This window comes from Pseudoalteromonas haloplanktis ATCC 14393 (assembly GCF_000238355.1).
Taxonomy (GTDB): Bacteria; Pseudomonadota; Gammaproteobacteria; order Enterobacterales; family Alteromonadaceae; genus Pseudoalteromonas; species Pseudoalteromonas haloplanktis.
In genome coordinates, this window is sequence record NZ_AHCA01000003.1 from 286,838 (window position 1) to 392,629 (window position 105,792).

A 105,792-nucleotide genomic window follows, 5' to 3' on the forward strand; every position below is an offset into this window, starting at 1 on the left:
CCTATTTGGTTAGTTATTGTTAGCGTGATTGGTTATTTATTGTGGCTGATCACGTTAATTTTATGGTTACGAAGCCGTTCTGTACGCACAGCTGTTAGCAGTCAGCCTAAAGTACTAAAAAAAGATTCATCGACATCCCTGAATGAACTTAAGAAGGCTAGTAAAAACAATGATATAAATGCGTTTTATCAGGCATTGAACCGTTATGCGGTGCAGCAGACAAAACAATCGCATAGTGCGATAGACAAGTTAATGCTCGACGTTGATAATATTCAACTTAGTCAACATATTGCGAAACTGCAGTCAGCCCTCTATAGTCCTAATAGTACCGAGGTAGACTTGGCAGCCATTGTAAATCTGTTAGAAGAACAGCGTAATAGACAGAGTAAATCTCAACAAGCTGTATTAAAAGGACTTTATAAATAGAGTTTAAGTGCGTAGCAATTCTCCTCGCACTTGGACAGCGGATTACTTAAAATAAATAAAAAAGTGCTTATGCTTGGAAATAAAAACGCGAATAGTCAGGTCTTAGTTGATATGGCAGAGAAAAAAACACGCTATGAAAAACTAGTTCATGTTTATCATAGTGAATTATATCGTTTTGCCTATTGGCTATGCCGTGACCCTAATATTGCTGAAGATCTGGTCCAGGAAACGTTTTTACGTGCTTGGCGAGCGCTTGATTCATTATTAGATCAAAAAGCCGCAAAACCATGGCTACTGACGATTTTACGCCGGGAAAATGCCCGCCGTTTTGAACGCAAACAATTTGATTATAGCGATGTTGAAAACGATACCTTAGTTGATGATACAAGCGTCAGCTTAGATGACGAAATGGAGCAAACAGTGATCCAACGTCAAATCGCTAAGCTTACTGATGAATATCGAGAGCCATTACTATTACAGGTAGTGATGGGTTGCTCCGGTGAAGAGATAGCAGAAATATTAGATTTAAATAAAAATACCGTAATGACGCGTTTATACCGCGCCAGAAACCAGTTAAAAGAGGCTTTAAGCCGTGATGATGAACAACTTAAAGGGGCATCAAAATAATGGATGATCTCGAGTTTCGTCGCCGAGTTAGCGCACAGCCAAACAGCACAGAGAAGGAGCTTTTAGACTTTGCAGAGCAGCACCCTGAGCGACAAGCATTTATAGATGACATGCAAGCATTTGATACACAGCTTGCCGAGGCACTTGATATTCCTGTGCCAAAAGGTCTTGCTGAGCGTATTTTAGCAAATACCGCAGCCCATGCAGAAAACGAAGTACCCAATAGTGAATCGCAGTTTACAGCGCAAACTGATGCAAGTATGCAACAGCCAACTGATAATGTCATTGAGGCAAGCTCACGCTTTAAACTAGGTCGTTTGCCGCTTGCCATGGCAGCCTCTTTATTGGTGGCCGTAGGTGCATTTTTCTTTAGCAGTGAGCAAAATGTTGCATATGCCGCAGGGGAACATGCGCTTGCGCATGTTTACTATGAAATTAATTCGTTACAAAAAACTGAAGCAATCAGTTTAGAAACAGTCAACGAAAAGTTTGCTGTTCTTGGTGGCCACTTAGATGAGCTTCCCGGTAAAGTAACCTATTTGATGTTTTGTGACTTTAAAGGTCAAAAAGGCCTGCATCTGGTGTTTGAATCGGAGCACGGCCCCATGACGGTATTTATCGTGCCATCAAAGGATCAATCTTTTGGCATTGGCGCAGATGATTTTCAAGACGATCGCTTTGAAGGTCATATAAATCGAGGCCCAGAGGCTGATACTATTTTAGTTGCCAGTTTAGGGGTGCCGTTAGAACACTACAACGATCGCATTAACCATGCCATTCGCTGGTTAAATTAAGGATTAAATTGCATTGTCGTTGTAACGACGGCAATGCAATTTACACTTCCTCTCTCCCTTTATTAATTGCTTTAAAATTAGTCAACTATCAACGTTGATAAGCTATTTTAAGCTTAATTAACTTTGTCCCTATTTATCTATTTCTTGAACTGATTTAGAATCGCGCTTCTAATTTGTTTTAAGGAATTTCATGAAAAATCTGATAGTTATATTTTCATTACTTGCTTTGCTGTGCACTGCAAGCTTTGATGTTGAAGCACGTAAAAAATTCGGCAGTAAAAAGCGTGGTCAAACGCCAGAAACACAGCAAACTGCACAAAAACAACAAACAGATACCAACACACTCGCACCTGCTGCAAAGCCAAAATCAAGTAAAAAAGGCATGATGGCAGGTATTTTTGGTGGCTTATTAGCGGGAGGCTTAATTGCCTCGATGATGGGGGATGATTTTGAGGGAATGCAAATCTTCGAAATGATTTTAATGGCCGGTATTGCCTTTATCATCTTTAAACTGGTAATGGGTATTGTGCGCCGCAAAAGTGCCCCAGCGATGGCGCATTCGCAAGGCGGGTTCAATACTGGGCAGATGAAGCAAACTATCCCAGAGCACGCTACAGCAACGGGTTTTAATCACACCAATAGCGTACCATTTAACTTACCGCCTAATTTTGATATGAATGGCTTTTTACAAGGCGCTCGTAGCCATTACCACACTTTACAAACTGCGTGGAATAATGCTGATTATGTAACGATGGCTGAGTATTTAAGCCCCGAGTTGGTCGCTGAATTTAAAACTGAGCGTGAGGGCATTGAGAGCGTAGCTACTGAAGTAATGTTTATTGATGCTGAACTTGTTCGAGCGGATACACATCCTCAAAAATGGCAAGTCAGCGTGCGCTTCAAAGGTAAATACCGCGATCTTGGTGATAATAAAGAGGAGCCAATCTTAGAGATATGGCACTTAGAGCGTCTGACGACAGCTGATGCGCCTTGGTTAATTGTTGGCGTTGAAGACTTAATTGACAGTTAGAGCTAGATGCTAGGCAAAATAAAACCGCACAACAACAAGTGAGTGCGGTTTTTTTAGTCAATAAAACAATTAAATTGGATTATTTACAAACATCTGCAACGGCATTTGCAAAATAATCGATATTTGCTTGGCTGATACCAGCTACGTTTACACGGCTAGAACCAACGATATAAATACCATACTCTTTTTGTAAGCGTGTAATTTGCTCTTTATTAATACCTAGGAAAGAGAACATGCCATTTTGACGATCAATAAATGAGAAGTCTTGAGCGATACCTTTTGCTGCTAAGCTATCTTTGATCAAAGTACGTAGGCCGTTAATGCGGTTACGCATTTCATCAAGCTCACTGTGCCACTGCTGTGTAAGCTCAGTGCTGCTTAAAATTGTATTTACAATATCAGCACCATGTGCAGGTGGCATTGAGTAAATACTACGAACCACACTTAACATTACTGAGTTTGAAATATCCGCTGTTGCGCTATCTTTTGCGATGATTGAACATGCACCAACACGCTCACGGTATAAACCAAAGTTTTTCGAGCAAGACGAACAAATAATTAGCTCTTCAACCGCATTCGCTAAAATGCGTAAGCCATTTGCATCTTCCTCAAGGCTTGAACCAAAACCTTGATATGCAATATCAACAAGTGGCGTAAAACCAACTTCTTTAGCCAGCTCTGCAACCGTGTTCCACTGTGTTTCGTTTAAGTCCATACCACTTGGGTTATGGCAACATGCATGCACTAAAACAACATCACCTTTAGGCACTTGCTTAAGCGTGGCGATCATTTCATCAAATAGTAGATCTTTATTTTCGTAGTCGTAGTACGGGTATTCTTTAACTGTCAGCCCAGCCGCTTCAAATAAGCTAATGTGGTTTGCCCACGTAGGGTTGGTTACCCAAATAGTCGCGTTTGGGTTACAACGAGCAATAAATTCAGCAGCAACACGAAGTGCGCCTGTACCACCTGGGGCTTGCGCCGTACGTACACGATTAGCAAGTAATGCTTGGTGCTCACCTAATAATAGGTTTTCCATTTTTTGACAAAAATCTAAGTTACCCGCTAAACCAATGTATGATTTGCTGGTTTCATTTTCTAAGCGAAATGCTTCTGCTTTTTTAACAGCACTTAGCACTGGCGTGTTGCCAAATTCATCTTTATAAACACCAACCCCTAAGTCAATCTTATTTGGGTTAGTATCTTGCTTATAGGCCGCCATAAGGCCAAGAATAGGATCAGTTGGTAATGGTTTTAATACTGAGAACATTGACTATCTCTTTCGTTATTTAGGGGTTAGCTGTTGCACTTAGCTTAACATAAAAGCTCACTAGATTGACTAGTGTTATTTACACTAAAAAGTGAGGAATTTTAATACAGCACGCAATTAATAGCGCTAATATTTGTTGATTGAAAAAATCGTTATTAAAGGCTTCGCCATCGACGATTCCAACGCAGCGATTTTCGCTATCAAAAAGCGGTAAACAGGCCTCGGATTTTACTTTCGGGTCGCAAGTATAGTACTCCCCACCCTTCGCTAAATATTGCTCAACGTTATTGATCACCCGACCTTTACTGCTCAGCGCCACTTGCACATTGTTACTGCCTGCGGCAAATGCTTCAGTTAGGGGAAATAACGGCCTACTTGGTGCGCCAAAATAGGCAAGTTTAAGCAGTTGCTCACCCTCTGGTGTTGCAGTGCTTTGGTAGATGCCGTACCAATCTACATTGGTTTGTGCGACAACGTAATCAACAATCAACTGTAATTGAGCAAGTTTATGGCTGGTTTGCTGGTCTTGCTGTAAAAAATCAGTCAGTCTAAACGGCTCATCCTGTAAATAACCAAATAAGCTACACGCCCCACCCTCACCAAGCTCAGGGATTTGATACTGCCAACGAACAGCAGGAAGCGGGTGACTTGATAAATAATTTTCGAGCTTAGCAAGCTCATCAGCGACTAACTGAGCAGGCACATCTAACTGTGCAAGAGATAAATAAGAAGAAACCATTTAGCCATCCAAACATCTAAAAGAAGCAAATCATAGCATGGCAAAGCAACCACGACTAGCTTTGTTATTACTGTAATTTATAACACATTTCAATTTGGTTACCCGATGCGTTATAAGTCACCTGCTCTGCGATTTCTTCTAAAATAGAGAGGCCACGACCATGCTCTCGATTATTACTGGTAGCACTACTATCTGTGTTTGAAAAACCATTACCCGAATCACAAATAGTAAAATATAGGCTCAATGTTTCAGGGCAATAGCGTATATCGACAATGATCAGGGCATCCACTAACTTTGCCAGAGTGGCTTCTCTGAGTTGGTAATACTCAATAAAACCATCCTCTTTATTTTTAATCGCAGAATCAAGGCCTAACACGCCATGATCAAGCGCATTATTATAAGCCTCCGACAGCAACAAAAAAATATCTGAGCGATGCGCTTTAAGCCCGCCAACTTGCGACAAAACCTCGACAATTTCCAGCACCGGATCGGTTTGTTTTATTTGCTGAGAATTGAGTGTTAACGAAAAATTAAACGGTAATCGTGAGTACGGCTCTTGCTCTTCAGCCAAAGGAGGAACCGCAACACAATTAAACAACACTAAACTAAGATCATCTTGTTGTGCACTGCCATGAGCAAACTGTGTCACTTTAGCGATCACATCATGACTATTCACTTTCGCCTTACTGGCCAATGCCTCAATAAAACGCTGCTCGCCAAAAAATTCATCTTGTGCATTGGTGGTTTCAATTATGCCATCGGTAGCTAATACCAAGCGCATGCTCTCGTCTACTTCAAAATGAACTAATTCTCGCTCAAATTCATCGCTGTCTAAAACCCCCAATGCCATATGTTGTGACTCTAAGGTTTTTAGCACATTGCCATTTTGATCAATTAAATAAGCATCTGGTAGACCGCCAAGCCAGGCTGAAATACTTTTCCCTGAACTGCTTAACTCAATAATCGTCGCCGCACAAAACATATTACCTGGCAGTAATTGCGCTAGTATCGCATTAACTTCAGTGGCAATATCACTGACCGCCATGCCTTTATTAACCATAGTGTAAAAAACTTTAGACGCCGGTAACGCCCCCACAGCTGCTGCTAAGCCGTGGCCGGTAAAATCCCCCAGCATGCAATACAAACTGCCAATCGGACTTTGTCCGACTAAACACATATCACCATTAAACATCGAGGCGGGTGACAGATGAAAATCAATATTGTCAGTAAATTTATCTTGGTTCTCTAGCGCATTATTAAAAATATGCTCAACGATTTCGTGTTCGCGCTCAGTTTGGTTGTAATGATATTCCAAAAGCTTATTTTGCTCGTGAGTTTTTAAGCTTAATTTGCGGGTACGGCTGTGGGCTTTTATTTTTGCGGTTAAAATAACTTTATCGAACGGTTTATGAATAAAGTCATCGCCCCCCACTTCTAAACAGCGCTCAAAACTACTTTGGTCTTCTAACGAGGTAATAAAAATAACCGGTAGGTGTACTTCATTATAACGCTGTTTAATTTTTGCAGCGGTTTCGTAGCCATCCATAATAGGCATAATGACATCGAGTAACACAATATCAATGCTTTGCTGCTCTAATATAGCTAGCGCCTCAACGCCATTCTCGGCAGTGGATACCTGATAATCTTGTTGCTCCAACATCACTTTTAACAGCGTACAATTAAGAGGTTGATCATCAACAACAAGAATGTGCATCAATCAATATCAAACTTTTTATCAAATCGAGATATTTGTAGGATCTTCTTTAATTGTGGCTGACAATTACTTATTTGAATTGCATCAACAGAAGTGCCCAAGGTTTTTTTCATGTTTAATAGCATGCCAAGCGCCGAACTATCCATGTAATCGGTCTCACGCAGATCAATCACAATTTTAGCGGTTTTTTCGCTTATATCGGCATAGGCCTGTCGAAACGACTGCACTAAATTAAAGTCAAATTTCCCTTTAATTTGAATAGTGAGTGTCGCACCATCAGCTGAGGCACTCTTGCTTAAACTCATTAGTTAACTCCTGATCAGATTATCCATTCTTAATGAGTATTAAATATAACTGCTTAATGATAAATCAGCAAAAATAAAACCCGCCACACACAAATTTGTTATTAGATTTGTTATTATCTACTTCATTGTTTATTTAACTTTTTCAATGCAGGTTAAGCATGAGTGATAGTAATCTCGTTTATTCAACCGAAACAGGCCGGATCAGCCAACCCAAGCCAAGTAAAGAAGTGGCAAGTAAAGTATTTAAAGACGGCGCCCTGCGCATCGAACGCCAAACTAAAGGCCGTAAAGGCAAAGGTGTTATGTTAGTAACCGGCATCGACAGCGAACAACACGATCTAAAAAAACTCGCCAAAACAATCAAAAGTAAAATGGGCCAAGGCGGCGCAGTAAAAGACGGCATCATCGAAGTCCAAGGCGACGACCGCGAAAAACTCAAAGCCATTCTAGAAGCACTTAAATTCAAAGTAAAAATTGCCGGGGGCTAAGCCCCTCGGTTTTATAGTGTTTACGGGTATTTAATGAGTGATTCATGACTATCTGAGCGACGAGTTTGAGCGATAAGCAACTTCTACTGCTCCACTTTCGGCTACTGACTTGTACTTTTTCGTATGGTCAGGAATAGGAATGATTGGGTCGTATTTGCCCCAAGATAAAATCACCATTAGATTGTAATGCACTGTATAGCAATTAATTGGGATAAATGGTAAAAGTATACAATGTTGAAACGAGGCGACTTCAGGCAGAAAAATAATTCAATCGCTTGTGAACTAAGATTGTTATGAAGCCTGAACTAGAGCAACCTCTAACCAAGCGTTTTAAGGTTAAAATCAAACTGGCATCATCGTCTAACGGTAAGACATCGGTTACTAAAAGCGCTTATTCAAAACCGGAAATGCAGGTTCGAATCCTGACAATGCCACCACTATAGGCTCTATATGTCTGAAACGAAATATTTGAAAGTGTTCTTGGATGATATTGGACATAGCGTTCACTGTATGAACACGATCGCAGTTTCTCTTTCGAAATTAACTCAAGAAACAGCCCCTCCAAAAGAATTGAATATTTCTTGGAAGCCCGGAAATGTTAATAGCTCAAGCATTAATGCTAGGCGATTTGCAATAAAATCTTCGATTGTTTACTCGGTCGAAAGCCTGTTCGAATACTTATCAAAGATAAGCAAGGATTATTTTTGGCCAGGGACTAAAAAAAACTTTAATGAGTCACCAAAACAAAATACTTCGAAAGCGGATAGAGTTACGGATTTCTTAACAGGAATTCCATTTATTGAAAAAGAATGGATAATTTTGACTGAGCTACTCTGTCACTGGAGGAATAAAGTAGTTCATGCAAACTCATCAAATGCTTGCATCTCGAAGTCATCTAAGGAGTATTTGGAGGAAAGATCACAGCAAATATTCGATGATTTTCATCATTTCGATGTGAATATTGCTTTAGATAATTTCGGAAACAATAAATTTACACTAAAAGATGTTACAACCTTAATTACCATGCTCATAAAGTGTGCTAGGGCTGTCGACGCGTACTTTATATCAACAGCTAAATCTCTAAGCGTCTCTTCTATTCATGAGGCATTACTAGATAACTATTCCTTCCAATCCATTGTAAAACAGCAGGAAGGTGGTAAACGATATCGCCAATCCATAAAGTGGGTCGAATTGAATTATGGTTTTTTAGGCAGGGAGACAATTGAAAGTGTTGTTAAAGCTACAAACCAATCAACTTTGCGCCTTTGACGCTTGACGCAGCAAAACAGCGTCGGTTATTTAGGTGTTATTTCTTCTATATAAATTCGTTTAAATCTTATCATCAGCGCTGGGGGAATATTATGTCAAGCAAGAAGGAAACTCTCGGGAGGTTATATTTATGGCAAGTAGCTCTCGGAAGGATTAACGATCTTTTGGAACTAAGGCTACGAATTGTTCGTTTCAGTAGCACAGGAAGACCGCAGAATATTACTGAGTTATACGACACAGAGCGAGAAAGGTTAAAAACAGGTCTGCGACTTGAGGGAGAAGCATTAGACAACTTTGAAAATAAACATGGTTCGTTGTTCCCAGATATTCATGATGTTCACCTGATTGATGAGCTAATTACCGAAGAAATAATCATTAAATTTTGCACTATTTTTAACGTAGGTTATGGGAAACCTGGTGTAATTTCTAGAAATTATGAAGCGTTCTGGCAACCCATCCTTGATGAGCTGATTGCAGATGCATTTTCTGGTGAAATTAAGAAACGTTTTGATGAGTTTGTAGAAAATGCCAAAGCATATAGGGATCAGCAGGGCGCTCATTTTGATCAAGTGAGCTTTAATATGACGCATGGCGATAAACTTCCTAATGAAGATGGGCTTGTTTATATCGTAGGCTGGAATAGTGCTTTGCTTAGCTTTAATTGGGATTTTGTAGCTGAAAATATTCCAAAATTTAATAAGTCCTTAAATGACTATGTTAAAAAACTTCAACAAGAATCTAAAGGTGTAAATTAGAAGGTGGCTCCACCACATAAAAACCGCAGACAAGACGATGACTTTTCTAATGTGGCTGCGTCTTCACTACAAAACCACGCTTATTACAGGCGTGAAGATCCGCTATTAGCACTTTGAAGACAATCGATAATTCTAATTCCTAGTTTACGTCAGGCACTGTTATTAGCTGTCAGCAATTAGCGTATATTTTATAATGCCCAAAGCGCGAGATAAACTCGCGCCTACAACATACTCTCCTAGCTCCTAGTTACCTTGTATCTACGGCCTTTAATTTAACACCGCGCAAACTGACAGCTTACGGCTAACCACTTACAGCTTATAGCTACTTACCGCTGCGCTCAAAACACTACCGCTTTGCCGCGCCCTGAGGCTTCTGAGCCGGCATCAAGCTTACCATCGCGTTCGATAATCACGTGCATATCACCAAAACGGCGTTCATCAAGTGTATAACCCATTTTTTCAAGCGCTTTGACAACGCCGGCATCTAAACCTGGGTGATGACGAATAACGTTTTTAGGCCAAAGTTGATGATGAAAGCGTGGGCTGTTTACGACGTCATCAGCAGTCATATTAAATTCCACCGCGTTTAATATAGATTCATACACTGAGCTAATAATGGTGGTGCCACCTGGTGAGCCGGTGACCATTTTTACTTTATTATCTTTGAGTAAAATAGTTGGCGTCATTGAGCTAAGCATGCGCTTATGCGGCTGTATTTCGTTGGCTTTGCCGCCGAGCGCGCCAAAAACGTTCATCACCCCAGGTTTTGCGCTAAAGTCATCCATTTCATCATTAAGCAAAAAACCTGCGCCTGCGACCACTACGCCACTGCCGTAACCTAAGTTAATGGTAGTGGTATTCGATACTGCATTGCCCCATTTATCAACAATTGAAAAATGCGTGGTTTGTTCGCTTTCATATAGACCAGGTTTAATATCTTCGGTGGTCGATATTTTATCAAGGGTAATGGTACTACTGCGCTTTTTAAGGTAATCACTGGCGATTAACTCTGCTTTTGGTACATCGAAAAAGTCAGGATCACCTAAGTACTCTGCTCTATCGGCAAATACCCGTTTACCAATTTCAGCTAATAAATGAATATAGCCAGTCGAGTTATGTTCAAGGCCGGCGGCAGGTTTAGTCAACTCATACATTTTTAACCATTGTACAATTGCAATGCCGCCTGAACTTGGTGGTGGTGATGTCAGTACTTCATAACCATTCCAAGTTGCTTTCATTGGTGTACGTGACTTTGCTTGATACGCTTTTAAATCAGCAGCAGTGATAATCCCACCATGCTCACTCATAAAGTCTGCAATGATCTTGGCTGTTTCGCCTTCATAAAAGCCTGCTTTACCTTGGTCGCGAATTCGTTTTAAAGTAGCTGCAAGCTCTGGCTGCTTAAAGTTTTCATTGGCTTTGGCACTGGCGAAATAATCAGCAAAGTTAATCGTTCCGTCTTTTTTGGCCATACGCGCAATATAGCGCTCAATGCTGTTGGCCAGTTTTGGATGGACGATAAAGCCCTGTTCGGCGAGCTTAACAGCGGGCTGTACAAGGGTTTTCCAGTCAAGCGTGCCGTGTTTTTGGTGGGCAAGCCACATACCAGCTACGCTGCCAGGTACGCCACTGGCGTGAATACCGTAAACCGATTTATTGGCAATCACATTGCCTTTATCATCCAAGTACATATCACGGTGCGCCGCACTGGGGGCAGTTTCACGATAATCAATAAAGTCGCCTTGCCCGTCTTTTTGGATCAGCATAAAACCACCGCCTCCAATATTACCCGCCTCAGGTAAAGTAACCGCTAACACAAACTGGGCTGCAATTGCCGCATCAACAGCGTTGCCACCCTGCTCTAAAATAGCTCTGGCGGTATCACTACTATAACTATCGGGCATAGCAACAGCGGCTTGCGCGGTTTTGCCCGCTGCCAGTACCGTTATTTGTACTTGCATAATAACAAGACTGAAAATCAGCAAATGCTTAGCGCCTGAAAACATATTAAATTCCTTGTTTTTTCTATTTTTTAAATTATTTTATTACACTCATTAATACACACTCTGCAAACCTAGGTCAAACAACTCTATGCTGATTTAAACAAACTTACGATATAACACGGCGGGTAACTCACCAAACTCATCGCGATGTGAGTAATGTTCAACAAACTGCATACCCAGTTTTTCCATGACTTTAATCGAGGCGCGATTAGCTTCTAATGCCGTGGCACTAAGTGTATGTATAGCGTTGTGCTTTATAACTGCATCAGCAACGGCAGCTGCTGCTTCACTGGCATAGCCTTTTCCCCAACTTGCCCGCTTGAAGCGCCAACCAATTTCGATATCACTATGATCCGGCTGATCTGTAAAAAATCCCATAGGTCGAATCAGCACCCAACCTATAAAGGAATTACTTTCTGTTAGGTTTACTTGCCATAGCCCCCAGCCTAGTGATGGATTACGATAAGCTTGCATCCGTGGCATAAATATCTCTTTGATGGTGTCTATGGTACTTACCTTGCCACGCGTTAAGTGTGCCATCACTTGTGGATCACTATCTAGTTCAAGTAATAAGGCACTGTCATTTTCATCCATTAATTTAAAGTGCAAGCGTGCTGTTCTAGGTACATTCATTTTATAGCCTGTATATTGCTTGTTTTGAGATTGTCATTAATACTGTACCTAAGGAAATACTCCTTAGTAAATCAATCCTTTTATTAGAGAACCAATATGAACAAATTAGTAAGCTTAGTTTTATTAGGATGTGTGGCGTTAACTGGCTGTGAAGATGCCGACGAAGTAAAAAAAGATGCAGCAGAAGCCAAAGCACAAGCTCAGCAAGCGCTCAATGATGCTTGGGATGAAGTGAAAGAAACCACCAATGAATTTAAAGGTGAAACACTTGAGGAATTACTACAGGAGAGTAAAAAACTTGGCCTTGATATGTACGACGATGGCAAAGATGTGGCCCTTGATGCCTGGATTGAAAGTAAAGAAGCCGCTGGCGAATTAACAGAGAAAACCAAGCAAAAAGCGCAAGAACTCGCTGACGAGTTAAAAGCCGCACGCGAAGAGCGCGAACAAGAAAATAACAATTAATACTTATACTGTTAGGCTGTCATTGTGACAGCCTAACTAATTCATTATCATTAAAATATCATCCTACTTTCTTTTACCATCTATATCGTCCCGCGTACTTTGTTAAACCTATAATAAAAAACACTAAATCAATGTAAATTTGTCGATAATTTACGTGTTTACTCCTATACTCCAGCTGAAATCAACATACAAAACTAGTAGGATACACAATGAAAAAACTGCCTATCGCAATTGCAATTTGCGCAGCCTGTTTATCTGCCCCCTCATATGCAGAAATACGTATAAATGGTTTTGCTTCCATCGTTGGCGGTAAAACACTGGATGATGATTCGTCACTGTATGGGTACGACAACGACATTTCATTTAAAAATGAGAGCGTGTTTGCTTTACAGTTATCAGCAGATCTGCAAGACAAACTCAGTGCGACAGCACAAATTGTTGCTCGCGGTGAAAATGATTTTGATGCCGAATTTGAATGGGCTTACTTAACATACGAGTTTACCGATGAGCTGCAACTCAGTGCGGGTAAAATGCGTGTGCCTTTTTATCGTTATTCTGACTTTTTGGATGTGGGTTATGCCTACCGCTGGGTAAGACCTCCTCAATCAGTTTATAACATTCCATTTTCTACCTATGAAGGTTTGAGCTTACTTCATACCTCACAACTCGGTGACTGGGACTCAACAGTGCAAGTTATTTACGGAGGCTATGACGGTACTATTGCGGTTGTATCTGTAAATGGTGACACAGAACTTAATGATATTGCCGGTATTAACTGGACCTTGAGCTACGACTGGTTTAGTGCTCGCGCAGCCTATTTTGTAGCTGACACCTCTATTGCTATCGAAAATGATACGCCAACAGGGGTCGCCCTTAATGAATTAGAAGAAGCCCTTCGTAACGCGGGGTTTGTTGATCAAGCAAATAACATTGCTGTGGACGAAGACGACGGCTCTTTTCTTGCTTTAGGGGTTTCAATTGATTACAACAACTTGTTATTTGATGCCGAATACACGGAGTTTGAAGTTGATAACAGCGCTTTGGCGAAACAAACTCAGTATTATACCTCTGTGGGGTATCGAATGGATGAGTGGATCGTTCATTTAACTTACGAAAACAACGACGATAAACATGAAAGTAACCGCTATAACGCACTACCCGCTGTGCCACCACTTAATCAAGGCATTAATTTAGTGTTAGAAGGCTCAAAAGCTAAAAGTAACGTATACACTATTGGCACACGTTATGACTTCCATCCATCTGCAGCGCTAAAGGTTGATTTTAGTCGTTTTAAAGATGATATTTCTGATACTGAAACGGATGTGATTGCCGTTGCTGTTGATTTAGTTTTTTAAGGGGAATAGTCATGAAAAAACTAATTTTAGCAGGACTACTTTCTGTATGTTCGTTTAGCGTACTGGCCGATATTGCAGTGATCGTCAATGCAAATAATGGTAATGCTATAGACCAAACTGAGATCAAAAAAATCTACCTTGGTAAAAGCAAGTCTTTCGCAGATGGTACGAAAGTAAATCCAGTCAATCAAAACGGCAATAACGTGGCTGATGAATTTAATGACAAAGTAGTTGGTAAATCAAGTAGCCAACTTAATGCCTATTGGTCAAAACTGGTGTTTACTGGTAAAGGCACGCCACCAGAAAAGTTAGATAATGATCAAGCTGTAATCGATTTTGTTAGCAGTAATGCTGATTCAATTGGCTATATTGATAGCAGCAAAGTAACTGATAGCGTAAAAGTTATCGCGACGTTTTAATCGTTTTAACGCTTTTTAACTCGAAAACAACGCCTTGTGGTTATAAATCATAAGGCGTTGTTTATTTTTTTGCGTAGTGAAAATAAAGTTTACTTACTCCACTTTGAATTTAGCGGTGGCATCTAATAAATTATCAGAGAGATAATGAAGGTTTTTAGCAACATCACGCACAGCGGTAAGCGATGCCATGGTATCTTCAAACGACATATGCATATTAGAGACGTTTTCAACGACCATTGCCGCAACCGATGTTTGCTCCTCCGTGGCTGCTGCAATTTGCGAATTCATACCATTAATTTCGAGCATTTGCTCCGCAATTTTTTCAATTGATATACCCGTGTTTTCTGCTGCTTTTGCATTGTTACCGGCCATATCGCGTGCAGTTGTCATGGCGCTGACCGATTCATTTGCAGCACTGGTTAGGGTATTTAATAACTCACGGATTTCGTTGGTTGATTTTGCAGTACGTGAAGCAAGCTCTCTTACTTCGTCTGCAACGACTGCGAAACCACGCCCTTGCTCACCCGCTCTTGCCGCCTCAATTGCTGCGTTAAGCGCTAATAGGTTTGTTTGTTCGGCAATTGCAGTGATCACATTGAGTATTTGCGTCACATTTTTTGTGTCATCCGCTAACTTATTAATTGTTGTAGCAGCACGATTAATTTCAGCACTTAAGGTTTGCGACTGTGATACCGATGTTTGAATTTGCGAACGGCTTTGCTCAACTTCTTGTTCAGCCATTTGTGCTGCACGTGACGCACTTGCCGCTGAATGTGAGATATCCCCTACACTTTGTTTCATTTCTTCCATTGACTGCTTAACTATCTCTGCATCCGCGGTTTGCTTGCTCGTCGCCTTTTCCGCTTGCTCCATCCCCTGTACTAAACGGGTTGAATTTTCCATTAGTGGTTCACACACTGCCATCACTTCTAATACTGATTCTTTAAGCAAAGCAATAAAGGTATTAAAATTAATCGAGACTTGGCCGATTTCATCTTCACTTCGCACCGTAAGCTGCGTGCTCAAAGAGCCTTTACCCTCGCCTAACAAGTGTAAATTTGCCGCGGCATCACTGGCTGCAGCGGCAATACCACGTGCAATCCAAATTGCCATAAATAATAGTAATAACAAGGAGACGGATGAAACAACTAACATTAAGGTTAATGCCTGATCTGAACGTGATTTGGTATTTTTTACTAATTCAAAAAAGCGATCATCGGCACGTTGCTGAGCGACTTTAAGGCTTTGCAACACGGAATTATACATATTCGTTTTAGCTTGAGCTTGTTGTTGGATTTTACTAAAGTCGGCTGTACCGCTGATCATATCATTAGCAATTTTTGATGAAATAGCAGCGTAGTCAGTTAATTGTTTGCGTGTTTGGCTGTCAATGTAGTTGCTATTAATATTGTTTATCGCATCAAGGTTTGCTGTTAGTAAAGTCAAGGTCTCTTTAGCTTTATCAACAAGATCCTGCTCACCAAATGTAACGGCTTGAGTATAAAGCTCGTCTAACTTCTCAAGTAACCCTACATTGGCAGAAGTTAGTTTTACTACTTGATAAGAGGTCTTTTCAAGTTCGTCCAATGAACCTCGATTGTCTTTCATGGCAATATAATTAATCAACACAATTACTATAAAAGCAATAACTGCAATGCATGTTATAGCGTGAATTTTTTTACTGATGCTTAGGTTTTGAAAAGACAAACTTGAAGCCATGCTATTTACCCTATTATTTTAACTGTGTGTATTATCGGCCTATTACCTGTAAGTGTTAACTATATTTTTAATTTATCTAGCTTTATTGCCCAAAAAGCATAAAAACAATAAAAAAGTAAAATGACACCTTGCCGAGCTAAAAACTTAATTATGAAATCAATCGCTTACTTTGTGATTTATAGACTATTATTTAAGCGTTGAATTATTTGCCACGTTTGGCAATATAATTACAGACCACCTCGATATATAACACCATATTGAGCTTGTTTAGCATACGTACCGGAAATACAAATGAAAGGAGTATCAACCTTGGCTATTAAACACTTTTTAAAACCTTTGCTATTAAGCGGCGCTTTAGCAGCTGTTTTAACCGGTTGTCAGCTTACACAACCGAGCTTACCCGCCATTAGCGATAGCGGCACTAAACAACTCGGGCACGTTGTTTGGCACGACTTAGTAACACCCGACCTAAAGCAATCACAAACTTTCTATCAAGCTGTATTCGATTGGCAGTTCCGAGCTGTTAATGATGATTACGTTTTAGTCAGTACAAATGGGCAAGTCATTGCTGGTATGGCTAAGTTAGATAACAAACAAAATAATAGCCACTGGCTTGCACTCGTGTCAGTTGCTGATGTTGATAGCGTGATCAATGCCACTCGCTCAGCAGGTGGTAAAACCTTAATTGGTAAAACAACGATTACAGGACGAGGAGATATTGCGGTACTTGAAGATCCACAAGGTGCTTTATTCTCTGTCATTAACACGATCAATGGCGATCCAAGCCTAACCATAAATAACAATAGTTGGATCTGGCAAGAAGTATGGAGTGATGATCCCGCTGCCAGCAGCGCATTTTATCAGCAGCTTGCAGGGTATAGCACGGCACAGAAAACACTGTTTGGAGCCAACTATTCGTTCTTAAAAATAAACAACAGCCCTGCTTTTGGATTTGTAAAAAAACCAGACACTGAAATAGGTAATACGTGGGTTAACTATATTAAGGTAGCTGATGTTGATGCAACGATATTAAAAGTAACGGCCGCAGGCGGACAAGTGCTAATGGCCCCTAATGATGCAGTCCGTAATGGTACTGTTGCAATAATTCGTGATCCAGCAGGCGCTGGTTTAGTGATCCAGGAGACTACAAAATGAAAAAGCGATTAATAAAAATAGCCAGCATAAGCGCCATGACTCTTTTATTAGCTTCATGCAGCCCCTACGCAAGTTTAAATGTAAGCGCCCCTTTTAAAGTAGGCCCTGTGTACGTAAACCCAAGCATTGGGGTTGGTGGTTCATTGTAAGAGTCAAGCTGGACTTGCGCTGAAGATATCAGCCAGAACACGGCTGATGTTTATGGTAATTCATAAAAAGCAAAAAGCCAGTAACATGACTGTTACTGGCTTTTCTAATATGGTGCGGTTGGGGGGACTTGAACCCCCACGCCCGAAAGCACTACCCCCTCAAGGTAGCGTGTCTACCAATTCCACCACAACCGCATTTTTTAAGCTTTCGCTAAATTGTTAAACTCACTGATTTATCTGAGGAGTATAAATCGTTTAACGATACCTTTTTCAAGTATTAATTTGGTACGTCAGATTGCTCTTTAGTTGATGTTACTGGAACATCATCAGCTGCAGGAGTGACTGTTTCAACTACTGGCGCTGCTTCTAGGTTTTCCCACTCATCAGTCTTTTTGATCTGACCTGCAGTTAAGTTACCTAATACAATGCTTAGCACAAAGAAAACACTGGCTAAGATAGTCGTTGTTTTAGTCATAAAGTTACCAGCACCAGATGAACCGAATACAGTTCCTGAGGCTCCAGCACCAAATGATGACCCCATATCTGCGCCTTTACCTTGTTGAATTAAAACCATACCAACAAGTGCTAAAGCGACAACTAAATAAACTACTAATAAAATTTCGTACATCTTATACGGTCCTTTTTGCACTATTGCAGATTGCAGTGAATGAATCTGCTTTTAGACTAGCACCGCCAATCAGGCCGCCGTCTATATCTGGTTGTGCAAATAATAATTCGCTATTTTTTTCATTCACGCTGCCACCGTAAAGAATGGTCAGCCCTTGTGCTAAATCACTATCTAAAGAAGCAATTTTATCACGGATAAATTTGTGCACATGCTGTGCTTGTTCAGGCGATGCAGTCTTACCTGTGCCAATGGCCCAAACGGGCTCGTATGCTACCACAGAATCTTTCAGTGCTGCTAGACCTAATTTATTAATTACTGCATCAATTTGTGCAGCAACGACTAATTCAGTTTGACCTTGTTCACGCTCTTGCTCACTTTCGCCTACACATAAAACAGGTGTTAAACCTACTTGCTGTGCACGTGCAAACTTAGCTGCCACAATGTCATTACTTTCGCCATATATACTACGGCGTTCAGAATGGCCAACTAATGTATATTCGCCACCTAAATCTTTAATTAATTGCGCATCAACTTCACCAGTAAATGCACCCGGTTCATTTTCAGAAACCGTTTGCGCTCCTGTTGCTACCCCGGTTGCCGTTAGCATTGGTAACAATGGATATGGTGGAAACACCACAACGTTGATCTCATCTGATTTTACGTTGTTGATTGCCTCAGATAATTGCTGTACTAACTCTTTTGAGCCGTTCATTTTCCAATTGCCTGCGACCATCGGCTTGCGTATTGCCATTTTCCCACTCCATATTAGAAAGCGGGCGAGATAGTAACTCGACTCGCCCAAAGTTACAAGAGGTTATTGTTATTAATCAGTTTGTTTGCTCATAGATTCGACAACTGCAGCAATTTTTTGTGCATTATCAAGTACTACTTTCTCTTCTTCGGCTTCAACCATGACACGAACAACCGGTTCAGTACCCGATTTACGTAATAATACACGGCCTTTTCCTGCAAGTTGCTCTTCTACTTGAGCAACTGCAGCAATAACTGCTGGGGCTTGTGTTGGATCAGTGCCTGCCTTATAACGCACATTAATCATCTTCATCGGGTATTTTACAAAGCCTGCACCTAAATCTTTAAGTGTGCGATTTTGTGCAACCATTGCAGCGAGTACTTGCAGACTTGAAATAATGCCGTCACCAGTACTTATCAGATCAAGGTTTAATACGTGACCAGAACTTTCGCCGCCAATCTTCCAACCTTTTTCTTGTAATAGTTCCATTACATAACGATCACCCACTTTACTACGAGCAAACTCAATGCCTTTTGCTTTGAGTGCATTTTCAAGGCCCATATTTGACATTACAGTTCCAACAACGCCACCACCTAGCATGTCATCGTTCGCTGCTTGGCAGGCAATAATGTAAACAATATCGTCGCCGTCAAATACACGCCCATTGTGATCAACCATCATTACGCGGTCCCCATCACCGTCGTAGGCAATACCGACGTCCGCGTTATGCTCTAATACTTTACGTTTTAGTGCATCAACATGAGTAGCACCACACTCTAGGTTGATATTTACGCCATTAGGCTCGCATGCATGACAAATTATCTCAGCGCCCAGCTCGCGCATCACTGAAGGTGCTATATGGTAGGTTGCACCATTAGCGCAATCTAAAACTATTTTTAAGCCTTCTAACGATAAGCCTTGTGGGAACTGGCTTTTACAAAATTCAATATAGCGACCATCAGCACTTTCTAAACGACGAGCCTTACCCAATTTGTCAGACGCTACACACGTCATTGGCTCATCAAGCATCGCTTCAATTTGTTGTTCAACTTCATCAGCTAATTTTAAGCCTCGACCACAAAAGAACTTAATGCCATTATCATGATAAGGGTTATGAGAAGCACTGATCACAATACCCGCTTCAGCACGGAAGGTCTGCGTTAAATATGCAACAGCCGGTGTTGGCATAGGACCAAGTAATACCACATCAATACCTGCAGCAATTAATCCTGCCTCAAGTGAGGTTTCTAACATATAGCCTGAAATACGGGTATCTTTGCCTATGATGACTTTTTTAGTGCCATTTTGTGACAAGACTCGACCTGCCGCCCAGCCTAACTTAAGTGCAAATTCAGGGGTAATTGGGTATTCACCCACCATGCCACGTACACCATCGGTGCCAAAATATTTTCTTTCACTCATTGTTTAATTCCTTGTTCGCACGCTTGCCATACGCCAAGCACATCTGCGGTTTCTTTTACATCATGTACACGAATAATTTTTGCGCCGTTTTGCGCTGCTATTAATGCCCCTGCCAAACTTCCAGCAAGGCGTTCGTTTGTTTGTCTATTTAATAAGTTGCCAATCATTGACTTGCGCGAGAGCCCTGCCAGAACGGGTAAACCAAAGTGGTTAAATTCATCAAATCGTGCCAGTAATTGGTAGTTATGGCTGAGAGTTTTACCAAAGCCAAATCCGGGGTCTAGAATAAGTTGCCGCCGCTGAATCCCCGCTGTTTCGCATGCTTTGATCCGCTGCGTAAAAAAATCATTTATTTCACGGAATAAATCATCATACTGTGGAGCTGTCTGCATACTACGTGGCTGCCCTTGCATATGCATTAAGCACACAGCAACATCAGGGTGCTGTGCAACGGTTGCCAGCGCATTTGGCTCTTGAAGTGCACGTACATCGTTAACTATATCTGCACCCGCGAAAATGGCTTGACGCATTACTTCACTTTTACTGGTATCAATCGAAATGATGCAATTATTAACGGTACTGTCACTGTGGCTACGAATTGCCTCAATTGCAGGGATAACTCTGGCTAATTCATCATCCAGACTTACATCTGGCGCGCCTGGACGCGTTGATTCACCGCCAATATCGAGTATGGTAGCGCCGTCGGCTAATAAGGTTTGAGCTTTTATGACAGCGCTGTCTGTTTGATAGTAGCGACCGCCGTCTGAGAAAGAATCAGGAGTGACATTTAAAATCCCCATTATGACTGGGGTAGTGAGGTGTAAACTGCGACCTCTTGGTAAATCAACTGTGGTCATCTATCACCTTCAATACATCCATTGCATTGATATTTATACTTTATTTATTCTGTAACAAAAAAGCCCCGACAATCGGGGCTTTTCGTTCTGCTATTTTAACTGTTATTCAGCTTTATCATCAAGATTTGTTTCATCTTTTTGAGCTGATTTGTCGTCTTTTTCAACAACCGGCTGCACTTTTGTCTCTTCAACGACAGGTTTTTTATCTGACGTATCACGACGGTCATGAGCATCGCGTGGCTCACGCACTGGTTGACGAGCCATTAGATCATCAATTTGCTTCGCATCAATTGTTTCATATTTCATTAATGCATCTTTCATAGCATGTAAGATATCAATATGATCTTTTAAGATTTGCTCGGCACGCTGATAGTTTCGATCTGATAGCAAACGCACTTCCGCATCAATTTCTTTAGCCGTTTCATCTGACATGCTCATAGCACGGCTACTACCGCCGCCCATGTACATCTCATTTTGGTCTTCAGTGTACATTAACGGACCTAACTTCTCACTAAGGCCCCACTGAGTAACCATTTTACGGGCAATATCTGTTGCTCGTTCAATATCGTTACTTGCACCTGTAGTGACTTTATCTTCACCGTAAATAAGCGCTTCCGCGATTCGACCACCGTATAAACTTGAAATCATAGACTCCAATAGTTCTTTAGAGTGACTAACACGGTCTTGCTCAGGTAAGTACATAGTCACACCAAGAGCACGGCCACGTGGAATAATTGATACTTTATAAACAGGATCATGTTCCGGCACGATGCGACCAACGATTGCGTGACCTGCTTCATGGTACGCAGTCATTTCTTTTTCTTTCTCGCTCATCACCATGGTTTTGCGTTCGGCACCCATCATGATTTTATCTTTAGCGGCATCAAATTCAGCCATGCTAACAACACGCTTATTACCACGTGCAGCATAAAGCGCAGCTTCATTAACTAAGTTTGCTAAATCAGCGCCAGAGAAACCGGGTGTACCACGCGCAATAACTGAGGCTTCAACGTTGTCACCTAATGGTACTTTACGCATATGTACTTTAAGGATTTGTTCACGACCACGAATATCAGGTAAACCCACCACAACTTGACGGTCAAAACGACCAGGGCGAAGTAGCGCTGGATCAAGTACATCAGGACGGTTAGTCGCGGCAATCACGATAATCCCTTCGTTACCTTCAAAGCCATCCATCTCAACTAGCATTTGGTTAAGTGTTTGCTCACGCTCGTCGTGACCACCACCCATACCAGCGCCACGCTTGCGGCCAACAGCATCAATTTCATCGATAAAGATAATACACGGCGCTGCTTTTTTCGCTTGTTCGAACATATCACGAACACGCGATGCACCAACACCTACAAACATTTCTACGAAATCAGAACCTGATATAGTAAAGAATGGGACTTTCGCTTCACCAGCAACGGCTTTAGCAAGCAAAGTTTTACCAGTACCTGGAGGACCTACCATCAGTACGCCTTTAGGAATACTGCCACCGAGTTTTTGAAACTTCGATGGGTCACGTAAGAAATCAACCAGCTCTGTGACGTCTTCTTTTGCTTCATCGCAACCTGCTACATCGGCAAAGGTGGTTTTAATTTGGTCTTCGCTCATTAGTCGCGCTTTACTCTTACCAAACGACATGGCTCCTTTGCCACCACCGCCTTGCATTTGGCGCATGAAGAAAATCCATACCCCAATCAGTAATAACATCGGGAACCATGAAATTAAGATGCTAGCTAAGAACGATTGCTCTTCAGGTTTAACACCTTTTACATCCGCACCATTTTTTATTAAATCGTTGAGAATGTATTCATCATAAATAGGCATGATGGTTTGAAAACGCTCACCATTTGATTTTACGCCTGTGATCGTACCTGTGGTTCTATCCATTGATACGTCTTGTATAGAGCCACTACGAGCCTCTTTTACAAATTGACTGTAACTAGTTTGACGATCTGCTTGATCGCCGCCATTAAAGCTCTGAAACACTGACATTAGCACAACTGCAATGACCAGCCAGAGTATTAGATTTTTCGCCATATCGCTCAAGGGGTTAACCTCTTGTATCCAATTAATTTAAATTCAACTAAACGCCTGACAACTGTACTACAGTTTGTAGCCTGTCGCTACTATATATACTTCACGCGATCGTGCACGCGAGGCGTCGGGTTTACGGATTTTTACAGTTTTAAAGCTATCACGCACTGTTTTTAAGAACTCATCAAAGCCTTCACCTTGGAATACTTTAACCACAAATGCACCATTTTTCTTTAAAACTTGACTACACATATCTAATGCTAATTCCACTAAATACATACTGCCAGCTTGGTCAACTGAGCTATTACCACTCATATTCGGTGCCATATCAGAGAGCACCACATCAACATTCTTACCATCAATGCGATTTAATAACGCATCTAAAACAGCTTCTTCTCGGAAATCTCCTTGTAAAAAATCAACGCCGGCCAGTGAGTCCATAGGCAAAATATCACAAGCAATAACTTGCCCTTTATCGCCTACTTTCTCAGCTAAATACTGTGACCAGCTTCCAGGGGCAGCTCCCAAATCAACCACCGTCATGGCTGGGCGTAGTAATTTATCTTTATTTTGGATCTCGTCGAGTTTAAAAATCGCACGAGAACGCCAACCTTTCTTTTGTGCCTCGTGAACATAAGGATCATCAAAATGTTCCTTCAACCATCGCTGTGAACTGGCCGAAAGTTTTTTATTCGTCATAAATTAACACGCAACTAATTAGTAATATTCTTTAGATGGCGTTAGAATACCCTTAATTCAAGCCATATTCAGCAAAATTTGTAACAACATGAAATTATCGAACAAACAAAAGCAGTTTTTAAAAGGTCAAGCACACTCTCTAAAACCTGTTGTACTACTAGGTTCTAACGGTTTAACAGAGGGTGTATTAGTTGAAATTCAAAGCGCCTTAGAAATTCACGAACTTATCAAGGTAAAAGTACCAACAGATGATCGTGAAACTAAAGCCCTGATTTTTGAAGCTATTATTCGTGAGACGGGTGCTGAGAAATTACAGTCAATCGGTCACACACTTGTACTTTATCGCCAAAGTGAAGAAAAGAAAATTCAATTACCACGTAATTAATTATTTCTCCATTTGCAAAAAAAACCAGCTTTCGCTGGTTTTTTTATGTCTGCGCTTAGCTACCAATAAATTGTAAAGAAATATATTGAGGTGCTTAAAAATTCATCTTCAAACTTCTTAACTGATAGCCTTGTTCCGCTTTTTGTAAGATAAAATAGCGATCAAATTCAGTTTCTGGCATTTTTTCAACAGGCACTTGCGCTATTAACTGCGCTAATTCTGGGGTGGTATTACTGTGCCCCACAATAACCACGATGCCGCTTTGGGCAAGTACCGTTTTTGTAAATTGAGCTAAATCACCTGGCTTATACGTGTTAACACTCAGGCCAAAATATTCTGCCAAAGGAGCGGCGGTCTCAATGGTACGATTATAATCTGTGCTATAGATGGTGCTTGGTTTTACCTCACCAAACAAATTGAACAAGCGTTCGGCTCTTTGCCTACCAGCCTCTGAAAGAGGTGGGTTTTTACCTGCTAACTTTTCACTATGGCGAAATAAAAAAATAGCGTCGGGTGCTGCGCTTATGTTAGCTGCAAATAAAAAGAGTAAACTTGCTAAAACATAATTCATTTATTTTCCTCTTGATACGCCGTAACTTGCTGCGCACGTTTGTAAGCTAATGCGCGATCAATAAACTCTGTGGTTAATTCATTAATAAGGCCAGTTTCAGCATTGAGGATCAAACTAAAGCCTATATTTAAGTGCGGAATTACAACAAGGTCGCTACGATACCCCTGTACCCAACCACTATGATAATAAAGCGTTTCGTTGTCATAATCATACACTCGCCACCCTAAACCATAATAGGCTTCAGTAAGATGTTTTTTCCATACTCTACGGCGTAACTCTTTTTTAGTATGTGTGTAAGGTCTTGTTTGCGTAGCTAACTCGTCGCTTGATAAGACGGTTGGAAAATAGCCTAATTGGGCTTTTAACCATATAGCCATATCACTCGCACTGGCATTAACCCCTGCGGCTGGCAGTACTTTATAATAATTTTTTTTCAATTTAGCGGTATGCCAACGTTTTCGTCCTCTTACATGGGGATAGGCATAGTTATCATCAATTACCATGGCTGCGTAGCCTAGGCTGGCATCTTTCATACGCAGCGGCGAGAAGATAAACTCATTTAGCCACCGCGAATAATCCATCTGTGTACTGGCTTGGATCACTTCATCAATTAGGCTAAACATCACATTTTGATAACCATAACATTGCCCTGGCTGACAAATTGGCTTAACACTTAGCAACTTTTCAACAATATCAGGGTAACTCATTCTTGACTCAATTAGATTGTCATACGCATTTGGCACCAATCCACTAGAGTGACTCAATAAATGAAAGATTTTTAAATCATTTTTATATCCAGTATTGATAAAGGCAGGGATGTACTTACTTACCGGATCATCTAAAGAAAATTTGCCTTCAACAGCTAGCTTTGCACTAAGTGAGCCTGCAAATGTTTTAGAAACCGATGCTAAACGAAATCGAGTATGCGCATTAACTGGTAACCCTTTATTCAGCTTTGTAACACCAAAACCCTGCACATAGCTCTGATCTGGGCCATTAACAATCGATAAAGCAGCCCCTGGGATCCCCTTACTTTTTAACTTATGTTCAAGATGTTGATTATAATCTTTGATGAGTTCACGCCACTGTTGATCATCGGCATAAACCAGTGTCGGGAATAACACTAAACAGACAAGTAAAGAAAAAGCATATATAAACGGTACTAGGGTCTTCATTATTTTATTATTTTAATCTAAATTAAGACGTTTGTGGCTTCATAATACCATGAAGTTTTACTAAGACTAACGTACAATATCGTGATTATTGAGTTTTTAAAGGGTTTTACAGTGTTTATTCGTTATTTATCAATTGTATTTTTCACTTTCATTACAACAGCTTGTGTGACTGCCCCCCCCCCTGCTGCGCCTTTAGAAATGCCAGTCAAACCGCAATTAAAAAGCCAAAGCTATCAAGTTTCTTATGAAACGGAGCACGCTTCACCAAAAGTAAAATCTGTACAATTACCTGCCCATAAAATAACGCGTAATCAAACAGTGAAAGTCGTTGCTGATAAAGCGAGTGTGACAGATACTTTGTTCCAACAAATTACCGATGCATTAACAACGATGAATCTGCGCGTAATTGACCAAGGTGATAGTGATTACACACTTGCTATACACCAGTTAGAACTTAACTTTATCGAAGATACTAAATATAAAATTCAGCCACCGGTAAAACCCTATGCTTTATTTGATAACGTTGCCCAGCTATACCCTATTCAACAGTGCGCAACAATCAATGGTGAAGTTAGCATGCGACTTATTCATCGAGCCTCTGGTGATGTTGTGTGGTTTGGTAAGTCATCAATTGATAGCGCCAGTTTTCACCGTGAGCCACTCATCTATAGCTTTAGTGAAGAGCAAGTAATTAGTAATGAGTTAGAGGTAGCCACATTTGTCCATCAACAAAACACTGACCAAGCACGTTTAGCACGAGCAACTCAAGAAGTTGATATCCCTAAATATAAAACAATATCAAAAATGACCAGTTTAACGAAACTACAAGGACCGTGTAATCGTACTGAAGTGAGTGCCCTAACGCCGATGATGCACTATTATTTGAGCAGTATTTTGATCGATAAAATTAAAGTACATTGAGCCAATGTTTAGATAATCACTACTGGCTACAATTTTTTACAGTTCAAGGGTACTCTTTGACAATATAATACAAGTTAATAACTGCTTAATTAATTTTGGATCATTGATGCAACGTAACCTACTCCCCCTACAGAAACTACTGTTATTATTGATCTGTGTGGGTGTATGGAGTACTGATAGTCATGCGAGTAACCGTTATTATGCCGATAATACCTTAGAGCCAACGTCAGGTTTCGCATGGGACTGGAGTGCTGGAACGGGCTATTACATTGAAGATTCTTATTTAGTTGGCATGGACTCGTACAGTGATGGTCTAGAACTTGATATTAACCTTGCCGTTTCCTACGAACGTTTTTACTTAGATATTGACCACAGCCAACTAAGCGGCGGTATTATTATTGGTTATAGCATAATCAATAAATATGATTGGGATCTTGATATTCTGGGCACTAATGTGCAAGCCGGATTTGATGAAACCGGACTCGACTTTTATAATACCGGGGTTGTACCAGAGCTAAAAGGAATACGTAGCCGTAAATATGATTTTGATACCGGCCTGCGACTCACCCGCCGTTTTGAAAACTCGCAAATTTCTTTCGAATATTTACATGATATTTCCAATGCACATAACGGTTGGGTCATAAATAGCTTTTTTAGCCATATCTTACCTTGGCAAAATTGGGAATTTCGTACAGGTGTTGGCTTAAGTGCTTACTCGGCTGATTTTACCAACTATTATTTTGGCATCACTGCAGATGAAGCAACCGCAACACGCCCCGTTTATCAAACGGATGATGCCGCTGTCAGTTTTATTTTTGAGTTTCATGCTGAATACCCACTAAATCAACATTGGGTGTTTCTTGGCGGCTGGCTATCTACTTGGTTTTCGGATGAAATAACCAACAGCCCTATCGTTTCACAAGGCTATCAGCACAAAGCCATGGTAGGCGTGCGTTATGTATTTTAAAGCTTCCGCCATCATCTGCTTATTACTAAGCGCTAAGCCAGTATTAGCCAATGATGAGCAGACTCAAGACTCGTCATTAATTGCTTTGCCCGATACCTGTGTAGCGCTGCGTGAGGGACGCAACTGTTATGCTGATATTGAGTTAAACTGGCAACAGGACGACATAGGTAACTACTGCTTACGTGACGCCACCTCTAAGCATATAATGCAATGTTGGCTCAGGCAAAAAAGTGGTCAACTAAATTATGCTTTTGACTCAGTTGAAAGTATTTCATTTGAATTAATTAACAGTGATAACGGTAAAACCATTGCTACAACACAAGTACAGTTGCAATGGGTTTATCAAAATCGCCAAAAGAAACGCCGCTGGCGCCTTTTTTAAAACGAGAATAGTATGAATAATTACGGCACAATATTACTTGTTGAAGATGACAGCTCGTTAGCTCAATGGGTGGCAGAGTATTTAACCGATCAAGGCTACACAACACATATTTGTGAGCGTGGCGATCAAGTGGTTAGTCATGTTAAAGAACTAAAACCAGACTTAATTTTACTCGACATTATGTTACCCGGCCAAGATGGTATAAGTGTTTGCCGCGAACTGCGTCAATTTTATCAACATCCAATTATCATGCTCACCGCCAGAGACGAAGAAATGGATGAAGTTATTGGTCTTGAAGTGGGTGCCAGCGATTATATTATGAAACCCGTACGACCACGCGCCTTACTAGCTCGTATAAAAGCAGCACTGCGCACAACAAACGACAACTCAGAGCCGACAACGGATGAAACAATTGTGCAGGTGGGCTCTTTAAAAATCGATACACAGTCTCGCAATGTCTTTATTAATGACATTGAGCAAGGTGTTTCTAGCGCCGAATATTTATTGCTGCATTACTTAGCCTGTAATGCGGGACAAGTGGTCTCCCGCGATGCTGTGTTTAAAGCCACTAAAGGGCGAGAGTACGATGGACTTGATCGCAGCGTTGATGTGCTTATCTCTGCGCTGCGCAAAAAGTTTAACGATGATCCACAACACCCTGAAAAAATCAAAACAATTTGGGGCCGAGGCTATTTATTGGTCGCCAACGCATGGTAGTGACCACTAAAAAAGCTTGGTTCATCATACTATGAAAAAGTTTTATTTATCTTTACTAGGCAGTGCGTTACTTTCAATTGTGGTGTTAGGCTGGCTCATTGATGCATTTAGCCAACAAACCCATACCAGCCAAGATGAATTTGCACTGCAAAGCAAATTGCTAATGGGCTTTAGCCAACAAATTGCGGCTCAACCAGTACAACAAAGAGCTGAACATACGGCCATGCTTGCAGAGCAATTTTCATTAGGGTTGAGCTATCGGGCCACACAGTCATTAGCACTGCCACCTTCGTTATTAGAGCAAATCAATGCCGATGGCGGATTAACTCTAGAAGATCAAGAAGGCTTTTACCTGCTTTACAGTAATGATGCGCTCGCCCCTTTTCACCTAAAACTACGTCTAGAAAAGCCCCATGAACAAGACCAGCAAAATGATATGCTACTTACCCTGCTGTTTTATGCTGGCTTATGTGTGTTCATGGGATTTATTATCGCCCCTTTAGCGAAACGACTAGGAGTGGTCAACGAAGCCGCTAAAAAGTTTGCCAACGGCGATTTACATGCCCGCATTCGAGTATCACATTTTACCTATATAAAAGATGTTGAACTTACATTTAATCGCATGGCAAGTCAGATAGAAAAATTACTCGATGAAAACAAGCTTATGGCAACGAGCTTATCTCATGATATTCGCACACCTATTGCTTGCCTGCGGTTTGGTCTTGATGCAGCGCTGGATAGCCCTAACCAAGAGAAGGTAAAACATTACCTACATCGTATGGAAGCTGACTTAGACCAAATGGAGTCCATGCTTAAAAGCTATTTAGCCTTTGCTACTTTAGAACAAAAAGCCAATCAGCTAACTTATTCAGATACCGAATCAAGTAGTTACTTAAACACTATAGTACAACAGCTGGAGCCCAAATTACTGCAACGACAACTGGATTTGCAAGTGATTTGCGATAACAGCCAGATCCATGCTGATTTACATTGGCTGGCTCGTGCCATTACCAACTTATTATCTAATGCCTGTGACTTTGCAAAACACAAAATCATTTTAACCGCCTATAGCAAAGAACAAACGCTCATCATAACCGTTGAAGATGATGGCCCAGGTATCGCAGAAAAAAATTGGCATAAAGTGTTCAGCCCTTTCTTTCAAGAGCAAACTCACCGTAACCGAGCAGATAAAAGTTATGGCTTAGGTCTGGCTATTGTTGCTAAAGTGGTTGATTGGCATCACGGTGAAATCACGGTAAACCGCAGTAAAAAACTAGCAGGTGCGTGTTTTACGCTCAAAATACATAACGCACAGCAATTGTAACTTTAATGTTACAGTTTACAGTGACTAACTTTGAATATATTAATATAAAACAAATGGATAGCGTGTTTTCATGGATACCACTAAATAGCGATCACTATTTATAAATTGCTATTGCATACAGTACCTTGAAAATCTACTCAATAAGAGCTTTTTATTTTTTAACAATTACAGTAGATTGTCAGCGCCGTCACAAAATAGAGAAGAATTAATAATTATGAGCGCAGTCAGAGGGGAGTTTAGCTCCCGTTTTGGATTCATTATGGCCGCAGCAGGTTCTGCTGTAGGGCTTGGTAATATTTGGGGATTTCCAACCCAAACCGCGAGCAATGGGGGCGCCGCTTTTTTGATTGCGTACCTCATTTTAGCATTTTGTTTAGCGTATCCAGCATTGATGGCAGAACTTACAATTGGTCGTCACGGCCAAGCCAATGCGGTGAGTTCATTACGTAAAATTTCAAATTCATCAAGCCAAAAGTGGTTTGCGTTTATAGTTGGTTTTGGTGGTATTATTTGTGCCGGTTTGATTCTTAGCTTTTATGCTATTGTGGCTGGTTGGATGATCAGTGCAACCATTGAACCTATTGCCACGCTAGCAGGCAGCGAAACCGCTTCAACATGGTTAAGTGAACAATCACTATCAAGAAACCTCATATTTACAGCCGGGTTTATCATTCTCACTGTGGCAATTATTAGTCGCGGGGTTGAAAATGGCATAGAAAAGTGGTCAAAACGTTTAATGCCTGCGTTGTTATCAATTTTATTTGCATTGATTGTTTATGTCATGCTGCAAGAAGGGGCGATGACAGGCCTAAAAGCTTACTTAGTACCTGATTTTAAATCAATTTTAGACCCTGAGTTGCTAGTTAGTGCCCTTGGCCAAGCCTTTTTCTCATTATCGCTAGGCACCAGTGTAATGATTATTTACGGCTCTTATATTAGCAAAAAAGAAAACCTCGTCTCTCTTGGTGCCTATGTTACCCTTATTGATGTATTTATCGCCTTTGTTGCCGGCTTACTAATTATTCCTGCGATGTATGTTGCACAAGCGCAAGGAGTTGAAATATTCTCGGCCAACGGCAAGTTACTTTCTGAAGACACCTTAGTTTTTCAAGTATTACCTGCACTATTTGATGGCATGGGTATGATGGGCTTATTCGTTGCCTTTGCATTTTTTGCTTTAATGAGTATCGCCGCATTAACCTCGTCTATTTCAATGCTAGAAGCCCCAGTATCTTATGCAGTAGAACGTTTTGCGCTTGGTCGTGTTACTGCAACTTGGTTAATTGGTATTATCATTATGCTGATCAGCTTTAGCATCGTGCTTAACCTTGAAACATTATTTGGATTAGTTGTTTCGCTAACCACTAAATTTGGTCAGCCTATTTTAGGCTTGATGTGCTGTTTATTTGTCGGCTGGATCTGGTATCGCAATTCATTACTTAATGAAATTAAGCAAGGTTGCCCAGACGTAGCTAACAGCCTATTTTGGAAAATATGGCCATGGTATATTAAGTTTATTTGCCCAATCGCCATTGGTTTGGTGTTTATCAGCTCACTGCTAGGCTAAATTAATCACAAACCACGCTGAACTAGAAAACCGCTCTACACTGAGCGGTTTTTTAAAATCATATCTTGATGTTCAATACCATCTTCTAAATAAGGCTCTCCAGTACACTGAAAGCCCAGAGACTGATAAAAACTCAGTAAATATGTTTGCGCACCTATGTATATGTCTTTGCTTGGCCAATGAGTAAAGCAGCACTGAATAGCTTCTTTAACCAACAATGCCGCAAATCCTTGTCCTCGCTGAGATTTTTCAATTAACACACGGCCAATCGCACTGTACTGCTCATTTTTATTATAACAACGGGCATAAGCACCTAACTGCTGCGACGCTATCCAATAAAGGTGCTGTGTGGTTGCCATACAATCAACATCGTCTAATTCAGGATAAGGGCACTGCTGCTCAACCACAAACACATCTACTCGAGTACGCATAATAGCAAACAGCTCAGGTGTATTAAGCTCTGAAAATACCTTAGCAACTAACTGCATAGAAACTCCTAACATAAAAAAGCCCAGTCAAAGCTGGGCTACCGATCAAATGAAAACTAATTAGCTATGCAAGTAAACGTTCTAACTGATCACATAAATGCGACAGGTTTACATGGTCATGCTCTATAGTTAAATCTACATAACCATCGCCACGAAAACCACGGTCAAGTTCAATTAACACGTGTGTTTTGTGAGCCTCTGGCACAAATGACAACTCAATTTCTTGAATGCCAAATAAGCTGCGGCTATTTGGTTTATATTCCAGCTCTTGGTAGCACCCAGAAACAGAGTTAAATGTGCTGGCACGTAAAAAGCCTTTTTCAACATCCGCTTTAAGCAAGCTAAAGCCCAATTTTTCCATTGCTTGCATAAACGTCGTTACTGCGTCATTTGGATAAATATGTAACGGGTCTTTATCTTTAGGATCGAGCGCTAAATCAATGTCCAACCCCGTTTCTAGCCAAACGTGTGAGTGATTATACCCTGCATTGATTTCGGTGATCGGAGTTTCAGAATGTAAGCGAGCTTCAAATGGAATATGCCTTTGCTGCCCCGGCTCAATAGTGCCTATCTCTGTAATACGCCACTTATCAATAATATGATTAGTAAAATAAGCACCGTCTTCACCTTCAACTTTGACTCGCGTCATTAGCGCTAGATCTAGACCTGTAATTTCTTGGCTTACATCCCCTGCGGTGATAACGATCTGGGCATTAAAAAGCTGCCCAGGCTGCAAATGCTCAGTCTCAAGCACTGTATCCACTTTAGCTGCACCAATACCGACTGATGCAAGAATCTTTTTAAACATATTTTTCTCCTTAAGGCTAATTCGCTTAACCCTAAATCACGCTTAAATTCCTTTGTTACTGCATCTTAACCATATTTAAAAGCTGCTGTCAGTGAAAAAATAGCTATTTATTGACTTTTTATATGAATAACTGACTAACTGCACATTTTTCATACACAACTCACCGCTATGGGTCTACTTTATACACACAATATGCACGAATGATTTTCATAAATGCTGATATTTCGCTACACTGACACCCCAAATGAAGTGATACTAAGAATTATGGAACTATTATATTTTGCAGTCGCATTTGTGTGTGGCTTTGCCGTTTATCAACTGAAACTCCCCCCACTAATCGGCTTTCTAATTGCTGGCTTTGTGCTCAACCTATCAGGCTTTAAAACCACGGAGTTACTTAATACGATAGCTAATTTAGGGGTCACATTACTGCTATTTAGTATTGGTTTAAAACTAAAGGTAGGCCAGCTTATGAAACCCCAGGTTTGGGCGCCTGCCTCGTTGCATATTATTCTTAGTAGCGCTATTTTTTGCAGTTTAATGCTGCTACTTGGTGCTCTTTCATTACCATTATTTGTTGATCTTAGCTGGCAAAGTGCGTTACTTGTTGGTTTTGCTTTTAGCTTTTCCAGTACCGTATTTGCCGTTAAAGTACTTGAAGAGCGCGGCGAAATGGCCAGTCTACATGGTAAAATTGCCATTGGTATCTTGGTTATGCAAGATATCTTCGCCGTCATCTTTCTTGCTATCAGCACAGGTAAAACACCTAATGGTTGGGCCTTTGCTCTTTTAGTGGCCTTACCGTTATTAAGACCTGTCATGTTTTGGGTGTTAAATCGCTCTAAACACGGTGAGTTACTTCCACTATTTGGCTTTTTCTTTGCACTGGTAGTTGGTTACAACGCGTTTGAGTTTGCTGGCTTAAAAGGCGACTTAGGCGCGTTAATCATAGGGATGATTTTTGCTCCTCATAAAAAAGCCAGCGAACTTGCCAAATCATTACTTAACCTAAAGGAAATTCTCCTAGTCGGGTTTTTCTTAACCATAGGCTTAGGTGCAGAACTGACCATTAACTCTCTTATGATAGCGACTATCATTGTATTGGTTCTACCAATTAAAGTGGTTTTATATTATGTATTAACAAATGCCTTTAAATTACGCGCGCGGACTTCTTTATTAACCTCGTTTAGCCTTGCTAATTATAGTGAGTTTGGTCTTATCGTCTGCATGGTAGCAGCCAGTAGTGGTTTAATTACCGCAGAGTGGCTTGCAGTAATGGCGATTGCCGTATCTATCACCTTTATTGTCGCTTCTCCGCTGAATAAGCGCTCTAACGAAATTTATGTAAAAATAGAAGCGTGGTTGATGCGTTTTGAAAGTCCAACCCGTTTAGCTGAAGAACTCCCCGTAAATTTAAATGATACCAAAATAGTTATTTTTGGTATGGGTCGAATTGGCACTGGTGCGTACGAAACTATCCATATTACTCACCCAGGTGTTGTAGCTGGTGTAGACATCAAACCCGAAGTTGTTGAAAAACATGTTAGTCGCGGGCGCAAAGTACTATTAGCTGATGCCACCGATCCAGACTTCTGGCAGCGGGTAAATCATTCCCATGTAGAGATGATCATGCTGGCGATGCCAAAGCATATGCAAAATATTTTTGCCTTAGAGCAACTAAAAGCATCGGGCTATCAAGGTCAAGTTACAGCGATTGCCAACTACCCTGATCAACAAAAAGAACTGGAAGATATGGGCGTTGATTCCACCTATAACTTCTATTTAGAAGCTGGTAGTGGTTTTGCTGAACATGTAAAACAAAAATTATTTTCTTAATGTAAATATCGTTCTCAGTATCAGGCTAGGTACTGAGAACTATTTTCATCTAATTATCATAACCTTACATCTAGACGTCTAAAACAACTCTTTAATGGTTCCTAAATAAGAGTCAAGCGCATTTACAAAGCTTTACATCCAGATTAGCATTTAGCCATGAAAAAAGAGTACACTGCGTTTGTTGGTTAATCCGTAAGTATCTCTTTTTAGCACAAAAATAACTTTGCCATGCTTTAACATACGTATTCATCAACACTTTACTCTTTGCTATTAAATAAGGTTTTTAGATGAAAAATAAGTTTGCTACAAAGTTTCAAGCCGTGGCGGATGATTTAACCAATCCAAAACTGGTTGAACTTCAAAATCGCCTTGATGAAATACAAAGAAATGGGATGACAGCGTTAACAATGCGCGCTGTATTATTCCAAAAAATGCTTGATGCGTACCAAGTACCAGAAGATCATTTTTTGCGTGACAGTGAAACTCCAAATCGCATTGATGATCCATCAATTATAAACAGACTCGAACAACTCGGATTTTCTAAAAAACAACAACATCAAATCCACTAGTAAATAATGAGGGCCTACTTCCCTCATTAAATAGGCTGTTTCATGCCCGTCACAGCCTATTTTCTTCCCCTCATTTGTAATACACTACTTACCTGAACTAGCAATCAAAGTCCTGTTATGGATCCCGAACTTTTAAAAATAGCGATCAATACTAAAATGCCATTTGGGAAATATGCTGGTCGTCCATTATTGTTATTACCTGAGCCATATTTAGTCTGGTTTAAGCAACAAGGTTTTCCTCATGGAACCTTAGGTGCACAATTAGCGATGATGTATGAAGTAAAGCTCAATGGTTTAGAAGAAATGCTGATGCCGTTATTAGAAAATAAAAAAAGAAATTAAAAAATTATGGAACTTAGCAACATTTAGCCGGTCTATTATATTGCTACTTGTTGATTTTGGTTTTAACCGTTGGAAAGCGCCTTGATGGCGCTTTTTTTTTCGCTATATCTTACTTAGGTAAGCTAATCGTAAATTTAGCCCCACCGAGCTGCGAATATGATAATTCGCAACTCCCTTGATGCCAAGAAACTATTTTTGCCACAATTGCTAAACCGAGCCCGAAGCCACCGGTTTTTTTATCGCGACTTTTATCAAGTCGGGCAAAGGGTTTAAATACCATATCCCACTGCTCTTGCTCTATGCCGGGACCATCATCTTCGACACTTATAATTACTTGCTGGGCATTTTCTATAAGGCTGACCCTTACTTCATGGCGGGCATATTTAAGTGCATTGCCTACTAAATTTTGTACACAACGAGCAATAAAATGACTATCACAAACGTATGTGCACTGTTGCGGTAGCTGTGTATTAAGTTGGATCTGGGTTGCAAAATCAAGCTTAGCAATAACACTTTCTAACAATTGCACTAGATTACATGTCTGTACTTTCAGATTTGGTTGTTGGCTATCAAGGCGAGCATAATCGAGCATTTCTTTAACTAGCGACTCTAACTCAATAATATCTTGTTGCATATTATCAATATAATCAAATGCTTTTTCATCAGTCACTCTATCTTCTAGCATAGCTAAAGCAAATTTTAAGCGGGCCAGTGGTGTTCTAAATTCATGTGAAACTGATGATGTCAGTTCTTGCTGCGCGGTTAATAAATGCTGTATGCGCTGCTGCATCGCATTTAACGTATCTGTGATTGGTAAGAAGAACGATTTAGAGGTCTCGCTCAATTCAAAATCTTGCGAACCATCAACAGCTTCACACGCCAAACGTAATTTGGCAAAGTCGCGCCATAACAAAAAACTCCACAAACCGACCGGAATGCCTACTACACAAAGCAGTAACAAATATGGCCAAACCGATGGAAATACAGGCGAAGCGACAACAATTGGCCCCACCTGCAATAATTTCTCATCACCCAGTGTAATATACCAAATAGCGCGTTGCTGCTGATCAAATACATAAATATAGTGGTTCTGGGTGAGTTCTTGCTGTTGCTCTGTAGGCAGCATGAGGTCTTGCTTTTGAACTATTTCGCTGTCAAATCGCAAAGCGATGTTGTCAAGGCCTTCAGGACTTTGTGTTAATAGCCAAAGAGATTGGCCAAACTCATCGTCGAGTGAAAGCTGCTGTTGGGTATCTTCGTAAGGCCAAAGTTGTTCAATCACCCCACTGACTAAAAACAGGGAAACTATAATATACAAATATAAACTTGCGAATAGTTTCCCCATTAACAGTTACATACCCCAAGCGTCGGAAACAAATAGATAGCCTTGCCCCCAAACCGTTTTTATGCGGTAAGGTTTATCGCTGTTATCACCGAGCTTCTTACGAATCCGCGATACACGAACGTCAACGGTACGATCTAAGCCATCATACTGGCGGCCTATCATGTGTTGATGTACATGTTCGCGACTCAATACTTCACCTGCATTTGAAGCTAATAACCAAAGTAGTTCAAATTCATGGGAAGTAAGTGTAATTTCGTTATTTTTTAATCGCACAATACGACTGGTTTTATCAATCGCTAAATCACCAAATTGTAGTTCTTCTGGCGCTTTTACTGAGGCTTGCCCGCGACGTAGAAGTGCGCTAATACGGGCTAGTAATACTCTTGGTTCCGCGGGCTTGATAACATAATCGTCTGCACCTAACTCTAAACCGATCACCTGGTCAAAGTCTTCACCTTTAGCAGTTAACATCAATATAGGGAGACTAAATTTGTCGCGCACTTGTCGGCAAACACTAAAGCCATCTTTACCAGGTAGCATAACGTCAAGGATCATTAAATCAACAGGATTGTTCTCTAGATAAGTAAATACTTCATCGCCACGGTCTAACACCGCCACTTCAAGGCCATTATTTTCAAGATAATCACGAGTTAATTGCTGTAACCCTAAATCATCTTCTACAAGTAAGATCTTTGCCATTTGCAGCTCCAAGATTAAAAAAAGCTCCACGGTGAACGTAATCTGCGCCGAGTGGTTTTAGCGCGAGTACTCTGTACTTCAATACGTGTTGTCGCCAGCAGTTCATCCGTGTGAGGATTAATTAGGGAGTATATTGTTTCAACCTGAACACGCGCTTTATGATTGAAGTGCTCTGTGGTAACTTGTTGCCAACATTGTATTTGTTGCTGTTCATGATACAAACATACATCCATTTTATAGGGTATATTTAGAGCAAATTTCAAATCAAGATCACAGAATTCTTGTTGTTCGGAAACCACACAGACTTTTGGGGATACTGTTAATATATCTTTTTTTGCGACCGCCTGCTTTGGCCAAGCTAGCAAAAAAACGATGCACACACCAAGTTGTAAATACTTCATATTAAAAAATATGATCGAATCCTATAAAGGCAGTCATGGAATACGTTTGCTCAAACAGCGGACTGTCATCTAAGGCCGAATAATCATAATAAGCCAAATGGAAACGCAAAGAGTTGGTGTCATTAAATGGCCAACGGGCATCTATTTTAGCATAAGGCTGCCAGCTACTACCAACCTCAATTGCACCCGTTGAAGACTCTTTTTCCTTTACACCATAAAAATACGTATTCAGTGCTGCCGATTTATACCAAATCCCTATACTTGGTTTAATAGCAAGTTCACCAATGTTGTTATGCATTTGCCATTGCAATGCTGCACGCCAGCCTTCATAAACACCAGATATATCTGCTAATGTCTGTACTGAAAAAACATGTTGCTGGTTCACATAATGATAGCTCACGCCTGCATCAAGTGCCCATTTACGTTTCTCTAACTGAGCAATTTCAAGTCGAGGCTGTTGAATTTGTAATTCATTATTACTCGTTGCTAATGAATTAGCAGACGTTAATGGAAAAATATTGCTAGGATGCCAATCTACAAAAAACCGCGTTTCCGGATTAAATTCACTTACGATATTAAATACATGCGAAGCGTCTTCTGTCAGGCTATAACCTAGGCGACCGTTATCAAAAAAGAATTGTTCGCCATAATAAGCTACTTCAGGGATCACGACCAAAGGGAGATCGTCTCCGCCGGATAACGGATTACTCATCACACCTAAGCCAAAATTAAGACTCAAATGCCACTGATCCGTAGTGATGTTTTGCACAGGGTCCGTTTCTGACTGCTGCGCAACACAAGGCGTAGCAAGCCAAAGAGACATGCAAAGTACAATATGAGTATAAATATTCAACTTCATTATTATTATTTATGCCAAGAAAGCCCAAGCTAGTGGCCTATAATAGCAAGCTATTAATAACTAATCCCTAGCTGATTACAATCATTTACACTTTTGATACATGTGGGTTTATTTCAGGTAAACTCGACGGTTATCAGACAAGCCTTTAAAGCATAAATCAATTACCTAAGCTATTGACATCTTTTAACGATTGCGCGATTTCCCACAACGCCTTTAATGCCGCGTCAGGTAATGCTTTATGTAACACAGCCAAACCAATTTCAAAACCGGGTGGCGCTTCTTTTTGATCGCTTAAAATCTGCACACGGTCTTTCAACGGGCTATTATCTAATACAATTTTTGGCACCATGGCAATACCTAAGCCTAAGCTCACCATAGATACCATCGCTTCATGTCCTGCCACTTGTGCGTATATCTTGGCGTTAATACCATGTTTACGCCACCATTGCTCTAACCGCTGACGGGTAAACCCCTGCTCCGGTACTATAAACTCCAGTTCAGACCAATCAATTTTATCGCCAAACTGAGCCAGCTTTTGCGTGATCAATGATGCATTGCGCGGGGCTATAAACACCAAGGACGAATAACCAATACTCGCAAATGCAATTTGTGCAGGTAACTTATCGGGTTTCGCAGCAATTGCCATAGCTTCATGGCCATCCAGTACACGATTAATGGCAACAGCCGGATCGCCGGTATTGAGTTTTATTTCAATATGCTGATGTTGCAAACGCAATTGCTCTAACATGTGATGTAAAAAACTATAAGATGCCGTAACCGAGCAATAAATGCTCACTTTTCCATAAATAGTCTGCTCCGGATCCTGTACATTCGAGCGAAAACGCTGCCAGTTAGTCAAGGTCGCATTTGCATAATCAATAAACGATTCTCCCTCGCGGGTTAACTTTACACTGCGATTATCACGGCTGAATAAGGTTACTCCCACTTCATCTTCGAGCTGTTTAATATTACGACTAAGTGTTGGCGCACTAATATGACAAAGTTCACTTGCCCGAGCAAAATGCAAAGTTTTCGCTAAAGCTAAAAAGTAATGTAAGCGTTTATGATCCATTCGACTCTCTCATTGGCATTCTAAAATCACCATATTTCATTTTATGAAATACTCTAATGCAAATATATCATTTTACGCAAGGCTAAATTTTCCTTATGGTAGCTTTAAGCAAGGCAAAATGCTTTGCATCTAACAAAATATGAAATAGATAGGATACTAACAATGGCGAATTATTTTAATACTCTTCCTTTACGTGAGCAGCTAGCACAACTAGCACAATGTGAATTTATGGACCCGGCTGAATTTGCCGATGGCGTTGATGCACTTAAAGGTAAAAAGTTAGTGATTGTTGGTTGTGGCGCACAAGGTTTAAACCAAGGCCTTAACTTACGTGATTCGGGCTTAGATGTATCATACACATTACGTGATTCCGCGATTAGCGAACGTCGTCAATCATTTTTAAATGCATCAGAAAATGGTTTTACTGTTGGCACTTACGAAGAGTTGATCCCAACTGCTGATGTAGTTTTAAACCTAACACCTGATAAGCAACATACAGCCGTCGTAAATGCAATCATGCCTATGATGAAACAAGGCTCAACGCTTGCGTACTCACATGGTTTCAACATTGTTGAAGAAGGTATGCAAATACGCGAAGACATCACTGTTATTATGGTTGCCCCTAAGTGTCCAGGCTCTGAAGTACGTGAAGAATATAAACGCGGTTTTGGTGTACCAACACTTATCGCTGTTCATCCTGAAAATGACCCACAAGGGCATGGTTTAGCGCAAGCGAAAGCCTACGCTGCTGGCACCGGTGGCCACCGTGCAGGGGTATTAAAATCATCATTTATTGCTGAAGTTAAGTCTGATTTAATGGGCGAACAAACCATCCTTTGCGGTATGTTACAAACAGGCTCAATCTTATGTTTTGATAAAATGATTGAAAAAGGCATTGATGCAGGTTACGCGTCAAAACTTATTCAATATGGTTGGGAAGTGATCACCGAAGCACTTAAATATGGTGGTGTTACCAATATGCTTGACCGTCTATCAAACCCTGCAAAAGTGAAAGCGTTTGAATTAAGTGAAGAATTAAAAGTCATCATGCGTCCACTTTATAACAAACATCAGGACGACATCATCGACGGCACATTCTCTCGTGTAATGATGGAAGATTGGGCAAATGATGATGCAAACCTATTAAAATGGCGTGCTGAAACTGCTGAAACTAATTTTGAAAAGACCCCTGCTGGTGATGTTGAAATCACTGAGCAAGAGTTTTTCGATAACGGTATTCTAATGGTTGCAATGGTTAAAGCTGGTGTTGAACTTGCGTTTGAAACTATGACAGCTGCAGGCATTATTGCTGAATCTGCATATTATGAGTCACTGCATGAAACACCTTTAATTGCTAACACCATTGCACGTAAAAAATTATTCGAAATGAATCGTACCATTTCCGATACTGCTGAATATGGCTGTTACTTATATAACCATGCATGCTTACCACTGTTGCAAGACTTTATGCAAAATATCGACACCGATGTTATTGGTCGCGGTTTAGGTGAGCGTTGTAACCATGTTGATAACCAAACCTTAATTGCCATCAACAAATCGCTGCGTGAGCACCCGGTTGAAATCATTGGTACTAAGTTACGCGGCTATATGTCTGCGATGAAAAAGATTGTTTAATACCCTGGACAATAAAAGTTTCGCTTGTTAGAAACCAAGCCCACATGCTAAATGCAGTGGGCTTTTTCTATTGTGTTTACAATTAAACTAAAACCTTGATTAAGTTGCTTCGTGAGTTATTACTCTATTTGGTTATAGAACAATCAGCAAAAACCATGCTAAAATGTACCCAATAGTTTGTAACTTTAGTACCCACAATGTCTTATCAACGTCTTACTATCACCCGAAAAATCACGATGCTTGGGATCATAATTGCGTTATCTGTTGCCAGCTTAATCGGGATCACCGCACTGTTATCAGCCAAAACGATTATTGAACAACGCATGATCCAATCAGAACTCCCCAGTAAATTACAGGCGATCGATAATTACATTAGTCTAGAAATTAATAAATTACTCAGCGCTGCGGAGCAATTATCGAGTAACACGTTTATTTTAGAATGGGCAAAAAGTGGCAATAGCAATGATCAAACGTTAGTCACTGAGTTAAACCGAGTGGTAAAACAATACGACCTCGCTACAGCTTCGTGGGCTAATCGCGATACAGCACAGTATTGGAATCAAGAGGGCTTTTTACGTGTATTAGATCGCCAACAAGATAATTGGTTTTTTGATTTTAAAAATTCACAACTCCCCTACTCTATTAGTCTGTACCAAGAACCTAATGGTGATATGAAAATGTTTGTTAATCATCAACAAACAAATGGTATTGGCTTAACAGGGCTTGCAAAAAGTATTGATGATATGCAAGCGCTGCTAAATAGATTTACAATCGAGCAAACTGGTTTTGTATTTATAGCTGACAATGACGGCTCGATTAAACTCCACCAAGATGCCAACATTGTGGGCAAAACAAGCCTAGATTCTTTGTATGGTACGCAAGTTAGTCGTCGGTTATTAACTAATAATGAGTTTAACTTACAAGAAGTTGAACTCAATGGTGATACATTTTTCATAGCAGCCAGCCCGATAAAAAATACACAGCTATATGTGATTGCTCAGGTGTCAAAAAATGAAGTATTTGCTGGGATCACAACCTTACAATGGCAAATTTTAAGTTTCGCCATTGTTATTGCACTACTTGCATGTGTGATCAGTTTTTTACTTGCCCGCTCCTTAGCTTCACCACTGTCAAAAATGGCAGAGTTATTCACCCGTTTAGGTTCTGGCGATGCGAATTTAGCCTATCGCTTACCGCACAGTGAGCAACCAGAGCTAGCCGCGTTGGGAAATGGATTTAATCAGTTCATTAATAAAATTGAAACTGCAATTGCTCAAGTATCGCACGAGAGTTTAGAAATTCGTCAAAGCTCAGATCAGGTCTTTACTCAAGCTAAACGTAATTCTCAAGCGATGGACAATCAAAAAGAGCAAACAATTTCAGTTGCAGCGGCTATCAACGAAATGGGAGCCACGGTACAAGAAATTGCCCACAGCGCCGCAACCGCAGCAAAACTTACCGAAGACAGTAAAGCAACAACGTTACAAAGCCACCAGCAAGTAATGCAAAGCCAGCAAAGTATTACGGCGCTTGCCAGTGAAATAGATACAATTACAGGGCAAGTCAGCGAGCTTGCAAATAAAACCCAAACAATTGCGAGTATCGTTGACTCTATTCGCGGTATCTCAGAGCAAACAAATTTATTAGCACTTAATGCCGCTATTGAGTCTGCTCGGGCTGGAGAGCACGGTAGAGGCTTTGCTGTCGTCGCTGATGAAGTAAGGGCACTGGCTAATCGGACATCGCAGTCAACTACCGAAATTCAAACTATGATTGAAGAGCTGGCAACAACAGCAACAAATGTAGTAGAACACATTGCCCAGTCAAAAACCAAGGCACAACACAGCGTATCGGCGATGCAAAACTCTGTGCAGTTGCTTGATGAAATTACCAATACAGCTAATGAGATCAATGATATGGCCACATTAATTGCTACCGCCACTGAAGAGCAAAGTAGCGTAGTTGCAGATGTGGGACGTAATATTGAGCAAATTAGTGAGATAAGTGACATAGCAATGCGTGAGCAAATTGATACCGAACAAGCAATAAAAGGGCTCGCCACAAGTGCACAAACATTAGCGCGCTTAGTTGCCACCTTTGAAAAACACTGACACAGTTTGTAACAGTTAAAATCCACGCCAACTAAAAATAGACTAAACTTAATAAGTCAGTATTTAGTTGGGGTGTGATTATGACAACATTAACTAGCTCTTCTAAGTTAGCCGTTATTTGCGTATTGTGCTTTTTATCAGCTTGCACTAATACATCTAATATCCCATTACTCACTGCACCGATAGTGGCAAATAACCCATCCTTCACGGTCTACCCAGTAGAGAGCCATGCTGAAATATTCGCTTTAAACGATAAAATAACTCAACAGCTTGATTTAGCCTTTCCAAGCAATAAGCGCAATCTAAATAACACTAAGAAATTGTTAAACTTTTTACTAGAAAATGGTGATGCATCATTATCATATCAAGCTGGGGCGACCTTAACAGCCAATCAAGCATACAATGATTTAAACGCCAATTGTTTATCTTTATCAATTTTAGCTTATAGCATGGCGGAATATTTAGGCCTGCACGGACAATTTCAGACAGTGCATATTCCAGAGTATTGGGCAGTAAGTAACGGCTATAATTTATTAACTGGGCATATAAATTTAGTGGTTAAGCAGCAACGTAATACTTCTACCAGCAGCAATGTTACTTATCTTTATAATAATGAAAACTCACTCATTATTGACTTTGATCCCAACTCGCGTAGTGAGAAGTTTAAAACAACACCAATCACAAAGCAGCGAATTACAGCTATGTTTTATAATAACAAAGGCGCAACAGCGATGCTAAATGGTCTGTACGACTTAGCTTACAGCTATTATTTAGCCGCTACTAAAGTAGATGAAAGTTATTCAGGTGCTTGGGGGAACTTAGCGGTGTTGCTGCGCTTACATTCACAATACGCGAACGCCGAACTAGCCTATAACTTTGCAATAGCACTAAACCCTGACAATAACACTGCACTGGGCAATTTAGCACTGCTGTATCAACTTACCGAACGAGGTGAGCTTGCTGATGAGATTTTGACTAAGCTTGACTTAAAACGTCAAACTAATCCCTATTATCATGTTGCTTTAGGTAACGATGCGTACCTGATTAAAAACTATCAAGATGCTATTAAACACTTTAACAAAGCCAAACTTATTGATAGACAGATCCATGATAGCTACTTTGGTTTGGCACGTACCTATTATCAATTAGGTGATTTTAAGCAAGCATATATGCAACTGCGTTTTGCTAATAAGTACGCTGATTTTGATCACGACAAACAGCGTTATCAAAATAAACTACAGGCTCTCAGTGAAATGACTGCCAAGGTGGATAACCATTAAGCTAATTATTCTGATCCTGAGTATTCTATTTTCTGTTACCGCTTATGCAAACAATGCAAACCAGCAACTCATTTGTGACTTAAATTACCTAAGCTCAGCGGCCTTAAATGGCCGTAAAACCAATACGCCTGATGCCGTTGCCAGCGCTGAGTATATTAATCGACGCTTGCAGCAACTTGGCTATCAAAGTCAGTTACAACCGTTTAGCTATACCGCTGGTTTTTTTACTGAAATGTCAGGGCAGAATGTAGTGGCCACTTTAATGCCCTCACACCCCGTCAAAGCTCATGTGATACTCACAGCTCATTACGATCATTTAGGTAAGCAAGGTGATAGCTTATATGCTGGCGCCAATGACAATGCCAGTGGTGTTAGCGCGTTACTATTTTTAGCTGCACAGTTTGCTGAAACAATCCTACCCTTTCAAATTAGTTTTGTTGCAACCGATGCTGAGGAAAATGGCTTACATGGGGCAAAATTTTTTGTAAGCCAGTTACCCCCTGACGATTCCGTCACCATACTCAACATTAATTTAGATATGTTAGCCGTGAGTAGAGCAGATAAGACCTTGTACGCATTTACATCCTATGCACAGCGCCATGCATTACAAAGTCAATTATCTGCTATCACCAGCGATACGATAAAGATTAAAGTTACCAGTTCCTCTAATACGATGAACCGGCTCAATCAAGGAAGTAATATAGATTGGCGCCGAGCAAGCGACCATTATGCTTTTGCTAAAGCGGGGTTTGCTTATATCTACTTTGGGATGGGTTATGATCCGCATCACCACCAACGCTCTGATCTGCTAAGTAATATTGATCAAAACTTATACATTGAGGCGGTCAATTATATTACACAATTTATTCAGCAACTTGATATGACTAAACTGACGGAAGCTGCCCAGTAGCAACAAATTCGCGTTTTTGCGCTTTGCTTAATTGTTTAATTTTTATTTCAAGCTTTGTCGCCTCACTTCGAGAGCCCACTTCACATTGATAAATGAGTATCAACGGCCCTTTTCCTTTTAAGTTTTTGGCTCCCTTACCGGCCTGATGTGTAGCAAAACGTTTCGCTACATTTGTACTGATCCCTGTATACCAATGGCCGAAACGAGTTTGTACAATATAAAGCGACCAAATCGCGATATTGATTTGTGTACTATTTCTCGCGTTAGTTAAACTTTTAGCTGACTGCGAGGTCAAAATTATGCTCCAAACATCAATAGTTAAAATTAAGTCACAAACAATTGCCTAAAAGGGTTTTACCTTAAGTGACTAATCGGTATCATGCAGTTTATAAAAAATAAGGATCCAAACAAACAATGCAGTCGTTAAAAACTTTTTCTCTTTGGCTTATCGTTGCTCTCACATTAAGTGCAACCGCAGGTTGTTCTAGTTGGGTTTATCGTATCAATATCCCACAAGGTAACTTTTTAGAACAAAGCGATGTTGATAAACTTCGCGTCAGCATGACCCGAGAGCAAGTACTTTATGTATTAGGCAAACCCGTTGCTGAAGACGCTTTCGATAAAAACACGTGGCACTATTTATACTCTTTTAACCTTGGCCGTGATAATGAACAACGCAAATCACTGACGGTTGTATTTGAAAATGAAAAACTGCAGTCAATTAGCGGTGACTATGAACAACCAGCTGAGTTTAACACTCCGCTTGAACAGTAGTGCGAAAAGTGCACAAAATGATAACAAAAAGGTTAGCTACAGCTAACCTTTTTTAGTTTTATACCAATCGTGTTAAGTTACTGACCATTTATAGCGACAGATAAATGGCGTGATAACAAGGCATAAATTTTGACATCTAGTTGTTCTCGGCAATTGCTCCTGCATTGCTCTACCTCCTGCATCCATGCAGTCGTACATGAAAAATTTATAACGCAGTTAGCGCTTTATTTAGCCCGCTAGAATGGTTAAATATTTAAGTCGATTGGTATTATCACTTCGTTTTATCCAAAGGCCGCCCACCGGTGACTTTATTTGCACGACCTTCGTCTTTTGCTTTTTCAGCACGTTTACGCCTCGCGTCTTTAGGGTCTGCAATTAAAGGTCGATAAATTTCAATTCGGTCACCATCCTCAACCACTTGGTTAAGCTTACAGGTACGATTCCAAATACCTAAGGTAAGTGCTAAACCGTCAATCTCTGGGCACTTAGCAAGAATACCTGATTGGATCACAGCCTCTTCAGCCGTTGTCCCTGCTGGCACTTCAACGAGTAAACTGGTTGCGGTTGTTGGCAACGCATATACTACTTCAACTTTTATCATCATCGTGGTCCATATACTTGTTTCGCTCGCTGAGTAAAGGCATTTACCATGTTTTTTGCAACATCATTAAATATTCTACCAAATGCCAGCTCAATAAGCTTACTGGCAAATTCAAACTCAAGCTGTAACTGAACTTTACAAGCATTATCATCTAACACTTGAAAATGCCAACGCCCTTGTAGCGCTTTAAATGGGCCATCCACTAAACGCAATATCACGGTATTTTCGTCTTCAAATGTGTTTTCTGTCGTAAACCATTTTTTTATGCCTGCTTTAGAGATTTCTAAACTGGCGGTCATGGTATTGTCTTGCAAAGCGATAACTTTCGCATCTGAGCAATGGGGTAAAAACTCAGGATAAGCATCCACATCATTGACTAAATCAAACATTTCTTTGCTGCTATACATTACTAGCGCACTTTTTTCTATTTGTGGCATACTCACTCCCAACTGTGTGGGCGAATTTTAGCAAGCTTTGCGTTTTTCCCCAAACTTTCCTGGCGCTTTATTTACAGACATTTTTTTACAGGCAAAAATAAAAAATCGATGTAAAAAGCAGAGCTTTACGTATAATATGGGCCACTATGGCTAAGAAAAATTCTAAATCGACAAGTAATACTATCGCGCTCAATAAAAAGGCGCGTCATGAGTATTTTTTACACGACAAGTTTGAGGCAGGTGTTGAACTGCAAGGCTGGGAAGTAAAAAGCATCCGAGCGGGCAAAGTAAACATCTCTGAAACGTACATTCACCTTAAAAATGGCGAAGCGTTTTTGCTTGGCAGTCAAATACAGCCACTCAATAGCGCTTCAACCCATGTTATTTGCGATCCATTACGTTATCGCAAGTTATTATTAAGCAGACGCGAGCTGGACCGTTTAGTTGGTGCAACTGAGCGTGACGGCTATTCATTAATTGCCACCGCCATGTATTGGAAAAAATGCTGGGTGAAACTAGAGTTCCACTTAGGTAAAGGTAAAAAAATGCATGACAAACGCGAAGACGGCAAAAACAAAGACTGGTCTCGCGAAAAAGAACGGTTAATGAAGCACAAAGTTTAATATACATCTTACCCCCTAAAAACGCCTAACTCAGTTAGGCGTTTTTATTTTCTTCCTTAAAAACTCTTAGTAACTGTATTGATTACAGCTCCAAATTTAAACAGCTTGACAACATAATAATTACATGATATTCATGTTACCGGTTTCAGTACCAATTATAATTATCATGACAACAAGGATTTAAGGATGAAGAACAGAATACTCCCATTTAAACCAAAGCTCACCGCTTGTGTAACTCTGGCACTTTCAACAGCATGTTATACTTCTCAATCACTTGCTGCTGACGAAGCAAAAACAGTTGAACGCATTGAAGTCACGGGCTCTCGAATAAAACGTACTGATATTGAAGGCCCTTCCCCAGTACAATCAATTAGCCGCGCCGATATTGATAATATGGGTTATGACAACCTACAACAGTTACTGGAAAGAATGCCTGTTGCTGGCAATGGCACATTCTCTACCCGCGGTAACAACCAAGATTCTACAGCCAATGGTTCTGCGGCAGTATCACTACGTGGTCTTGGCGCAGATGCAACGCTTGTGTTAATTAATGGTCGTCGAGTGGCTATCAGCGCATTTGCTGAGAGTATCACTAACTCATTTGTTGATATCAACAGCATCCCAGTTTCGGCTATTGAGCGTATTGATATTCTGAAAGACGGTGCCTCTGCAATTTATGGTTCCGATGCCGTTGCCGGTGTAGTGAATATTATCTTGAAAAAAGATATCGATGGTTTAGAAGTGAATTTAGGTTACGGCGGCACTGACGGCCCTAACTATGAAGAAACCTCGGCAAGTATTGTTTGGGGGACATCAAACGAAAAAAGCAGCGCGTCAGTGATCGTTGATTATTTTAAAAACACCTCTTTATCGTCAAGTGAAATGGGCCGCTTAGGCACAGCCGATCAAACAGCGAATGGTGGTGAAGACTTTCGATCATCTCGTGGCTTTCCTGGTTATTTCTACGTTGACGGCGTAAAGACTATCGACCCAGATTGTCCAGCTGAAAGTGCCACATCTAGTGGCAGTTGCTTATTCGATTACGGCCCATTTGGCTATATTGCCCCTGCTTCTGAGCGTGTTGGTGCTATTTCTCAGTTTGAATATAACTTTGATAACGGAATAACCGCTTTTATGGAAATAGCTGTTCAACATAATACTTCGATTGCAGCAGGTGCTCCAACACCACTGGATGAAGACGCAGGTTTAACAGTTCCGGGAAGTCACCCTAACAACCCGTTTGGCCAGGATATAGAAATAGGCCGTTACAGAACAGTAGATGCCGGTGCCCGTCAATGGGATATTGAATCTGATACATTGCGTTTTGTTGCAGGCCTTCGTGGCGAAATTAGCGATTGGAGTTGGGAAGCTGCAGTACAAAAAGGCCGTAGTAAATCTATGCAAACTGGCGATAGAACTCAAGGCTGGGTAAGAACTGATTTTTTACAGCAAGAAATAAATGCTGGTAACTACAACCCTTTTGGCGGCACTTATAATGATCCTGCCGTCATTGATCGTATTACCACTAGTTTAGTTCGCCGTGGTGAATCACATATGACTTCATTTGATGCCAACATTACCGGGGAAGCGTTTAGCTTTGGTGACAATATAGTTATGATGGCAGCCGGTATAGAGTACCGCGAAGAGGATGTCAGTGATATTCCAGATGATCAATTTCAACGCGGCCTAATTTTTGGTACTGAGTCCGTGTCTGCGGCCGCTGAGCGCGATCAGTACGCAGCCTATGTTGAGTTCTCTATTCCATTAGCGGATAGCTTAGAATTACAACTAGCTGGGCGTTACGATGATTATAGCGATTTTGGCACCACAACAAATCCTAAAGTAGCACTGCGCTGGGCTCCTAGCGATGAAATTACCGTTCGCGGCTCATGGGCACAAGGTTTTAGAGCCCCTTCACTAGCACAAATTGGCCTAGGTCCTTCAGAAGAAAGTCAGTTCTTCATTGATAGTTACCGCTGTGCTGCAACAGGAGAAGATTGTGGTGTTCTTGATTACAACATCCAATTTGCGGGTAACCCTGATTTACAAGCTGAAGAGTCTGAATCATGGAACGTTGGCTTTATTTGGGCGCCAATGGCTGAACTTGGCTTTAGCATTGATGTATGGAGTATTACTCAAGATAATAAAATCGATGAACAGGCATTCGGCCCAATTTATGATGCAGAATGTAACAACCAAAATAGTACCATCTGCGTTCGCCTGCCTCCGCAAGGTGGGCAAAGTTTAGGGGTGATCCAAAAAATTCACAGTACTTTTGAGAATGTCTCGTCGCAGGAAGTGTCTGGTGTTGATTTCTCAGCAAATTATAACCATTCATTAGATGATTTAGGTTTACTTAAGTTCAACTTAGAATGGGCATACCAAGATAAGTTTGAAAAAGATGACCGCGATTATACCGGTGAATATGGTTACCCTGAACATCGTTGGATGTTTTCAACTAATTGGGAGCTTGGCGAATTCAATACTAATGTAAATATCAGTTATATTGGTGAGTTTGAAGATACCCCTGATATTGATTTTGACGGCACGCTGGATTTTGATAGCAACACATCGAGAATGGTTGATTCGCAAGTTCTAGTTGACTTGCAAACGGCTTATCGTATTACCGAGTCAACCAAAATTTCGATTGGTGTAAATAACTTATTTGATGAAGAGCCACCATTTGCTATCGGTGATGGCGATAGTGATTTATATGGCTATGTATCGGCAGTACATAATCCGCGTGGTCGTTATATTTACACTAAAGTGTCGTTTTCTTTCTAGTTTTACTCGCTAACAAAAAACCCGCCATTTGGCGGGTTTTTATTAAAAACAAGAGCCTAGATTATAGGTCGCCTTCGTTTTCAGAAAGGAACTTAGCAACGCCTGCAGGGCTTGCATCCATACCTTTTTTACCTTCAGTCCAACCAGCAGGACATACTTCACCGTGCTCACTGTGGAACGCTAGCGCGTCAACCATGCGTAGCATCTCATCGATGTTACGACCTAGCGGTAAGTCATTTACTACTTGGTGACGTACGTTACCTTCTTCATCAATTAAGAATGAGCCACGAAACGCAACGCCAGCTTCTGGATGCTCAACATCATACGCTTTACAGATTTCGTGTTTAACGTCTGCAACTAGTGCATATTTAACTGCGCCAATACCACCATCAGCAACAGCCGTGTTACGCCATGCGTTGTGTGAGAATTGTGAATCAATTGAAACACCAATTACTTCAACGCCACGCTTTTGGAATTCTTCATAACGCTTGTCAAAAGCAATTAATTCAGAAGGACATACGAAAGTGAAATCTAGTGGGTAAAAGAAGATAACTGCTTTTTTACCTTTGATTGTTTCGTGAAGATTGTAGCTATCTACGATCTCGCCGTTACCTAATACTGCTGCAGCGGTAAAGTCTGGTGCCTGGCGGCCTACTAATACACCCATTTTATTCTCCAAATATTTGAGTTTGCTTTTAATTGCTTACGCAATGCTTGCCTTTAATATGGGATCTAAAAATAAAATACCAAGGGCTGACATGCATAATTGTCAAAATATTTTAGAGACTAGTGACTTAAAAGAACAATCGTATTTTCCGATGTCGGCCATCGAAAATATAGAACATGGCGTGAAAGGATTAAAAAAGCCTGCTGAAGCAGGCTTTTTTAGCAGTGGGGATTACTAATCCATAATATTTTCGGGCATATCACCACGAATTTTTTGCCAAATCTCACCTGTTTGATGACCATATTTACGCATCATGGAAATAGCGCCATCATGTTCACGTTTTTCAGCAAGTATCGTTAAGTCTTTATAAAACTGGCGTGCTAGTTGGCGAGTGCCTGGATCTGAGAAGTAATGACAGCCAATTTTCGAGTAAAAACCTTTAAAACCATTGAGAATAAGCACATAAATACGATTATTTCCAGCAACCGCAAGCTCATGATGCACTTTGTAATCATAATCAGCAAATGCTTGTGCACTATCTTCAAGATCATCGCTTTGAGATAAAATTTCAATCACTCTATCAGGTGCCAGTTTAATTGCCGCCCGAGTATAAATAGCGCTAATATTAGTGCGGGCAGAAAGTAATTGGTCTGTCAGCTCTGGCATTTTATCTTCATCAAGACGCGCTAATGTTTCTAGAATATTAAGCCCTGATGTTTCCCAGAAGTTATTAACACGCGTTGGCTTGCCATGTTGAATTGTCAGCCAACCATCACGGGCTAAACGCTGCAATACTTCACGTAAGGTGGTTCGTGTAACACCTATTAATTCTGATAACTCGCGCTCAGCAGGAAGAATAGAACCCGGAGGGAAATCCCCATTCCAAATTGACTCAACAATATACTCTTCTGCAAATCCTGCTGGACTTTTCGCTTTAAAAATTCTCATTCAATTCCCACTCGAGTTATCACACTACTTCACTTAAAAACGATTAACTGACTGATTGTACCAGATGAAGCAAAACTAACAAGTAAAGTCACTTCATTAAATCATTAATGGCCACTGCGCAATATATGTCTGCCAGTATTTTTATAATTACTCTCCCCCTCACGTGCAGAAACAAACACTCCATCAAGCAAATAACTGAAACTTATTTACATAAACGTAATTAAACAGCCGCCATAAATATGCTTTTATAGTCACAAAGCATATTTACCCTTGCGCCTAGTTTAATGACTAAGTCATAATCTCATTGATATATTAATATTTGGAAATACTATGAATTGGTTAGCAAATTTAGCGCAACAACGCACACCTTGGGTTTTATTAGCAGTAACAGCATTTACATTTGAAGTGGTTGCTTTATTTTTTCAGTACCAAATGGGCTTAGAGCCATGCATTATGTGTATCTATCAACGAACCGCAATGTTAGGCCTACTCTTTGCAGGCATTATTGGCGCAATAAAGCCTACTAACATGATAATCCGTGTTAGCGCTTTATTAAGCTGGGCCGTTGCCAGTATTTGGGGTTATCTGATTGCTCGCCAACATATCGAGATGCAAACCACAACCGACCCTTTTGCATTTAGCTGTGAGTTTGAGCCAAATTTCCCAATCCCACTGCATGAATGGATCCCTCAGTTTTTTGCAGCTACCGGGGACTGTGGCAATATTGATTGGCAGTTTGCAGGTTTGAGTATGCCTGCTTGGATGGAAGTGATTTTTGGTGCATTTACATTGGTACTAATAAGCGTTGTCGCAAGCCGCTTAATCATTAAAAAGTCACTGTGATGATGACATTTTTTTCAAGCCAAGTGACGCCATTAAAACCATTTAAAATACGCCAACGTCAGCAAATTATTGCCTTAGCTTTAAGTCACTTAACGCCGATGCAAAAAATCAGTTTGCGTATTTTAAAGTTACTTTTATTGACCCCTGTATTTTTATCGTTAGCGTATATTGAAGGTTGGTTGCTGTTACCAGCATTACTACTAACCGGTGTAGCTTACCCTTTACTAACTACCCCTTTAGAGATCCAATTTGCTAAAGGTCATTTACAGCACGCGATTAAAGAGTTTACACAGGGCGAATAGTTCGCCCTGTTCTTAATGTTTAACTAATTAATATTTAACTGCTTAAAACTTAACTTTCCCTTCTAATTTAGCGACGAGTTTATCGCCAATTCCTTTCACCTGTGCCAAATCAGCAACTGATTTAAATTTACCTTGCTTAGTACGGTAGTCAACAATCGCTTGTGCTTTAGATTTACCTATACCCGGTAGCTGACTAAGTTGCTCAACTGTTGCTTGATTAACATTGATTAGCTGTGTTTTTCCTGCACTTTCGGTTGCCTCTACTTTACTCACAGCTGCATTACTAGGTAATGAAATAGCAAGACCGAATACAACGACTATTAAAGTTAAAAACTTCATGCTTTTCCTCCATGATATCCATACGTGGACTCAGTTAATAGTTGATAAAAGCGCCCTCACTTTTGGACTACATCCAAATAAAGTCATACTGAAAAAGTGCGACTATTTAAATAAAGTAAAATTGTACCCATTTGTCAATGTACCCAAAGTAAAAAAATAAAAATGTCTCCTTGCAAAAAGACCAACAAACCATTACTGTACATAAAAACAGTAATCAATCAAGGTGAAGGTATTATTCACCAAGCAAATTGGCAGGAGAAATCATGGCTGTTGTTGTTAAATATGTTGTAGAAAGAAACGGAGTCGAGCGTATGACGTTTACTACTAAAAAAGAAGCAGATGCATATGACAAGATGCTTGATATAGCAGAGTCACTTGAAGTAATGCTAGAAAAAGTAGATGTCCCTTTAAGTGAACAACAAATTGAATCGCTTGCTCTAGAGATTGCTAAGAGTAAAGACGACTTTATCAATGTTCTCAAAGGCGCAAAAGATATAGCCCCCGCTAAAGCAGCCCCGGCTAAAACAAAGAAAGCAGCTGAGAATGTATCTGACTTAAAAGCAAACACGGATAAGGCTGCTAGCTAAAATGGTTAAATATTTAAGTCGATTGGGATAAGTAGTCACACCTGATTGATAAAAAAAGGAGCTTATCTAAGCTCCTTTTTTTGTTATACCTGTTGTAGTTGTTAACTCAACGAGCCCTCAACTTCATCAAATAATTGTGTGATCGCTTTACTAGGAGGTGGTGTTGATAAGCTAACCACTATAATTGCGATACTTGATAAAATAAAGCCAGGAATAATTTCATAAATTATACTGCTTAGTGACTGACCGTTAATGGTTATAGGCGCATAAATCCAAACCAAAACAGTAGCAGCACCCACTACCATACCACTTATTGCACCCTGAAGGTTCATTCGTTTCCAATAAAGGCTAAGCAATACTAATGGGCCAAATGCAGCGCCAAAACCTGCCCAGGCATTACTCACTAAGTCTAAAATCGAACTATCGCGATCATAGGCCAAATAAATAGCGAATACGGCCACTAACAACACACTAATTCGGCCCACTAGAACTAATTCTGTTTGTGATGCACTGCGGTTTAAGTAGATTTTATAGAAATCTTCAGTCAGTGAGCTTGAACATACTAATAGCTGAGAGGAGATAGTACTCATGATCGCAGCTAAAATAGCTGCAAGTAAAAAACCAGCAATTAACGGATGAAATACTAATTCTGATAATACTAAAAAGATGGTTTCTTTGTCGTCAATCAGCATTTGATTTTCAATCATATAAGCTGCACCAAACAATCCTGTTAACACTGCACCAATAGCCGAAAGCGTCATCCACGACATACCAATTCGACGCATCGTTGGCATATCTTTCACTGAACGTACAGACATAAAACGTACAATAATATGCGGTTGCCCAAAATAACCTAAACCCCATGCTAGGGCTGAAATTATGGCGATAACTGAACCACCAGCAAACCAGTTAAGCATATCCAATGGTACTTGTTCACTTGGTTTCGGATTACTAAGCAATAGATCATAGGTTGCTGTAGAAAGCGTATCAACGACTGAGTTGTCTAACATGCTATAAGTTACTAAAGGCACGATTAACAAGGATAAAAACATAATACACCCTTGCACAAAGTCCGTCAGGCTTACAGCTAAAAAGCCGCCAAATAGCGTATAAACAACCACAACACCAGTGGTTACATACAAGCCCATTTCATAACTCATGCCAAACGAATTTTCAAATAATTTACCGCCAGCAACTACGCCTGATGAGGTGTATAAAGTAAAGAATAAAATGATTATGATTGCAGAAATAACACGAAGAATATTTTTATTATCTACAAAACGATTTGCGAAGTAATCCGGTATCGTAATTGAGTCATTTGCTTTTTCAGTATAAACACGTAATCGAGGAGCGACTAAAAAGTAATTAGCCCAAGCGCCGAGTACTAACCCTATAGCAATCCATACTTTACTCAAACCAAATAGATACATCGCACCGGGTAATCCCATAAGTAACCAACCACTCATGTCCGATGCACCGGCTGACAGCGCAGCTACGCTTGGAGATAAATTTCGTCCGCCCAGCATATAACCAGATACATCGGCAGTCGACTGCTTATATGCATATAAGCCAATACCTAGCATTACGATAAAATACGCAGCTAAAGAAATAATCATTCCAGTTTCCAAATTTGCCTCCAACTCTGAAGTTAAAATCTGGCTTTCAATCCTAATAATGACTCACAATTTTTTAAAGCCAATGTAATATAAAGTCATTATTGGTGTAAAAACCATCCTAGAAATTTACTATATCATGCCAAGGGTGAATAACTCCAATTGCTGCGCTCATCATACAACTGTAGCTGGTAAAGCTGCTTTTACGAGTTGAACAATAATTTAACTATTGAATATGGTAATTAATGCTTAATTACCCTAGGATTAGATCAATGATTACTTAAATAATCAATACTTTAGTATTTATATTGTGAAGATAATTAATGCTATTTATGCGGTTTTACCTTATATTGCCCAAGTACTCGTTTAACTGATGTGGATCCATTGTTTATGTATTTTTATGCTGCACGCCAACCAATTTTAGACCGAAACAAAGAACTTGTAGGTTATGAGTTACTCTTTCGTGACGGCGTTGATAATGTATTCCCTGATATAGATGGCGATGAGGCAACAACGAGGCTAATTGAAGGGAGTCAATTTAATTTTGGTTTGGAAGATCTCACCGATAATAAACCTGCGTATATCAATTTTACTCTTGAGACATTACAAAAAGGCTACCCAACCCTACTGGGTAAAGACCAAATTGTTGTAGAAATACTTGAAACAATTCAACCCGGTAAGCGTTTGCTCGCAATAGTTAAAGAATTAAAAGAAAAAGGCTACACATTGGCATTGGATGACTATATTCATCAACCTGTGTGGCGTCATTTTTACCCTTATATCGATATTATTAAAATAGATTTTCTAAGTTGCGAATTGGCTACCATTAATACCATCATCGAAGAAATTAAACCCTACCCGCATATAAAGTTATTAGCTGAAAAAGTAGAAACTTATGAAAAGTACCAATTAGCGTTAAACCTTGGCTTTACTTACTTTCAAGGTTTTTTCTTTTCCAAACCAGAAATGGTGCAAAGTAAAACCCTACCACCATCTGAAATCGCGTTAGCAGAGCTACTTTATGAGACGTCTGTTGTTGAGATAAATTTAAAGAAAGTTACCGAAGTATTTGAGCGAGATGTCAATCTGTCTTATAAATTATTACGTTATAGTAATTCGGCAGCATTTACACGCAGAGCGGAGATCAGCACTATAAAACAGGCACTTATCGTATTAGGTGCACAAGAGATCAAAAAGTTCTTATCATTATTATTTGCCGCCCAAGTCGCGGGTGATAAGCCAGCAGAATTAATACGGCTTTCCCTAACGAGGGCACGTTTTACTGAGCTATTAGCAATAAACCATAATAAACTAAAAGACACAGGAATGGCTTTTCTCACCGGGATGATGTCATTAATGGATGCAATCTTAGATGAGGACATGGCAAGCGTAATGAAAAAGCTGCCATTATCAAATGACATCAAGTTAGCATTATTAAATGATGAAGGCTTATTGGCCCAGTATTTACGGTTAGTGAAACAGTATGAGCAAGCTAATTGGCAAGGTGCAAATGCAATTCAAGCTGAGTTAGGCTTAGCCGCTGAAAAAGTACCTGATGCTTACCACGATGCTGTTAGCTGGGCGAATGAACAAATGAAAATACTGGGTAATAGTTAGCCCATAATGGTAGCTACCCCAAAACAGAATATAAAATGCCAGCTTGAAGCTGGCATTTTTAGTTATCACTTTCAGATTAAAGGCTTTCTAAAAAGTCTTCATCGAAATCTTTAGGCTCTTCTTCGATCGGTGGGTTCCCGTCATGTAATTCGTATAGCTGACGCTGGAAGTAAATATCCTTCATAAAAATATACGGATCGAGTGACTCATTTAGTAAACTTTCTTGCGGAATTAAAGATGCACGTGCTTCAACAGCTTTTAGTGCAAATACAAGTATGGTTTGCGGGGTTGTTAAGGCAATCTCGGGTAGCACAAAGTTATCAACCACATCACCGGTTAAGTTACGTGCTGTTGAAGGGCCCATGCCAGGCAGCATAAGGTAAGCACCATCACCAATTCCCCATACACCTAGTGTTTGTCCAAAGTCTTCGTCAACAATTGTTAAACCCAGTGAGGTAGCGACATCAAACAAGCCAAAAATACCCACGGTTGAATTAACTAAGAATCGCGCAACACTAATTCCTGCATTCGCGGGCTTACCTTGCAAGGTGGCATTAATAACATCCGTTGGCGCACTAATATTATCTGTAAAATTAACAACACTACGGCGCACCGGTGTCGGTGTTACAGCGACATAACCAACAGCGACAGGACGCAACACATATGCATCTAGCACATCCATATTAAAGTCATACATTGGACGGTTAAATGATTGTAACGGATCCCGTTCATCTATTTTTTCATCAGGGACTTGTGCGCATCCACCGAGCACAAGGAACCCCAATAAAACTAAACTCTGTCTTAACATCTTTGATCCTTTTAAGGTATTAATTCATTGATAAGTAAATCATAGGCCTTGGTCTGGCTGCGCTTTAATACAGCTGAACGCCCTTCTAACTCACCCGTTGAAGGCATCACCGAAGCATCTTTCGAAATACGAGCTGTTAAGGTTATTTCCTCAACACTTGAGAGGGTTAAACCCGCTACCATGGCATTACTATCACTTAACTGTACTGTAATTGGAAAACGGTAATCTGTTAACTTTACGACCGCCAAAGGCATAGCTGGGCCACTCGCCGCTTTAGCAAATACGAACAAGGTCCCTTGCTCCGGTTGCTTATCAACTAATTGCGGATCAAGTTCAATCGTGATGTTAATAGCGCTCGTTGCAGCATTTGAATTATCTTTCTCCCCTTGCGCTTGAGGTTGTGCTACCGGTGTAAGTTGAGCGTTTTGTTCACTATTTTCAGCTGCTATCTTTTGTTCAATTTCAGTAACGCGCTGGGCAATCATGCTATAACGCGAGTCTTGCTCATCCATGCTATTTAACAGTACTTCAAAAGCCGCTTTTGCCTGAAGCCAATCATGACGCTCATAAGCAATTAACGCTAATAAGGAAATTGCATCTAGATTAGTTGGATCAGCTTTTAACACTTTAGAGAGCATTCCTGCTGCACGCGTCATATTCGCTTCACTACCGTCCAGTAAAAGCACTTGGCTATAACTGATTAGCACAGACATATTATCCGGATCCATACGCAACACTTTATCAAATGACTGCTGGGCCATGTCTAATTCGTTTAATGACATAGCAACCCGACCTAACAGCATCCACGCAACTTGATCATCACCGTTTTGCGCGAGCTTAGTTCTCAACCCTAAAGCAAATGCCTGTAATTCATTTTGTGTTAGTGGCTCACCTTGCTGCATTACGGCTCGCTCACCATAAGCAGGTAAATTATCCATGGCAGTGTGCCAATTTTGTAATTGCTGCTGCGATCCCGTTGCGGTATAGAAAATAGCCGTAAAGACCACTAGAAACGCACTTCCTGTGAATGCAAAAATACGGTTATTACCTTTACTCATCAATGATTTTTCAGGCGATAACTCATTAAGTAAACGGCGTTTAACTTCAACCACTGATTCATCATAATTAACTTGATCAATACGTTGGTTTGCTAACTCACCAGCTAACTCACCAAGACGCTGATGATAAATAGCAATAAGCTCAGAGTTAGCATTATAAGTAAGGCTTTGTACCCGCTCTTTACTTAAAAAAGGCAGAGCGACAAACGCCACAGCTAATAAGGTTAATAATGCAAAAGCAACCCACATTAGTATCATTTAAATCTGCTCCTGACGTTCATTTTGAGCAATAAGCTTGGCTAATAACGCCTCATCTTGTTCACTCCAAGTTTGCTTAACTGCAGCCTTTCGCTGACGAAAAATAATGGAGCTAAAACCAAATACCACAATCAATACAGGTAATACCCATAACACTAGTGTCGCTGGTGTTACTGGAGGATCGTAATGAACAAAATAACCATAGCGGTCAATCATATATTCAATTACATCGTCTTTGGATTTACCTTCTTTCACTAAAGCTAACACTTTTTCGCGAAGATCTTTGGCAACCACGGCGTCTGAGTCGGCAATATTTTGATTTTGACACTTAGGGCAACGTAATTCTTTGGTCAACTCTGCAAAACGTTGTGCTTGTTCGTTATTATCGAACTGGTAACGATCTTGCTCAGCCATAACCATCCCGCTGATAAATAACATTGAAACAACTAAAATATATTTCATGGCTGTAACTCCTGCATCAGAGGCGCAAATTTAGCGCGCCAAACTCGCGGGTTAATATCGCCAGTATGATGTAATAAAATAGTGCCTTTACTATCCACTAAAAAAGTCTCCGGTGCACCAGAGACACCTAAATCAAGTGCGAGCGTACGGTGTAAATCAAGCATGTTAAATTGATACGGATCACCGGCACGACTTAACATCGATGTTACTTCTTCGCGTAGTGCTGATATATCAAATTCACCATCAAAGTCAGCATCATAGCTTTGTACATAGTAAAGCCCGATAATTTTAACGCCCTGCTCACGCAGTTGAGTTAAATAATCTAATTCAGCTAAACAGGTTGGGCACCAAGTACCCCATACGTTAAGCAAATATACTTCACCTTTTAATTGGCTATCTTGCCAACGCTTTGAATCCTGCATTAGATCAGGTAAATCAAAAGCGGGCATTGGCTGACCTAAACGCCCCGTTTGAATTTCGCGTGGGTTAGAAAACAACCCCTGAAATAAAAACACACAAACTAAAACAAATGCCAACAAAGGTAGCAGCGCTAATAATTTACGATTCATACTAACTGCTCCTTTGATTTATCAGACTTCTTTTTACTCGTGCGGTAGCGTCTATCACCTAAAATCATAAAACCTGCCAATGAAATTAACACACCACCAATCCACATCCAGCGCACGAACGGTTTATGATAGATACGTAATGACCATCCGCCGTTACTTAGCTGTTCACCTAGCGCAAGGTATAAGTCACGGGTAAAGCCGGCATCTATCGCAGCCTCAGTCATAAACTGCATACCAATATCATAACGACGCTTTTCAGCATGCAATATGGTGACTAACTTATCATTTTTCAGCACGCTAACTTCTCCGGCATGGCCACTGTAGTTTGCCCCGCGAATTGTATTAACGCCTTCAAAGCGATATTGATACTGGTTTAATTGCACTATTTCACCCGGCTTCATTGAGACATCGCGCTCAACAGAGTACGCAGAAGTTAAGGTAACGCCTGCAATAACAAAAGCGATACCTACATGCCCTAATACCATGGCCCAATAACTCAACCCTAAGCGTCTCAAGCCTTGACTGAAACTAGTTTGTACACTTGCTTTTGTATATAGATCAACGCCTGTAGTAATAACAATCCAGACCGCAAGTGTGGTTGCTAATAATGTAAGCGGGGCTACAACGGCATAACTTGAAAACAACCAAGCAGCGGTAATTACAATGCTCATAAGCGCTGCAATAAGTAATTTATTTTGTAAAAAAGCCCACTTATTTTGCTTCCAACGTAACAAGGGCCCTATGCCCATTAAAATGGCGAAAGGAACGAGTAAAATCGCAAACATTTTATTAAAGAATGGTTCACCAATAGAAATACTACCAAGCCCAAGTTCTTTATGCACCATAGGCAGTAAAGTCCCCAGTAGCACAATAAAGGTTGCTACCACTAAGAAGATATTATTTAGCCACAGTGATACTTCTCGTGACACTAATTTGTAACGTCCTTCACTGCGTACTTGCGCAACTCTAAAGGCATATAAAGTAAGTGCACCACCCACAACAATTGCTAAAAAGGCCAAAATAAACAAGCCGCGGTCAGGATCGGTGGCAAAAGCATGTACAGATACAATAATGCCTGAACGAACAATAAAAGTGCCCAATAAGCTCAGTGAAAATGCAGCAATGGCAAGTAGTACGGTCCAAGATTTAAACACACCTCGTTTTTCAGTCACTGACAGTGAATGTAACAACGCGGTCGCGACTAACCACGGCATAAGTGATGCGTTTTCAACTGGATCCCAGAACCACCAACCGCCCCAGCCAAGCTCGGCATAAGCCCACCAGCTACCAATTGTAATACCTAACGTTAAAAAGCCCCATGCGGTCATAGTCCACGGACGTGACCACTTTGCCCAAGTATTATCAAGCTTACCGGTTAATAGCGCGGCAATAGCGAATGAAAATGAAACAGATAACCCAACATAGCCCATATATAACAATGGCGGGTGAATGATCATACCTGGATCTTGCAATAACGGATTAAGATCGCGCCCTTCCACAGGGTAATATGGCAACAATAGCTCAAATGGGTTCGACATCCAGAGGGTATAAAGCATAAAGCCAACCCCTAAAAAACCCAGTACGCCGAGAACACGAGCACGCAAAATCCAAGGCAATGAAGTAGAGCGCAGTGCAACCACCGCAGTCCAACCTGCTTGCATCACTAACCACAACAAAATAGCGCCTTCATGGCCGCCCCACGTTGAGGTGATTTTATAGTACCAAGGCAGGGTACTGCTTGAATGATATGCGACATACGCAACAGTAAAGTCATCCGTTAAACTTGCATAAATTAGCGCCGCAAACGAAATTAATACAAATACAAATTGCCCAACAGCTAATGAAGGCGCAGCGCGCATTAACCGTAAATTACCAGTATGGGCACCCCATAACGGAAAAATACATAATAAAACACTAAGCACCATGGCCAGTGTAAGGGAAAAATAACCGATTTCTGGGATCATCTTAATTGCCACTTTCTAAGTTGTATTTAGGTTTTTCATGTTTGATCCCTTTCACCGCTTCAGCAACTTCGGCTGGCATGTATTCTTCATCATGCTTAGCCAAAACCTCAAACGCTTCTATTACATTAGGTTCAACCAACACACCTTGAGCTACAATCCCTTGTCCCTCACGAAATAAGTCAGGCAAAATACCTTGGTATTTAATGGTCACCAAAGGGCCTGTATCAATTAACTTAAAGCTCACTTGTAAACTGGTTTCATCTCTTATCACAGAGCCCGGTACTACCATGCCACCAATACGTAATTTTTGACCAATATGGGGTTTTTCTTTATTTGGGCCTTTACCCTCGACTAATTCACTCGGGGTATAAAATAAATTGATATTCTCTTGTAACGCGTACAGCACCAAACCAATCACAGCGCCAACACCAAATACAATCGCTGTTACAGCTAACAAACGTTTTTTGCGTCTTGGGTTCATACCTGTTGCTCCTGTTTAGCCTGCTGAATACGTGCTTCACGTTCAGCTTGTTGCTGCACAGAAGCCATAATTCGCCTAGTATCGTTTAAAGAACTTAATAAAATACCCAATAAAATCAATGCACATGTACCAAAAGAAAGCCATACATAAAAGCCGTAACCGCCCATGGCAATAAAATCAGAAAAAGAATCAAACTGCATAATTAGCCCCTATTTAACAACTGACGCACCCAAGGGCGGTGCTTCTCACGTTGTAAAATTTCATTTTTAAGACGCATCAATGTCACCGTGCCAACAAAGCCAGCAAAGGCGACTATATTTACCATTAATGGCCAAAACATACTGGAATCAATGGCTTTCGTGTCAAACTTAGTAATCGTGGCACCTTGATGCAGGGTGTTCCACCACTCAACCGAAAAATGGATAATTGGCAGGTTTATAACCCCAACAATCGCCAAAATAGATGCAGCTCGACCCGCTGCTTTTTTATCTTCAAAGGCATGATAAAGAGACAACACACCTAAGTATAAAAACAATAGAATAAGCTCTGAAGTAAGCCGAGCATCCCAAACCCACCATGCGCCCCACATAGGTTTACCCCATGCAGCTCCAGTTATAAGTGCTATTGCTGTCACACATGCACCGACAGGTGCAATGGCTATTACTGCTAACTCGGCATTACGAAGTTGCCATACCAAGGCGATCACTGCGGCAATGGCCATTGATGAATAAGCCCCCATCGATAAAATAGCTGAAGGAACATGAATAAAGATAATGCGATAACTGTCTTTTTGCTGATAGTCGGCAGGCGCATAGGCTAACCCCCAGACCCAACCAACAAGCATGCAGACTACCGTTATCACGGCAAAATAAGGCAGTAACGTATTACATAATTGATATGCACGCTCTGCTTTAGCGTAGGGATGTAACCACTTCCACATATTAACTTACACTCACTTTCAATGCTGACGATATGGCGATTGGTGCGCTAATTACGGCAATAACGAGCATCGCACCAAGGATGGCAAGCTGCCCGCTATAATCCAGTGACATAGTACTGGTATCAATAGCCGACGTTGCAAAAATTAATACTGGGATATACAAAGGTAACACAAGCAGACTCATCAAAATCCCGCCTTTTTGTAACCCCACGGTAAGCCCTGCGCCTATGGCGCCGATAAAACTCAGTAATGGCGTACCTAACAACAACGTAAGCACCGTTGCTAGCAATGCTTGATTATCTAAATTTAATAACAAAGCAAATAACGGCGTCATTAGCACCAAAGGCACACCCGTGATGATCCAGTGAGCGACAACTTTGCCAAGCACAGTCAAGGATAACGGGTATGATGAGGCGATCAGCTGCTCTAAACTGCCATCATTAAAATCTTCACGAAATAACTTATCCAGGCCCAGCATAGTAGATAGCAAAGCAGCGACCCAAATAATCCCAGGTGCCATACGCGCGAGTAGACCGGGCTCAGGGCCAATTGCTAACGGAAATAAGGTAATCACAATTAAGAAAAAAAGGAGAGGGTTTACTATTTCAGCGCGCTGACGAAATGCCAACTGTAAATCTTTTTTGCATACAGCACTAAAAAGCTGCCAATATGAATGCTGACGTAACATCAGTGTCGGTACTCCAAAGTTACTGTTTGTAACTCATTAAAGTGTGTTGTTAAGTCTTGATGGGTGGTTAATAAAATTGCTCCACCTTGCGCTAAATGGGATAAAAAACGCTGCTGTAAAAATGCAATACCTGCTTTATCTAACGCTGTAAAAGGTTCATCAAGCACCCATAATTTGGCATTGTTAAGCCACAACCTGATCAGCGCAACACGACGCTGTTGCCCCGCAGATAAAGTACGAACAGGTACATCTTCAAGCCCCACTAAGCCTATTTTAGCCAATAGCGAGTAGAGGTCTTGCTTAGTGTCATAACCTTGTATTTGTAACCAAAACCGTACATTTTCAATCGCACTCAGCTGACCATTCACGCCAGTTTTATGACCTATAAACAATAACTCACGGGCAAACTCATCATAATTTTTTGCAATAGATTCACCTTGCCAAATCACTTGTCCTTCATCGGGCGTAGAGAAACCCGCGATTATACGCAATAATGATGTTTTACCAGCCCCATTTGGGCCTGCCAATTGCATAATTTGACCTGATTTCAAACGGAAATTAAGATCCGCAAATAAACAACGGTCTTGCTTGATGCAGGTGACGGACTTAATGTGTAACAAGATGATGATTCTCTATACCCAAAATTAGGCGTTAGTCTAGCATAATGATAGGGTAATACGAATAATGCTTTGCACCGATTAGTGAAAAACTTGATTTAAAATAATGAATAAACCTACACAGATAACATTAGCAAATTCGCTTTCTGTCAGCCATTCGTCACACAATGCTACAGCACAGCAAATACCCGACCTGAGCGATCAAACGCTCAGTGCTAAAAATATTGTGTTTACTAAAGGCTCAGTACAAATGGAGGTGTACGTGGACAAGCATTGGCAAACCCTCCGCTTAGCCACCACTGAATCGCAAAGCAACCTTCCTAAAATTGCCAGTGCCGATATTCAGCTCAGCCAAGATGGAAAACAACTCTCCATTACCCCAAAACAAGTTGAAATTAGCCTGCGTCAGACTAACCAATTACAAAGTCTTTTAAACTTTATAAACACTGGTGAGCAGGTTGATAATAAACCTTTGCCATTACAGATCACGCTACAGCCCGTTGCAAAACTAGTATTAACTCAATTACAAGCCAGTGTACCTATTAATAAAGAAGTCGCGCAACTACTTCACAATGAACAAGGGCTAAAAGCCATTATTACCGCAAATCAGAGCAATTTTACTTTAAGTGTGGTTAATCGTTTTGCAGATACACTGCATCAACAACCTATAAGCCAAGCAAAACTTGTAGCTTGGTTGAGTAAATTAGTCCCACACGGGCAACTCACATTAAATAAGAACACCGCAGCACTTAGTTTTAATAACTATAATGGCAATATTAAGCTCGCAACGAAGGCACTGCAAAGTAATCTTCCCCTTGGGCAAAACCAACCTGATGTAATGGCACAAAAAGTTCAACTTACAGCACTTAATGAACAATTAATTATAAAAACCCAACAGCCAAAAATAACCTTGCAATTAAAAAACTCATTAGCGACGACGTTTAATTCTTTGCTGCAAAAAAGCCAACAGTTGGCGCCTTTAAGCACACAGACACACGCAACAATTATCAGCCCATCGCTGGCAAATAATAGTCCGATCAGCTCTTGGTTAAAGCATAGTTTTGCCGATTTAAAAACCCGGGTTACAGATGCGGTTCGCTATTTTGAAAGCAAACCATTTAACCATCTAAGTACAACCCACAAACAAAATGCAACAGCAACACCTCAGCCGCCACTTGAACAGCCTTTAACTACCAAAATGGCGCCTAGCTTATTACCTAAATCACTTACCCAAATAAACCTTTCTGCCATGGCAGCTCGCCAGGTTCAACCACTCGTAGCCGATATCAGTCAAGGCACGGCACTGCCGAAACATTTTCATCAGTCACCGCCTTTAGTACAGCTATTTCAGCAACTAAAGGCAGGGTTAGCGAGTATTACAACTCCTGTCCAGCCCGCTTTAAGTCTAACTGATGGCAAAGTACACATAAATTCACCTATTAAAGACACACTTGCTTTTTCACCTATGCAACCAAGCCAGATTGACAAAAAAGTAGCCCAAGCAGCAACACAACCAAATACAGAAAAGCAAACAATTACAACGCAACCCCCCATGGCGAAACCCTCAGCCAATAGCAAATACACTCAACCAACCAGCTCTATACAGACTAATATAGATAAAACTATGCCTTTCGTTACTTCGCCAATGACCAAAGAGCAAACAACCCAAACGCTAAGTAAACAAGCAGCAGCCTTATTGCAGTCACCACAGTCTGAGTTTTATAAAACAAGTAAACCTAACGCTGAGCAGAGCGCCAGTCAAACAGCACCTAAAACTCGCATACCGCTTGCAGAGCACCAGCACATCCCTGTGCCAAAAATAGCGGATTTAGAGAGCAAAACGCAAAAAGTGACAGGTGTCCTTCCTCTTAGCATAACGGCGCCTCCCCTAACTATGGGGGCGGTTAAAGCTCCTATAACCGATTTTCTACCAGCGAGCCAAATCAGCTTGCCTCTTGAGGCAAAATTGCTTGCCCCACTTTTAAGGATGCCCATAGAAAAACCACTGCCAAACTTTAAAGTAGCTACACATAACGATAAACAGCATATTGCTGCACAAATTGATAAGTTTGCGACGAGTAAAGTCAGCGAAAATATTGATTTAAACCGGCTTGTTAATCAGGCTTTTAGCCGCATGATTGATAGTCAATCGTTGCAACCGCTCACTATTCAACGAGAAATACTCAGCGTGTTGCGCCCTGAAAGCTTAAGCGCCAGTGCGCTGCAAAATAGTTTTAGCCAAGCGCTTGAACAGTTAACGGTGGGTATTTTAGCTGCGCCTAGTTTGGCACATATCAGTGCCTTACACTTTAATAGTCAAAGTTCTTTAGATGCGCTACTTCAGGTATTAGTACCAAATTTTAAAGCAACTAATTCGCAAAAACTGCAAGAGCAATTATTACAACCACAGTCGCAAGCATTAGCCGCAGAGCTGAGCCAAATAAAAACGGCAATCAGCCAAGTAAATAGTACGCCAATCAATCAGCAACCAGATACAAACCCGCTGGTACAATTCTTACTACCTATGCGCTTGCCGCCTGAAGCTGCACAAACTGAAATATCGTTAGGGCAATATAAAAAACCCAGTAAAGAAAAACTCGAAGGAAAAAATGTTTGGTTTGTGCGGCTTAATTTTGACTATGCTGAGCTTGGTCAGTTGCAGATCACCGCAGAGTTAATGGATAAAGCACTCGACTGCCAATTACTCGCGTCAAGTCAAGATGTCACCGCTTTGGCCCACCCTCACCTTGAGAGCCTGCGTCATAAACTAACCGCTCACGGCTTGCAAGTAGGCGAAATGACACTTAGTCAAGGCGCACCACAACACCAAGCTTTTTACCAATCCCATGCCATCATTAATATTAAGGTTTAGACTATGAGTGACAATTCTCAGCATAAATCTGCAATTGGCTTACTCTACGAAGCAGGCCGCGCACCAACGGTTACCAGTAAAGGCTTTGGTGAACTTGCGGAAGAAATTATCAGGGCGGCTGAAGAAAAAGGCATTTTGATCCATAAGGATGAGGCCTTAGCAAAAACATTATCGCATTTAGAGCTTGGTGAGGAGATCCCCAAAGAGCTGTACTATGTAATTGCCGAGTTAATTGCTTTTTCGTATGTGCTACGAGGGAAATTTCCACCGGGCTGGCAAGACTTTCAGGGCAAGTTAAATATTAAGGCGTAAATAGCTTTAAGTCAGCGGTAACAAAAAAGCGCTATCTCGCGCCTTTTTGATGGTGTAACGACATTAGTAATTCAGCTTCGGCACGTGGCAGCTCGCATTCACGAATGATTTCTTCGATATCTGCCCCTAATTCAACCATTTTTACTGCTCGCGAGTAAATTTTAGCATCAGGATCATCATATTTTTGCGCGTCTTGTAATTGCGCTAATTCCTGATTACGCTCTTCTACAGCAACTAACCGTTTGCCAATACTGAGCATACCGGTGCGCATTTCAGCAACTTCACTGCGTAAAATACTTAGCTGTTGTTGTGCTTCTTGTAGTTGCAGTGTTCTACTTTTTAACGCCGCAACCTGTTTATTGTTATTAATAAAAATTAGCCCCAAACATACTAAAACAAGTAATAATGAGGCGCCTAGCAACGAGTATAACAACATAGTTTTTCCGTAAGCGCTATAAGCCGCTCAGCTCGTCCCACTCTTCATCATTTAGCAATTTGTTTAAATCAACTAAAATCAATAATTCGCCATCACGGTTACTCACACCTTGAATAAACTTAGCACTTTCTTCTGTGCCAATATTCGGTGCGCTGTCAATTTCTGAACTACGTAAATAAACGACTTCTGCCACACTATCAGCAAGAATACCAATGACCTGCTCTTCAGCTTCAATGATCAAAACGCGTGAATTATCAGTCGTTTCTGCTGACATTAAACCGAACCGTGCGCGGGTATCAATTACAGTAACAACGTTGCCACGTAAGTTTATGATCCCAAGTACATAGCTTGGCGCGCCAGGTACTGGCGCAATTTCAGTGTAACGCAAAATCTCTTGTACCTGCATTACATTCACGCCATAGGTTTCTGATTCCAATTTAAAAGTGACCCACTGCAACACTTTATCATTGCCATCGGTATTTTTACTGCTTGATAATAATCTTTGTTCACTCATGTTAGTACTCCGATAATCGTTACTGCTCGCGGCTATCTAAACCTTGCTCTAATAATTGATTTAAACTTTGTACATCAATTAAGGCACACATTTTTTCTTTAATTACACCTGCAAGCCAAGGCCGCTTGCCACTTTTAGCTCGCCATTTCACATCTTCACTACGCAGTGTGATGTTATTAACTAGCTTTTCCGCCAATAATCCCCACTGGCTATCACCTAAAGTAATTAAGTATTGGTAGTTTAATTTGTCTTCTAACTCTTGGGTATACTTTTCTGGCATGACCCAACGAGCGGTATCAACAACATTAAGGTTTTCATCACGATTTAGCATAACCCCTTTAAACCATTTAGGTTTACCGAACAATTGATTCACTTCCCCTAACTGATGAATGCCACCAAGTGCCTTCAAGGGGACGGCAAGGGTCAATCCCGCAACTTCAAAAAATAACGCTTGGAATTCACCATCAAAGTAATCTTCTTGGCGTTGAACTGGCGTTTTCGCCGCAACGCCATCAAGTGATGAACGCTCTTTAGCTATATCATTGATATTAGCTTGGATCTGTGGTTTCTCAAGGGAGGGAGGAGTTTGTTCGGTTATTTCTTGTTGAACATCTGTTGCAGGTTCGTTCAATGCGCTGGGTTGCACAATCGTTTGCTGCGATGCCTTCGCTGGCATGTCAGTGCTACTATTTGTTGGTGATACTTGTTCGAGTAATTTTGCAACCGGCTCTAAGTCCGTAGATTCTTCTTCGCACAATAAAGCCCCCAAGTACTGGGTCATTACTTTTTCATTAGCAAATAACTGCTTACTCATTCATTAACCTTGTTCAATTAAATAGTCGAGTAATGCGCGATAAGCATAAACACCTCTGGAGCGTGGGCAATATTGAACTGGCACTTGCTGAGCTAAACTTGCATCACGAAACTTTGTATCGACCGGTATGACCCCTGGCCACACCTTGTCTTGGTAGCTCTGCTGTAACGTTTTATATGCCTCAAGAGATGCATTGGTGCGTTTATCATACATTGTAGGGATAATGGTATATTGATACTGCTTTGATTGCGAGCTTTGCATTAACTCCATGGTCCGCATCATTCTATCAAGCCCTTTTAGTGCCAAAAACTCCGTTTGCACCGGCACTAAGATCCGTTCACTGGCCGCCAAAGCGTTTACCATTAAAACGCCCAACACAGGCGGACAATCTAATATCGCATAATCGTAATGCTCACTGATTTTAGTTAATGCTTTTTTTAAAATCAGCCCCATCCCTGTTTTATTTCCCATACTACGATCTAAGGTGGCAATTGCCATAGTAGCAGGCAAAATATCTAAATTATCAATATTTGATGGGCACAGTGCTTGTAAAATCTCTTCACTGGCCATGGTGTTACCCCGGGCAAAGATATCATAGACACTGACTTCTAAATCTTCAGAATCAATGCCAAAGTAATACGTTAACGATGCATGTGGATCAGTATCTATCAGTAATACTCGCTTTCCTTGCAGCGCTAATATGCCAGCTAAACTAACAGCCGTCGTGGTTTTACCTACTCCGCCTTTTTGATTCGCTACTGTCCAAATTTTCACATCACACCTTATTGTTTTTCATTGCGCGTTGTAATTCGAATACCGCCATGTGGGAGTTGGATCACTTTAATGCTGTTATCGTCACTTGGCAACTCAATTGGTTGTGGCTCTGGCGCTAATTGTTGCCTCTTCTGCTCCTCAGTGGCTTCAGGCTCCGGTGGCAAACCGTACTTAGATAAGGCCACCACCACCTTACGATTTTCCGCTCGGCCTTGCTCGGTATCATTGTCAGCAAAAGGTGAATATTGTCCATAGCCTTCAATAGCCATTCGAGCCGGATTAATTCCTAAGCTCTCAAGCTCTACTAGCATAGACGTTGCTCGAGCGACTGACAGCTCCCAATTAGACCGAAACATTTCATTTCGAATCGTTTCGTTATCAGTATAACCACGCACCCGTATATAATTATCAACTGGGGCTATAATATCTTTCACGAGTTTGATCACTTGTTTTGCACGTAAGTGTGCCACAGCACTACCACTTGAAAACAGCATTCCTGAGCTCAATTCAATAATCAACCAATCTTGGTGTAATTCTAAACTGGCTTCGCCATCACGTATTTCATCAATTAACGCTGATTGCAGTTTAGTCAGTAAACTATCCAATGGTTTACCTAAATGCTTTTGCTTTATATTACTCGTATCGCTTTGACCATCGAGCAACTCTGGACCTACTTCTTGCTTTTGGATACTTTCCCCATACAGTAGCTCTTTTTCGGGGCTAACCCTATCAGTTAATAAGCCTGTTCCAGTTACGCCTTGACCTTCTTGGGAATGCTGGCGAGCTGATTTATCAAACACTTGCTCTAGCGAGTCAGATAGAATTTGGAAGCTTTCTTCTTTATTGATAGCAATGGCATACATCACCACAAAAAATGCAAACATTATGGTCATGTAATCAGCATAGGAAACCAGCCAACGCTCAGTATGTTGGTTTTTATTTGACGAATGGCGAAGGCGGCGGCGTATCATTATGGTTGCAACTGAGTCGGTCGCTCAACACGATACGCTTCAAGTTTAAGCTCAATATTAGCTGGACTATCGCCTTGACTCATAGCGATAATTCCCTCTGCGAGCAGCTCGTGGTACAGCATTTTCTGTTCAATCTGTTGCTGTAGTTTGTTAGCCATAGGCAAAAATAATAAATTTGCCAAGCCAACACCATAAATAGTTGCTATAAATGCCGTTGCCACGCCCGCGCCTAATTTTTCAGGATCTGTGATAAACGACATTGCCTGAATAAGCCCAAGTACGGCCCCTAAAATACCAATAGTTGGGCTATAACCGCCTAGCGCTTCATAGACACGGCTGGCCTCAAGTAGACGTTCACGCTCCAGTAATAAATCAATTTCTAGCGTGTCTCTAAGTTTTTGTTCACTATTACCATCAATCAACAAACTGAGTCCTTTGGCAACATATGGATCAGGGTGCGTTAATGCAATCTCTTCTAAAGCCAAATAACCTTCTTGACGCGCTTTATGAGACCAACCTTTCACTTGCTCAATAGCCCCATCGATATCATGACGTGGTGGAAAGAACACCCAATGGCTGATCTTGAGTACTTTACTAAAGGTACTGGCTGGTGTTTGTAACATCACAGCCCCGAGTGTCCCACCGAGCACAATGATGAGCGCTGGACCATTAAACAACGCACTAACAACCCCGCCTTCCAATGAGTAGCCAAGGCCAATAGCACAAAGGGCCACTAATAGGCCTAAAAATGACAGCTTATCCACAACCAATCTCACGAACTAATCGAGTAGCAACATCGCTCAGTGCAATACTTGCTGATGATAGCCCCGCACTTGTAACCGCTTGCGGCATACCATAAACCACACTGGTTTTTTCATCTTGTGCCCAGATAGTGGCACCCGCTTGTTTCAGCATCCTCGCTCCATCACGGCCATCGGCTCCCATTCCTGTCAGAACAACAGCCAGTACATCACCTTGAAACGCTTTCGCTGTACTGGCAAAGGTAACGTCAACACTGGGTTTATATGTGATCCGCGCACTATCATCTTCAAATACTCTTAGCGTCCGGTTCCCCCCTCGCCCTTCAATCAACATTTGTTGACCGCCTGGTGCCAAATAAGCCGTACCTGGCATTAATCTATCCCCCTGCTGAGCTTCTTTTACGTGTATTTTACACAAGCTATTTAAACGAGCAGCAAATGCAGGGGTAAAGGCTGCAGGCATATGCTGGATCAATAAAATAGGATGTGGAAAGTTAGCAGGTAATTGGGTCAAAATGGTTTGCAGTGCAACAGGACCACCAGTAGAGGTACCAATAGCGACAACTTGATATTTCTTCCCTGAAGCGCGAATAGAGGCGGTAGCACCAGCACTTGGTGCTGTATTTCGGTTGAAACTTCTATCCGGCTGAGTAATTGTAGAGCGCAGGGAAGTCGTAGCGCCTGAAGGTGGCACTGCTGGCGTTGATGATACTGGCCGACTAAAACGTGATAATCGACGGCGGCCGATTTCTTTTACTTTATTTTGTAATAGCTTAATTGCGTCTTCATTATTACGGGCAATATCTTCAAACTTTTTCGGTAAGAAATCCAACGCCCCCGCATCAAGCGCATCTAAAGTGGCCGTTGCACCATCACGAGTAAGTGAAGAAAACATCAGGATTGGTGTTGGGTTAGCCGCCATGATCTGTTTTACAGCACTAATCCCATCAAGCACCGGCATTTCAACATCCATGGTGATTACATCAGGTCGTAATTGGTTTGCTTTATCCACAGCTTCTCGGCCATTTACCGCAAAACCAATAACTTCAATATCCTTATCTTGCTCGAGTATTTCGCTCACTCGACGGCGAAAAAAACTTGAATCATCAACAACTAAAACTTTAACTGCCATCGGCATACTCTTGTTAAATTTTATCTGTGAGAGCTAAATTAGCTCTCACGTTAAGATAAGAATGGACTAGGCGTAGTGCTTTAACAGGCTAGGCACATCTAAAATAAGCGCTATACCACCATCAGAGGTGATTGTTGCACCTGCCATACCCGGCGTACCTTGTAATAAAGCATCAAGCGGCTTGATCACCACCTCTTCTTGACCAATCAATGAATCAACAACAAAGCCAACTTGTTGTGTGCCTATTTGTACAATCACAACATGGCCTTGTGCTTTGCGCTGAGAACGATCGGCACCTTTAACTAACCAATGTTCTAAGTAAAACAATGGCAACGCTTTTTTACGCACTATGATAGTTAATTGACCATCAACAACATTGGTTTTAGTGAGATCAAGGTGAAATATTTCATTTACACCAGCCAGCGGTAATGCAAATGTCTGCTCGCCAACAACAACCATCAATGTTGGTAAGATTGCCAGCGTTAGCGGTACTTTAATTTCTAAAACTGTGCCTACACCCAGCTCAGACTGAATATTCACAGAGCCATTAAGCTGAGTAATTTTGGTTTTCACCACATCCATACCCACACCACGGCCAGAAATATCCGAGATCTGCTCTTTAGTAGAAAAGCCAGGAGCAAAGATTAAGTTATATGCTTCAGTATCAGATAAACGGGCTGCTTGTTCGTGATCAAGCACGCCTTTACTAATAGCAATCTTTTTCAGCTTTTCAGGATCCATACCCGCACCGTCATCACGGATGGTAAGTAAAATATGGTCACCTTCTTGGGATGCTGACAATGTCACAGTTCCTGTACGTGATTTACCCGCCGCTTCACGCACATCAGGCATTTCGATACCATGATCCACTGAGTTACGCACTAAGTGAACAAGTGGATCCGCCAGTGCTTCAACTAAGTTTTTATCTAAATCAGTCTCTTCACCAACCAATAACAAGTTGATGTCTTTTTTCAAGCTACGTGCTAAATCACGGACTACACGAGGGAAACGACCAAACACTTTTTTTATCGGTTGCATGCGGGTTTTCATCACCGCACCTTGTAAATCTGCAGTTACCACATCAAGGTTGGAAATGGCTTTACCCATGGCCTCACTTTCAGTGTTAGTCGCAAGGCTTACGAGACGATTACGTACTAATACTAACTCGCCAACCATATTCATTATTTGATCGAGACGCTTAGTGTCAACACGTACTGTTGTATCAGCTTGTGCCGGTGGTGCTTTTTTCGCCGCTGCTGGTGTTGTTGTTGCAGGAGCCGTTGTCGATGTTACTGTAGGAGCCGGCTTTTCAACTTCTTTACTTACCTCTGTGCGAACTGGCTCTTTTGCTTCAGGCTTAGCGCTTGATGAAGTAGTTGGTGTGGATGCTGACACAGGTACTGATTCTGTCGCTTGGGGAGCACTCCCTTTACCATGCAATTCATCTAGCAGAGCTTCAAATTCATCATCGCTGATCTCATCCGAGCTTGAAGTTTTTGGCGCTTCAACCGGTGTTGAAGGTGAAGCTGCGGCTTGGCTACTGGTCGTATTACTAACGATACCAAAGCTACCAACACCGTGTAACTCATCTAACAGGCTATCAAATTCGTCATCTGTAATATCACTATTCGATGAATCATTACTTACCGAACTTGTTGTGGCTGCCGGGCTTTGCCCTTTACCATGTAGTTCATCAAGTAAACTTTCAAATTCATCTTCTGTAATTTCATCAATTTGCACTTCAGTCGTATCGTTTTCGACCTGACCATCAAATAAAACATCAAATGCAAATGGGTCGTCATCATCTAAAATCGCGTCAGCATCAACTTGTGGAGCTGGAGTACTGTCAATTGGTGATGCACTACTGATTTCATCTGCACTCGGAGGCAGACCAAGTTTGTGTAAAACGGCAAGTAATTCAGGATCTGCAGGCTCAGGCTTTTCTCTACTTTGAATAGTCGCAAACATTTCGTTAATTGTATCGAGTGCTTGTAGGATCACATCCATTAGCTCAGAATTAACTTTACGCACACCTTGGCGTAATAAATCAAATACGTTTTCAGCGCCATGACAAGCATCAACTAGCTCGGTCATACTTAAAAAACCAGCACCGCCTTTTACCGTATGAAAGCCACGGAAAATTGCATTGAGTAATTCGGTATCATCTGGGTTATTTTCAAGCTCCACCAGCTGTTCTGACAAAAGCTCAAGAATTTCTCCAGCCTCAACTAGAAAATCCTGTAAAATATCTTCATCGACTTCAAAGCTCATGCCGTTATCTCCTCTTAGAAGCCCAAACTTGATAATAAATCATCTACATCATCTTGCCCTGAGACAACATCATCACGAGATTCTTTATCAATAATTGGCCCTTCTGGGCCTGCAATTTTATTTTCAGCAGGCATTTTTTCAATGGCTGGTGCTACTATTTTTGTTTCTCGATCGTCTTGGCTACCAAATGCCGTTAACAAATGGATCAAGCTGTCTTCTACTTCTCTAACTAATTCGATCACTCGGCGGATCACTTGGCCAGTCAAATCTTGGAAGTCTTGCGCCATTAACACATTGGTCATTAGCTCTTGCAGTTCATCCGTTTTAGTTTGTGAGTTATTCATAAACTTATCTAAACTATGACAGAGAGTTTTAAACTCACCCAACTCAATTTCACGACTCATGAGGCGATCCCATGTTGGTTTGATGTGTGAAATCTCATCAGCGAGTTGTTGAGCAATAGGTAAACTTGCTTCTACCGCGTCCATGGTTTTATTAGCAGCGTTCTCTGTCATTTCCATAACATAGTTAAGGCGCTGCTTTGCATCAGGAATTGCTTCGGTAGTCAAATCAGCTAAACGTGTGTCGAGTTCAAAATTTTTCAACGCGTCATGCAGCTGACGTGTCAACTTACCTACTTCGGCGAATAATTCTGATTGCTCTTTTGACGCAGCATCAATAATTAATTGATCAGCTTTATCTTGTTCACCATTTTCAAGGTAAACTACAAGCTGACGGGCTTGCTCTAAACTGATCTGAGGCGCAGCTGGTGCTGACATAAGCCTCTCCTATTTATTTAACCTAAACGCTCAAACACTTTTTCCAATTTGGTCTTAAGTGTCGCAGCTGTAAATGGCTTAACGATATAACCGTTAACACCAGCCTGAGCAGCAGCAACAATTTGTTCTTTTTTAGCTTCTGCTGTGACCATCAAAACTGGAATATGTTTTAGGCTGTCATCAGCTCTAATGGCACGCAACAAGTCAATCCCTTGCATACCCGGCATATTCCAGTCTGTTACTACAAAATCAAATTCTTGATTTTGTAGCATTGGCAATGCTGTTGAGCCATCATCAGCTTCTTGTACATTTGTAAAACCTAAATCTCTTAACAGATTTTTGATAATACGTCTCATCGTCGAAAAATCATCAACAACAAGAATTTTCATGTTTTTATCCAAAACATCCTCCGGTGAGGTCTGAACCTATATTTACTTACTACTAATTTATCCAGTCATTGATTTTTGCTTTTAGCTTAATCATCGCCTGACCATGTATCTGACTCACACGCGATTCGCTTACATCGAGTATATGTCCAATCTCTTTTAAATTCATTTCATCGTTATAGTACAGCGATAATACTAGCCCATCTCGTTCAGGTAAGGATTGTATAGCTGCTAACAATGATTTATTAAAGCGTTCATTTTTAACATTATTAAAGGGCTTGTCTAGCGCTAAATCATGTCCTACTGGGGTAATAACATCTTCGTCAACCCCTAAATCTTCTATTCCTAGTACTTTGCTGGAGTTCACATCACTAAGAATATGATGGTACTCATCGAGTGTAATATCAAGTTTTTCAGCAACTTCAATATCTTTAGGCTCGCGATTAAGTTCACTTTCAAGTTCACTAATTGCCTCAGCTACTCTACGACTATTACGATGTACAGAACGAGGTGCCCAATCACCACGGCGCATTTCATCAAGCATAGCGCCACGAATACGAATACCTGCAAAGGTTTCAAAACTTGCACCTTTGCTTGCATCAAAATTTTTCGACGCTTCAATCAGCCCTATCATTCCCGATTGAATCAAATCATCGAGCTGCACACTCGCAGGTAAACGAGCGATTAAATGACACGCCACTTTTTTGACAAGTGAGGCATGTCGTTCAACAATCACATTTAGATTTTGTGTAGATTGATATCCCATCGCTTTATTCACCGATGCTGTCATAGTTAGCCGTTTACTAGTTTTTCTATGAAAAATTCTAAATGGCCAGAAGGTTGATTAGGTATAGGCCATTTAACTGCTTTTGTCGCTAATGTTTTAAATGCTATTGCTGCAGGGGAGTTAGGGAATAAGTCAACAATCACTTTTTGCCGACGTGTTGATTTACGCATATTCTCATCGTAAGGGACAGTGGCAACCAACTCCATCGATACATCCAAAAAGCGGTCTGTTACTTTTGAGAGTTTTGCAAATAACTCATGGCCTTCACGCATGCTGCGAACCATATTAGCCACGATTTTAAATTTATAAACACCATGCTCACGGCTTAATACCTTGATTAAGGCATAAGCATCGGTAATAGAAGTTGGTTCATCGCATACGACGACCATGACATCTTGGGCTGCGCGAGAAAAGCTTAACACCATGTCAGAAATACCAGCAGCAGTATCAACAATCAATATATCAAATTCGGTATTTAATTCGCTAAATGCGCGGATCAGACCAGCATGCTCAGAAGGTGAAAGTTCGACCATGCTTTGCGAACCAGACGTTGCTGGCACTATTTTTATTCCAGCAGGACCTTCCACCAAAATTTCGTCGAGTTCACACTCGCCTGATAATACATGAGAAAGGTTACGTTCTACTCGCAGTCCGAGCATTACATCGCAATTCGCCAAACCTAAATCGGCATCCAGTACTAATACTCGGTTTCCGAGTTGACCTAAGGCAATCGCAGTGTTTAGTGAGACGTTCGTTTTACCAACCCCACCTTTACCACCTGTGACAGCGATAACTTTAACGCCCTTATTATTGTTTTGACTCATTTTACGCAGGCCACTTGCTTGATCTAATACTGTGTTAATCATACATCCCTACTGTGCTTGACGCTACTGCTTGACGTCGTGAATGTTGCGCTTTTGTTCTTTTTAAATACAATTGTTCAGCTTTTTTTACTAATTTCTCTGCATTAGCGACCCGAATGTCTTCAGGCACACGCTGACCATTAGTAAGATACCCTATTGGGAGGCGATTTTGAATCGCTATACTAATAATCTCGCCTAAACTTAACGATTCGTCTAATTTAGTGAAAATACAGCCACTTAATTGTACTTTTTTAAAGTGCCTTACGGTTTCTTGCAATACATTAATTTGAGCTGTAGCACTGAGTACTAGATAGTTACGAATATCAACTCGTTGATTACGCATTAGCGTGTTCAATTGTTCGGTTAAACGTAAATCACGTTGACTCATGCCAGCGGTATCTATTAATACTAGACGCTTATTGCGTAAATGGTATAAAACTTCAGCTAATTCATTGGCATCTTTAACTTGTTTTACACCACAGCCAATAATACGGCCATAAGTAGCTAATTGCTCATAGGCGCCAATGCGGTAAGTATCGGTGGTGATAAGTGCGACTTTATCAGCGCCATACTTTTGTGCCCCCAGAGCGGCAAGTTTAGCAACTGTGGTTGTTTTACCCACTCCCGTTGGGCCAACAAGTGCAAAAACGCCGCCTTGGCGTAGAATCTCGTTATTAGTGGTATGCATTTGGTTTTCAACCATTTGCAACAATGCTTGCCATGCTTGTTGACGCGATACATCATCAGGAATAAAGCACGCCATTTGTTCAGCCACTTCGCTATCAATCCCCATGCCAACTAAACGGTCAATCATACATGCACGCGTTGGATCGCGACGTGCTAAGTCTTGTTGCATTAAACCTGAAACTTGATACTCAAGTAATTGACGCATTGCAGCCATTTCATCACGCATCGCGCTGATTTCATCGGTTTTGGCTGCGTTTTTGCTTGGTATTGGGGCATCCAAATCATCAAAGCCACTTTCAAGTTCATCATCAAACCCTAAGCTATGTGCTTGGGTCTCTGGACGAGCTACACTCTGACGACGAGCAAAATCATTATGTGTTGGTTGCTCATGACGAGTTTGCTGTGCTTGTTGCTGTGGCTGATATTGGGTTGCGGTGTCAATTCCTGACTGACTAAACATTGAGGCAAGCTCAGGTGAGCGCGGACGAGGTGATTGACGCTCTAATAATGCTTGTAAGCTATCTGCTACTGCAGCTTGCGGCTCCGGCTGGGTGCGTTGCGGCGCAGGTTTAACAAAGTGAGTATTTGTTTGTGCTGTTGTTGCCTGTGGCTGTGCCGGCGCTTTAGGGGCCGCTTTTTCATAATCAACGGCGGCAACAATTTCTACCCCATTGGCTAATTTTTTATTTGACATGATGACCGCATCAACACCGAGTTCATCTTTCACTTCTTTTAGTGCGGTACGCATATCTTTAGCAAAAAAACGTTTTATTTTCATGGTTCAACCCCTTTAAAATCCGATTATTGGCCTACTGAGCTGACAATCTTGATCTGTCTTTCATCTGGTACCTCTTGGTAAGACATCACCCGTAATCCTGGAATGGTGTACTTAACAAAACGAGATAACACAGTGCGTAACATTCCTGACGTTAGCAATATCGAAGGTTCACCGGCCATTTCTTGGTTTTGATGCGCTTCATTTAAAGATTGTTGAAGTCGCTCTGCAAGTCCTGGTTCTATTCCGGCCCCTTCGTCGCCTGCATTTTGCAGTGACTGATGCAACATCTGTTCCAACTCAGGCGCCAAGGTTATGACAGGGATTTCTGATGACATACCAACCGCGTCTTGAACTATCAGTCTGCGCAGTGAAATACGCACTGCTGCCGTTAGTACATCTGGGTCTTGACTACGTGGGCCATACTCAACGAGGGTTTGCACAATTGAGCGCATGTCACGAATAGCAACGCCTTCATTCAAGAGGTTTTGCAATACTTTTACAATAACCGTCAGTGGTAAAGTATCTGGCACTAGCCCTTCAACTAAACGTGGATGACTCTTGGCAAGCATATCAAGGAGGTTTTGCACTTCTTCATGGCCCAGTAACAATGCCGCACTATTGGTTAATAACTGGCTAATATGGGTTGCAACGACCGTTGCAGAATCAACTACGGTATACCCTAGCGATTGCGCTTCATCTTTTTGATCAGGCTTGATCCACACTGCATCTAAACCAAAGGCAGGATCTTTTGTTTCAATCCCTTTGATGGGGCCAAACACTTGTCCTGGGTTTATCGCCAGCTCATCACCATGTTTGAGCTCACCTTCACCAGTAGATACCCCCATCATAGTGATCCTGTATGCATTCGGGTCAAGCTCTAGATTATCGCGAATATGAACAGGGGGTACTAAAAACCCCAACTCTTGAGATAGTTTTTTTCGTACCCCTTTTATCCGGTTAAGTAACTCACCACCTTGTGATTGATCAACCAAAGGAATTAAACGATAGCCAACTTCAAGACCTATAACATCAACTTGCTGCACATCATCCCAGCCTAGCTCTTTTTGCTCTTGTTTATTTGCAACACCGGTGCCTGTAGCGCCTCCATTTGCAGCTTCAGCTTCTTTTGCAGCCGCTTCTTTTAGTTTGCTTTGCTGCGCGTAATAGGCAAGATAACCCAGTAGTGCACCCAAGCTTAAAAATGCAAAGTGGGGCATCCCTGGCACTAACCCCATCACAATTAAGATACCTGAAGCGATAAATAATGATTTTTCGTTACCAAGTTGCTTCTTGAATTGGTCGCCCATATTGAGCGATTCATTTTGCCGGGTTACAACAATCGCTGTACCAATTGATAGAAGTAATGAAGGAAGTTGAGCCACTAGGCCATCACCAATAGTCAGTAAGGTATAAACTTCCATTGCCCGACTAAAACTTAAATCGTGTTGGATCATACCAACAAATAAACCACCGACGATATTGATAACCAAAATCACAATACCGGCAATCGCATCGCCTTTTACAAATTTACTGGCACCATCCATTGAACCATAAAAGTCGGCTTCGCGGGTTACTTCTTCACGGCGATCTCTCGCTTGCTCGGCACTGATAAAGCCCGCATTTAAGTCGGCGTCTATAGCCATTTGTTTACCTGGCATTGCATCTAAGGTAAAGCGCGCGGATACTTCCGAGATACGCCCAGCACCTTTGGTAATTACCACAAAGTTGATGATGATCAAGATTAAGAATACTACGAGGCCAACCGCATAGTTACCACCGATCACAACCGAGCCAAATGCTTCGATAACTTTACCTGCAGCGTCCCCGCCATTATGCCCTTCCAACAATACCACTCGGGTACTGGCAACGTTAAGTGCTAAACGCATAATGGTCGCAATCAATAGTACGGCTGGGAACATACCAAACTCGACGGGTTTCATGGTGTAGACAGTAACCAGTAAAACCACCAGTGCTAAAGCTATATTAAACGAAAAAAGAATGTCGAGTAAAAATGGCGGGAGTGGTAATATCACCATTCCCAGCGCTGCAAGCACTAATAAAGGCGTACCAACACCTTTCAAATACTCTTTTTTATCTTTATTAAGTTGTTGTAATACAGCTTTAAATTCCATAATTCTACAATTTCAAAAAATTGACACTACACGGAATTTGCAATAACTATTCCAAGTTATTGATTGCTTGATTAATACTTGTAGGCATCAGGGATGGGCAGTGTTTTATTCAATTTGGTTGGACGCTTTCCGCGACCTTTTTGGAATCGTTTAAGCTGAAATACATAAGCTAAAACTTGTGCCACCGCAGTAAAAAGTTGATCAGGGATTTGATCGCCCACCTCAGCGGTATGATACAGTGCGCGAGTCAGCATCGGGGATTCCACAACCGGTACTTCGTTACCAACGGCTATTTTTCTGATCTGCATCGCCATTTCATCAACGCCTTTGGCAACCACAATTGGCGCTCCTGCGCGTTCGGTATCGTACTTTAATGCAACTGAATAATGAGTTGGGTTGGTTACCACCACATCAGCATCAGGGACATCTTGCATCATTCTGCGCTGCGACATTTGTCTTTGCGTTTGCCTGATACGGGCTTTTATTTGTGGATCACCTTCAGAGTTTTTATATTCATCTTTCACTTCTTGCAAGGTCATTTTTAATTCTTTGTGGTGCTTATGACTTTGGTATGGCGCATCAATGGCCGCAATAATTGTTAAGGTGCAGGTCAACCCTAAAAACATCCATGCCAATATTTCTAAAGCGTGAATAATATTACCCGGCGCACTTTCTATACTTAAGTGGAGAATTTCATCAAAGAAGGTATTAATCAAAAAAACGGCAAAGCCTGCAACCACTGCAAACTTTAAAATAGATTTAACCAGTTCAACACCTGCCTGCGGACCAAGCATACGTTTAATGCCTTTGGCAGGCGACATTTTGCTGGCTTTTGGTGCAGCGGCCTGCCAACTAAAGTTAAAGCCGCCAAGTAATGTATTACCAATAATTCCTGCTAAAACAATAATCAGTACAAACATCGCCATAGGAAACACCAGCGCATCTGCCACCATTCCCCATACTGAGAACATTTTTGTCGTATCGTATGTTTCATTACGATTTAAGCTTAGGGTTCGCCCCATAATGTTATACAAACCTTTGCCAATCTCAGGCCCGTATAATAATAAAGAAATCGCAGAAAAAATAAGTACAAACATAGTGCCAAGCTCTTTTGAGCGGGCTATTTGGCCTTTCTTTTTCGATTCCTCAATTTTTTTCCCCGTGGGTTCTTCGGTTTTTTCTTGACCTGAATCTTCAGCCATCACTCTCTCCTACGGGGAACAACCAACTAAAGTACACATTAACTCAACCATTTTTAACCATTGAAATTCAAATTGAGTCACAAAGTTACCCAGCGTTGCCCAAATAATTACTAGCCCCGCAACTAAAGTAAACGGAAAACCGATCGAAAAGATATTTAACTGTGGTGCAGCTCGGGTCATCACGCCAAACGACATATTGATCACTAACATAGCTGTTAAAGGTGCCAGTGATAACACCAGTGCCGTGGTAAACATCCAGCCACCCCACGTTACTATGTCCCAATAGTGATCCACCGCCCACCAATTACCGTCAATCGGCAAAACCTCGAAACTGTGTACCACCATTTGAATCATCATTAAATGGCCATTAAAAACAAAGAAGAGTAACGTTGCTAAAATTAGATAAAACTGCCCCACCGCAGGTACGCTCATACCATTGGATGGATCAACAACCGAGGCGAAACCTAAGCCAGTTTGCATAGCAAGAATTTGACCCGCTAACACAAAAGTATTTAGCATTAGCAATGATGCAAAGCCAATTGCCACACCAATGAGCAACTGTTGAATGACCACTAGAATCATTTCAAAGGAGAATAAGTTATTAAACGTGGCAGGTGGTAACACGGGCACCACTAAAAACGTAATCACCACGGCTAATCCCATTTTTATTCGTGTCGGCACATTTTTAGCACCTATGCCTGCCATCACCATGATCATTGAACTGATCCGTACCAGCGGCAGTAAAAAATCACTCAGCCACTGGATGATGACCGAAAAAGGGAATTCCATACTAGCCCGCAATCTCTGGGATGATCATGATTAGCCGTGTAAAAAAATCCATCAGCTCTTGGGTTAACCAATGGCCACCGACAATGAGCGCACTAATAGTAATTAATAAGCGCGGTAAAAAACTGAGTGTTTGTTCATTAATTGAAGTTGCGGCCTGAAACACCGCCACCACTAAGCCGACCAATAAACCAGGTACAACAATCGCGGAGACTAATTTAATCACTAAGAATAAGGCATCGCTGAGTATATCAACAAAAATTTCCGGTTCCATGTTGCGCTCCTAGCCGTGTTTTACACAGTGTTGTACAGCCATATCAAGTACCCAAACCAAAGCTTTTCGCTAAAGTACCCATGACTAAACTCCACCCATCAACCAGCACAAATAGCATGATTTTAAATGGTAACGATACGATCATCGGCGATAGCATCATCATACCCATCGCCATTAATACCGATGCCACTACTAAATCAACAATTAAAAATGGAATAAAAAACATAAAACCGATAATGAATGCGGTTTGTAATTCACTGGTCACAAAAGCTGGAATAAGCACGATGAGGGGGGTTGCTTCTGGGGAGTCTAACTGATCATAACCGGCAATTTTAGCGAATGTTTCTAAGTCCTTAATGCGTACCTGTGAAAGCATAAAGGCTTTCATGGGCTCTTTAGCAAGCTCCAGCGCTTGAACTGATGTGACCTGTTCACTCAAATACGGCTGTATCGCTTGCTCATTCACTTTTTGGTAAACCGGTGCCATGATGAAAATACTTAAAAATAATGACATACCTAATAGTATTTGGTTCGACGGTGTTTGTTGCAAACCAATGGCTTGACGTAAAATGGCCAATACCACAATGATACGGGTAAATGAGGTCATCATAATTACCGCCGCTGGAATAAAACTCAGCGCGGTCATAATAGCGAGTACTTGCAACGTCACCGAGTAATCTTGTGAACCATCGGGGTTGGTAGTAATGCTTAATGCTTCAATCCCTTCAGCATTAACTGAAGGGATAAAAACCAATGCAAACAATAGCAGCAGCCACTTAATCATATTATTTGTTCTTTTTAGTATGGTTAGTTTGTGGGTTTAAAAGTTTACCAAAGCGCTCAGCAAGAGCTGGCAACTCTTTTTCGCTCAATGGAGTTTCTAATTTATGCAGGTAGTTAATACTGTGTGGTGTAACACCTAATAAATGCTGGCAATTATCAATTTCGATAACCATCAACCGCTCTCGCGTACTTAACGGTAAACTACGAACAACTTTGAATTCATCCGAATTCGCTAAATTAGGGTTTAGCTTTTTAACCAAAAATGCCAGCACTACAATCAGTACTAGCACCATAATTAAAGACATCACCATTGACAATAAATCGCCCATCGGTGTCCCACTTGGGAGCGCAGCGCTGGCCGCGGTCGATAAAAACAGCCAACTGCTCATCGCAATTTTTTGATCCGTTCAACTTGGCTGATCACGTCAGTGAGACGGATACCAAATTTGTCATTCACCACAACAACTTCACCATGCGCAATCAGTGTTCCATTGACTAATACATCCAATGGCTCACCTGCCACGCGGTCAAGTTCAACCACTGAGCCTTGATTCAGTTGCAGTAAGTTACGAATATTGATTTTTGAACGCCCAACTTCCATAGAAATCGTCACGGGGATATCTAAAATGGTATCGAGTTTGCGCTTTTCTTCGCCACTCATTTCATGTTTAGTATCACTTAACTCATCAAGCTCAGTTACCTTAGGAGCATCAGAGTTATCACTTCCTTCAGCTTCAGCCAGTGCTGCTGCCCATTCGTCCATTGTATCTTGGTCATCACTCATACTATTAAACCTTTTTATTCTTTTACCAGTCTAAGTCCACACCTTCCGAGAGGTGTAAATCATCTTCTAGTTCAGCTAATTCCGCATCTGAATCCAGTTTTTTACCGCCTTTAGTAAAGACATGCAGTTCTGATTTAACTGATTCAGGACGTTTAATTTTTTCACTAATTTGCAGCGCAACATTATCACGAGAACGACCCATTTTAGCTCTAAATGTTGGCAATTCTTCAACGAATACCGTGATATGCTCAGGCATTTCAACAGGGATGATATCCCCTGCTTTTAATTCCATGATTTGCGCTAAGCTTAAATCAACTTCAAGTAATTGTGTTGATATTTCAACTTCCACATCCATGATTTCATCGCGTAGCGCTTTGCTCCAGCGTAGATCGGTGTCTTCGGTATCTGATTGCACACCCGCATCGAGCAACTCACGAATAGGCTCAAGCATTGAATAAGGTAATGCGATATGAAAATCTCCACCGCCGCCATCAAGTTCAATGTGGAATGAGCTGATCACCACCACTTCGGTTGGGCTAACAATATTTGCCATGGCAGGGTTTACTTCGGAGTCAAGGTATTCAAACGACACGTCCATTACCGGTGCCCATGCTTCTTTGTAATCTTCAAAGATTATTTTTAGTAGCATTTGCACTATACGTCGTTCGGTTGGCGTAAATTCGCGACCTTCTATTTTGGCATGATAACGACCATCACCGCCAAAAAAGTTATCAACTAGAATAAACACTAAACGTGCTTCCATAGTGATTAGGCCTGTGCCTTTGAGCGGACGAAAACGCACCATGTTAAGGCTGGTAGGAACAAATAAAGTATGGATATATTCACCAAACTTTATCATCTGTACACCATTGATAGAGACTTCAGCAGTACGACGCATCATGTTAAACAAGCTGATGCGCATGTGCCTTGCAAAACGTTCGTTAACAATTTCCAAGGTCGGCATACGGCCACGTACAATACGATCTTGTGAAGAGAAATCATATTGCAGCGTACTGCCCCCATCATCATCGTCTTGTAAATCCTCCTCCTCGACTTCGTCGACACCATGTAAGAGGGCATCGATTTCATCTTGGGATAATAAATCACTCACGCTGACCCCTTATTGCATTACAAAGCCGGTAAACAACACCCGCTCAATTACTTTACTACCTTCTACGTCCGTTAGCGCTGCTTGCACTTTATCAAGCGCGGCTACTCGCAGTGTTTCTTTCCCTTCACTCGTGCCTAGTTCATCTGCAGTCGTCGTTGAGAATACGCCAAGTAATGTGCCTTCAATCAGTGGAATATGCTTTTTGGCTATTTCTTCATTCACATCGCCGCGTACTAATAATTGCACTTTAATTTGCACAATACGATCACGACTAGCACCAGGCACATTGAAAATAAATGGTCGTGGCATAGCAACATATAAGGCACTCCCGATTTTTGCACTATCACCACTTGCGGTATCCTGCTCAGCAGATACAACAGACTCATCAGCAAGTGTTTCTGGTGCAGAATCAGAACCTGATAGTAAGAAAAACCACACTGCCCCAGCAATCACTAAAACGGCCACAGCAATAATGATGATCAACTTCTTTTTCTTTTTGCTACCGTCTTCAATTTCTAAATTTGCTTCTTCAGCCATGCCAATTTCCTTTATTCCTTGATAATAGTGATATTACGAGTGTCACTACCGACCATCAAGTTATTTATTTTTATAGTCTTATAATAGCAGGTGTTAGGCATAGTAATCTATTGATGATGAAGATTGTTGCCCAGTTGCTACAGTTGATTGCTGAGTGGCGCTATCCTGCTGTTCATTTTGTTGCTGATTTGCCAGTTGACCTTGGCCGTTGTGTTGTCCATCGTCCCCCTGCTGCGCTTGACCATGACCTTGCTGAATATTACTCTCCCCAAGCTCAATCCCTTGTTGCGCTAGTAACTCACGCAATCGTGGTAATGATTGCTCAAGTGCTTCTTTGGCTTGTTGATTTTGCACAACAAAATTAATATGAGCTTGCTCAGCATCACTACGGATACGAATTTGCATACTGCCCATTTCTGGTGGATCTAGGCGTATTTCAGCTTCTTTATTATTAATACTCAATAACGCACTTACACGCTCTTGTAATAACTTAGCGGCATCACTTTTCACAATATTCAACGCTTGTAATACCGTGGGATCTAAATTCACTTGTTTCGTAGCTGAAGTAGGGCTTGTTTGCTGTGCATGCATTACTTGCATATCAGCCAGTGCTTGCTGATAACTTTGCTCACTCCCGTCATATGCTGCCGTTGCTGTAAGTGCCGTTGTTAGTCCCGTAATCTGGCCAAATAGCTGATTAACACGGGTAATTGAGCTTTCTCGTAATTGGTTTTGCTCTAACTTTAGATGCTCAGTGAGCGGATCTATTTTTGGCTCACTTTTTGATATTCCCTGCTTAACCAATTGCACTTCACTGCCAACGTTGGTTTGTCCTATTTGCTGTTTATTATCAAACTGAACACCTGAAAAAGTACTGGCCTTAGTCGCTGTCGCTTGTGAGCTTTGCGTAGTCATCAGTTTATCACTACTTGTCGGCACCACTGTTGAGTTTGTATCAGCCAACGTATCGCCACTTATCACCGATTGCACACTCTGAGTCTGGGCTTGATTGGGCTTTGCTACTGTATTCATTTGCGCAAGTTCATCTATCACAGTATTGATCTTGGCTAGTAGCGTTCCTTTGGGTTGCTCAGTTGCTACAAACTCTTGTAACTTTTGGCTTAGCAATTGTTTTTGTTCGCTACTTAATAACGACAACTCTTTACCTAACTGAGTTAACTCAGTTATTTCTGTAGGCGCAGTTTGTGCCAAGGCAGCAGGTTGAGTTGCAGCTGTGCTATTTAAGGTGACAAATTCCGCCAGCGTTTGTTTTAAGCTCGCAACCTTCACTGCGCTTACGCCTTGCTCTTGAATAGTTGCCACTTGTATTTGCAATTGTTGACGTTGCGCTGGGGTTAAATTGCTTAATAATGGATCGGCATTTTTCTGCACTGTCGATTTTTCACTTAACAATAACTTGGTGGTTTGATCGAGCGCCGCGCTATTCGTTGCTGTCAACTGGTCTGTGCTCTGTTCGCTAGTAGACATCGCGCTACTAACATTGCTTAAGTGCTCTGTATTAACTGTTTGCTGCGACTTTGTATTAATTGTTTCAGCCGTCGTTAACGCGGTTTTAATTACTGTCGCATCGGCTGGTAATTCACCGTTATTTTGCTTAGTAGCAGTGCTTTGAATTGCAACTTTCGACTCATAACTTGCCTGTGTTTTTTCACCATCAGTGTCAGCCTCTGCTACTGATGCAGAACTAGCTGGCAGAACAGATTGCAAAGTCTGCGCTTGCTGAGCCATTGGCGTATCTTTTATGGCATGCGGCATATCTTTGGTAGTCAGTGACATCTCTTTTGATGGCAGCGGCATATCTTTTGTTGCCTGTACCGCGTCTTTTAAACTCTCTTTAGAGGTTAGCGGCATGTCTTTTGTGGTCAGCGGTATATCTTTCACTAGTTGCACATCATCACCAGCGGCATTACCATTGAATTGTAATTGTTTATCAATTGCTTCAGCAATAACACTTTTTTCAGTTTGTAGCGTGGGCTTTAGTTGCTTATCAACAGACTCATCTGCGTCAAAGGGCATATCAATAATTGGCGTGACTTTATCAATGGGGCGCGGTGTTTTGATATCAACAAGTTTATTTTCGTCAATTTCTTCTTGATAGCTACCGAATTGCGTTGTGCGTACAGAGTGAGTGGCTAAAGGGCTTTTTACGCTGGTATCCATATTATTGGCAGCTGTGATCTGTGCGAGCATAGCATCACCGGAATTTGTCGCGTCTTCTTCACTATCTATGTCTGTTGTAGGTTCAGCTTTGCTTTGTGCTACAACAGATTCATTTGACGCGGCTTCAATGTCACTTTTTGGCTCTTTCGCAGGAGTTTCAACCGCATTGTGGGCAGTTTGTAATTGGCTAAGAAAATCACCATTTTGGTTGCTTGCACTTTCTGTTGCCGCACTGCCTTTGCTGCCGTCTTTTTTGCTTAACTGAACTTCCTTATCAGCTGAGATAAACACTGAAAGATCACTAATAGCCATAATTCACCTAGATTAAAAGTGGCAATTTGCCGCCGCAGTTTGCCAGAATAAATGCTTCAACTATTAAATAAGCAAGTAATATGCCTAAGCTGACTATTGTTAATAAATTACCGAATAAACTATAAAGCGCGCTGCCTTTGATAAAATTGATTTGCAGAGAATTCATCCAGCATTTTCTGTTCATTTTTCTGCGCTATCGCATTTGCTTTTAACTGTTGTTTTTCTATTAATTTTGCCACCGCTTTGGTTTTTATTTGCTGTTTCAGCCATAAGTTTTGTCGTTGCGAGACCACTTGTTTAGCGGTACTAACCGTATTCGCTTGCTGACGAATTGCCTCTTCAATTTTGCCAATAAAAGCGTGATATTGACTAAACCCAGCACTGCTTAATCCAGACTGCCCCTTCAAATGTAATTGCTGAGTATACTCTAGCCGAAAGTTATTTAACCCCTGCAACTTTTGTTGATTAACTTGCAGATTTTGCTGCGCTTGCAAAAAGTTCATACGTAATGACTCTTCTTTGTCGCTTTCTATTTTTAGCAATAAATTCAGCTTATTATTCGCCATTATGCTTGTCCTAATAATTGCGCAAGCCCTTGCAAGCCATCGTCATAACTGATCACATCTTTCATGCCTTGTTGTAAAAAGGCATTCACCCTCGGCATCATATTTATTGCCTGATCGAGCATTTGATCAGTGCCCTTTTGGTAAGCCCCTAAAGTGATCATATCTTTATTTTGCTGAAACATTGAATACACTTGTTTTAACACTCGTGCTTGCTGCATATGAGGCTCAGATACTACTTGTGGCATGACCCGTGAAATAGACTTTTCAATATCAATAGCAGGGTAATGACCACTGTCTGCAAGCTCACGCGATAACACAATATGACCGTCTAAAATTGCTCGCGCTGCGTCAGCGATGGGATCTTGCATATCATCCCCTTCACTGAGCACAGTAAAAAATGCCGTAATAGAACCTTGCCCTTCACCACCATTACCAGCTCGCTCCACCAGCGCAGGTAATTTAGCAAATACTGAGGGCGGGTAGCCTTTTGTTGCCGGTGGTTCGCCCACGGCTAACGCTATTTCACGTTGTGCCATGGCATAACGGGTTACTGAATCTAATAATAATAGGACGTTTAAGCCTTGATCTCGGAAATATTCTGCGATGGTCACTGCGCTTTCACAACCTTTTAAACGCATTAAAGGAGAGGCATCCGCAGGAGCGGCCACGACTACAGAACGTTTACGCCCTTCTACGCCAAGTATTTCTTCAATAAACTCTTTAACCTCTCGACCCCGCTCACCAACAAGACCAACCACGATAACATCGGCTTCTGAGCCTCGGGTCATCATGCCTAATAATACTGACTTACCTACACCGGAACCTGCAAATAACCCCATCCGTTGACCTTGACCTACGGTGATCACTGAGTTAATTGCGCGAACGCCAACATCCATAGGTTGGCTGATTGGCCGTCGAGATAATGGGTTAATGCTATTTTGTGCAAACTTTAAGTGGTGATCGGCCTTTATAGCTCCCAGTCCATCGAGAGGACGACCAAGCCCATCAACAACGCGGCCCAATAAGCTCATGCCAACAGGCAGTCCAGTGTCATTAACTTGTGGGATCACCCGCGCACCTGGTAGCACACCAGAGATATGATCGTTAGGCATTAAATACAATGTTTGATCGTTAAAACCAACAATTTCAGCATCAACAAAACCATGCATAGTTTCAATTTTACATTGACTGCCGACTGGCGCACGCAGGCCTTTAGCTTCTAAGGTTAACCCTACCACGCGAGTTAAAATTCCCGCAACAGCAGGGACAGGCCGATGAATATGTTGTTGATACTGTTGTAAGCGTTCACTTAATGGACGAGGTTGAGAGCTCATTACTTACCAAAAATAGCGTTAGATACCACTACTATGCAAAAAGCTATCCAATGTTTCTTTGACGCGGGTTTTGATCGTCATATCAATCGATGACTGTGGTGTTTTAACTTGGCAGCCACCACGCTCTAAGGTAGGCTCGGGCACCAATTGCCAGTGATTATCTGCTAAAGCAGTTTCACCATAACTGTTTTTTACCAATTCAATATCATCAGGATGTAAATGAATGCGCACACTTTGCTGTTCATTAGCTAAGACATCTATGCACTGCTTTAGGCTCTGTAAAACGATCTCTGGTGAGGTTTTTATTTCTTGATAAACAAGTGCTTCCGTTAGCATTACGGTCAATTGGACCAGTTGCTTTTCAGCATCTTCATCTACTTTTGCCAATGGTGCAGATAAACTATCTAATAGGCTTTTTAAACCGGTTAGTTGTTCTTCTATAAGTGGTTTTACATCTTCTTGACCTTGCGCTTTGCCAAGCTCAACGCCTTCTTTATAGCCAGCTTCTTTGCCTTCACCGACACCTTTTTCGAAGCCATCAATGTAACCTTGTTCATGGCCTTGCTTTAAACCTTCTTCATAAGCATCTTGGCGAATGCGTTCCAATTCCGCCATCGTCAATGCCGGTAACTCGGGCTCTTCCGGTTCTTGCTGCTGTTCATCTTCTTGAACTTCTTTGCGATAAAGATCAGCCAAAGGCGTGCCAAATGCAGTAGAGCGCCCTGCTAGTTTGCGGGTATCTTGAGTCACATCAGGTATTGGCCAGTTTTCTAATAACTCATCGACCGCTTCACTAGCATGTAAGGGGCGGCCTTGGAATTGAGTAGGTTTTGTCATGGTTTACAAGAACTCCTCGCCACCACCACCGCCAAGCATAATTTCACCCGAATCAGCTAAACGACGCGCAGTCGATAAAATCTCTTTTTGTGCAGCTTCGACTTCGCTGATCCGCACCGGTGCCATCGCCTCTAAATCGTCAGCAAGCATATCTGCAGCACGTTTTGACATGTTGCCTAAAATCTTCTCTTTGAGTGCATCATCGGTGCCTTTAATGGCTTTCATCAGTACATCTTGCTGGACTTCACGTAAAATAGCTTGAATACCACGATCATCAACATCCATCAGATTTTCAAATACAAACATTAAGTCTTGGATTTGTTGCGACATTTCTTCATCATGCTCGCGGATTGAATCCATTAACTGACCTTCAATATTAGTATCGAGGTAGTTCATAATATCTGCCGCTGCTTTTAAGCCGCCCATTTTCGCGGCCTGTGCACCTGCTTGACCGGCAAATTGTTTCTCCATGATCTCATTCAACTCTTGCAGAGCTGCCGGTTGCACTTCTTCAAGGTTGGCGATACGCATGGTTAAATCTAAGCGGACTTTTTCAGGAAATTGCGCCAAAATTTCTGCCGATTGCTCAGGCTCTAAATAGGATAAAACAATGGTCTGAATTTGTGGATGCTCATTGCGAATGATATTGGCAACTTGTTTTGAGTCCATCCACTTCAATGAATCAAGACCTTTAGCGCCCGATCCCATCACAATTTGGTCAATCAGGCTTGCTGCTTTATCTTCACCCAGCGCGGCAGTTAATGCTTTTTTAATAAAGTCTTCAGATTGGAAACCTATCGTACTAAAGCTTTGTATTTGCTCTATAAATAAGTTATGCACGGCGCTAATTTTGGCTTGCGATAGATCATCTATCGCCGCCATTGCCATACCCACTTTTTGCACCTGCTTTGGCTCAAGGTGCTTGAGTATTTGCGCTGCATCTTCTTCAGATAAGCTCAGCAATAAGATTGCCGCTTTATCTACACCGTCTAATTTATCAACATCAAACGCTGCTGGCAGTTGTTTTTGTTCTTGATCAGTCATCTTCAGTTAACCACGCTTTCACAACTTGTGAGGAGAGTTCCGGTTCATTCGCTACCAAGGCACGAACTGCTTTTAATAAGTCTTCATCGCCATGAAGGTCTGGTAACTGTAGTGTACCATCACTTGAGAAGCCAACCGAAGCAGAATCAAAATCTTTATTGAGCATATCGAGTGTATTATCACCGATATCTACCCCAGAGCTAAGCGCATCATCATCATACTCTTCAAGGGTATCATCAGGGTAAATTAGGCGTTTCAGCATAGGTTTAACCACAGCCATAATCAACACGATAATCACCAGTGCACCCAGTACTAAACGCACCACTTTCATAAACCAGTTTTGTTCCCACAATGGCACTTCGATTGCTAAATCCATCGGTTCACGTACAAACGGTACGGTTACAACTTCAAGCGCATCACCACGCTGCAAGTCAAAGCCAACGCCACCTTGTAATAAACGACGGATATTTGACAAAGCTTCAACAGAGCGCGGAACCATAGTGGTTTCACCATTTTCACCCACACTTGCTATGTAATCAACTGCCACCGATACACTAATACGACGGATCACACCACTTTGCTGGCGCTTATGTGAAATAGTGGTATCCAGTTCATAATTACGGGTTGCTTCTTTATGGCTGCGACTAGGCGATGTACTCGACCCTGCACCACCTTGGCCGGCTACTTCGGGAATATTTGAGTCCATTGGAGGCTGGTTCGTCAAAGCACCAGGAATACCAACGGCTAAGCCACCGATATTATTCTCTTCGAAGGTTGTTTCACTGCGTACTGCTGGCAAATCTGGGTTGAAGCGTTTCTGTGTTTCTTCAATTGCACTAAAGTCCATACTCAAATCAACTTGTGCAGTGTAATTCCCCAAGCCAAGTACAGGAATGAGGATACTGTCTATTTTATCTAAATATTCTTGTTCGCGCTTACGCTCAACTTCGTATTCTTTACGAGAACGTGCTGCTAATGAACTTTGTGAACCTGAGTTAAGTAATCGACCGTTCTGATCGGTTACAGTGACGCGTGCAGGCTCTAAACCTTGTACTGCTGAGCCGATGATATCAACAATTGCATCAACTTCTTCACCATCAAGTGTGCGGCCACGTTTTAATGTTAACACAACGGTAGCTGAGGGCTGTTTCTCACGACGTGCAAATACATTTTCTTTTGGAATTGCTAATAATACTTTGGCACGAGTCACATTTTGCAGCTCTTCGATGGTTCGCGCTAGTTGTTGCTCACGACCATGTTTTAAACGCTCACGCTCTAGCCTTTGGCTAACACCAAAGCCCATGTCTTGCATAATAATATCTGTGCCTGAGCTGGGAGCTTGCTCGATGCCTTCGCGGGTCATCAGTAACTTAATATTTTGATATTCATTTTCAGCAACTGACACAACATTGCCATCAAGCTGATACTCTATTTTTTGCGCATCTAAAAAGTCGAGCGTTTGAATAAGCTCTTCTGTTGGCATTTTCCCAAGTGGGCGCATATCTGGCTGACGAGCCCAAATAATCACAAAGATTGCAATGGCTAAACAGATAGCTAAAGCAACAATTAAGGTCACTTGACGCAATACATCAACGCCGTTTAAAGCACTTAAATAGCCTGACTTTTGTTCTTGTTGATCGTCATTATCACTTTGGTCGATGCCACCACCTGCTAAAGCAAGATCGGTTGATTGATTAGATTGCGCCACAATAATTCTCCACTACCTAGTTAAACAGGCATGTTCATAATTTCTTTATAGGCTTCTACAAGTTTGTTACGAACTTGCACTGTCGCTTCAAAAGCCACTGACGATTTTTGCGATGCAATCATCGCATCAGCTAATGACACATTACGATCACCCATTTCTACCGCTGTTACTTTTTGCTTCGCATCTGCCTGAATGTCATTAACAGTATTAAGTGCATTGCTGAGCAAATCACCAAATTGCGCACTTGAAGTTGGCTGGGCTTGAACTGGTAACTTATTGATGTGATTACTACGACCAGCTTCAAGGGCCATAGATTGCATTTCTTGAAATAATGCGCTGTTTTGAACTTTCATAATTGTCTCTGACGATGCAGTTTACTAATAACTTAATAAAGCACAAAGCATGCCAAAAATAAAACGATGAATATCAATGATTTACTTGTTATTTCATATTGTCAGAGTTTTGACGAGCTTACGCTCAGCTTTGGCTGAGCGTAATTAAAACAGATGTGTGGTTTTATAAAGGGTAATACTTAAGCAGGTAAAGCAATACCTAAGTCACGCATTTGCGCTAATTTATAACGTAAAGTACGCGGGCTGATCCCTAATGTTTCAGCAACATCTTTACGTTTACCTTGGCAACGGTTGAGAGTTTCTAGAATAATGCGGTGCTCTTTATCCTTTAGTTCAGCTTTATAACTACCCGATTCACTGGCTGGTAACTCAGCTAATGGCTTATTTTGCTCTGTACTTGTTTTAAGAGCCGGTGCTTGGCCATCGTAATAAGCGTCATTTGTTACACTATCAATGGCAGTAGTCGTGCTTACAAAATGGGTTGATGAAGCTTGCGTTAGAGGAGGTTCGGCTAAATTCTCGATAAAGATTGCATCCTCATCAATCATGTCCCCATGACGTAGAATCAATGCCCGCTGAATCACATTATCAAGCTCACGTACATTCCCCGGCCAAGCATGCGCTAATAATTTTTGCTCAGCCTGCTTAGTCAATTGCGCAATCGGCTCTTTACTTTTATTAAGGTGGCGCTCGATTAAATGCTTTGCCAATATGACAATATCACCCGGACGCTGGCAAAGCGGTCGCCACATTAACGGAAACACATTTAAACGATAATACAGATCTTCTCTAAACTGATTACTCGCGACCGCTTCCTTTAACTCACGGTTGCTTGTTGCTAAAATTCTCACATCTAACTTTATGGTTTTACGCCCACCCAATCGCTCGACTTCACGCTCTTGTAAAACACGCAATAACTTAGCTTGTAGACCTAAATCCATTTCAGTGATTTCGTCTAATAATATAGTACCGCCTTGTGCTTGCTCAAACTTCCCTGGACAAGCTTGAATTGCACCAGTAAAAGCGCCTTTCTCATAGCCAAACAAAGTAGCCTCAAGCATATTTTCCGGAATAGCTGCGCAGTTTATTGCAACAAAGGGCTGTTCTGATCGCTCAGATTTATCATGGATGAATCGTGCAAGCACTTCTTTACCGGAACCGCTGGGCCCCAGTACCATGACACTGGCATCAGATCTAGCAACACGACTGGCAAGCTCTAGTAACTTAATACTGCTAGGATCAGCAACTATCGGACCATCAGTTTCTTTTTCTGGCTCTGGTAGATAACGACTAACCATATTAAGCAATACTTCTGGCGCAAATGGTTTAGCCATGTAATCAATCGCACCCAAGCGCATTGCCTCAACGGCGTCATCAATCGTGGCATAGGCAGTCATCATGAGCACTGGTAAATCAGGGTGATTCAAGTTAATACTGCGCAATAAATCAAGGCCACTCATTGCTCCCATTTGCACATCACTGACAACCAATGAAAATGCTTCTTTCTTTAGTAATATCATAGCTTGCTCTGCGCTATCGGCAGCGACACAATCTATACCTGACATTTCTAACGTATCAATTAGGGCTTCGCGCAGCCCTGCATCATCTTCGACAACTAAAATCGTGTTATTCATGGTGCCTCCACTGATTTAGGCTCTGTACAAATAGGCAATAGTAAGCTGAAGCTTGCTCCCCCTTGGGCGTTGTTAGTTACTTCAACACGTCCTTGGTGTGCATTAGCCACTGAATTGACCACTGCAAGCCCTAAACCTGTACCTTGGCTTCGTGTGGTAAAGAATGGTTCGAATAACTTATCCGATTGGCTTAAATCAACACCTGGACCATTATCACTTACCGTGATGCGCACTAACTCAACATTATCATCACGCTGTGCACTTAACTGCACATGAGCTTGTGAGCCAATCACTTGAATGCTGTTGTGAATAAGGTTTTGAATCGCACTGGCAAGGGCCGTTTTATTACCCATAATTTCGATGTCTGGTTCCGGTAAAGAAACGTCAAGTTGACTATTATTCAGTGCAACCATGGCATCCGCACCGGTTTTTACTTCAGTTAATAACTGTTGCATCGACACACGTTCTACCACTTGTTGATCGCCACTTTTAGCAAACAACAGCATATCGTTAACTTGGGTTTCAAGATCTTTTAAGCGAGACATCAATTTCGTATGAAAATTGCCTCTGGAACTCTCTGGTAAACGTTTAGAACCCAAATTGGCTGCATATAACATAGCGGCAGAAAGCGGTGTGCGTACTTGATGCGCTAGCGATGCTACCATCTTTCCAAGCGCGCTCAAGCGCTGCATATGCGCAACTCGCTTTTGTAAACGGCGTGTTTCAGTCAAGTCAGTCATTAAAATGAGCTGACCTGGCTCTGGCGCCAATGCTGTGATTTCTAGCTTGATGAGACGGCCATCTTTAAGTGAAACCTCATGACCATCATCTTGCTGGGGACGAAACGAGCGTTGGATCACATTAAACCACTTTTCCCCCTCCAGTGGCTCACCTAGCATATCTATTGCTATTTGGTTGGCTTTAGCGATCATACCGCGCGCATCGAGCACAACCACCCCCGCGGGCATGGTATCGACTAAATGACTTAACCAACTCGCTTGCTGGCGTAATTCACTTAGCTCACCAATATACTCTTCTTGCAGTAAGCATGGGTTATATTGAGTAGCTGTGATAAATTGTGGTTTTAAGACATTAGCTAAAGCCATAATGCATTCTCGTTTACAGGATCTAACTAGCTAAATGCACAAATTGTACCAATATTTATATCAATTAATTTCAAATGGTTAGCGTTAAAATAGCGCGACAGAAAAATGACGAACAACACTTTTAGAATAAGGATAAGCTATGAGTTCAACAAAACTGTGCCGTTGCCCTTGGCTCGATACCAGCAAAGATGATTATGTTGCCTACCACGATGATGAATGGGGAGTACCTGTTTATGATGACCAAACATTATTCGAGTTCATTACCCTTGAATCAGCACAAGCAGGGTTAAGTTGGTATACCATTTTAAAAAAGCGAGACGGTTATCGCCGAGCTTTTTTTAATTTTGATGTAGAAAAAGTAGCGCAAATGAATGAGCAGGATGTTGAACGATTAATGCTGGATGAAAGCATAATACGAAATCGCTTAAAAATTGCTGCCACTATTAATAACGCAAAGCGTTTTATAGAAGTTCAGCAAGAATTTGGCAGCTTTAGTCACTATCAATGGCAATTTGTTGGCGGTAAGCCATTAGTGAATGAGTTAGATAAACTCAGTGACTACCCTGCAATTACCGAGGCATCCACCGCGTTTGCCAAAGACTTAAAAAAACGAGGCTTTAAATTTTTAGGCCCCACCACAGTTTACGCTCATATGCAGGCCTGTGGCATGGTTAACGATCACAGTAATGATTGTTTTAGGAAACAAGAAATTATTGAGAAATATTAGGCGTTAGCCGTTAGGTGAAAGGTGAAAGATGAAATATTTTAACCTACCGCGAATTAATCTCGCGATAGGTTATATTTTTTCATTTTTTCAACTAGGGTTGTGCGGCGCACACCGAGTATTTCGGCGGCACGGGCAACCACATAATCATAGCGTTCTAAGGCCTGAGTAATTAGGCTTATTTCAAGTTCTGCTAAGTATTCTTTTAATTCAATGCCTTCATCAGGTAATAACCCTGAGTCAGGCGCGCCTATCTCAACTTCGGGCTCATCATCATAATCACTAAATCCCGAGCTAAAAATATCATTAAATGCATCACGCTCCATCAACTCCTCTGGATATTCAGGCTCATAAGCATCCACTTCAATATAGCGGTATTTAGCGGGTAGATCAGGAATATCCACGACTTTATCTGGCAACATGATCACCATGCGCTCAACCAGATTAGCTAACTCACGAATATTACCCGGCCACGTATGCTCTTTAAGACTATCAATAGCACGCTCTGTGAATTTAGCTGTTGAACCACTTTGCTCGCTTATGCGACGCATTAATTCTTTTAATAAAAGTGGAATGTCATCTACACGCTGTGCAAGAGACGGATTTTCAATTGGAAACACATTAAGGCGATAATACAAATCCTCGCGGAAACTGCCCTGCTCTATCATCTGTTCAAGATCGCGGTGCGTCGCTGCAATCACCCGCACATCAGCCTGAATTGCTTTGGTACCGCCAACCCGCTCATAGCTGCGCTCTTGCAATACACGCAACAACTTCACTTGCATTTGCAGTGGCATGTCACCAATTTCATCTAAAAACAGCGTGCCACCTTGGGCTAGTTCAAAACGCCCTTTACGGGCAGAAATAGCGCCCGTAAACGCACCTTTTTCATGGCCAAACAATTCACTTTCTAACAGCTCGGCAGGAATAGCACCGCAGTTAACAGGCACAAACGGCCCAGCGTTTCGTTTAGAAAGTAAATGCACATTGCGGGCAACCACTTCTTTACCTGTGCCTGATTCACCTAAAATTAAGACGTTCGCATCGGTTTTCGCCACTTGCTCAATCAAAAAGCGTACATCTTTAACCGCTTCTGTTTCACCAACAAGGCCGTCAAAGGTTTTATGCGGTTTATGATGCTTATGTTCATTTGGCAGCATACGTTGGTATTGTTGGCAATCATGTAGCAGCTGAGTGGTTACATCATGATTAAATGGCTCACAGATCAAGCCAACAACATTAGCGATACTTAACAGCGGTTTCAGTGTTTCGCCAATTAACAAAAATGGGATCGTGGGATGACGTTTGATCACGTTTTCATGATCTAATTGTTGCAATACGCCAAGGATGACAATGCATGATTGCTTTTGGTACTTATTATATTCTTGCTCAATACTGGCGTCATCCACAAGCTGAACGGCTTCACCAATAAAAGTCAACGCAGCATGTAAACCAATCGCACGGTTATTATTATTATCTAAGATCAAGATCATTATTTAGCGAACCACAGTTACCACCAGCCATTAATGAGTTAAATTGTAAGCGAGTTTGGCAGGGATGCAAGCACAAAGCGTCTGTTTTTTGACATAGATGCCAAAAAACAGACGCATTGCTAATTATAAGTAATACTTAAGAATTAACAAATTAACGATTAAAAATAGTAGCTGCTAAGAACTGCCTATTTTCTGTTTTTACTAATTTCACAGTGTTTGCTATAACTAATCACAATAGATACTTTAGTTTTATATAGGTTTGCCGATAACATACAATCGACCATTGCATTTGGCATTATTATTGCTTTGTTTAACATAGTGATTTTTTAAGCAATATTTAACTAAATTTAGGATTTACTCATGGCCCATATATCTGTCAAAAAATACAGTCAAGTTAGTGTTAGCAACATAAACGAAATGACTCCTTATGAACAAATCAACCTGATATTTAGTAATATTCTAGGTCGTTTAGCTGCAACGAAAGGATTTATCGAGCGCAAAGAGATTGAAAAGAAAGGCGAAAATATTTCTAGCTGTATCCTTTTATTTGGTGCCTTGCAGGATGCTTTAAACTTTGAAGTAGAACAAGATCCTAGCATTTCTAATAACTTACTGTCGCTTTATGATTATTGCCAGCGCAAACTTGTTGAAGCTAATGTCAATAATGATATTGATGCCATCAACGAAGTAATTAATATCGTAAAAGAAGTAAAGGAAGGTTGGGATGCAATCCCGTTAGAAGAGCGTATTAAAAGCCAAGCACAAGAATAAGCACTAATGGATTATGAGCGACAACTCCTTGATATACTCACTTTACTTAACAATAAAGTGAGTGAAGGTGATGCTGAAAAAGCAAATACATTACACGCACAACTTAATGAGTATTTAATTCAATGGTGTGAAAGTGACTCACCACCGAGTAAAACTCAGCTTAAGAGTGTTCAAAAACATATTGCTGATATTACAAAATCAGCAAAAAGCGCTCGTAATGAGGTTCAAAAAAGCTTACTTGAACAGCGCAAATCCAAACAAGCAATTTCTAAATACAAATCAACAAAGCCATAAAAATTACATTTTTCGCAAGATAAATTCCTGCCTACGCTATATAGATCTTCGTAGCTACAATGTTACATCGTAATTTTCACTCAAAGGCTAAAATGAAAAAAGAAGAGTTTCCCCTTCTTTTTTCATTTTTAAAGCTAATAGCTATATTACTTAGACTGCCTTACTACTCCAGGCATATTCTCTAGCTGCGCTTGAACATAACTGCTCGTTGAGTTTAATTGGGCTACAAGTAAATCCATACTGTTATACTGCGCATATAAACGTGACTCTAATGACTCCATTTTACGAGCAAAATCAATTCTTTCATCGTCAATGCTATCCAATTGATTTTGTTTACTATCGATACGATTTTGTACTATACCATCGCTATCAGTATAAAAATTCATTAACTCATCAAAGGATTGTGCAAAACCGTCATCATCATTTTCACCTAAAAAGAATTCCTGCACTAAATCTACATTGCTTTCAATTTTCTCATCTAAGCGTTCAGAATCTAAGGTTAATTTACCATAACGATCAGCTTCTACACCGAGTTGCGACAACGATAATGCACTGCCATCACTTAAGCCGACTTCGTTGGTCAATTGCTGGCGAAGTTTTGACATAACACCGCGTAGCATAGAGTCACCAGCCATAACCCCGGCTCCACTTTCACCCGACTTACCAAGATTATTACTTAACGTTAATAATTCGTTATAGCTCTCGATAAAACTATTTAAGCCTGCTTTAATATTGCTATTATTTTCTTTGACTGTCAGGTTACTTTGATCATCATCGTCGCTGTGAATTTTTTTCGCAGTGATATCAACACCATCAATCACATTAGTGAATTCATTGGTATTGCTTGTTACTGTTAAGGTGCCATCAATAGTTATTTGTGCGTTTTGCGCTGCATTAACTTCAGTTACATTCGTAATATGATTGGCAGGGTCTGCATCAGACACGTCATAAGCTAATCGAGAAAGACCACCTCCGTCAGTATTATTACCATCGCTATCTTGTACGGTTATTGTAATCGCGTTATCTTGACCGGTTTCTTTACTGGTCAACACTAAGTGCTGTCCGGCATCACTGGTTACTATCGTTGCTACAACAGAATCATTGGAGTCAGAACCTGTAAATGGGCCGTTATTAATTTGGTCTCTTAAATCTTCCAATGTATTAGTTGGAGATAACACTGTAGAAAAACTATTTTCGCCAGAGCCAATGGTAATAACCCCGCCGCCTATAGCTTCATCTGCAGCGAATGCTGCAGAGGATAATTTATGTGCCTGTGCTAAGGCATCCACTTTTACATTATAACTACCTGGCTGTGCGTCTTTATTAGATGTAAGCGATATAAAATCGTCATTACCTGACACTGACCGCTTTTGATAATTATCAACTTCGCCTAGCGCTTCCATTGAGGTTTGCAGTTTTTCAAGGGCTGATTTTAACGCCCCTGCCGCAGATATATCTGTAGTCAGTGTTGCTTCTTTTGTATTTAAACGTGACGTAAACGGTGCTTTTTCTGCATTTACCAAAGCATCGACAATATCTGATACTGCTAAACCAGAACCTAAACCATTAAATGAAATAGCCATATTACACCTTCTTAATTACACATTTAACTCAAAAATAAACACTTAAACAGTTTGATCAATTAACATACCTGCCGTTTCAGACAGTTTTGCAACTAAACTCAGTACTTCTTCTGACGGATACTGCTTAATTAACTCACCATTTGTTTTATCAATCACTTTGATGACATCTCGGCCTGACTCTTCATCCACTTGAAACTGTAAACTGCGATTCATTTCGCCCATAAAATCCTGCAATTGTTGCGCCACTTTCTCCAGTTGCTCATGGTTAAGCTGTTTATTAGTCATTTGCTCTTGCAAATTATTATCCGCCGATTTGGGACGCTCAGTTAAGCTGTTATTCGTTTTGTTAGGCTCATCAATGGCTGTTGCTGTAAGTTGCGGGCTTAGGGCAATTTTGTCTTCAGCTTTTTGTGGTGCCATCGCAAAATCAGAACTTTGGGTTATTGTACTCATAACGCATCCTTAATTTTTACCTTCTAGCTAATACAACAAAAGGAGATTAGCCTAAGCCAACCTCCTTTTCATTATTTAACTAATGCTGACTTAATCATTAGTCTAGCTAATCATTAACCTAAGCGCTATTAGCCAATTAAGCTAAGTGCTGCTTGTGGTAACTGATTCGCTTGCGACAAGATTGACGTACCCGCTTGTTGCAAGATTTGGTTCTTCGTCATTTGCGCTGTTTCTGATGCAAAGTCAGTATCTTGAATACGGCTACGTGATGCAGATACATTCTCTTGAATGTTAGCTAGATTGCTGATGGTGTGACCAAAGCGGTTTTGCAAAGCACCTAAGTCAGCGCGTTGCTCATCAACCTGCTTCAATGCCGCATCAATTGATTCAAGCGCTGCTTGTGCCCCTGTTCCATCCGCACCACTTATATCAATCGAACCGACAGCAGTACCACCAACAGCACTATTAACACCACCTAATGTTGCTGCACCAGGAGTGGTATTAAAAGCACCTGCATCACCTACTATATCACTACCCGCAGTAAAAGCTGTTACTTCATTTGTTGTAGTAAATGTAATTGAACCTGAACCATCA

113 protein-coding genes and 2 tRNA genes (1 of these 115 running past the window's edge) are annotated in these 105,792 nt (G+C 41.2%); 40 read left to right on the forward strand and 75 right to left on the reverse strand.

What is annotated here, in order from left to right:
• The 4 genes from PHAL_RS0108410 to PHAL_RS0108425 all read left to right on the forward strand — a co-directional run.
• Positions 1-426, forward strand: the 3' portion of a protein-coding gene (locus PHAL_RS0108410; protein WP_016707949.1) for a BatD family protein. The gene continues 1,218 nt to the left of window position 1, outside the view; 426 of the gene's 1,644 nt are visible here — the last part of the coding sequence; its start codon lies off the left edge, out of view; its stop codon occupies positions 424-426.
• A 69-nt stretch (positions 427-495) separates the two neighbouring features.
• Positions 496-1,053 (forward strand): sigma-70 family RNA polymerase sigma factor, encoded by a 558-nt coding sequence (locus tag PHAL_RS0108415; RefSeq protein ID WP_036980711.1) that lies wholly within the window; start codon positions 496-498, stop codon positions 1,051-1,053.
• Complete coding sequence (locus tag PHAL_RS0108420) at positions 1,053-1,847, forward strand: DUF3379 family protein (RefSeq protein WP_016707951.1); 795 nt, start codon at positions 1,053-1,055, stop codon at positions 1,845-1,847. The genes PHAL_RS0108415 and PHAL_RS0108420 overlap by 1 nt, the downstream gene beginning before the upstream one ends.
• A 190-nt stretch (positions 1,848-2,037) precedes the next feature.
• Complete coding sequence (locus tag PHAL_RS0108425) at positions 2,038-2,877, forward strand: Tim44 domain-containing protein (protein WP_016707952.1); 840 nt, start codon at positions 2,038-2,040, stop codon at positions 2,875-2,877.
• 79 nt (positions 2,878-2,956) lie between these two features.
• Here the strand turns inward: PHAL_RS0108425 and PHAL_RS0108430 are convergent, their stop codons facing one another.
• The 4 genes from PHAL_RS0108430 to PHAL_RS0108445 form a co-directional block, all read right to left on the reverse strand.
• Positions 2,957-4,147 carry an amino acid aminotransferase gene (locus tag PHAL_RS0108430; RefSeq protein ID WP_016707953.1) on the reverse strand — a complete coding sequence of 397 codons (1,191 nt, stop codon included), beginning with the start codon at positions 4,145-4,147 and terminating at the stop codon, positions 2,957-2,959.
• A 79-nt stretch (positions 4,148-4,226) separates the two neighbouring features.
• Positions 4,227-4,886, reverse strand: a complete 660-nt coding sequence (locus PHAL_RS0108435; protein ID WP_016707954.1) for a histidine kinase — start codon at positions 4,884-4,886, stop codon at positions 4,227-4,229.
• Positions 4,887-4,953: 67 nt separating this feature from the next.
• The gene (locus tag PHAL_RS0108440; protein ID WP_036980672.1) at positions 4,954-6,600 is read right to left on the reverse strand and encodes a fused response regulator/phosphatase; all 1,647 of its coding nucleotides are present in this window, start codon (positions 6,598-6,600) and stop codon (positions 4,954-4,956) included.
• Entirely contained in the window at positions 6,600-6,905 is a 306-nt protein-coding gene (locus PHAL_RS0108445; protein WP_016707956.1) for an STAS domain-containing protein, read from the reverse strand. The genes PHAL_RS0108440 and PHAL_RS0108445 overlap by 1 nt, the downstream gene beginning before the upstream one ends.
• A 158-nt stretch (positions 6,906-7,063) precedes the next feature.
• Here PHAL_RS0108445 and PHAL_RS0108450 point away from each other — a divergent pair, with 158 nt between their 5' ends.
• The 4 genes from PHAL_RS0108450 (at position 7,064) to PHAL_RS0108460 (ending at position 9,417) form a co-directional block, all read left to right on the forward strand.
• Positions 7,064-7,393: a translation initiation factor gene (locus PHAL_RS0108450; RefSeq protein ID WP_016707957.1), complete on the forward strand. Its 330-nt coding sequence runs from the start codon at positions 7,064-7,066 to the stop codon at positions 7,391-7,393.
• 349 nt (positions 7,394-7,742) lie between these two features.
• Positions 7,743-7,830 (forward strand) — tRNA-OTHER (locus PHAL_RS24230).
• 13 nt (positions 7,831-7,843) lie between these two features.
• Positions 7,844-8,662, forward strand: coding sequence for a hypothetical protein (locus PHAL_RS0108455; protein WP_016707958.1), 819 nt, complete (start codon positions 7,844-7,846; stop codon positions 8,660-8,662).
• A gap of 92 nt (positions 8,663-8,754) precedes the next feature.
• On the forward strand, positions 8,755-9,417 hold the full coding sequence (locus tag PHAL_RS0108460) for a hypothetical protein (RefSeq protein ID WP_016707959.1): 663 nt from the start codon (positions 8,755-8,757) through the stop codon (positions 9,415-9,417).
• A 338-nt stretch (positions 9,418-9,755) separates the two neighbouring features.
• Here PHAL_RS0108460 and ggt read toward each other — a convergent pair whose 3' ends face one another.
• Positions 9,756-11,378: a gamma-glutamyltransferase gene (gene ggt, locus PHAL_RS0108465; RefSeq protein WP_374954833.1), complete on the reverse strand. Its 1,623-nt coding sequence runs from the start codon at positions 11,376-11,378 to the stop codon at positions 9,756-9,758.
• 138 nt (positions 11,379-11,516) lie between these two features.
• On the reverse strand, positions 11,517-12,053 hold the full coding sequence (locus PHAL_RS0108470) for a GNAT family N-acetyltransferase (protein WP_016707961.1): 537 nt from the start codon (positions 12,051-12,053) through the stop codon (positions 11,517-11,519).
• Positions 12,054-12,149: 96 nt separating this feature from the next.
• Here PHAL_RS0108470 and PHAL_RS0108475 point away from each other — a divergent pair, with 96 nt between their 5' ends.
• From PHAL_RS0108475 to PHAL_RS0108485, 3 genes are all read left to right on the forward strand, one after another.
• Positions 12,150-12,518: a hypothetical protein gene (locus PHAL_RS0108475; RefSeq protein ID WP_016707962.1), complete on the forward strand. Its 369-nt coding sequence runs from the start codon at positions 12,150-12,152 to the stop codon at positions 12,516-12,518.
• Positions 12,519-12,727: 209 nt separating this feature from the next.
• On the forward strand, positions 12,728-13,873 hold the full coding sequence (locus PHAL_RS0108480) for a porin (protein ID WP_016707963.1): 1,146 nt from the start codon (positions 12,728-12,730) through the stop codon (positions 13,871-13,873).
• Between the two features lie 11 nt (positions 13,874-13,884).
• Entirely contained in the window at positions 13,885-14,292 is a 408-nt protein-coding gene (locus PHAL_RS0108485) for a phosphate ABC transporter substrate-binding protein (protein ID WP_016707964.1), read from the forward strand.
• Between the two features lie 93 nt (positions 14,293-14,385).
• Here PHAL_RS0108485 and PHAL_RS0108490 read toward each other — a convergent pair whose 3' ends face one another.
• The gene (locus PHAL_RS0108490; protein ID WP_016707965.1) at positions 14,386-16,011 is read right to left on the reverse strand and encodes a methyl-accepting chemotaxis protein; all 1,626 of its coding nucleotides are present in this window, start codon (positions 16,009-16,011) and stop codon (positions 14,386-14,388) included.
• Between the two features lie 291 nt (positions 16,012-16,302).
• Here PHAL_RS0108490 and PHAL_RS0108495 point away from each other — a divergent pair, with 291 nt between their 5' ends.
• Positions 16,303-17,166, forward strand: a complete 864-nt coding sequence (locus tag PHAL_RS0108495) for a VOC family protein (protein WP_138973938.1) — start codon at positions 16,303-16,305, stop codon at positions 17,164-17,166.
• Positions 17,163-17,315: a hypothetical protein gene (locus tag PHAL_RS24235; RefSeq protein WP_016707967.1), complete on the forward strand. Its 153-nt coding sequence runs from the start codon at positions 17,163-17,165 to the stop codon at positions 17,313-17,315. Before PHAL_RS0108495 ends, PHAL_RS24235 begins: the two co-directional genes overlap by 4 nt.
• A 110-nt stretch (positions 17,316-17,425) precedes the next feature.
• Here the strand turns inward: PHAL_RS24235 and PHAL_RS0108505 are convergent.
• The 7 genes from PHAL_RS0108505 to rlmE all read right to left on the reverse strand — a co-directional run bounded on the left by PHAL_RS0108505 (position 17,426) and on the right by rlmE (position 23,715).
• Positions 17,426-17,510, reverse strand: a tRNA-Leu gene (locus PHAL_RS0108505).
• An 82-nt stretch (positions 17,511-17,592) separates the two neighbouring features.
• Positions 17,593-17,943, reverse strand: coding sequence for a preprotein translocase subunit SecG (gene secG, locus PHAL_RS0108510; RefSeq protein ID WP_016707968.1), 351 nt, complete (start codon positions 17,941-17,943; stop codon positions 17,593-17,595).
• A gap of 1 nt (position 17,944) precedes the next feature.
• Positions 17,945-18,694, reverse strand: a complete 750-nt coding sequence (gene tpiA / locus PHAL_RS0108515) for a triose-phosphate isomerase (protein WP_016707969.1) — start codon at positions 18,692-18,694, stop codon at positions 17,945-17,947.
• A gap of 72 nt (positions 18,695-18,766) precedes the next feature.
• A complete protein-coding gene (gene glmM / locus PHAL_RS0108520; protein WP_016707970.1) occupies positions 18,767-20,116 on the reverse strand; it encodes a phosphoglucosamine mutase in 1,350 nt (449 codons plus the stop codon).
• Positions 20,113-20,973 carry a dihydropteroate synthase gene (folP, locus tag PHAL_RS0108525; protein WP_016707971.1) on the reverse strand — a complete coding sequence of 287 codons (861 nt, stop codon included), beginning with the start codon at positions 20,971-20,973 and terminating at the stop codon, positions 20,113-20,115. Before folP ends, glmM begins: the two co-directional genes overlap by 4 nt.
• 102 nt (positions 20,974-21,075) lie before the next feature.
• On the reverse strand, positions 21,076-23,019 hold the full coding sequence (gene ftsH, locus PHAL_RS0108530) for an ATP-dependent zinc metalloprotease FtsH (RefSeq protein ID WP_016707972.1): 1,944 nt from the start codon (positions 23,017-23,019) through the stop codon (positions 21,076-21,078).
• A gap of 66 nt (positions 23,020-23,085) precedes the next feature.
• A complete protein-coding gene (gene rlmE, locus PHAL_RS0108535; RefSeq protein WP_016707973.1) occupies positions 23,086-23,715 on the reverse strand; it encodes a 23S rRNA (uridine(2552)-2'-O)-methyltransferase RlmE in 630 nt (209 codons plus the stop codon).
• Between the two features lie 88 nt (positions 23,716-23,803).
• Here rlmE and yhbY point away from each other — a divergent pair, with 88 nt between their 5' ends.
• On the forward strand, positions 23,804-24,100 hold the full coding sequence (gene yhbY / locus PHAL_RS0108540) for a ribosome assembly RNA-binding protein YhbY (RefSeq protein ID WP_016707974.1): 297 nt from the start codon (positions 23,804-23,806) through the stop codon (positions 24,098-24,100).
• A gap of 94 nt (positions 24,101-24,194) precedes the next feature.
• Here yhbY and PHAL_RS0108545 read toward each other — a convergent pair whose 3' ends face one another.
• Both PHAL_RS0108545 and PHAL_RS0108550 read right to left on the reverse strand, forming a co-directional pair.
• Positions 24,195-24,671 (reverse strand): SixA phosphatase family protein, encoded by a 477-nt coding sequence (locus tag PHAL_RS0108545; protein WP_016707975.1) that lies wholly within the window; start codon positions 24,669-24,671, stop codon positions 24,195-24,197.
• Positions 24,668-25,846: a serine hydrolase domain-containing protein gene (locus PHAL_RS0108550; protein WP_016707976.1), complete on the reverse strand. Its 1,179-nt coding sequence runs from the start codon at positions 25,844-25,846 to the stop codon at positions 24,668-24,670. Before PHAL_RS0108550 ends, PHAL_RS0108545 begins: the two co-directional genes overlap by 4 nt.
• A 117-nt stretch (positions 25,847-25,963) precedes the next feature.
• Here PHAL_RS0108550 and PHAL_RS0108555 point away from each other — a divergent pair, with 117 nt between their 5' ends.
• The 6 genes from PHAL_RS0108555 to PHAL_RS0108580 all read left to right on the forward strand — a co-directional run bounded on the left by PHAL_RS0108555 (position 25,964) and on the right by PHAL_RS0108580 (position 31,724).
• Complete coding sequence (locus tag PHAL_RS0108555; protein ID WP_029216082.1) at positions 25,964-26,767, forward strand: hypothetical protein; 804 nt, start codon at positions 25,964-25,966, stop codon at positions 26,765-26,767.
• Positions 26,768-26,873: 106 nt separating this feature from the next.
• Complete coding sequence (locus tag PHAL_RS0108560; protein ID WP_016707978.1) at positions 26,874-27,734, forward strand: MipA/OmpV family protein; 861 nt, start codon at positions 26,874-26,876, stop codon at positions 27,732-27,734.
• Positions 27,724-28,116 (forward strand): DUF3019 domain-containing protein, encoded by a 393-nt coding sequence (locus PHAL_RS0108565; RefSeq protein ID WP_016707979.1) that lies wholly within the window; start codon positions 27,724-27,726, stop codon positions 28,114-28,116. The genes PHAL_RS0108560 and PHAL_RS0108565 overlap by 11 nt, the downstream gene beginning before the upstream one ends.
• Positions 28,117-28,128: 12 nt before the next feature.
• Entirely contained in the window at positions 28,129-28,833 is a 705-nt protein-coding gene (locus PHAL_RS0108570) for a response regulator transcription factor (protein WP_016707980.1), read from the forward strand.
• A gap of 31 nt (positions 28,834-28,864) precedes the next feature.
• Complete coding sequence (locus tag PHAL_RS0108575; RefSeq protein ID WP_016707981.1) at positions 28,865-30,157, forward strand: sensor histidine kinase; 1,293 nt, start codon at positions 28,865-28,867, stop codon at positions 30,155-30,157.
• 214 nt (positions 30,158-30,371) lie between these two features.
• Positions 30,372-31,724, forward strand: coding sequence for a sodium-dependent transporter (locus PHAL_RS0108580; protein ID WP_016707982.1), 1,353 nt, complete (start codon positions 30,372-30,374; stop codon positions 31,722-31,724).
• A gap of 35 nt (positions 31,725-31,759) precedes the next feature.
• On the opposite strand, the gene PHAL_RS0108585 is transcribed toward PHAL_RS0108580, so the two are convergent.
• Positions 31,760-32,212: a GNAT family N-acetyltransferase gene (locus PHAL_RS0108585; RefSeq protein WP_016707983.1), complete on the reverse strand. Its 453-nt coding sequence runs from the start codon at positions 32,210-32,212 to the stop codon at positions 31,760-31,762.
• A gap of 64 nt (positions 32,213-32,276) precedes the next feature.
• A complete protein-coding gene (locus PHAL_RS0108590) occupies positions 32,277-33,020 on the reverse strand; it encodes a sporulation protein (RefSeq protein WP_016707984.1) in 744 nt (247 codons plus the stop codon).
• A gap of 264 nt (positions 33,021-33,284) precedes the next feature.
• Between PHAL_RS0108590 and PHAL_RS0108595 the strand changes: the two genes are divergently transcribed.
• The 3 genes from PHAL_RS0108595 to PHAL_RS0108605 all read left to right on the forward strand — a co-directional run bounded on the left by PHAL_RS0108595 (position 33,285) and on the right by PHAL_RS0108605 (position 35,767).
• Complete coding sequence (locus PHAL_RS0108595) at positions 33,285-34,856, forward strand: cation:proton antiporter family protein (protein WP_029216083.1); 1,572 nt, start codon at positions 33,285-33,287, stop codon at positions 34,854-34,856.
• Between the two features lie 287 nt (positions 34,857-35,143).
• Complete coding sequence (locus PHAL_RS0108600; protein ID WP_016707986.1) at positions 35,144-35,425, forward strand: hypothetical protein; 282 nt, start codon at positions 35,144-35,146, stop codon at positions 35,423-35,425.
• Between the two features lie 117 nt (positions 35,426-35,542).
• Positions 35,543-35,767 carry a DUF3820 family protein gene (locus PHAL_RS0108605; RefSeq protein ID WP_016707987.1) on the forward strand — a complete coding sequence of 75 codons (225 nt, stop codon included), beginning with the start codon at positions 35,543-35,545 and terminating at the stop codon, positions 35,765-35,767.
• Positions 35,768-35,876: 109 nt separating this feature from the next.
• On the opposite strand, the gene PHAL_RS0108610 is transcribed toward PHAL_RS0108605, so the two are convergent.
• From PHAL_RS0108610 to ilvY, 5 genes are all read right to left on the reverse strand, one after another.
• Positions 35,877-37,112 (reverse strand): ATP-binding protein, encoded by a 1,236-nt coding sequence (locus PHAL_RS0108610; RefSeq protein ID WP_016707988.1) that lies wholly within the window; start codon positions 37,110-37,112, stop codon positions 35,877-35,879.
• 6 nt (positions 37,113-37,118) lie between these two features.
• Positions 37,119-37,811, reverse strand: a complete 693-nt coding sequence (locus PHAL_RS0108615) for a response regulator (protein WP_016707989.1) — start codon at positions 37,809-37,811, stop codon at positions 37,119-37,121.
• A 14-nt stretch (positions 37,812-37,825) separates the two neighbouring features.
• The gene (locus tag PHAL_RS0108620) at positions 37,826-38,212 is read right to left on the reverse strand and encodes a DUF3019 domain-containing protein (RefSeq protein WP_016707990.1); all 387 of its coding nucleotides are present in this window, start codon (positions 38,210-38,212) and stop codon (positions 37,826-37,828) included.
• 1 nt (position 38,213) lies between these two features.
• Positions 38,214-39,071: a MipA/OmpV family protein gene (locus tag PHAL_RS0108625; RefSeq protein ID WP_016707991.1), complete on the reverse strand. Its 858-nt coding sequence runs from the start codon at positions 39,069-39,071 to the stop codon at positions 38,214-38,216.
• Between the two features lie 157 nt (positions 39,072-39,228).
• Positions 39,229-40,143 (reverse strand): HTH-type transcriptional activator IlvY, encoded by a 915-nt coding sequence (gene ilvY / locus PHAL_RS0108630; RefSeq protein ID WP_016707992.1) that lies wholly within the window; start codon positions 40,141-40,143, stop codon positions 39,229-39,231.
• A gap of 162 nt (positions 40,144-40,305) precedes the next feature.
• Between ilvY and ilvC the strand changes: the two genes are divergently transcribed.
• The 4 genes from ilvC (at position 40,306) to PHAL_RS22900 (ending at position 46,079) form a co-directional block, all read left to right on the forward strand.
• Positions 40,306-41,778 (forward strand): ketol-acid reductoisomerase, encoded by a 1,473-nt coding sequence (ilvC, locus tag PHAL_RS0108635; RefSeq protein ID WP_016707993.1) that lies wholly within the window; start codon positions 40,306-40,308, stop codon positions 41,776-41,778.
• Between the two features lie 197 nt (positions 41,779-41,975).
• A complete protein-coding gene (locus tag PHAL_RS0108640; RefSeq protein ID WP_016707994.1) occupies positions 41,976-43,889 on the forward strand; it encodes a methyl-accepting chemotaxis protein in 1,914 nt (637 codons plus the stop codon).
• 80 nt (positions 43,890-43,969) lie between these two features.
• Positions 43,970-45,169: a tetratricopeptide repeat protein gene (locus PHAL_RS0108645; protein WP_016707995.1), complete on the forward strand. Its 1,200-nt coding sequence runs from the start codon at positions 43,970-43,972 to the stop codon at positions 45,167-45,169.
• A gap of 166 nt (positions 45,170-45,335) precedes the next feature.
• Entirely contained in the window at positions 45,336-46,079 is a 744-nt protein-coding gene (locus PHAL_RS22900) for a M28 family peptidase (RefSeq protein WP_016707996.1), read from the forward strand.
• Here the strand turns inward: PHAL_RS22900 and PHAL_RS0108655 are convergent.
• Positions 46,054-46,374, reverse strand: coding sequence for a GIY-YIG nuclease family protein (locus tag PHAL_RS0108655; protein ID WP_016707997.1), 321 nt, complete (start codon positions 46,372-46,374; stop codon positions 46,054-46,056). The genes PHAL_RS22900 and PHAL_RS0108655 overlap by 26 nt on opposite strands.
• 119 nt (positions 46,375-46,493) lie before the next feature.
• Here PHAL_RS0108655 and PHAL_RS0108660 point away from each other — a divergent pair, with 119 nt between their 5' ends.
• On the forward strand, positions 46,494-46,853 hold the full coding sequence (locus PHAL_RS0108660; protein WP_016707998.1) for an outer membrane protein assembly factor BamE: 360 nt from the start codon (positions 46,494-46,496) through the stop codon (positions 46,851-46,853).
• Between the two features lie 271 nt (positions 46,854-47,124).
• Here the strand turns inward: PHAL_RS0108660 and PHAL_RS0108665 are convergent, their stop codons facing one another.
• Together PHAL_RS0108665 and PHAL_RS0108670 are read right to left on the reverse strand one after the other, a co-directional pair.
• A complete protein-coding gene (locus tag PHAL_RS0108665) occupies positions 47,125-47,454 on the reverse strand; it encodes an RnfH family protein (RefSeq protein ID WP_029216086.1) in 330 nt (109 codons plus the stop codon).
• A complete protein-coding gene (locus PHAL_RS0108670) occupies positions 47,454-47,891 on the reverse strand; it encodes a type II toxin-antitoxin system RatA family toxin (protein ID WP_016708000.1) in 438 nt (145 codons plus the stop codon). The genes PHAL_RS0108665 and PHAL_RS0108670 overlap by 1 nt, the downstream gene beginning before the upstream one ends.
• Positions 47,892-48,037: 146 nt before the next feature.
• On the opposite strand from PHAL_RS0108670, the gene smpB reads away from it, so the two are divergent.
• Together smpB and PHAL_RS0108680 are read left to right on the forward strand one after the other, a co-directional pair.
• The gene (gene smpB / locus PHAL_RS0108675) at positions 48,038-48,514 is read left to right on the forward strand and encodes an SsrA-binding protein SmpB (protein ID WP_016708001.1); all 477 of its coding nucleotides are present in this window, start codon (positions 48,038-48,040) and stop codon (positions 48,512-48,514) included.
• A 186-nt stretch (positions 48,515-48,700) separates the two neighbouring features.
• On the forward strand, positions 48,701-51,298 hold the full coding sequence (locus PHAL_RS0108680) for a TonB-dependent receptor (protein WP_016708002.1): 2,598 nt from the start codon (positions 48,701-48,703) through the stop codon (positions 51,296-51,298).
• 61 nt (positions 51,299-51,359) lie between these two features.
• Here the strand turns inward: PHAL_RS0108680 and PHAL_RS0108685 are convergent, their stop codons facing one another.
• On the reverse strand, positions 51,360-51,965 hold the full coding sequence (locus tag PHAL_RS0108685) for a peroxiredoxin C (RefSeq protein ID WP_016708003.1): 606 nt from the start codon (positions 51,963-51,965) through the stop codon (positions 51,360-51,362).
• A 91-nt stretch (positions 51,966-52,056) separates the two neighbouring features.
• Here PHAL_RS0108685 and PHAL_RS24240 point away from each other — a divergent pair, with 91 nt between their 5' ends.
• On the forward strand, positions 52,057-52,203 hold the full coding sequence (locus PHAL_RS24240; protein WP_157589013.1) for a hypothetical protein: 147 nt from the start codon (positions 52,057-52,059) through the stop codon (positions 52,201-52,203).
• Here PHAL_RS24240 and fadR read toward each other — a convergent pair.
• Entirely contained in the window at positions 52,200-52,913 is a 714-nt protein-coding gene (gene fadR, locus PHAL_RS0108695) for a fatty acid metabolism transcriptional regulator FadR (protein WP_016708005.1), read from the reverse strand. The two genes, PHAL_RS24240 and fadR, sit on opposite strands and share 4 nt — an antisense overlap.
• A gap of 330 nt (positions 52,914-53,243) precedes the next feature.
• Here fadR and dsbB point away from each other — a divergent pair, with 330 nt between their 5' ends.
• Complete coding sequence (dsbB, locus tag PHAL_RS0108700) at positions 53,244-53,756, forward strand: disulfide bond formation protein DsbB (protein ID WP_016708006.1); 513 nt, start codon at positions 53,244-53,246, stop codon at positions 53,754-53,756.
• The gene (locus PHAL_RS0108705) at positions 53,756-54,058 is read left to right on the forward strand and encodes a hypothetical protein (protein WP_016708007.1); all 303 of its coding nucleotides are present in this window, start codon (positions 53,756-53,758) and stop codon (positions 54,056-54,058) included. The genes dsbB and PHAL_RS0108705 overlap by 1 nt, the downstream gene beginning before the upstream one ends.
• Positions 54,059-54,100: 42 nt before the next feature.
• Here the strand turns inward: PHAL_RS0108705 and PHAL_RS0108710 are convergent, their stop codons facing one another.
• Entirely contained in the window at positions 54,101-54,397 is a 297-nt protein-coding gene (locus PHAL_RS0108710; RefSeq protein ID WP_016708008.1) for a ComEA family DNA-binding protein, read from the reverse strand.
• 263 nt (positions 54,398-54,660) lie between these two features.
• Here PHAL_RS0108710 and PHAL_RS0108720 point away from each other — a divergent pair, with 263 nt between their 5' ends.
• Positions 54,661-54,984 (forward strand): YebG family protein, encoded by a 324-nt coding sequence (locus PHAL_RS0108720; protein ID WP_016708010.1) that lies wholly within the window; start codon positions 54,661-54,663, stop codon positions 54,982-54,984.
• A gap of 101 nt (positions 54,985-55,085) precedes the next feature.
• On the opposite strand, the gene putP is transcribed toward PHAL_RS0108720, so the two are convergent.
• A complete protein-coding gene (gene putP / locus PHAL_RS0108725) occupies positions 55,086-56,600 on the reverse strand; it encodes a sodium/proline symporter PutP (RefSeq protein ID WP_029216087.1) in 1,515 nt (504 codons plus the stop codon).
• A 387-nt stretch (positions 56,601-56,987) separates the two neighbouring features.
• On the opposite strand from putP, the gene PHAL_RS0108730 reads away from it, so the two are divergent.
• Positions 56,988-58,214, forward strand: coding sequence for an EAL and HDOD domain-containing protein (locus tag PHAL_RS0108730; protein WP_016708012.1), 1,227 nt, complete (start codon positions 56,988-56,990; stop codon positions 58,212-58,214).
• Between the two features lie 76 nt (positions 58,215-58,290).
• On the opposite strand, the gene PHAL_RS0108735 is transcribed toward PHAL_RS0108730, so the two are convergent.
• The 10 genes from PHAL_RS0108735 to ccmA are packed head-to-tail and all read right to left on the reverse strand — an operon-like array spanning position 58,291 to position 66,062.
• Positions 58,291-59,022, reverse strand: a complete 732-nt coding sequence (locus tag PHAL_RS0108735; RefSeq protein ID WP_016708013.1) for an MlaA family lipoprotein — start codon at positions 59,020-59,022, stop codon at positions 58,291-58,293.
• Positions 59,023-59,033: 11 nt separating this feature from the next.
• Complete coding sequence (ccmI, locus tag PHAL_RS0108740; protein WP_016708014.1) at positions 59,034-60,338, reverse strand: c-type cytochrome biogenesis protein CcmI; 1,305 nt, start codon at positions 60,336-60,338, stop codon at positions 59,034-59,036.
• Complete coding sequence (locus PHAL_RS0108745; RefSeq protein WP_016708015.1) at positions 60,339-60,800, reverse strand: cytochrome c-type biogenesis protein; 462 nt, start codon at positions 60,798-60,800, stop codon at positions 60,339-60,341.
• Positions 60,797-61,369: a DsbE family thiol:disulfide interchange protein gene (locus tag PHAL_RS0108750; protein ID WP_016708016.1), complete on the reverse strand. Its 573-nt coding sequence runs from the start codon at positions 61,367-61,369 to the stop codon at positions 60,797-60,799. Before PHAL_RS0108750 ends, PHAL_RS0108745 begins: the two co-directional genes overlap by 4 nt.
• Positions 61,366-63,333, reverse strand: coding sequence for a heme lyase CcmF/NrfE family subunit (locus tag PHAL_RS0108755; RefSeq protein ID WP_029216088.1), 1,968 nt, complete (start codon positions 63,331-63,333; stop codon positions 61,366-61,368). The genes PHAL_RS0108750 and PHAL_RS0108755 overlap by 4 nt, the downstream gene beginning before the upstream one ends.
• 1 nt (position 63,334) lies before the next feature.
• Positions 63,335-63,814 carry a cytochrome c maturation protein CcmE gene (gene ccmE, locus PHAL_RS0108760; protein ID WP_016708019.1) on the reverse strand — a complete coding sequence of 160 codons (480 nt, stop codon included), beginning with the start codon at positions 63,812-63,814 and terminating at the stop codon, positions 63,335-63,337.
• Entirely contained in the window at positions 63,811-64,014 is a 204-nt protein-coding gene (gene ccmD, locus PHAL_RS0108765; protein WP_016708020.1) for a heme exporter protein CcmD, read from the reverse strand. Before ccmD ends, ccmE begins: the two co-directional genes overlap by 4 nt.
• 2 nt (positions 64,015-64,016) lie before the next feature.
• The gene (locus PHAL_RS0108770; protein WP_016708021.1) at positions 64,017-64,754 is read right to left on the reverse strand and encodes a heme ABC transporter permease; all 738 of its coding nucleotides are present in this window, start codon (positions 64,752-64,754) and stop codon (positions 64,017-64,019) included.
• A 1-nt stretch (position 64,755) separates the two neighbouring features.
• Entirely contained in the window at positions 64,756-65,442 is a 687-nt protein-coding gene (gene ccmB / locus PHAL_RS0108775) for a heme exporter protein CcmB (protein WP_016708022.1), read from the reverse strand.
• A complete protein-coding gene (ccmA, locus tag PHAL_RS0108780) occupies positions 65,442-66,062 on the reverse strand; it encodes a cytochrome c biogenesis heme-transporting ATPase CcmA (RefSeq protein ID WP_080571520.1) in 621 nt (206 codons plus the stop codon). The genes ccmB and ccmA overlap by 1 nt, the downstream gene beginning before the upstream one ends.
• 103 nt (positions 66,063-66,165) lie before the next feature.
• Between ccmA and fliK the strand changes: the two genes are divergently transcribed.
• Together fliK and PHAL_RS0108790 are read left to right on the forward strand one after the other, a co-directional pair.
• Positions 66,166-68,931 (forward strand): flagellar hook-length control protein FliK, encoded by a 2,766-nt coding sequence (fliK, locus tag PHAL_RS0108785; RefSeq protein ID WP_016708024.1) that lies wholly within the window; start codon positions 66,166-66,168, stop codon positions 68,929-68,931.
• 3 nt (positions 68,932-68,934) lie between these two features.
• Positions 68,935-69,243: an EscU/YscU/HrcU family type III secretion system export apparatus switch protein gene (locus tag PHAL_RS0108790; protein WP_016708025.1), complete on the forward strand. Its 309-nt coding sequence runs from the start codon at positions 68,935-68,937 to the stop codon at positions 69,241-69,243.
• 31 nt (positions 69,244-69,274) lie between these two features.
• Here PHAL_RS0108790 and PHAL_RS0108795 read toward each other — a convergent pair whose 3' ends face one another.
• The 31 genes from PHAL_RS0108795 to PHAL_RS0108945 form a co-directional block, all read right to left on the reverse strand.
• Positions 69,275-69,679: a DUF2802 domain-containing protein gene (locus tag PHAL_RS0108795; protein ID WP_016708026.1), complete on the reverse strand. Its 405-nt coding sequence runs from the start codon at positions 69,677-69,679 to the stop codon at positions 69,275-69,277.
• A 16-nt stretch (positions 69,680-69,695) separates the two neighbouring features.
• The gene (locus tag PHAL_RS0108800) at positions 69,696-70,193 is read right to left on the reverse strand and encodes a chemotaxis protein CheW (protein ID WP_016708027.1); all 498 of its coding nucleotides are present in this window, start codon (positions 70,191-70,193) and stop codon (positions 69,696-69,698) included.
• Positions 70,194-70,212: 19 nt separating this feature from the next.
• On the reverse strand, positions 70,213-71,007 hold the full coding sequence (locus PHAL_RS0108805) for a chemotaxis protein CheW (protein ID WP_016708028.1): 795 nt from the start codon (positions 71,005-71,007) through the stop codon (positions 70,213-70,215).
• Between the two features lie 3 nt (positions 71,008-71,010).
• Complete coding sequence (locus PHAL_RS0108810) at positions 71,011-71,781, reverse strand: ParA family protein (protein WP_016708029.1); 771 nt, start codon at positions 71,779-71,781, stop codon at positions 71,011-71,013.
• 8 nt (positions 71,782-71,789) lie between these two features.
• Entirely contained in the window at positions 71,790-72,752 is a 963-nt protein-coding gene (locus PHAL_RS0108815) for a flagellar motor protein MotB (protein ID WP_016708030.1), read from the reverse strand.
• Positions 72,752-73,516 (reverse strand): flagellar motor protein, encoded by a 765-nt coding sequence (locus tag PHAL_RS0108820; RefSeq protein WP_016708031.1) that lies wholly within the window; start codon positions 73,514-73,516, stop codon positions 72,752-72,754. The genes PHAL_RS0108815 and PHAL_RS0108820 overlap by 1 nt, the downstream gene beginning before the upstream one ends.
• A complete protein-coding gene (locus PHAL_RS0108825) occupies positions 73,509-74,645 on the reverse strand; it encodes a protein-glutamate methylesterase/protein-glutamine glutaminase (protein ID WP_016708032.1) in 1,137 nt (378 codons plus the stop codon). The genes PHAL_RS0108820 and PHAL_RS0108825 overlap by 8 nt, the downstream gene beginning before the upstream one ends.
• 66 nt (positions 74,646-74,711) lie before the next feature.
• Positions 74,712-76,916, reverse strand: a complete 2,205-nt coding sequence (locus PHAL_RS0108830; protein ID WP_016708033.1) for a chemotaxis protein CheA — start codon at positions 76,914-76,916, stop codon at positions 74,712-74,714.
• Positions 76,917-76,930: 14 nt separating this feature from the next.
• Positions 76,931-77,695 carry a protein phosphatase CheZ gene (locus PHAL_RS0108835; RefSeq protein ID WP_016708034.1) on the reverse strand — a complete coding sequence of 255 codons (765 nt, stop codon included), beginning with the start codon at positions 77,693-77,695 and terminating at the stop codon, positions 76,931-76,933.
• Positions 77,696-77,712: 17 nt separating this feature from the next.
• Entirely contained in the window at positions 77,713-78,096 is a 384-nt protein-coding gene (gene cheY / locus PHAL_RS0108840; protein WP_016708035.1) for a chemotaxis response regulator CheY, read from the reverse strand.
• A gap of 40 nt (positions 78,097-78,136) precedes the next feature.
• A complete protein-coding gene (locus PHAL_RS0108845; RefSeq protein WP_029216090.1) occupies positions 78,137-78,847 on the reverse strand; it encodes an RNA polymerase sigma factor FliA in 711 nt (236 codons plus the stop codon).
• A 26-nt stretch (positions 78,848-78,873) separates the two neighbouring features.
• Complete coding sequence (locus tag PHAL_RS0108850) at positions 78,874-79,734, reverse strand: MinD/ParA family ATP-binding protein (RefSeq protein WP_016708037.1); 861 nt, start codon at positions 79,732-79,734, stop codon at positions 78,874-78,876.
• Positions 79,727-81,196: a flagellar biosynthesis protein FlhF gene (gene flhF / locus PHAL_RS0108855; RefSeq protein ID WP_016708038.1), complete on the reverse strand. Its 1,470-nt coding sequence runs from the start codon at positions 81,194-81,196 to the stop codon at positions 79,727-79,729. Before flhF ends, PHAL_RS0108850 begins: the two co-directional genes overlap by 8 nt.
• Positions 81,197-81,219: 23 nt before the next feature.
• Positions 81,220-83,328 carry a flagellar biosynthesis protein FlhA gene (gene flhA, locus PHAL_RS0108860; RefSeq protein WP_016708039.1) on the reverse strand — a complete coding sequence of 703 codons (2,109 nt, stop codon included), beginning with the start codon at positions 83,326-83,328 and terminating at the stop codon, positions 81,220-81,222.
• A 71-nt stretch (positions 83,329-83,399) separates the two neighbouring features.
• A complete protein-coding gene (gene flhB / locus PHAL_RS0108865) occupies positions 83,400-84,530 on the reverse strand; it encodes a flagellar biosynthesis protein FlhB (protein ID WP_016708040.1) in 1,131 nt (376 codons plus the stop codon).
• A 9-nt stretch (positions 84,531-84,539) separates the two neighbouring features.
• Positions 84,540-85,319 (reverse strand): flagellar biosynthetic protein FliR, encoded by a 780-nt coding sequence (gene fliR / locus PHAL_RS0108870; protein ID WP_016708041.1) that lies wholly within the window; start codon positions 85,317-85,319, stop codon positions 84,540-84,542.
• Between the two features lies 1 nt (position 85,320).
• The gene (gene fliQ / locus PHAL_RS0108875) at positions 85,321-85,590 is read right to left on the reverse strand and encodes a flagellar biosynthesis protein FliQ (protein ID WP_016708042.1); all 270 of its coding nucleotides are present in this window, start codon (positions 85,588-85,590) and stop codon (positions 85,321-85,323) included.
• A gap of 43 nt (positions 85,591-85,633) precedes the next feature.
• Positions 85,634-86,374 carry a flagellar type III secretion system pore protein FliP gene (gene fliP / locus PHAL_RS0108880; RefSeq protein ID WP_016708043.1) on the reverse strand — a complete coding sequence of 247 codons (741 nt, stop codon included), beginning with the start codon at positions 86,372-86,374 and terminating at the stop codon, positions 85,634-85,636.
• A 1-nt stretch (position 86,375) separates the two neighbouring features.
• On the reverse strand, positions 86,376-86,762 hold the full coding sequence (gene fliO / locus PHAL_RS0108885; protein WP_016708044.1) for a flagellar biosynthetic protein FliO: 387 nt from the start codon (positions 86,760-86,762) through the stop codon (positions 86,376-86,378).
• A complete protein-coding gene (fliN, locus tag PHAL_RS0108890) occupies positions 86,759-87,157 on the reverse strand; it encodes a flagellar motor switch protein FliN (protein WP_016708045.1) in 399 nt (132 codons plus the stop codon). The genes fliO and fliN overlap by 4 nt, the downstream gene beginning before the upstream one ends.
• Positions 87,158-87,179: 22 nt before the next feature.
• Positions 87,180-88,268, reverse strand: a complete 1,089-nt coding sequence (gene fliM / locus PHAL_RS0108895; protein WP_016708046.1) for a flagellar motor switch protein FliM — start codon at positions 88,266-88,268, stop codon at positions 87,180-87,182.
• A gap of 9 nt (positions 88,269-88,277) precedes the next feature.
• Positions 88,278-88,805, reverse strand: a complete 528-nt coding sequence (gene fliL, locus PHAL_RS0108900; protein ID WP_016708047.1) for a flagellar basal body-associated protein FliL — start codon at positions 88,803-88,805, stop codon at positions 88,278-88,280.
• A gap of 93 nt (positions 88,806-88,898) precedes the next feature.
• Entirely contained in the window at positions 88,899-91,298 is a 2,400-nt protein-coding gene (locus PHAL_RS23590; RefSeq protein WP_016708048.1) for a flagellar hook-length control protein FliK, read from the reverse strand.
• 119 nt (positions 91,299-91,417) lie between these two features.
• On the reverse strand, positions 91,418-91,864 hold the full coding sequence (fliJ, locus tag PHAL_RS0108910; RefSeq protein ID WP_016708049.1) for a flagellar export protein FliJ: 447 nt from the start codon (positions 91,862-91,864) through the stop codon (positions 91,418-91,420).
• Positions 91,864-93,198 carry a flagellar protein export ATPase FliI gene (gene fliI / locus PHAL_RS0108915; RefSeq protein WP_016708050.1) on the reverse strand — a complete coding sequence of 445 codons (1,335 nt, stop codon included), beginning with the start codon at positions 93,196-93,198 and terminating at the stop codon, positions 91,864-91,866. The genes fliJ and fliI overlap by 1 nt, the downstream gene beginning before the upstream one ends.
• An 18-nt stretch (positions 93,199-93,216) precedes the next feature.
• Positions 93,217-94,035 carry a flagellar assembly protein FliH gene (gene fliH / locus PHAL_RS0108920; protein ID WP_016708051.1) on the reverse strand — a complete coding sequence of 273 codons (819 nt, stop codon included), beginning with the start codon at positions 94,033-94,035 and terminating at the stop codon, positions 93,217-93,219.
• 3 nt (positions 94,036-94,038) lie between these two features.
• Complete coding sequence (gene fliG, locus PHAL_RS0108925; RefSeq protein ID WP_016708052.1) at positions 94,039-95,079, reverse strand: flagellar motor switch protein FliG; 1,041 nt, start codon at positions 95,077-95,079, stop codon at positions 94,039-94,041.
• A complete protein-coding gene (gene fliF, locus PHAL_RS0108930; protein ID WP_016708053.1) occupies positions 95,072-96,787 on the reverse strand; it encodes a flagellar basal-body MS-ring/collar protein FliF in 1,716 nt (571 codons plus the stop codon). Before fliF ends, fliG begins: the two co-directional genes overlap by 8 nt.
• A gap of 20 nt (positions 96,788-96,807) precedes the next feature.
• Entirely contained in the window at positions 96,808-97,140 is a 333-nt protein-coding gene (fliE, locus tag PHAL_RS0108935) for a flagellar hook-basal body complex protein FliE (RefSeq protein ID WP_016708054.1), read from the reverse strand.
• 179 nt (positions 97,141-97,319) lie between these two features.
• A complete protein-coding gene (locus tag PHAL_RS0108940) occupies positions 97,320-98,774 on the reverse strand; it encodes a sigma-54-dependent transcriptional regulator (RefSeq protein WP_016708055.1) in 1,455 nt (484 codons plus the stop codon).
• Positions 98,771-99,880, reverse strand: a complete 1,110-nt coding sequence (locus PHAL_RS0108945) for a sensor histidine kinase (RefSeq protein ID WP_016708056.1) — start codon at positions 99,878-99,880, stop codon at positions 98,771-98,773. Before PHAL_RS0108945 ends, PHAL_RS0108940 begins: the two co-directional genes overlap by 4 nt.
• Positions 99,881-100,019: 139 nt before the next feature.
• Between PHAL_RS0108945 and PHAL_RS0108950 the strand changes: the two genes are divergently transcribed.
• Positions 100,020-100,607, forward strand: coding sequence for a DNA-3-methyladenine glycosylase I (locus tag PHAL_RS0108950; RefSeq protein WP_016708057.1), 588 nt, complete (start codon positions 100,020-100,022; stop codon positions 100,605-100,607).
• 53 nt (positions 100,608-100,660) lie between these two features.
• On the opposite strand, the gene PHAL_RS0108955 is transcribed toward PHAL_RS0108950, so the two are convergent.
• Positions 100,661-102,097, reverse strand: coding sequence for a sigma-54 interaction domain-containing protein (locus PHAL_RS0108955; RefSeq protein ID WP_016708058.1), 1,437 nt, complete (start codon positions 102,095-102,097; stop codon positions 100,661-100,663).
• A 360-nt stretch (positions 102,098-102,457) separates the two neighbouring features.
• Between PHAL_RS0108955 and fliS the strand changes: the two genes are divergently transcribed.
• Both fliS and PHAL_RS0108965 read left to right on the forward strand, forming a co-directional pair.
• Positions 102,458-102,868 carry a flagellar export chaperone FliS gene (fliS, locus tag PHAL_RS0108960; RefSeq protein ID WP_016708059.1) on the forward strand — a complete coding sequence of 137 codons (411 nt, stop codon included), beginning with the start codon at positions 102,458-102,460 and terminating at the stop codon, positions 102,866-102,868.
• 6 nt (positions 102,869-102,874) lie between these two features.
• On the forward strand, positions 102,875-103,162 hold the full coding sequence (locus tag PHAL_RS0108965; RefSeq protein WP_016708060.1) for a hypothetical protein: 288 nt from the start codon (positions 102,875-102,877) through the stop codon (positions 103,160-103,162).
• 146 nt (positions 103,163-103,308) lie between these two features.
• Here the strand turns inward: PHAL_RS0108965 and fliD are convergent, their stop codons facing one another.
• From fliD to PHAL_RS22910, 3 genes are all read right to left on the reverse strand, one after another.
• On the reverse strand, positions 103,309-104,745 hold the full coding sequence (gene fliD, locus PHAL_RS0108970; RefSeq protein WP_016708061.1) for a flagellar filament capping protein FliD: 1,437 nt from the start codon (positions 104,743-104,745) through the stop codon (positions 103,309-103,311).
• 42 nt (positions 104,746-104,787) lie between these two features.
• Positions 104,788-105,198, reverse strand: coding sequence for a flagellar protein FlaG (locus PHAL_RS0108975; protein ID WP_016708062.1), 411 nt, complete (start codon positions 105,196-105,198; stop codon positions 104,788-104,790).
• A 128-nt stretch (positions 105,199-105,326) separates the two neighbouring features.
• A partial coding sequence (locus tag PHAL_RS22910; protein ID WP_016708063.1) for a flagellin occupies positions 105,327-105,792 on the reverse strand: 466 nt, incomplete at its 5' end.

Coding starts and splice junctions, on each gene's coding strand:
- PHAL_RS0108415 (WP_036980711.1), top strand. CDS start 496: ATGCTTGGAAATAAAAACGCGAATAGTCAGGTCTTAGTTGATATGGCA.
- PHAL_RS0108420 (WP_016707951.1), top strand. CDS start 1,053: ATGGATGATCTCGAGTTTCGTCGCCGAGTTAGCGCACAGCCAAACAGC.
- PHAL_RS0108425 (WP_016707952.1), top strand. CDS start 2,038: ATGAAAAATCTGATAGTTATATTTTCATTACTTGCTTTGCTGTGCACT.
- PHAL_RS0108430 (WP_016707953.1), bottom strand. CDS start 4,147: ATGTTCTCAGTATTAAAACCATTACCAACTGATCCTATTCTTGGCCTT.
- PHAL_RS0108435 (WP_016707954.1), bottom strand. CDS start 4,886: ATGGTTTCTTCTTATTTATCTCTTGCACAGTTAGATGTGCCTGCTCAG.
- PHAL_RS0108440 (WP_036980672.1), bottom strand. CDS start 6,600: ATGCACATTCTTGTTGTTGATGATCAACCTCTTAATTGTACGCTGTTA.
- PHAL_RS0108445 (WP_016707956.1), bottom strand. CDS start 6,905: ATGAGTTTAAGCAAGAGTGCCTCAGCTGATGGTGCGACACTCACTATT.
- PHAL_RS0108450 (WP_016707957.1), top strand. CDS start 7,064: ATGAGTGATAGTAATCTCGTTTATTCAACCGAAACAGGCCGGATCAGC.
- PHAL_RS0108455 (WP_016707958.1), top strand. CDS start 7,844: ATGTCTGAAACGAAATATTTGAAAGTGTTCTTGGATGATATTGGACAT.
- PHAL_RS0108460 (WP_016707959.1), top strand. CDS start 8,755: ATGTCAAGCAAGAAGGAAACTCTCGGGAGGTTATATTTATGGCAAGTA.
- ggt (WP_374954833.1), bottom strand. CDS start 11,378: ATGCAAGTACAAATAACGGTACTGGCAGCGGGCAAAACCGCGCAAGCC.
- PHAL_RS0108470 (WP_016707961.1), bottom strand. CDS start 12,053: ATGAATGTACCTAGAACAGCACGCTTGCACTTTAAATTAATGGATGAA.
- PHAL_RS0108475 (WP_016707962.1), top strand. CDS start 12,150: ATGAACAAATTAGTAAGCTTAGTTTTATTAGGATGTGTGGCGTTAACT.
- PHAL_RS0108480 (WP_016707963.1), top strand. CDS start 12,728: ATGAAAAAACTGCCTATCGCAATTGCAATTTGCGCAGCCTGTTTATCT.
- PHAL_RS0108485 (WP_016707964.1), top strand. CDS start 13,885: ATGAAAAAACTAATTTTAGCAGGACTACTTTCTGTATGTTCGTTTAGC.
- PHAL_RS0108490 (WP_016707965.1), bottom strand. CDS start 16,011: ATGGCTTCAAGTTTGTCTTTTCAAAACCTAAGCATCAGTAAAAAAATT.
- PHAL_RS0108495 (WP_138973938.1), top strand. CDS start 16,303: ATGAAAGGAGTATCAACCTTGGCTATTAAACACTTTTTAAAACCTTTG.
- PHAL_RS24235 (WP_016707967.1), top strand. CDS start 17,163: ATGAAAAAGCGATTAATAAAAATAGCCAGCATAAGCGCCATGACTCTT.
- secG (WP_016707968.1), bottom strand. CDS start 17,943: ATGTACGAAATTTTATTAGTAGTTTATTTAGTTGTCGCTTTAGCACTT.
- tpiA (WP_016707969.1), bottom strand. CDS start 18,694: ATGGCAATACGCAAGCCGATGGTCGCAGGCAATTGGAAAATGAACGGC.
- glmM (WP_016707970.1), bottom strand. CDS start 20,116: ATGAGTGAAAGAAAATATTTTGGCACCGATGGTGTACGTGGCATGGTG.
- folP (WP_016707971.1), bottom strand. CDS start 20,973: ATGACCACAGTTGATTTACCAAGAGGTCGCAGTTTACACCTCACTACC.
- ftsH (WP_016707972.1), bottom strand. CDS start 23,019: ATGGCGAAAAATCTAATACTCTGGCTGGTCATTGCAGTTGTGCTAATG.
- rlmE (WP_016707973.1), bottom strand. CDS start 23,715: ATGACGAATAAAAAACTTTCGGCCAGTTCACAGCGATGGTTGAAGGAA.
- yhbY (WP_016707974.1), top strand. CDS start 23,804: ATGAAATTATCGAACAAACAAAAGCAGTTTTTAAAAGGTCAAGCACAC.
- PHAL_RS0108545 (WP_016707975.1), bottom strand. CDS start 24,671: ATGAATTATGTTTTAGCAAGTTTACTCTTTTTATTTGCAGCTAACATA.
- PHAL_RS0108550 (WP_016707976.1), bottom strand. CDS start 25,846: ATGAAGACCCTAGTACCGTTTATATATGCTTTTTCTTTACTTGTCTGT.
- PHAL_RS0108560 (WP_016707978.1), top strand. CDS start 26,874: ATGCAACGTAACCTACTCCCCCTACAGAAACTACTGTTATTATTGATC.
- PHAL_RS0108565 (WP_016707979.1), top strand. CDS start 27,724: ATGTATTTTAAAGCTTCCGCCATCATCTGCTTATTACTAAGCGCTAAG.
- PHAL_RS0108570 (WP_016707980.1), top strand. CDS start 28,129: ATGAATAATTACGGCACAATATTACTTGTTGAAGATGACAGCTCGTTA.
- PHAL_RS0108575 (WP_016707981.1), top strand. CDS start 28,865: ATGAAAAAGTTTTATTTATCTTTACTAGGCAGTGCGTTACTTTCAATT.
- PHAL_RS0108580 (WP_016707982.1), top strand. CDS start 30,372: ATGAGCGCAGTCAGAGGGGAGTTTAGCTCCCGTTTTGGATTCATTATG.
- PHAL_RS0108585 (WP_016707983.1), bottom strand. CDS start 32,212: ATGCAGTTAGTTGCTAAGGTATTTTCAGAGCTTAATACACCTGAGCTG.
- PHAL_RS0108590 (WP_016707984.1), bottom strand. CDS start 33,020: ATGTTTAAAAAGATTCTTGCATCAGTCGGTATTGGTGCAGCTAAAGTG.
- PHAL_RS0108595 (WP_029216083.1), top strand. CDS start 33,285: ATGGAACTATTATATTTTGCAGTCGCATTTGTGTGTGGCTTTGCCGTT.
- PHAL_RS0108600 (WP_016707986.1), top strand. CDS start 35,144: ATGAAAAATAAGTTTGCTACAAAGTTTCAAGCCGTGGCGGATGATTTA.
- PHAL_RS0108605 (WP_016707987.1), top strand. CDS start 35,543: ATGGATCCCGAACTTTTAAAAATAGCGATCAATACTAAAATGCCATTT.
- PHAL_RS0108610 (WP_016707988.1), bottom strand. CDS start 37,112: ATGGGGAAACTATTCGCAAGTTTATATTTGTATATTATAGTTTCCCTG.
- PHAL_RS0108615 (WP_016707989.1), bottom strand. CDS start 37,811: ATGGCAAAGATCTTACTTGTAGAAGATGATTTAGGGTTACAGCAATTA.
- PHAL_RS0108620 (WP_016707990.1), bottom strand. CDS start 38,212: ATGAAGTATTTACAACTTGGTGTGTGCATCGTTTTTTTGCTAGCTTGG.
- PHAL_RS0108625 (WP_016707991.1), bottom strand. CDS start 39,071: ATGAAGTTGAATATTTATACTCATATTGTACTTTGCATGTCTCTTTGG.
- ilvY (WP_016707992.1), bottom strand. CDS start 40,143: ATGGATCATAAACGCTTACATTACTTTTTAGCTTTAGCGAAAACTTTG.
- ilvC (WP_016707993.1), top strand. CDS start 40,306: ATGGCGAATTATTTTAATACTCTTCCTTTACGTGAGCAGCTAGCACAA.
- PHAL_RS0108640 (WP_016707994.1), top strand. CDS start 41,976: ATGTCTTATCAACGTCTTACTATCACCCGAAAAATCACGATGCTTGGG.
- PHAL_RS0108645 (WP_016707995.1), top strand. CDS start 43,970: ATGACAACATTAACTAGCTCTTCTAAGTTAGCCGTTATTTGCGTATTG.
- PHAL_RS0108660 (WP_016707998.1), top strand. CDS start 46,494: ATGCAGTCGTTAAAAACTTTTTCTCTTTGGCTTATCGTTGCTCTCACA.
- PHAL_RS0108665 (WP_029216086.1), bottom strand. CDS start 47,454: ATGATAAAAGTTGAAGTAGTATATGCGTTGCCAACAACCGCAACCAGT.
- PHAL_RS0108670 (WP_016708000.1), bottom strand. CDS start 47,891: ATGCCACAAATAGAAAAAAGTGCGCTAGTAATGTATAGCAGCAAAGAA.
- smpB (WP_016708001.1), top strand. CDS start 48,038: ATGGCTAAGAAAAATTCTAAATCGACAAGTAATACTATCGCGCTCAAT.
- PHAL_RS0108680 (WP_016708002.1), top strand. CDS start 48,701: ATGAAGAACAGAATACTCCCATTTAAACCAAAGCTCACCGCTTGTGTA.
- PHAL_RS0108685 (WP_016708003.1), bottom strand. CDS start 51,965: ATGGGTGTATTAGTAGGCCGCCAGGCACCAGACTTTACCGCTGCAGCA.
- PHAL_RS24240 (WP_157589013.1), top strand. CDS start 52,057: ATGCATAATTGTCAAAATATTTTAGAGACTAGTGACTTAAAAGAACAA.
- fadR (WP_016708005.1), bottom strand. CDS start 52,913: ATGAGAATTTTTAAAGCGAAAAGTCCAGCAGGATTTGCAGAAGAGTAT.
- dsbB (WP_016708006.1), top strand. CDS start 53,244: ATGAATTGGTTAGCAAATTTAGCGCAACAACGCACACCTTGGGTTTTA.
- PHAL_RS0108705 (WP_016708007.1), top strand. CDS start 53,756: ATGATGACATTTTTTTCAAGCCAAGTGACGCCATTAAAACCATTTAAA.
- PHAL_RS0108710 (WP_016708008.1), bottom strand. CDS start 54,397: ATGAAGTTTTTAACTTTAATAGTCGTTGTATTCGGTCTTGCTATTTCA.
- PHAL_RS0108720 (WP_016708010.1), top strand. CDS start 54,661: ATGGCTGTTGTTGTTAAATATGTTGTAGAAAGAAACGGAGTCGAGCGT.
- putP (WP_029216087.1), bottom strand. CDS start 56,600: ATGATTATTTCTTTAGCTGCGTATTTTATCGTAATGCTAGGTATTGGC.
- PHAL_RS0108730 (WP_016708012.1), top strand. CDS start 56,988: ATGTATTTTTATGCTGCACGCCAACCAATTTTAGACCGAAACAAAGAA.
- PHAL_RS0108735 (WP_016708013.1), bottom strand. CDS start 59,022: ATGTTAAGACAGAGTTTAGTTTTATTGGGGTTCCTTGTGCTCGGTGGA.
- ccmI (WP_016708014.1), bottom strand. CDS start 60,338: ATGATACTAATGTGGGTTGCTTTTGCATTATTAACCTTATTAGCTGTG.
- PHAL_RS0108745 (WP_016708015.1), bottom strand. CDS start 60,800: ATGAAATATATTTTAGTTGTTTCAATGTTATTTATCAGCGGGATGGTT.
- PHAL_RS0108750 (WP_016708016.1), bottom strand. CDS start 61,369: ATGAATCGTAAATTATTAGCGCTGCTACCTTTGTTGGCATTTGTTTTA.
- PHAL_RS0108755 (WP_029216088.1), bottom strand. CDS start 63,333: ATGATCCCAGAAATCGGTTATTTTTCCCTTACACTGGCCATGGTGCTT.
- ccmE (WP_016708019.1), bottom strand. CDS start 63,814: ATGAACCCAAGACGCAAAAAACGTTTGTTAGCTGTAACAGCGATTGTA.
- ccmD (WP_016708020.1), bottom strand. CDS start 64,014: ATGCAGTTTGATTCTTTTTCTGATTTTATTGCCATGGGCGGTTACGGC.
- PHAL_RS0108770 (WP_016708021.1), bottom strand. CDS start 64,754: ATGTGGAAGTGGTTACATCCCTACGCTAAAGCAGAGCGTGCATATCAA.
- ccmB (WP_016708022.1), bottom strand. CDS start 65,442: ATGTTACGTCAGCATTCATATTGGCAGCTTTTTAGTGCTGTATGCAAA.
- fliK (WP_016708024.1), top strand. CDS start 66,166: ATGAATAAACCTACACAGATAACATTAGCAAATTCGCTTTCTGTCAGC.
- PHAL_RS0108790 (WP_016708025.1), top strand. CDS start 68,935: ATGAGTGACAATTCTCAGCATAAATCTGCAATTGGCTTACTCTACGAA.
- PHAL_RS0108795 (WP_016708026.1), bottom strand. CDS start 69,679: ATGTTGTTATACTCGTTGCTAGGCGCCTCATTATTACTTGTTTTAGTA.
- PHAL_RS0108800 (WP_016708027.1), bottom strand. CDS start 70,193: ATGAGTGAACAAAGATTATTATCAAGCAGTAAAAATACCGATGGCAAT.
- PHAL_RS0108805 (WP_016708028.1), bottom strand. CDS start 71,007: ATGAGTAAGCAGTTATTTGCTAATGAAAAAGTAATGACCCAGTACTTG.
- PHAL_RS0108815 (WP_016708030.1), bottom strand. CDS start 72,752: ATGATACGCCGCCGCCTTCGCCATTCGTCAAATAAAAACCAACATACT.
- PHAL_RS0108825 (WP_016708032.1), bottom strand. CDS start 74,645: ATGGCAGTTAAAGTTTTAGTTGTTGATGATTCAAGTTTTTTTCGCCGT.
- PHAL_RS0108830 (WP_016708033.1), bottom strand. CDS start 76,916: ATGAGCTTTGAAGTCGATGAAGATATTTTACAGGATTTTCTAGTTGAG.
- PHAL_RS0108835 (WP_016708034.1), bottom strand. CDS start 77,695: ATGTCAGCACCAGCTGCGCCTCAGATCAGTTTAGAGCAAGCCCGTCAG.
- PHAL_RS0108845 (WP_029216090.1), bottom strand. CDS start 78,847: ATGGGATATCAATCTACACAAAATCTAAATGTGATTGTTGAACGACAT.
- PHAL_RS0108850 (WP_016708037.1), bottom strand. CDS start 79,734: ATGATTAACACAGTATTAGATCAAGCAAGTGGCCTGCGTAAAATGAGT.
- flhF (WP_016708038.1), bottom strand. CDS start 81,196: ATGAAAATAAAACGTTTTTTTGCTAAAGATATGCGTACCGCACTAAAA.
- flhA (WP_016708039.1), bottom strand. CDS start 83,328: ATGGAATTTAAAGCTGTATTACAACAACTTAATAAAGATAAAAAAGAG.
- flhB (WP_016708040.1), bottom strand. CDS start 84,530: ATGGCTGAAGATTCAGGTCAAGAAAAAACCGAAGAACCCACGGGGAAA.
- fliR (WP_016708041.1), bottom strand. CDS start 85,319: ATGGAATTCCCTTTTTCGGTCATCATCCAGTGGCTGAGTGATTTTTTA.
- fliQ (WP_016708042.1), bottom strand. CDS start 85,590: ATGGAACCGGAAATTTTTGTTGATATACTCAGCGATGCCTTATTCTTA.
- fliP (WP_016708043.1), bottom strand. CDS start 86,374: ATGATTAAGTGGCTGCTGCTATTGTTTGCATTGGTTTTTATCCCTTCA.
- fliO (WP_016708044.1), bottom strand. CDS start 86,762: ATGAGCAGTTGGCTGTTTTTATCGACCGCGGCCAGCGCTGCGCTCCCA.
- fliN (WP_016708045.1), bottom strand. CDS start 87,157: ATGAGTGATGACCAAGATACAATGGACGAATGGGCAGCAGCACTGGCT.
- fliL (WP_016708047.1), bottom strand. CDS start 88,805: ATGGCTGAAGAAGCAAATTTAGAAATTGAAGACGGTAGCAAAAAGAAA.
- PHAL_RS23590 (WP_016708048.1), bottom strand. CDS start 91,298: ATGGCTATTAGTGATCTTTCAGTGTTTATCTCAGCTGATAAGGAAGTT.
- fliJ (WP_016708049.1), bottom strand. CDS start 91,864: ATGGCGAATAATAAGCTGAATTTATTGCTAAAAATAGAAAGCGACAAA.
- fliI (WP_016708050.1), bottom strand. CDS start 93,198: ATGAGCTCTCAACCTCGTCCATTAAGTGAACGCTTACAACAGTATCAA.
- fliH (WP_016708051.1), bottom strand. CDS start 94,035: ATGACAAAACCTACTCAATTCCAAGGCCGCCCCTTACATGCTAGTGAA.
- fliG (WP_016708052.1), bottom strand. CDS start 95,079: ATGACTGATCAAGAACAAAAACAACTGCCAGCAGCGTTTGATGTTGAT.
- fliE (WP_016708054.1), bottom strand. CDS start 97,140: ATGAAAGTTCAAAACAGCGCATTATTTCAAGAAATGCAATCTATGGCC.
- PHAL_RS0108940 (WP_016708055.1), bottom strand. CDS start 98,774: ATGAATAACACGATTTTAGTTGTCGAAGATGATGCAGGGCTGCGCGAA.
- PHAL_RS0108945 (WP_016708056.1), bottom strand. CDS start 99,880: ATGGCTTTAGCTAATGTCTTAAAACCACAATTTATCACAGCTACTCAA.
- PHAL_RS0108950 (WP_016708057.1), top strand. CDS start 100,020: ATGAGTTCAACAAAACTGTGCCGTTGCCCTTGGCTCGATACCAGCAAA.
- PHAL_RS0108955 (WP_016708058.1), bottom strand. CDS start 102,097: ATGATCTTGATCTTAGATAATAATAATAACCGTGCGATTGGTTTACAT.
- fliS (WP_016708059.1), top strand. CDS start 102,458: ATGGCCCATATATCTGTCAAAAAATACAGTCAAGTTAGTGTTAGCAAC.
- PHAL_RS0108965 (WP_016708060.1), top strand. CDS start 102,875: ATGGATTATGAGCGACAACTCCTTGATATACTCACTTTACTTAACAAT.
- fliD (WP_016708061.1), bottom strand. CDS start 104,745: ATGGCTATTTCATTTAATGGTTTAGGTTCTGGTTTAGCAGTATCAGAT.
- PHAL_RS0108975 (WP_016708062.1), bottom strand. CDS start 105,198: ATGAGTACAATAACCCAAAGTTCTGATTTTGCGATGGCACCACAAAAA.